Source organism: Rhodococcus sp. OAS809 (assembly GCF_040546695.1).
GTDB lineage: Bacteria > Actinomycetota > Actinomycetes > Mycobacteriales > Mycobacteriaceae > Rhodococcus_F > Rhodococcus_F qingshengii.
Window position 1 is genome coordinate 1,609,473 of the sequence record NZ_JBEPOI010000002.1, and the last position, 115,343, is coordinate 1,724,815.

The 115,343-nt window shown below is 63.1% G+C and carries 110 protein-coding genes, 2 tRNA genes and 1 other RNA gene (2 of these 113 cut by a window edge); 43 read left to right on the plus strand and 70 right to left on the minus strand.

Annotated elements, in window-relative coordinates; genetic code table 11:
• A protein-coding gene (locus tag ABIE52_RS10405) for a DEAD/DEAH box helicase (RefSeq protein ID WP_042450056.1) crosses the window boundary here: on the plus strand, positions 1–394 show its final stretch. The gene continues 1,046 nt to the left of window position 1, outside the view; the window shows 394 of its 1,440 coding nt (coding positions 1,047–1,440); its start codon lies beyond the left edge, outside the window; it ends in the stop codon at positions 392–394.
• A gap of 14 nt (positions 395–408) precedes the next feature.
• On the opposite strand, the gene bluB is transcribed toward ABIE52_RS10405, so the two are convergent.
• The 3 genes from bluB to ABIE52_RS10420 form a co-directional block, all read right to left on the minus strand.
• Positions 409–1,038, minus strand: a complete 630-nt coding sequence (bluB, locus tag ABIE52_RS10410; protein ID WP_007731309.1) for a 5,6-dimethylbenzimidazole synthase — start codon at positions 1,036–1,038, stop codon at positions 409–411.
• Positions 1,035–2,087 (minus strand): CobW family GTP-binding protein, encoded by a 1,053-nt coding sequence (locus ABIE52_RS10415; RefSeq protein ID WP_030534965.1) that lies wholly within the window; start codon positions 2,085–2,087, stop codon positions 1,035–1,037. The genes bluB and ABIE52_RS10415 overlap by 4 nt, the downstream gene beginning before the upstream one ends.
• Before the next feature lie 81 nt (positions 2,088–2,168).
• A complete protein-coding gene (locus ABIE52_RS10420) occupies positions 2,169–2,771 on the minus strand; it encodes a lipocalin family protein (protein ID WP_007731307.1) in 603 nt (200 codons plus the stop codon).
• A gap of 178 nt (positions 2,772–2,949) precedes the next feature.
• Here ABIE52_RS10420 and ABIE52_RS10425 point away from each other — a divergent pair, with 178 nt between their 5' ends.
• Complete coding sequence (locus ABIE52_RS10425) at positions 2,950–5,484, plus strand: AMP-binding protein (RefSeq protein ID WP_030534966.1); 2,535 nt, start codon at positions 2,950–2,952, stop codon at positions 5,482–5,484.
• A 10-nt stretch (positions 5,485–5,494) separates the two neighbouring features.
• Here the strand turns inward: ABIE52_RS10425 and ABIE52_RS10430 are convergent, their stop codons facing one another.
• The 14 genes from ABIE52_RS10430 to ABIE52_RS10495 all read right to left on the minus strand — a co-directional run bounded on the left by ABIE52_RS10430 (position 5,495) and on the right by ABIE52_RS10495 (position 18,170).
• Positions 5,495–6,610: an NAD(P)/FAD-dependent oxidoreductase gene (locus tag ABIE52_RS10430; RefSeq protein WP_192712529.1), complete on the minus strand. Its 1,116-nt coding sequence runs from the start codon at positions 6,608–6,610 to the stop codon at positions 5,495–5,497.
• A 226-nt stretch (positions 6,611–6,836) separates the two neighbouring features.
• Positions 6,837–6,909: transfer RNA gene (locus tag ABIE52_RS10435), tRNA-Ala, on the minus strand.
• A 145-nt stretch (positions 6,910–7,054) separates the two neighbouring features.
• Complete coding sequence (locus ABIE52_RS10440) at positions 7,055–7,798, minus strand: DsbA family protein (RefSeq protein ID WP_192712530.1); 744 nt, start codon at positions 7,796–7,798, stop codon at positions 7,055–7,057.
• 42 nt (positions 7,799–7,840) lie between these two features.
• Positions 7,841–8,329, minus strand: coding sequence for a MauE/DoxX family redox-associated membrane protein (locus ABIE52_RS10445; RefSeq protein ID WP_003942318.1), 489 nt, complete (start codon positions 8,327–8,329; stop codon positions 7,841–7,843).
• A gap of 25 nt (positions 8,330–8,354) precedes the next feature.
• Positions 8,355–9,608 carry an MFS transporter gene (locus ABIE52_RS10450; RefSeq protein WP_003942326.1) on the minus strand — a complete coding sequence of 418 codons (1,254 nt, stop codon included), beginning with the start codon at positions 9,606–9,608 and terminating at the stop codon, positions 8,355–8,357.
• Between the two features lie 42 nt (positions 9,609–9,650).
• The gene (pgm, locus tag ABIE52_RS10455; RefSeq protein ID WP_070162194.1) at positions 9,651–11,288 is read right to left on the minus strand and encodes a phosphoglucomutase (alpha-D-glucose-1,6-bisphosphate-dependent); all 1,638 of its coding nucleotides are present in this window, start codon (positions 11,286–11,288) and stop codon (positions 9,651–9,653) included.
• A 97-nt stretch (positions 11,289–11,385) separates the two neighbouring features.
• Positions 11,386–11,730: a fluoride efflux transporter CrcB gene (crcB, locus tag ABIE52_RS10460; RefSeq protein WP_003942344.1), complete on the minus strand. Its 345-nt coding sequence runs from the start codon at positions 11,728–11,730 to the stop codon at positions 11,386–11,388.
• On the minus strand, positions 11,727–12,104 hold the full coding sequence (locus tag ABIE52_RS10465; protein ID WP_007731302.1) for a fluoride efflux transporter FluC: 378 nt from the start codon (positions 12,102–12,104) through the stop codon (positions 11,727–11,729). The genes crcB and ABIE52_RS10465 overlap by 4 nt, the downstream gene beginning before the upstream one ends.
• A gap of 23 nt (positions 12,105–12,127) precedes the next feature.
• Complete coding sequence (locus ABIE52_RS10470) at positions 12,128–12,931, minus strand: DUF1295 domain-containing protein (protein WP_037130102.1); 804 nt, start codon at positions 12,929–12,931, stop codon at positions 12,128–12,130.
• Positions 12,928–14,244 carry an SAM-dependent methyltransferase gene (locus ABIE52_RS10475; protein WP_051649691.1) on the minus strand — a complete coding sequence of 439 codons (1,317 nt, stop codon included), beginning with the start codon at positions 14,242–14,244 and terminating at the stop codon, positions 12,928–12,930. Before ABIE52_RS10475 ends, ABIE52_RS10470 begins: the two co-directional genes overlap by 4 nt.
• Positions 14,241–15,530, minus strand: coding sequence for an SAM-dependent methyltransferase (locus tag ABIE52_RS10480; protein ID WP_007731299.1), 1,290 nt, complete (start codon positions 15,528–15,530; stop codon positions 14,241–14,243). Before ABIE52_RS10480 ends, ABIE52_RS10475 begins: the two co-directional genes overlap by 4 nt.
• On the minus strand, positions 15,527–16,270 hold the full coding sequence (locus ABIE52_RS10485; RefSeq protein ID WP_192712531.1) for a DUF1365 domain-containing protein: 744 nt from the start codon (positions 16,268–16,270) through the stop codon (positions 15,527–15,529). Before ABIE52_RS10485 ends, ABIE52_RS10480 begins: the two co-directional genes overlap by 4 nt.
• Positions 16,261–17,541 carry an NAD(P)/FAD-dependent oxidoreductase gene (locus ABIE52_RS10490; RefSeq protein WP_192712532.1) on the minus strand — a complete coding sequence of 427 codons (1,281 nt, stop codon included), beginning with the start codon at positions 17,539–17,541 and terminating at the stop codon, positions 16,261–16,263. The genes ABIE52_RS10485 and ABIE52_RS10490 overlap by 10 nt, the downstream gene beginning before the upstream one ends.
• Entirely contained in the window at positions 17,538–18,170 is a 633-nt protein-coding gene (locus tag ABIE52_RS10495) for an alpha/beta fold hydrolase (protein WP_192712533.1), read from the minus strand. Before ABIE52_RS10495 ends, ABIE52_RS10490 begins: the two co-directional genes overlap by 4 nt.
• A 53-nt stretch (positions 18,171–18,223) precedes the next feature.
• Here ABIE52_RS10495 and ABIE52_RS10500 point away from each other — a divergent pair, with 53 nt between their 5' ends.
• The 3 genes from ABIE52_RS10500 (at position 18,224) to ABIE52_RS10510 (ending at position 21,521) form a co-directional block, all read left to right on the plus strand.
• The gene (locus tag ABIE52_RS10500; protein ID WP_192712534.1) at positions 18,224–19,045 is read left to right on the plus strand and encodes a GNAT family N-acetyltransferase; all 822 of its coding nucleotides are present in this window, start codon (positions 18,224–18,226) and stop codon (positions 19,043–19,045) included.
• An 83-nt stretch (positions 19,046–19,128) separates the two neighbouring features.
• A complete protein-coding gene (locus tag ABIE52_RS10505) occupies positions 19,129–20,439 on the plus strand; it encodes an HNH endonuclease signature motif containing protein (RefSeq protein WP_270007974.1) in 1,311 nt (436 codons plus the stop codon).
• A 92-nt stretch (positions 20,440–20,531) separates the two neighbouring features.
• The gene (locus tag ABIE52_RS10510) at positions 20,532–21,521 is read left to right on the plus strand and encodes an alkaline phosphatase family protein (RefSeq protein WP_202426910.1); all 990 of its coding nucleotides are present in this window, start codon (positions 20,532–20,534) and stop codon (positions 21,519–21,521) included.
• Positions 21,522–21,625: 104 nt separating this feature from the next.
• On the opposite strand, the gene ssrA is transcribed toward ABIE52_RS10510, so the two are convergent.
• From ssrA to ABIE52_RS10525, 3 genes are all read right to left on the minus strand, one after another.
• Positions 21,626–21,996, minus strand: a transfer-messenger RNA (tmRNA) gene (gene ssrA / locus ABIE52_RS10515).
• Positions 21,997–22,062: 66 nt separating this feature from the next.
• Positions 22,063–23,637 carry an SDR family oxidoreductase gene (locus tag ABIE52_RS10520; RefSeq protein WP_192712535.1) on the minus strand — a complete coding sequence of 525 codons (1,575 nt, stop codon included), beginning with the start codon at positions 23,635–23,637 and terminating at the stop codon, positions 22,063–22,065.
• A gap of 20 nt (positions 23,638–23,657) precedes the next feature.
• A complete protein-coding gene (locus ABIE52_RS10525) occupies positions 23,658–24,605 on the minus strand; it encodes an NAD(P)/FAD-dependent oxidoreductase (protein ID WP_192712536.1) in 948 nt (315 codons plus the stop codon).
• Positions 24,606–24,670: 65 nt separating this feature from the next.
• On the opposite strand from ABIE52_RS10525, the gene ABIE52_RS10530 reads away from it, so the two are divergent.
• From ABIE52_RS10530 to ABIE52_RS10540, 3 genes are all read left to right on the plus strand, one after another.
• Positions 24,671–25,255 carry a helix-turn-helix domain-containing protein gene (locus ABIE52_RS10530; RefSeq protein WP_042450077.1) on the plus strand — a complete coding sequence of 195 codons (585 nt, stop codon included), beginning with the start codon at positions 24,671–24,673 and terminating at the stop codon, positions 25,253–25,255.
• 412 nt (positions 25,256–25,667) lie between these two features.
• Positions 25,668–26,594 (plus strand): aldo/keto reductase, encoded by a 927-nt coding sequence (locus ABIE52_RS10535; protein WP_030534980.1) that lies wholly within the window; start codon positions 25,668–25,670, stop codon positions 26,592–26,594.
• A gap of 213 nt (positions 26,595–26,807) precedes the next feature.
• Positions 26,808–27,686, plus strand: a complete 879-nt coding sequence (locus ABIE52_RS10540; protein ID WP_081305372.1) for a sugar phosphate isomerase/epimerase family protein — start codon at positions 26,808–26,810, stop codon at positions 27,684–27,686.
• Positions 27,687–27,911: 225 nt separating this feature from the next.
• On the opposite strand, the gene ABIE52_RS10545 is transcribed toward ABIE52_RS10540, so the two are convergent.
• The 7 genes from ABIE52_RS10545 to prfB all read right to left on the minus strand — a co-directional run bounded on the left by ABIE52_RS10545 (position 27,912) and on the right by prfB (position 33,562).
• Positions 27,912–28,781 carry an EamA family transporter gene (locus ABIE52_RS10545; protein WP_502944853.1) on the minus strand — a complete coding sequence of 290 codons (870 nt, stop codon included), beginning with the start codon at positions 28,779–28,781 and terminating at the stop codon, positions 27,912–27,914.
• Entirely contained in the window at positions 28,778–29,251 is a 474-nt protein-coding gene (smpB, locus tag ABIE52_RS10550) for an SsrA-binding protein SmpB (protein ID WP_003942330.1), read from the minus strand. Before smpB ends, ABIE52_RS10545 begins: the two co-directional genes overlap by 4 nt.
• A gap of 76 nt (positions 29,252–29,327) precedes the next feature.
• Complete coding sequence (gene ftsX, locus ABIE52_RS10555; protein WP_003942367.1) at positions 29,328–30,233, minus strand: permease-like cell division protein FtsX; 906 nt, start codon at positions 30,231–30,233, stop codon at positions 29,328–29,330.
• Positions 30,234–30,314: 81 nt separating this feature from the next.
• Positions 30,315–30,995, minus strand: a complete 681-nt coding sequence (ftsE, locus tag ABIE52_RS10560; RefSeq protein WP_020969258.1) for a cell division ATP-binding protein FtsE — start codon at positions 30,993–30,995, stop codon at positions 30,315–30,317.
• Between the two features lie 71 nt (positions 30,996–31,066).
• Complete coding sequence (locus tag ABIE52_RS10565; protein ID WP_007731286.1) at positions 31,067–31,552, minus strand: Rv3103c transmembrane domain-containing protein; 486 nt, start codon at positions 31,550–31,552, stop codon at positions 31,067–31,069.
• Positions 31,549–32,433 (minus strand): mechanosensitive ion channel family protein, encoded by an 885-nt coding sequence (locus ABIE52_RS10570; protein WP_003942304.1) that lies wholly within the window; start codon positions 32,431–32,433, stop codon positions 31,549–31,551. The genes ABIE52_RS10565 and ABIE52_RS10570 overlap by 4 nt, the downstream gene beginning before the upstream one ends.
• Before the next feature lie 22 nt (positions 32,434–32,455).
• Positions 32,456–33,562 carry a peptide chain release factor 2 gene (prfB, locus tag ABIE52_RS10575; protein WP_003942364.1) on the minus strand — a complete coding sequence of 369 codons (1,107 nt, stop codon included), beginning with the start codon at positions 33,560–33,562 and terminating at the stop codon, positions 32,456–32,458.
• A 109-nt stretch (positions 33,563–33,671) separates the two neighbouring features.
• Here prfB and ABIE52_RS10580 point away from each other — a divergent pair, with 109 nt between their 5' ends.
• The 3 genes from ABIE52_RS10580 to ABIE52_RS10590 all read left to right on the plus strand — a co-directional run bounded on the left by ABIE52_RS10580 (position 33,672) and on the right by ABIE52_RS10590 (position 36,643).
• A complete protein-coding gene (locus ABIE52_RS10580) occupies positions 33,672–34,166 on the plus strand; it encodes a beta-class carbonic anhydrase (protein ID WP_007731285.1) in 495 nt (164 codons plus the stop codon).
• 19 nt (positions 34,167–34,185) lie between these two features.
• Entirely contained in the window at positions 34,186–34,968 is a 783-nt protein-coding gene (gene hisN / locus ABIE52_RS10585) for a histidinol-phosphatase (protein WP_007731284.1), read from the plus strand.
• A gap of 136 nt (positions 34,969–35,104) precedes the next feature.
• Positions 35,105–36,643, plus strand: coding sequence for a multicopper oxidase family protein (locus ABIE52_RS10590; protein ID WP_070160148.1), 1,539 nt, complete (start codon positions 35,105–35,107; stop codon positions 36,641–36,643).
• Here ABIE52_RS10590 and ABIE52_RS10595 read toward each other — a convergent pair.
• Both ABIE52_RS10595 and ABIE52_RS10600 read right to left on the minus strand, forming a co-directional pair.
• Complete coding sequence (locus tag ABIE52_RS10595) at positions 36,637–37,275, minus strand: response regulator (RefSeq protein ID WP_030534984.1); 639 nt, start codon at positions 37,273–37,275, stop codon at positions 36,637–36,639. The genes ABIE52_RS10590 and ABIE52_RS10595 overlap by 7 nt on opposite strands.
• Complete coding sequence (locus tag ABIE52_RS10600; protein ID WP_256261657.1) at positions 37,272–38,417, minus strand: sensor histidine kinase; 1,146 nt, start codon at positions 38,415–38,417, stop codon at positions 37,272–37,274. Before ABIE52_RS10600 ends, ABIE52_RS10595 begins: the two co-directional genes overlap by 4 nt.
• 103 nt (positions 38,418–38,520) lie before the next feature.
• Here ABIE52_RS10600 and ABIE52_RS10605 point away from each other — a divergent pair, with 103 nt between their 5' ends.
• The 3 genes from ABIE52_RS10605 (at position 38,521) to ABIE52_RS10615 (ending at position 42,993) form a co-directional block, all read left to right on the plus strand.
• Entirely contained in the window at positions 38,521–39,969 is a 1,449-nt protein-coding gene (locus ABIE52_RS10605; RefSeq protein WP_073512822.1) for an acyl-CoA dehydrogenase family protein, read from the plus strand.
• A 27-nt stretch (positions 39,970–39,996) separates the two neighbouring features.
• Positions 39,997–41,202, plus strand: coding sequence for an acyl-CoA dehydrogenase family protein (locus ABIE52_RS10610; protein WP_003942363.1), 1,206 nt, complete (start codon positions 39,997–39,999; stop codon positions 41,200–41,202).
• A 156-nt stretch (positions 41,203–41,358) separates the two neighbouring features.
• Positions 41,359–42,993, plus strand: coding sequence for an acyl-CoA synthetase (locus tag ABIE52_RS10615; protein WP_030534986.1), 1,635 nt, complete (start codon positions 41,359–41,361; stop codon positions 42,991–42,993).
• A 6-nt stretch (positions 42,994–42,999) separates the two neighbouring features.
• Here the strand turns inward: ABIE52_RS10615 and ABIE52_RS10620 are convergent, their stop codons facing one another.
• Genes ABIE52_RS10620 through ABIE52_RS10630 form a run of 3 tightly spaced genes read right to left on the minus strand, consistent with a single transcriptional unit; the run spans position 43,000 to position 46,552 of the window.
• A complete protein-coding gene (locus ABIE52_RS10620; RefSeq protein ID WP_058039108.1) occupies positions 43,000–44,328 on the minus strand; it encodes an amidohydrolase family protein in 1,329 nt (442 codons plus the stop codon).
• Positions 44,329–44,368: 40 nt separating this feature from the next.
• Positions 44,369–45,346 (minus strand): isopenicillin N synthase family dioxygenase, encoded by a 978-nt coding sequence (locus ABIE52_RS10625; protein WP_003942293.1) that lies wholly within the window; start codon positions 45,344–45,346, stop codon positions 44,369–44,371.
• Between the two features lie 15 nt (positions 45,347–45,361).
• Positions 45,362–46,552 (minus strand): nitrate ABC transporter substrate-binding protein, encoded by a 1,191-nt coding sequence (locus tag ABIE52_RS10630; RefSeq protein ID WP_354541484.1) that lies wholly within the window; start codon positions 46,550–46,552, stop codon positions 45,362–45,364.
• 251 nt (positions 46,553–46,803) lie between these two features.
• Here ABIE52_RS10630 and ABIE52_RS10635 point away from each other — a divergent pair, with 251 nt between their 5' ends.
• The 4 genes from ABIE52_RS10635 to ABIE52_RS10650 are packed head-to-tail and all read left to right on the plus strand — an operon-like array spanning position 46,804 to position 50,247.
• A complete protein-coding gene (locus ABIE52_RS10635; protein ID WP_003942349.1) occupies positions 46,804–47,586 on the plus strand; it encodes an ABC transporter ATP-binding protein in 783 nt (260 codons plus the stop codon).
• Positions 47,583–48,488 (plus strand): ABC transporter permease, encoded by a 906-nt coding sequence (locus ABIE52_RS10640; protein WP_192712537.1) that lies wholly within the window; start codon positions 47,583–47,585, stop codon positions 48,486–48,488. The genes ABIE52_RS10635 and ABIE52_RS10640 overlap by 4 nt, the downstream gene beginning before the upstream one ends.
• Entirely contained in the window at positions 48,485–49,555 is a 1,071-nt protein-coding gene (locus ABIE52_RS10645; protein WP_192712538.1) for an isopenicillin N synthase family dioxygenase, read from the plus strand. The genes ABIE52_RS10640 and ABIE52_RS10645 overlap by 4 nt, the downstream gene beginning before the upstream one ends.
• Before the next feature lie 47 nt (positions 49,556–49,602).
• Entirely contained in the window at positions 49,603–50,247 is a 645-nt protein-coding gene (locus ABIE52_RS10650; protein ID WP_007731273.1) for a GntR family transcriptional regulator, read from the plus strand.
• Between the two features lie 4 nt (positions 50,248–50,251).
• Here the strand turns inward: ABIE52_RS10650 and ABIE52_RS10655 are convergent, their stop codons facing one another.
• Together ABIE52_RS10655 and ABIE52_RS10660 are read right to left on the minus strand one after the other, a co-directional pair.
• Entirely contained in the window at positions 50,252–51,028 is a 777-nt protein-coding gene (locus ABIE52_RS10655) for an esterase/lipase family protein (protein WP_003942360.1), read from the minus strand.
• 73 nt (positions 51,029–51,101) lie between these two features.
• A tRNA-Met gene (locus ABIE52_RS10660) sits at positions 51,102–51,175 on the minus strand.
• 450 nt (positions 51,176–51,625) lie between these two features.
• Here ABIE52_RS10660 and ABIE52_RS10665 point away from each other — a divergent pair.
• On the plus strand, positions 51,626–52,180 hold the full coding sequence (locus ABIE52_RS10665) for a transglycosylase family protein (protein ID WP_003942299.1): 555 nt from the start codon (positions 51,626–51,628) through the stop codon (positions 52,178–52,180).
• A gap of 88 nt (positions 52,181–52,268) precedes the next feature.
• Here ABIE52_RS10665 and ABIE52_RS10670 read toward each other — a convergent pair whose 3' ends face one another.
• A complete protein-coding gene (locus ABIE52_RS10670) occupies positions 52,269–55,244 on the minus strand; it encodes a UPF0182 family protein (RefSeq protein ID WP_030534991.1) in 2,976 nt (991 codons plus the stop codon).
• Between the two features lie 168 nt (positions 55,245–55,412).
• On the opposite strand from ABIE52_RS10670, the gene ABIE52_RS10675 reads away from it, so the two are divergent.
• A complete protein-coding gene (locus tag ABIE52_RS10675; protein WP_003942343.1) occupies positions 55,413–56,015 on the plus strand; it encodes a PPA1309 family protein in 603 nt (200 codons plus the stop codon).
• A gap of 26 nt (positions 56,016–56,041) precedes the next feature.
• Here ABIE52_RS10675 and ABIE52_RS10680 read toward each other — a convergent pair whose 3' ends face one another.
• A complete protein-coding gene (locus ABIE52_RS10680; protein ID WP_058226487.1) occupies positions 56,042–57,064 on the minus strand; it encodes a YlbL family protein in 1,023 nt (340 codons plus the stop codon).
• A 123-nt stretch (positions 57,065–57,187) separates the two neighbouring features.
• Here ABIE52_RS10680 and ABIE52_RS10685 point away from each other — a divergent pair, with 123 nt between their 5' ends.
• The 3 genes from ABIE52_RS10685 (at position 57,188) to ABIE52_RS10695 (ending at position 60,949) form a co-directional block, all read left to right on the plus strand.
• Positions 57,188–58,588 carry a zinc-dependent metalloprotease gene (locus ABIE52_RS10685; RefSeq protein WP_003942352.1) on the plus strand — a complete coding sequence of 467 codons (1,401 nt, stop codon included), beginning with the start codon at positions 57,188–57,190 and terminating at the stop codon, positions 58,586–58,588.
• Between the two features lie 98 nt (positions 58,589–58,686).
• A complete protein-coding gene (locus ABIE52_RS10690; RefSeq protein ID WP_065352234.1) occupies positions 58,687–59,601 on the plus strand; it encodes a hypothetical protein in 915 nt (304 codons plus the stop codon).
• 4 nt (positions 59,602–59,605) lie between these two features.
• Positions 59,606–60,949, plus strand: a complete 1,344-nt coding sequence (locus tag ABIE52_RS10695) for an ABC1 kinase family protein (protein ID WP_192712539.1) — start codon at positions 59,606–59,608, stop codon at positions 60,947–60,949.
• 26 nt (positions 60,950–60,975) lie between these two features.
• Here ABIE52_RS10695 and ABIE52_RS10700 read toward each other — a convergent pair whose 3' ends face one another.
• Together ABIE52_RS10700 and ABIE52_RS10705 are read right to left on the minus strand one after the other, a co-directional pair.
• Positions 60,976–61,299, minus strand: a complete 324-nt coding sequence (locus tag ABIE52_RS10700) for a WhiB family transcriptional regulator (RefSeq protein WP_003942321.1) — start codon at positions 61,297–61,299, stop codon at positions 60,976–60,978.
• 513 nt (positions 61,300–61,812) lie between these two features.
• Positions 61,813–63,951 carry an ATP-dependent DNA helicase UvrD2 gene (locus ABIE52_RS10705; protein ID WP_003942300.1) on the minus strand — a complete coding sequence of 713 codons (2,139 nt, stop codon included), beginning with the start codon at positions 63,949–63,951 and terminating at the stop codon, positions 61,813–61,815.
• Positions 63,952–64,054: 103 nt separating this feature from the next.
• Here ABIE52_RS10705 and ABIE52_RS10710 point away from each other — a divergent pair, with 103 nt between their 5' ends.
• Entirely contained in the window at positions 64,055–64,312 is a 258-nt protein-coding gene (locus tag ABIE52_RS10710; protein ID WP_003942350.1) for a mycoredoxin, read from the plus strand.
• Between the two features lie 14 nt (positions 64,313–64,326).
• On the opposite strand, the gene nudC is transcribed toward ABIE52_RS10710, so the two are convergent.
• Together nudC and ABIE52_RS10720 are read right to left on the minus strand one after the other, a co-directional pair.
• Positions 64,327–65,226: an NAD(+) diphosphatase gene (nudC, locus tag ABIE52_RS10715; RefSeq protein ID WP_007731249.1), complete on the minus strand. Its 900-nt coding sequence runs from the start codon at positions 65,224–65,226 to the stop codon at positions 64,327–64,329.
• Positions 65,227–65,264: 38 nt separating this feature from the next.
• Positions 65,265–66,332: a potassium channel family protein gene (locus ABIE52_RS10720; RefSeq protein ID WP_003942296.1), complete on the minus strand. Its 1,068-nt coding sequence runs from the start codon at positions 66,330–66,332 to the stop codon at positions 65,265–65,267.
• A gap of 156 nt (positions 66,333–66,488) precedes the next feature.
• Here ABIE52_RS10720 and ABIE52_RS10725 point away from each other — a divergent pair, with 156 nt between their 5' ends.
• Positions 66,489–66,890, plus strand: a complete 402-nt coding sequence (locus tag ABIE52_RS10725; RefSeq protein ID WP_003942341.1) for a DoxX family protein — start codon at positions 66,489–66,491, stop codon at positions 66,888–66,890.
• On the opposite strand, the gene ABIE52_RS10730 is transcribed toward ABIE52_RS10725, so the two are convergent.
• Complete coding sequence (locus ABIE52_RS10730) at positions 66,887–70,279, minus strand: ATP-dependent helicase (protein ID WP_065352233.1); 3,393 nt, start codon at positions 70,277–70,279, stop codon at positions 66,887–66,889. The two genes, ABIE52_RS10725 and ABIE52_RS10730, sit on opposite strands and share 4 nt — an antisense overlap.
• A complete protein-coding gene (locus tag ABIE52_RS10735; RefSeq protein WP_192712540.1) occupies positions 70,280–73,642 on the minus strand; it encodes an ATP-dependent helicase in 3,363 nt (1,120 codons plus the stop codon). It abuts the gene before it with no gap.
• 52 nt (positions 73,643–73,694) lie between these two features.
• Between ABIE52_RS10735 and ABIE52_RS10740 the strand changes: the two genes are divergently transcribed.
• The 3 genes from ABIE52_RS10740 to ABIE52_RS10750 are packed head-to-tail and all read left to right on the plus strand — an operon-like array spanning position 73,695 to position 76,586.
• Positions 73,695–74,483 carry an alpha/beta hydrolase gene (locus ABIE52_RS10740; protein ID WP_054187621.1) on the plus strand — a complete coding sequence of 263 codons (789 nt, stop codon included), beginning with the start codon at positions 73,695–73,697 and terminating at the stop codon, positions 74,481–74,483.
• Positions 74,484–74,493: 10 nt separating this feature from the next.
• Entirely contained in the window at positions 74,494–74,790 is a 297-nt protein-coding gene (locus ABIE52_RS10745) for an MGMT family protein (RefSeq protein WP_003942322.1), read from the plus strand.
• Between the two features lie 50 nt (positions 74,791–74,840).
• Entirely contained in the window at positions 74,841–76,586 is a 1,746-nt protein-coding gene (locus tag ABIE52_RS10750) for an NTP transferase domain-containing protein (RefSeq protein ID WP_007731244.1), read from the plus strand.
• Positions 76,587–76,591: 5 nt separating this feature from the next.
• Here ABIE52_RS10750 and ABIE52_RS10755 read toward each other — a convergent pair whose 3' ends face one another.
• On the minus strand, positions 76,592–76,936 hold the full coding sequence (locus tag ABIE52_RS10755; RefSeq protein WP_007731243.1) for a hypothetical protein: 345 nt from the start codon (positions 76,934–76,936) through the stop codon (positions 76,592–76,594).
• A complete protein-coding gene (locus ABIE52_RS10760) occupies positions 76,933–77,511 on the minus strand; it encodes a hypothetical protein (RefSeq protein WP_042922177.1) in 579 nt (192 codons plus the stop codon). The genes ABIE52_RS10755 and ABIE52_RS10760 overlap by 4 nt, the downstream gene beginning before the upstream one ends.
• Positions 77,512–77,600: 89 nt before the next feature.
• Between ABIE52_RS10760 and ABIE52_RS10765 the strand changes: the two genes are divergently transcribed.
• A complete protein-coding gene (locus ABIE52_RS10765; protein ID WP_003942311.1) occupies positions 77,601–78,368 on the plus strand; it encodes an 8-oxoguanine DNA glycosylase OGG fold protein in 768 nt (255 codons plus the stop codon).
• A gap of 19 nt (positions 78,369–78,387) precedes the next feature.
• Here ABIE52_RS10765 and ABIE52_RS10770 read toward each other — a convergent pair whose 3' ends face one another.
• The 7 genes from ABIE52_RS10770 to ABIE52_RS10800 form a co-directional block, all read right to left on the minus strand.
• A complete protein-coding gene (locus tag ABIE52_RS10770; RefSeq protein WP_192712541.1) occupies positions 78,388–79,035 on the minus strand; it encodes a maleylpyruvate isomerase family mycothiol-dependent enzyme in 648 nt (215 codons plus the stop codon).
• Positions 78,980–79,729 (minus strand): sirohydrochlorin chelatase, encoded by a 750-nt coding sequence (locus tag ABIE52_RS10775; RefSeq protein WP_166502929.1) that lies wholly within the window; start codon positions 79,727–79,729, stop codon positions 78,980–78,982. Before ABIE52_RS10775 ends, ABIE52_RS10770 begins: the two co-directional genes overlap by 56 nt.
• On the minus strand, positions 79,716–80,876 hold the full coding sequence (locus ABIE52_RS10780; RefSeq protein WP_192712542.1) for a uroporphyrinogen-III synthase: 1,161 nt from the start codon (positions 80,874–80,876) through the stop codon (positions 79,716–79,718). The genes ABIE52_RS10775 and ABIE52_RS10780 overlap by 14 nt, the downstream gene beginning before the upstream one ends.
• Positions 80,873–81,286 (minus strand): nitrite reductase small subunit NirD, encoded by a 414-nt coding sequence (gene nirD, locus ABIE52_RS10785; RefSeq protein ID WP_007731236.1) that lies wholly within the window; start codon positions 81,284–81,286, stop codon positions 80,873–80,875. Before nirD ends, ABIE52_RS10780 begins: the two co-directional genes overlap by 4 nt.
• Before the next feature lie 90 nt (positions 81,287–81,376).
• Positions 81,377–83,878, minus strand: coding sequence for a nitrite reductase large subunit NirB (gene nirB, locus ABIE52_RS10790; protein WP_050654902.1), 2,502 nt, complete (start codon positions 83,876–83,878; stop codon positions 81,377–81,379).
• Between the two features lie 49 nt (positions 83,879–83,927).
• Positions 83,928–85,328, minus strand: a complete 1,401-nt coding sequence (locus tag ABIE52_RS10795; protein WP_085989607.1) for an MFS transporter — start codon at positions 85,326–85,328, stop codon at positions 83,928–83,930.
• Positions 85,329–85,441: 113 nt separating this feature from the next.
• On the minus strand, positions 85,442–86,704 hold the full coding sequence (locus ABIE52_RS10800; protein WP_019747810.1) for an MFS transporter: 1,263 nt from the start codon (positions 86,702–86,704) through the stop codon (positions 85,442–85,444).
• 93 nt (positions 86,705–86,797) lie between these two features.
• Here ABIE52_RS10800 and ABIE52_RS10805 point away from each other — a divergent pair, with 93 nt between their 5' ends.
• Positions 86,798–87,478: a FadR/GntR family transcriptional regulator gene (locus ABIE52_RS10805; RefSeq protein WP_003942319.1), complete on the plus strand. Its 681-nt coding sequence runs from the start codon at positions 86,798–86,800 to the stop codon at positions 87,476–87,478.
• Here ABIE52_RS10805 and ABIE52_RS10810 read toward each other — a convergent pair.
• Genes ABIE52_RS10810 through ABIE52_RS10820 form a run of 3 tightly spaced genes read right to left on the minus strand, consistent with a single transcriptional unit; the run spans position 87,475 to position 90,656 of the window.
• Positions 87,475–88,329: a TIGR02569 family protein gene (locus ABIE52_RS10810; RefSeq protein WP_007731227.1), complete on the minus strand. Its 855-nt coding sequence runs from the start codon at positions 88,327–88,329 to the stop codon at positions 87,475–87,477. The genes ABIE52_RS10805 and ABIE52_RS10810 overlap by 4 nt on opposite strands.
• A gap of 45 nt (positions 88,330–88,374) precedes the next feature.
• Positions 88,375–89,562, minus strand: coding sequence for an adenylyltransferase/sulfurtransferase MoeZ (gene moeZ, locus ABIE52_RS10815; protein ID WP_003942292.1), 1,188 nt, complete (start codon positions 89,560–89,562; stop codon positions 88,375–88,377).
• Between the two features lie 47 nt (positions 89,563–89,609).
• Positions 89,610–90,656 (minus strand): DUF3152 domain-containing protein, encoded by a 1,047-nt coding sequence (locus ABIE52_RS10820; RefSeq protein WP_007731223.1) that lies wholly within the window; start codon positions 90,654–90,656, stop codon positions 89,610–89,612.
• Positions 90,657–90,984: 328 nt separating this feature from the next.
• Between ABIE52_RS10820 and fasR the strand changes: the two genes are divergently transcribed.
• On the plus strand, positions 90,985–91,656 hold the full coding sequence (gene fasR, locus ABIE52_RS10825; RefSeq protein WP_003942309.1) for an HTH-type transcriptional activator FasR: 672 nt from the start codon (positions 90,985–90,987) through the stop codon (positions 91,654–91,656).
• Between the two features lie 69 nt (positions 91,657–91,725).
• Here fasR and ABIE52_RS10830 read toward each other — a convergent pair whose 3' ends face one another.
• Entirely contained in the window at positions 91,726–91,956 is a 231-nt protein-coding gene (locus ABIE52_RS10830; RefSeq protein ID WP_003942312.1) for a DUF3107 domain-containing protein, read from the minus strand.
• A 107-nt stretch (positions 91,957–92,063) separates the two neighbouring features.
• On the minus strand, positions 92,064–92,759 hold the full coding sequence (locus ABIE52_RS10835; RefSeq protein WP_029255047.1) for a ferritin-like fold-containing protein: 696 nt from the start codon (positions 92,757–92,759) through the stop codon (positions 92,064–92,066).
• 377 nt (positions 92,760–93,136) lie between these two features.
• Between ABIE52_RS10835 and ABIE52_RS10840 the strand changes: the two genes are divergently transcribed.
• Positions 93,137–94,741: a DEAD/DEAH box helicase gene (locus ABIE52_RS10840; RefSeq protein WP_030534998.1), complete on the plus strand. Its 1,605-nt coding sequence runs from the start codon at positions 93,137–93,139 to the stop codon at positions 94,739–94,741.
• A 9-nt stretch (positions 94,742–94,750) separates the two neighbouring features.
• Positions 94,751–95,953 carry an Rv3212 family protein gene (locus ABIE52_RS10845; RefSeq protein ID WP_030534999.1) on the plus strand — a complete coding sequence of 401 codons (1,203 nt, stop codon included), beginning with the start codon at positions 94,751–94,753 and terminating at the stop codon, positions 95,951–95,953.
• Between the two features lie 13 nt (positions 95,954–95,966).
• Here the strand turns inward: ABIE52_RS10845 and ABIE52_RS10850 are convergent, their stop codons facing one another.
• Positions 95,967–96,764, minus strand: a complete 798-nt coding sequence (locus tag ABIE52_RS10850; RefSeq protein WP_030535000.1) for a ParA family protein — start codon at positions 96,762–96,764, stop codon at positions 95,967–95,969.
• A 71-nt stretch (positions 96,765–96,835) separates the two neighbouring features.
• Between ABIE52_RS10850 and ABIE52_RS10855 the strand changes: the two genes are divergently transcribed.
• Both ABIE52_RS10855 and ABIE52_RS10860 read left to right on the plus strand, forming a co-directional pair.
• Positions 96,836–97,459 carry an acid phosphatase gene (locus ABIE52_RS10855; RefSeq protein WP_080712671.1) on the plus strand — a complete coding sequence of 208 codons (624 nt, stop codon included), beginning with the start codon at positions 96,836–96,838 and terminating at the stop codon, positions 97,457–97,459.
• A 17-nt stretch (positions 97,460–97,476) separates the two neighbouring features.
• The gene (locus ABIE52_RS10860; RefSeq protein WP_030535002.1) at positions 97,477–97,956 is read left to right on the plus strand and encodes a GNAT family N-acetyltransferase; all 480 of its coding nucleotides are present in this window, start codon (positions 97,477–97,479) and stop codon (positions 97,954–97,956) included.
• Positions 97,957–97,998: 42 nt separating this feature from the next.
• Here the strand turns inward: ABIE52_RS10860 and ABIE52_RS10865 are convergent, their stop codons facing one another.
• Positions 97,999–98,469, minus strand: coding sequence for a membrane protein (locus tag ABIE52_RS10865; protein ID WP_019747799.1), 471 nt, complete (start codon positions 98,467–98,469; stop codon positions 97,999–98,001).
• A 41-nt stretch (positions 98,470–98,510) separates the two neighbouring features.
• On the opposite strand from ABIE52_RS10865, the gene ABIE52_RS10870 reads away from it, so the two are divergent.
• Both ABIE52_RS10870 and ABIE52_RS10875 read left to right on the plus strand, forming a co-directional pair.
• A complete protein-coding gene (locus tag ABIE52_RS10870) occupies positions 98,511–99,467 on the plus strand; it encodes a diacylglycerol/lipid kinase family protein (protein ID WP_007731209.1) in 957 nt (318 codons plus the stop codon).
• A gap of 255 nt (positions 99,468–99,722) precedes the next feature.
• Positions 99,723–99,977 (plus strand): WhiB family transcriptional regulator, encoded by a 255-nt coding sequence (locus ABIE52_RS10875; RefSeq protein WP_003940950.1) that lies wholly within the window; start codon positions 99,723–99,725, stop codon positions 99,975–99,977.
• A 119-nt stretch (positions 99,978–100,096) separates the two neighbouring features.
• On the opposite strand, the gene ABIE52_RS10880 is transcribed toward ABIE52_RS10875, so the two are convergent.
• Both ABIE52_RS10880 and ABIE52_RS10885 read right to left on the minus strand, forming a co-directional pair.
• Positions 100,097–101,599: a sensor histidine kinase gene (locus ABIE52_RS10880; RefSeq protein ID WP_003940890.1), complete on the minus strand. Its 1,503-nt coding sequence runs from the start codon at positions 101,597–101,599 to the stop codon at positions 100,097–100,099.
• 8 nt (positions 101,600–101,607) lie between these two features.
• Positions 101,608–101,823, minus strand: a complete 216-nt coding sequence (locus ABIE52_RS10885; protein ID WP_007731208.1) for a biotin/lipoyl-binding carrier protein — start codon at positions 101,821–101,823, stop codon at positions 101,608–101,610.
• Between the two features lie 136 nt (positions 101,824–101,959).
• Here ABIE52_RS10885 and ABIE52_RS34025 point away from each other — a divergent pair, with 136 nt between their 5' ends.
• Positions 101,960–102,034, plus strand: coding sequence for a 50S ribosomal protein bL37 (locus tag ABIE52_RS34025; RefSeq protein WP_022597109.1), 75 nt, complete (start codon positions 101,960–101,962; stop codon positions 102,032–102,034).
• A 102-nt stretch (positions 102,035–102,136) separates the two neighbouring features.
• On the opposite strand, the gene rsrA is transcribed toward ABIE52_RS34025, so the two are convergent.
• Both rsrA and ABIE52_RS10895 read right to left on the minus strand, forming a co-directional pair.
• Complete coding sequence (gene rsrA, locus ABIE52_RS10890) at positions 102,137–102,418, minus strand: mycothiol system anti-sigma-R factor (RefSeq protein WP_003940722.1); 282 nt, start codon at positions 102,416–102,418, stop codon at positions 102,137–102,139.
• Positions 102,415–103,113 (minus strand): sigma-70 family RNA polymerase sigma factor, encoded by a 699-nt coding sequence (locus tag ABIE52_RS10895; RefSeq protein WP_054782092.1) that lies wholly within the window; start codon positions 103,111–103,113, stop codon positions 102,415–102,417. The genes rsrA and ABIE52_RS10895 overlap by 4 nt, the downstream gene beginning before the upstream one ends.
• Positions 103,114–103,320: 207 nt before the next feature.
• Between ABIE52_RS10895 and ybaK the strand changes: the two genes are divergently transcribed.
• A complete protein-coding gene (ybaK, locus tag ABIE52_RS10900) occupies positions 103,321–103,815 on the plus strand; it encodes a Cys-tRNA(Pro) deacylase (RefSeq protein WP_030535005.1) in 495 nt (164 codons plus the stop codon).
• A 24-nt stretch (positions 103,816–103,839) separates the two neighbouring features.
• Complete coding sequence (locus ABIE52_RS10905) at positions 103,840–104,553, plus strand: SIMPL domain-containing protein (protein WP_030535006.1); 714 nt, start codon at positions 103,840–103,842, stop codon at positions 104,551–104,553.
• A gap of 3 nt (positions 104,554–104,556) precedes the next feature.
• On the opposite strand, the gene ABIE52_RS10910 is transcribed toward ABIE52_RS10905, so the two are convergent.
• On the minus strand, positions 104,557–105,309 hold the full coding sequence (locus tag ABIE52_RS10910; RefSeq protein WP_030535007.1) for an SOS response-associated peptidase: 753 nt from the start codon (positions 105,307–105,309) through the stop codon (positions 104,557–104,559).
• Positions 105,310–105,358: 49 nt separating this feature from the next.
• Between ABIE52_RS10910 and aroA the strand changes: the two genes are divergently transcribed.
• Together aroA and rsgA are read left to right on the plus strand one after the other, a co-directional pair.
• On the plus strand, positions 105,359–106,672 hold the full coding sequence (gene aroA / locus ABIE52_RS10915) for a 3-phosphoshikimate 1-carboxyvinyltransferase (RefSeq protein ID WP_030535008.1): 1,314 nt from the start codon (positions 105,359–105,361) through the stop codon (positions 106,670–106,672).
• The gene (gene rsgA / locus ABIE52_RS10920; protein WP_030535009.1) at positions 106,621–107,658 is read left to right on the plus strand and encodes a ribosome small subunit-dependent GTPase A; all 1,038 of its coding nucleotides are present in this window, start codon (positions 106,621–106,623) and stop codon (positions 107,656–107,658) included. Before aroA ends, rsgA begins: the two co-directional genes overlap by 52 nt.
• A 98-nt stretch (positions 107,659–107,756) precedes the next feature.
• Here the strand turns inward: rsgA and ABIE52_RS10925 are convergent, their stop codons facing one another.
• The 6 genes from ABIE52_RS10925 to ABIE52_RS10950 all read right to left on the minus strand — a co-directional run bounded on the left by ABIE52_RS10925 (position 107,757) and on the right by ABIE52_RS10950 (position 113,987).
• Positions 107,757–108,998: a fatty acid desaturase family protein gene (locus ABIE52_RS10925; protein WP_003940700.1), complete on the minus strand. Its 1,242-nt coding sequence runs from the start codon at positions 108,996–108,998 to the stop codon at positions 107,757–107,759.
• A gap of 138 nt (positions 108,999–109,136) precedes the next feature.
• Positions 109,137–110,399 (minus strand): fatty acid desaturase family protein, encoded by a 1,263-nt coding sequence (locus ABIE52_RS10930; protein ID WP_003940901.1) that lies wholly within the window; start codon positions 110,397–110,399, stop codon positions 109,137–109,139.
• A 24-nt stretch (positions 110,400–110,423) separates the two neighbouring features.
• Positions 110,424–111,542 carry a ferredoxin reductase gene (locus ABIE52_RS10935; RefSeq protein WP_003940928.1) on the minus strand — a complete coding sequence of 373 codons (1,119 nt, stop codon included), beginning with the start codon at positions 111,540–111,542 and terminating at the stop codon, positions 110,424–110,426.
• 92 nt (positions 111,543–111,634) lie between these two features.
• Positions 111,635–112,135 (minus strand): DUF6912 family protein, encoded by a 501-nt coding sequence (locus ABIE52_RS10940; protein ID WP_030535010.1) that lies wholly within the window; start codon positions 112,133–112,135, stop codon positions 111,635–111,637.
• A 23-nt stretch (positions 112,136–112,158) separates the two neighbouring features.
• Positions 112,159–113,568, minus strand: a complete 1,410-nt coding sequence (locus ABIE52_RS10945) for a WS/DGAT/MGAT family O-acyltransferase (RefSeq protein ID WP_007731194.1) — start codon at positions 113,566–113,568, stop codon at positions 112,159–112,161.
• On the minus strand, positions 113,562–113,987 hold the full coding sequence (locus tag ABIE52_RS10950) for an HAD-IA family hydrolase (RefSeq protein ID WP_003940859.1): 426 nt from the start codon (positions 113,985–113,987) through the stop codon (positions 113,562–113,564). Before ABIE52_RS10950 ends, ABIE52_RS10945 begins: the two co-directional genes overlap by 7 nt.
• A gap of 19 nt (positions 113,988–114,006) precedes the next feature.
• Here ABIE52_RS10950 and ABIE52_RS10955 point away from each other — a divergent pair, with 19 nt between their 5' ends.
• The gene (locus tag ABIE52_RS10955; protein WP_007731192.1) at positions 114,007–114,636 is read left to right on the plus strand and encodes an Rv3235 family protein; all 630 of its coding nucleotides are present in this window, start codon (positions 114,007–114,009) and stop codon (positions 114,634–114,636) included.
• A gap of 36 nt (positions 114,637–114,672) precedes the next feature.
• Here ABIE52_RS10955 and secA read toward each other — a convergent pair whose 3' ends face one another.
• On the minus strand, positions 114,673–115,343 hold the final stretch of the coding sequence (gene secA / locus ABIE52_RS10960) for a preprotein translocase subunit SecA (protein ID WP_007731191.1). 2,173 nt of this gene lie beyond the right edge of the window; the window shows 671 of its 2,844 coding nt (coding positions 2,174–2,844); its start codon lies off the right edge, out of view — the gene reads right to left on this strand; the stop codon is at positions 114,673–114,675.

Below are 115,343 nucleotides of genomic sequence, written 5' to 3' on the forward strand. Positions count from 1 at the left end.
CGCCGGCGACGTGGTCACCGTGGTTCTGCCCGAGCAGCGTAAGGATCTTGCGATCCTCATGCGCAAGGCAGCCATCAAGGTGACCCCGGTCCGTTCGACTGCCAACTCCGAGCACGTCGTCAAGTTGGTCGGCGACATCGCACCGCACGTCACGCCGGCTCCGAAGGCTCCTGCCCAGCCGAACGGCGGACGCGGGCAGCGTCCCGCCGGCCAGGGTGGACGCGGCGGCGCAGCACGTTCGGGTCAGGCTCGCTCCGGACAGGGCGGTCAGTCACGCGGTGCTCGCACCGGCGGAGCTGCCCGTCAGGAACATGCCGGTGGTGGCGCTCGCCGTCCCCGCACCGGCGGCGGCGCTCGCACCGCAGGCTCCACCGGTGGCCGTCCCGCACGCTAGGCCCCCGGTACAACTCAATAGGTTTCGTAGTGGACAGCGTCGGCCAATGGCCGGCGCTGTCGCCATCCGAAGCGTTCGAGATCCGGAACCTGTTGAAACTCGGTCACCTTCCCGACGCACAGCCACGCAATGGGGCGAACGGGTGACGGAATGCCCATGAGTTCGGTGAGGTACTTCTCGTCGTAGAACGAAACCCAGCCGATGCCGATCTCCTCGGCTACCGCGGCGAGCCACAAATTCTGAATTGCCAGCACCGCCGAGAACAGCCCGGTGTCGTCGACGGTATGACGGCCGAGGATGTTCGGGCCACCGCGCGACGGGTCGTAAGTGACGACGATGCCGGTACCACTCTCGGCGATTCCCTCGATCTTGATGGGGTCGAACGTCGAGCGGCGATCCTCGGGCAAGGACTGCGCGAATTTCACCCGGGCATCGGCGACGTGTGCCGCGAAGGTGTCGAGCGTCTCCGGATTACGAACGACGACAAAATCCCACGGTTGCGTGTTTCCCACGCTCGGCGCGCGATGGGCGGCGTCGAGAATGCGCATCAGAGTTTCGTCGGGGACGATCTCTCCCGAGAACTCGGCGCGAACGTCTCGCCGTCGCCGAATCGCTTCGTACACGGATACAGCTGATTCACTCACGCCCCGACGGTATAGCGGTGCAATCCCAGCATGGCGTCGGGGTGCGGTTCGACCGTTTCTTCGCGCACGCAGGCGCGGAGCGCGCTGCCGACCGCCCCCGAATCCATCCCGGTGCCGATCACGACCAGTTGCGTGGTTCGAGGTTCGCCCGACTTCCATCGCAGCGGCGTGATCCGGACATGATCACCCACCGATTGGATCTCGAATTTTCCTGTGTAGCCCGGAATCTCGAAGTTCACGAAGCCCTTGATGCGGTAAACACCCGACGGCTGATTCTCGAGAAAGTGCGTCAAGGCCCTGGCATCGAGAGGCGTCTCCGATGCGAAATCAACCGATTCGTAGCGGTGGTGCAGGTGATCGTGGTGACACGAGCCGTCCTCGTGATCGTCGTCGTGCCCGTCGCGCAGGAGCTCGTCGAGGCTCAGTTGATCGCCCGGAGCCGGAGGGGTCACCTCGCCGGTATCGAACAACAGAGCGGGGTCTATCCGCGAGTGCGAGGTTTCCACCATCGGCGCTCGCGGATTCAACTTACGAATTTCGGTCGTGAATCGCTCGCGTTCGGCGACCGGAACGCTGTCGATCTTGTTGACTACCACCAGGTCTGCCAGGCGGACATGTTGATCGAGCTCGGGATGTTCGCGGCGAACGGTGGAGAAATTGGCTCCGTCGACCAGGACCACCAGGCCGCCGTAGACGACAGACGGGTTCTCACTTCCGAGGACGAGTCGAATCATGTTCCGCGGCTCGGCAAGCCCGCTGGCCTCGATGACGATCACGTCGATCCCGGACTGCCGGTGCGCCAACTTGTTCAGCATCTCGTCCATGTCCGAGACGTCGACAGCGCAGCACAAACAGCCGTTGCTGAGAGAGACCATCGAATCGACCTGACCAGCGACCATCATCGAGTCGATGTTGACGGAGCCGAAGTCGTTGACGATCACGCCGATGCGTACACCGTCGTTGTTACGCAGAAGATGGTTGAGCAGCGTCGTCTTGCCCGAACCGAGAAAGCCTGCGACGACTATTACGGGAATCTGCTTCTTCGCCACCACACAACCTTCCGAAACCACACGTACCGATCAGTGATCGTAGTGGAGTGTGGCTCCGGAAGGTTCACGCTGACAGCAGACTCACACCGTGCAGAGCGGACGGATGTCCGACGTGCCCTCGGTGGTCGGTGACGTCAGGATCGTGCATGCGTTGTATCCACGGGATTCGGCGACCCGGCGGATCTCACTCCAGCCTGCCGCGTCGATGACCGCCGACCGTGAGAGCACGAACCCGGAAAGCCTGAGCGGATCGCCCACCAGTGCCCACGAATAGTCGTCGGCAATGTAGGTGACGATGTAGTTGGGTGGGCCGTCCAAGCTTTCCTGTGAGGGCACCCCGGGGAAGCTCACATGCAACTGGGCACCCGTTGCTGGATCGGTAACTCGGGCATTCCCGACGATCTCGTTGGCTTGACCGGTCCACGTCGTACACGTGTTCTTCACGCTCACGTTCGTGGAATCGACAATCCCGTAACTCGCCCGGGTGTCCTTCGCGCACGCGAGGTTGAAGGGCTGAGGAATCGCCGCCACCTGGTTCCATTCCCCTACGTAGCGCGCGACGTCCAGGTTCGCCACCGGCTGCAAGGGTTCCCAGATTGGGCTCGCCTGCGCGGTTCCCGAAAACATCGTCGCTGCGGCGCACACTCCCGCAATCGCAATCGCACTTCGCCCCGACCACTTCATGTCACTGCTCCTCGTCTGTACAACGCTCGATCGGCATTGGTTCCTCAAGACATTCGGAGCTGACGGACTGGAGGATGGGGAGGTATGTAAAACTACTTTTGGTTTGTTATGGACCTACTTCACAAACCTTATGTAGTCTTTGCTAAAAGATAGCTGAAAGTCGGACGGAGCTACTGTGATGAAGGTTGTCGACTTAGGTCTAGAACGCACTCGCTATGCAGTCATCGACGAGACGATCGAGTCGAGGTGGCGCCGAGTCACCTCTATGCAGCACGACGCCGTTGCCGTCGTGACTCCGCGCGACCGGATCACTTTCGCCGAACTCGAACTCCGGACCGACGCATTGGTCCGCGAACTTCGCCTACGTGGGTCACACGGGGCACGCCCGGTTGCGGTCGATCTCGAACCAACGGCCGAGTCGGTGCCCGCCATCCTCGCCACTCTGATTTCCGGTCGGCCCTTGGTCATGATCGACCCACAACTCCCCGAGGCCCGCCGAGCGCACATCATGAGCACCTCGGGTGCAGTCCCGCTGCAGTCGATACTCGACGAGTCTGCTGCGACGGGCTTCAGATTCGACAGCGCGTTGGAACCATCGAGTTCCGACCCTGCCATGATCGCGTTCACGTCAGGCACCAGCGGGGCACCCAAGGGAGTCGTGTTGAGCCACTCCATGTGCCTGAACAAGGCCGACGAACTCGCCGCAGCAATCGACCTGCGACCCGACGATCACATCGGGAACCTGTTGCCCGTCAGTTTCGGAGCCGGAATCACGGCCCTGATCATGGGGCTTATGAACGGAGTCACGGTCTACTGCTGGGATCCACGTATCGACGGCGTCTCGGGAATCGACGACTGGCTGATCGAGAATTCGATCACGACCACGCACTGTGCGCCGTCTTTTCTGCGGGCGTGGTCGGATCTCGATTGCGGTGCAGCAAATGATGATTCGATCGGTTCCCTACGCGTCGTCGTAACGTACGGGGAAGCAGTTCACGGCGAGGACTACGCGCGCCATCGCAGTCACGGCTTCGCTCGCGTCACGTACGTCAACTGGCTGGCCACCACCGAGACCGGTGTCGTCGCGTACAACGTGTTCCCACCACATTCCGAACTACCCGTCGGAGTGGTACCGGCCGGACGTGCTCGCGACGGCAAGGACGTACAGATCGTCGATGTGAACGGCGTGCCTCTCCCCGACGGAGAGATCGGAGAGATTCAGGTTGTCTCCAGTGATCTTGCCGACGGATACCACGGCGACCCGGATCGAACTGCAACACGATTCACGCGCCTGGGCGACGGAGTGAGCATCTACCGGACCGGTGACCGGGGCCGCATCGACGAACGCGGAGAACTGCAACTGCGGGGACGCGTCGACGACGCCGTCAAGATTCGGGGCTACCTGGTGGAGCCGATGGAAGTCGAGGCGCATATTCGTCGAATTCCAGGCGTCGCCGATGTTTTCGTGGCCGTCGTCCTCGAGAACGATCGACCGGAGATCGTCGCCTACGTGGTCCTGACCAAAGCCGTGATGGCACGGTCGGGCGCCGAGATGCGGCGCGAATTGGCGACATATCTGCCGGCCTGGATGCTCCCCCGACATTTTGTTCTGATGCCGGCGTTGCCCCGCAACGAAAGAGGAAAGGTCGATCGAACAGCGCTGCCCTCCGTCGAGGTGCGGTCCACTCCACCGACTCTCGCCGGGCCCGCCGAATTGTGGTTGTCCTCGATCTGGGAGTCGATTCTCGGTATCGACTCCATCGACCGTGAGGACGACTTCTTCGAACTCGGCGGCGATTCGCTTGCTTCAACCGAAGTGGTGGCAAAGATTCACGACATGTTCCGGATCCGGATCACGGCGGCGGAGTTCGCGGCCGCCAGTACCGTCAAAGACCTTGCAGCGCTGGTGGATCGGCGCAGAATCGATCCCGATGATCGCGTCTGTCACAACACGATGGTGCCACTGAAGCTCGAAGGCTCCGGGCGACCGCTTTTCATCATGAACGGAGCGGGGTGCCCATCGACGACGCTGTCCACCTTGTCGAAAGCGCTTCACACCGATCGGCCGGTTTACGCACTTCAGCCACACGGCTTCGAATCTCGCGGACTACCCGACCGGTCGGTGAAAGCAAGCGCCCGCCGTTTCATTTTCGAAATCAAGAAGATTCAGCCCACCGGGCCATACCTCCTCGCCGGATACTCGTACGGCGGCTACGTGGCGCTGGAAATGGCGACACAGCTGTCCGAGTCAGGTGACACTGTCGAACACGTCACCGTTCTCGACACCAGAATCTCCACCGAGGCTGCCGCACGACTGGCTGGTCGAGCGGGCATCACTTTGGATCCGTCGATCGTCGACCTTGCACCACAACCATCCACCAATGCCCGCTGGAAGCCGACCAGACGCACCGTCGCGGCCATGTGGATCCGCACGCTGTTCGCCGGCATTCTGCAGTACCCGCCGGCCACCCAGTGGACCGTGTTCCTCTACATCGGAGGCCAGGCGCTCCGGAAGCATCGGATACGAGCATGCGCCGCGCCCGTCACCGTCATCCGTGGAGCCACCAACAACCGTGGACGCGAGATCTGGTCACTCATTGCCACAGGCTCACTGGATTTCGACGACGTCGACGCGTGCCACGAAGACGTCGTCCGCCAACCGTACGTCCGCAAGACTGCGGCGATCATCGATCGAGTCTGTGATCGAGCGTGACCAGCGCTGCTCATGTCCAGTTGTAGAACAAAGAGCGGCGGGGAGTGAGTGCCCACTCGGTCGTCGACGAGCACACTCGTTCTTTGACGAACGCACCCGCCCTGCCTGCGATGAACATGCCCGCTGCGTCGTCGACACGAGTGGTCCGCTGGAACACACCTCGCCGCCTCCCGAGACTGATGCACCGGCCTGCGAACTTCGGAGCCACCGGGCGCGGCGCGGAACCTTCGAGTCGATGCAGGATCGTCTCGGCCGCATGGACTCCCAAGGGAATCGCGGCCTGACAACTCATCCTCAGTGAAAGATCACCGACTGCGACCGCATCACCCGCACCGACGATGTTGGGGTGGGACGAGCATTCGAGTCGGTCGTCGACCTTCAGACGACCGAGACCGTCGACGGGAAGGCCACTTCGGCGCGCCAGCTCGGGGACCCCGAATTCTGTCGCGAGAATCGTGCAATCTGCCTCCACCCGTGCGCCTCCCGCAAGCTCGCAGGACGAACCGTCAATGCGTGTAACCCGGGATTCGGTGACGATGTCGACCCCAAGATCGGTCAATGTTCTGAGAATTGCAGATCGCGCACGCTCTGACAGATCCGGGGCCACGATTCCTCCGGTCACCAAAGTGATTCGGCTGCTTCGCTGCTCAGCCAATTCTGCGGCAGTCTCGATGCCGGTGAGACCGCCGCCGACAACGCAGACCGTAGCCTTCCCGTCGAGTGTCGCCAGTCTGGATTCGAGGCGAACCGCGTCCTCGAATTCGGAGACGCTGAACCCGTGCTCCGCCGCCCCGCCGATAGTGCTGGGTAACTGCCCACTTCCGACTGCGTAGACCAGATAGTCGTAGTCGAGCACACTGCCGTCGTCGAGGGTAAGCCTGCCGAGCCCCGCCTCGATCGTCGTCACCTCTCCGAAGACTCGGTGTGCCGCACGCGGTAGCGCCCTGTCGAACGAGACCGTCGCGTCGTAGCCAGCCGCGATCATCTGATGGAGCCTGATTCTTTGCACGAAGTGTGGGCGCGGATTCACGACGGTCACCGTGATGTCCGACCGAGTTCTCAGCAGTCGCTTCGCTGCCATGACGCCCGCATATCCTGCCCCGATTATCACCACGTGTGCACTCATGGTTCTCCGTTCCGCCAACGGTCCCCATGCTGAGAATGCACGGGATGATCAGGCCTCATCGCGGACGTTATTGAACATTGACGCCCTGGCGTTATGGCGGTCGACACATCTAGGCAGAACTGTGCTGCATGCAATAGAGACTCGAAAAACACAGGGTCGACAACACAACACTGGCTCGAAAACAACAAATGCTCTGCACCGTTTGGTGCAGAGCATTTGTCTTGGGTGGAGCTAAGGGGACTCGAACCCCTGACCCCCACACTGCCAGTGTGGTGCGCTACCAGCTGCGCCATAGCCCCGTATTCAGTTCGCTCTAACAGTCGAACTCGCAGCGGCTGTTCTGCTTTCCGCTTGCTGGAAGAAAGTTACACCACTTGACTCCTGGGCAACAAATCGCCTGGTCAGAGCGAAGCGGCCGCTCCTCGTCGGAGCGGCCGCTTCAGCTCAGGAGGAGAGCTTGGAAACCCAGTCGCTGCTGCCCGTGTCAACGATCTTGCCGTTCGCCACTACCGTGGGCGTCCCGTTCGACCCGACATCCTTGAGCGCCTGGCTGGCGGCTGCGGCATTGGCCGCGGCGGCTTCGACGTTGGTACCGGAAGAGATGCAGGTTGCCACGTCCTCGGATGCGCCCGCATCACGAGCGATCTGGGCGAGGTCGTCGTTGGTGTGGTCGCTGCTGCCGGCCTCGGCCGGCTGCGTGTCGGTCGCGAAAAGCTTGTTGTGGAATGCGGAGTACGCAATCGCGTCACCACCCTGAGCGACGCAGAGCAGAGCGGCGCCGGCCCGTGTGGAGTAGTCACCGCTGCCCGAGGCCCGGTTGAGGAAGTTCAGCATGTGGTACCGCACGGCGACGTCACCGTTGTCGACGGCGGCCGCGAGAGCCTGGCCACTGAGGTGTTCGAGAGCAGCACAGGCCGGGCACAGCGGATCCTCGAAGAGATCAATGGTTGTCGCGGCGGAGGGCTTGCCGAGCAGCACCACTCCGTTGTCCTGCACCGTGACGGCAACTTCGGAACTCTGCACGGAGCCGTAACCGTCGTTCTGGGGCTTGTTCTTGCTGTTCGTCCACAAGACACCGCCGATGACGAGGGCCGCGATCACGAGCACCGCGAGGCCACCGATGATGTAGGTGGAGCGGCTCGAGACCGGTTCCGGAGAGTATTTGTTCTTGCTGCTCTTGGTGCTCACGCTGATGCAGTCCTTCGTGCGTCGAAACGATTTACCGATTGCTTACCTTGCCACTGAAGACTGAGTATCCACTGAGAACGCCGCGCGTGATCCGGGCCCCAACGCGAGTGGCGAACGCGGGAACACGAGCAGCCAGACGGCAAGTGCCAAGAAGCCCAGGTCGCGGAGAATCTCCTTCGAATAGTCCCAAGCGCCGACGTCGGCTGCACCTCCGCCGCCGAAACATCCGCAGTCGATGGACAATCCCCTGGCCCACACCGAAATGATCACCGCAATGAGAACCGTGAGGATGACCACCGAGACTGCAGCGGATGCTCGCACCGCCAACCCGACGAGGATCAGCAGGCCCAGGACTATTTCGACCAGGGGAAGAGCCGTCGCCACCGGACCCACCAGTGACTCGGGCAATAGTTGATAGGCGCGCACCGCGATCTTCGTCTGAACGGGATCAAAGAACTTGAGTCCCCCGGAAATCAGCCAGACGGCCGCCAAACCCAATCGGGCCACAAGACTCACGATGCGAATTGCCACCCGATCGAGAGTACAGAATGCCCGGTCAGTCCAGGTTTGTCCGCGCAGGAGTATCCGTTAGCACCGTCACATCAGTCAGATCTTCGACGACGGATTCGACGGGCTTCGTTCGCGACGGAACGAACAACCAACCCGTCGCCGACACGACTACTACGGCTCCCATCACTGCGAAGGCCGCCGAGTACGACACATGCTGGGCGATCAGTCCGGCACAAATCGGCGCCACTACCCCACCGATGTCGGACATCATCTGGAATACCGCCAGAACGGGTCCGCCTCGGGCCGTCGATCCGACAACATCGGCAACCGCGGCCTGCTGGGCCGGACTCATGAGGCCGGAGCCGACACCAGTCACTGCGGCAATGGCGAAGAACACCACGAGGTTGTCGGTGAATCCCATTGCGATGGTTCCCAGACCGCAGATGAGTAGGCCGCTCACGACAAAGGGCTTGCGTCCGAAGCGGTCCGAGAGTCGTCCGGAGACGATCAACACCAACGCATTGCCGACGGCGAAGATCGTCAGGGCGTAGGCCGCAATCGAGGGGTCTCGGCCGAGGAACTCGACGACGAACAGGGGAACCATGGCAACGCGAACTCCGAAGATCACGCCACCGAAGGCGAGGTTCGATCCGAGCGCTGCCCGGTACACCGGAGACTGGAGGCCTTCTGTGAGAGTCATCGACTTCACATCGACAGCCTTGTCCGGTGACGCCAAATGAGATCCACGCAGGCTCACGAAGACAACGAGCGCGGCGATCACCAACGCAATTGCGTAGATGATGAACGGCATCCGCAGACCGAACTGCAACAGCGCACCGCCGACCAGCGGGCCGCCGATCGATCCCATGAGAAAGCTTGTCGCGTACAGACCCGACACGCGGCCGCGACTGTCCGACGGTGACATGCGAATGATCAGCCCGAGGGCCGACACCGTGAACATGGTCGACCCGATGCCGCCCAACGACCGGAACAGCAGAAGTTGCCAGTACTCCCCCGCGAAAGCGCACGCACCGGTCGAGACCGCGACGATGAGAAGGCCGACGATGTAGACCGGCCGCTCACCGAGTTTCTGTACCAAAGTGCCGCTCATCGGCGCGAACACCAACCGCATGAAAGCGAAAGACGAGATCACGATCGTGGCGGCGGTGACCGATACGTCGAAGCTGCGCGCGAACTGAGGTAGTGCCGGGGCGACCAACCCGAATCCGAGGGCGATGACGAAGCTGGCGGCGACCAGTACCCAAATTTCCTGTGGCAGCTTGGCTGCACGAGTTTTCATGTCGCCCGGAATTCTAGCCGGGCGACCTGAGCGGTCCGCGGGCTAGTTCGCCTTCAAGACGCCGGACACCAAGTCCTTGGCCGCTGCCTGAACCTGAGCCAGATGATCGGCGCCCTTCATCGACTCGGCATAGATCTTGTACACGTCCTCCGTGCCGGACGGCCTCGCTGCAAACCACGCGTTCTCCGTCGCCACCTTGAGACCACCGATCGCCGCGCCGTTTCCGGGCGCGGCAGTCAGTGTCGCGGTGATCGGTTCACCCGCCAGCTCGGTCGCACTCACCTGGTCGGGAGACAATTTTGCCAAGACTGCCTTCTGTGCGCGTGTCGCGGGCGCATCGATCCGTGCGTACACCGGGCTCCCGAACTTTTCGGCCAACGCGGCGTAGTGCGCTGACGGAGACTTTCCCGTCACCGCGGTGATTTCCGACGCGAGCAACGCAAGGATGATGCCGTCCTTGTCCGTCGTCCAGACGGAACCGTCGTGTCGGAGGAAGGACGCGCCGGCGCTTTCCTCGCCGCCGAATCCCACAGACCCGTCGAGCAATCCGGGAACGAACCACTTGAACCCGACCGGAACCTCGAGCAAATCGCGGCCCAGGCTGCTCACGACACGGTCGATCATCGAGGAACTCACGAGGGTCTTGCCGACCTTGGTATCTGCGCCCCAACCTGGCCGGTTCGCGAACAGGTACTCGATGGCAACGGCCAGATAGTGATTCGGGTTCATCAAACCGCCGTCGGGAGTGACGATGCCGTGGCGGTCGGAGTCCGCATCGTTTCCGGTCGCGATGTCGTAGCGATCCCGAATCCCGATCAGCGACGCCATCGCGTCGGGCGACGAGCAGTCCATGCGGATCTTGCCGTCCGTATCGAGCGTCATGAACCGCCAGGTCGGATCGACGAGAGGATTCACCACTTCGAGGTCGAGTCGGTGAGTTTCGGCAATCGCGCCCCAGTAGTCGACGCTTGCCCCGCCGAGGGGGTCTGCACCGATCGTGATTCCGGCATCGCGGATCGCGTCGAGGTTGAGGACACTGGGGAGGTCTTCGACGTAGTAGCGGAGGAAGTCGTAGCGTTCGACGCGGTCCAGCGCTTGTGCCGCCGTCACACGCCGTACCCCGGAAAGCCCCTTGCGCAGTAGCTCGTTCGCTCGATCGGCGATAACCGACGTCGCATCCGTGTCCGCGGGCCCGCCGTGCGGCGGGTTGTATTTGAAGCCGCCGTCACGAGGCGGATTGTGTGACGGTGTCACGACGATGCCGTCGGCTTTGGCCTCCGGACCCGTCGAGTTGTATCGCAAGATCGCGTGACTGACAGCCGGGGTGGGAGTGTAGGCGTCGCGTGAATCGACGAGGACGACGACGTCGTTGGCGACCAGGACCTCCAAGGCCGACAGCCAGGCAGGCTCCGAGAGCGCATGTGTGTCCCGGCCGATGAACAGCGGGCCGTCGATTCCCTGCGAAGCGCGGTACTCGACGATCGCCTGGGTTGTCGCCAGGATATGAGCTTCGTTGAACGCCGAGTCGAGACTGGAACCGCGATGTCCTGAAGTGCCGAAAAGTACCTGCTGCATCGGGTTCTCGGGATCCGGAGTGCGCGTGTAATACGCGGTGACCAGATGAGGAACATTGATCAGATCCTCTGGCAGAGCCACTTGTCCTGCTCGTTCGTGCGCCACGAATCCCCCTCGGCCCGGTGGTCGACCACTGTGTCGACGCGACTGTGGACAATTGTCTACCCTGGCCGCGTGGCGTGCACGCTCGGCGCCGGATCCGTCAATCCGTGATCTGGATTCCCAACCACGCAGCGGACAGTCCCACGATCAGACTGAGGACGATGTAGATCAGAGAAAGCGCCGTCTGGCGCCTCTCGATCATCCCGACGTTCTCGGTCGCGAAGGTCGAATAGGTGGACAAGCCGCCGCAGAAGCCGGTCGCCAGAAGTGCGGCCATCTCGGTGGAAAGAGCTGCCCCGGTGAACAATCCAAGGAGGAAGCAGCCGATCACGTTCGCGGCGAACGTCGCAGCCGGAAATCCCTTGTACGCGGGCACATACCGCGCCAACAGGTACCGGCCACTCGCACCAGCGCCGCCGCCGAGCGCCACCAGGAGAACTGTCATGCCGACGCTCCGTCCCGCGCGCGGATCCAGCGTTCACCGAGCCCTTTGCCCAGTGCTGCAGCGAGGATCGCGGGAATCAACGTCCCGAGAACATAGAGAATCGATCGCCACGGACTCTCCGTCACGGCGTGAACCGCGAAGGACGAGAAGGTGGTGAAGCCGCCGCAGAAGCCCGTGCCGAGAAAGAGGTACCCAACCTTGTTGTGCACGAGCAGGGCCGCGAGAACACCGAGAACGAACGAGCCGACGACGTTGATGACCAGAGTCGTCCAGATGTGGGGAAAGAGCTCCCCCAGACCGTAGCGGCTGAGCGCGCCCAACCCTCCGCCGACGGCAACCGCGCATACCGCAGCCGGCAGTTTCAGATCACCCATGCTCTGGCCTCACCCGAAAGAGCCTACGTCCCGGAGCGGGCTTTCGGCGGGCGAGGAATGAAGTAACTTGTCCGCTGCTGATACTCGCGATAGCCCGGACGCTGTTCCATGTGTCGCTCGAGCAACCGCGCTCCGGTGGCGAAGACCAGGAAGTAGGTCATGGCGATCGGTGAGAGGACGGTCAACACCCCCGGCCACACGGACGCCGAGACGAGGAAGATCCCCCACCAGACACACGCGTCGCCGAAATAGTTGGGATGCCGCGTCCATGCCCACAAACCTTGATCCATGATGTGGCCACGGCTGCCCGGATCGGATTTGAACTCCTCCATCTGTCGGTCGCCGACCGTCTCGAACGTGACGCCGACAATCCACAGCGCGATTCCGAGTACGACAAGAAGTCCGAAGCTGCCGTTCGACACTGCTGCGACCTGGATCGGCAGGGAGACGAACCACAACGAAATCCCCTGCGTGAGATAGATCTTGCGGATCGCATACAGCGTTCGATTACCCGTCGCTCGTCCGAGCATTTCTTCGTACCGCGGGTCTTCACCTTTGCCACGCGATCGAATCGCCATGTGCGTCGCCAACCGCAGACCCCAGATCGCCACGAGCGCAAGCATCAGCAACCGGCGCCAGAGGTCGCCGGTTCCCACTATCGCGGACACGAGCGCGATCAGAACGAAGCCGGCGCCCCATGACACGTCGACAACGTTGTGGCGCCCGATCCGTACACCGATCGTGGCTGTCACCGCCATTCCGACGGCGATCGCCAGCAGACTCGTGAGTGTGACCACTCCGAACGCGCCCCAGTCGAATCCGTTCATCGCCGCGACACCCACTGCGGCCGTACCGGTTCCATACCCGATCGACCATCACCGTGCGGCCGGACCGACAGAATCTGATCGACGCCCATCCTGCCGTCCCGAAATGCCATTCCTCCGCCGACGAGGTAGAGACGCCACACCCGAGCGACTTCGACACCTACGAGTTCCACGACGCGATCCCAGTTCGATTCGAAGGTCTCGATCCACGCGTCGACGGTCCGCACGTAGTGCTCACGCAGGGCGTGGACGTCCCGCACTTCGAGTCCACCTTCCTCGATCATCGCAACAGTGCGACCGACGGGCCGCATGTACATGTCCGGCGCGATGAACGACTCGATGAACGGACCTCCCCCGGGGTGCGGGCCAGTGCGGGACATCTGCTGAATCAGCACACGGCCACCGGCAATAACATTGTCGTGGAGCGCTTTCACGTAGGTCGGATAGTTGTCCTCACCGACATGCTCACCCATCTCGATGGAAGCGACCGCATCGAAGGGACCGTCTGGAATCTCTCGATAATCTTGGAGGCGAATCTCGACCCAGTCTTCCAAACCGAGCGCGCGGACCTTCGCGTCGACAAAAGCCTTCTGCTCCGCCGAGATCGTGATTCCGACAACCCTGGCGCCGTACTCCCGCGCTGCATGCAGGCTGAGCGAGCCCCAACCACAGCCGACATCGAGAAACCGCAAGCCTCGCGCTCGATCGAGACCGACCTTGCGGCACACCAGGTCCAGCTTGTCTGTCTGTGAGTCTTCGAGCGTGTAGTCCGGTGCATCGGAAGTCCAATAGCCCGAGGAGTACGCCATGTTCTCATCGAGGATCAATTGGTAGAAATCGTTCGACAAATCGTAGTGGTGCCCGATCGCCTCGCGGTCGCGGGCGAGGCTGTGCAGGCGCCCCTTCACCTGAGCCTGCGACGCCGGCGGAGCCAAAGGTCTCCCGAAAGCACCGAAGGATCGCGCAGCCTTGACCGCGGCCAAGACGAGCGATGGTGTCGGGGTAATCGACCCGAGCCCCCGCTCGGCAGACACCTTCCACACGTGTGTGAGTGCGTCGCCTAGATCGCCCTCGACGTCGAGTTCACCGAGAACATACGCCTGCGCAGCCCCCAACTCGCCGGGATTCCAGAGCAAGCGTCGCAAAACGTTCGGGCTGTAAAGCGTCACCTTCGGAGCATCTTCCGGACCTGCTGTGCTGCCGTCCCATGCAGTCAACCGCACCGGAAGTTCGCCGCCGACAAGTGGACTGAGGATGTCCGAGAGACGACCCGCAACGCCGGTACCTTGTGTCGTTCGATCCATTGTGGCAGTCATCGCTGGTTCCTCCGATCGAGAACAATTTGCTGGACGTCGAGATACCCCGACCGAAACCCCGCCTCGGAGTAGCAGAGATAGAAATGCCACATGCGCGCGAACACTGCGTCGAACCCGAGCGCGGACGCCTCGTCGGTGCGAGCGCTGAATCGCTCGTCCCACAGTCGCAACGTCTGCGCGTAGTGATCGCCCATCGACATCCGCTCACGCACCCGCAGGGTTGTCATGCGCTCGGTGACGTCCTCGATCGCCCGCACCGACGGGAGAAATCCGCCGGGGAAGATGTACTTGTGCACCCAGGTGTAGGTGTTGCGGGTCGCGAGCATTCGATCGTGCGGCATCGTGATGGCTTGGATCGCTGCGCGCCCACCCGGCGCCAGCAGGGCGTCGATCGTCTGGAAGTAGCTTCCCCAGTACTGGTGGCCGACGGCCTCGATCATCTCGACCGACACAACGGCGTCGTACTCCCCCTGTACCTGCCGATAGTCGAGAAGGTCGACCTGAACGCGATCTGCCAGTCCCGCAGCGCTTATCCGCTTCGCTGCCAATTCCTGCTGTTCGACCGAAAGTGTCACCGAGCGCACCGTCGCTCCCCGTTGGGCAGCTCGGATCGCCAATTCTCCCCAGCCTGTGCCGATTTCGAGCACTCGCGAACCGGGTCCGACACCTGCGCCATCCAGCAGTCGATCGATCTTCCGATGCTGCGCCGCTGCGAACACGTCCCACGACGGGGTCGCTCCTACCGACAGATCCTCGAAGAGGGCACTGGAATACGTCATGGTGTCGTCGAGGAACAGTTCGAACATCTCGTTCGAGAGGTCGTAGTGCCGGGAGATGTTCGAGCGCGTGTTCTGCGTCGAATTCCGTTCACTGCGAGGCTGCTTCGGAATGTAGAGGCCTCGTAGCCGCTGCAGGAAGTCGGGAATGAGCGTCGCCACGCGGGAGGCGAAGACTTCCAGGACCGCAGTGAGGTCGGACGCTTCCCAATCGCCCGCCATGTACGACTCGCCGAATCCGATCAAACCACTGTCACCCACACGAGCAGCGAAGTCGTCTGGGCGGTGAATGACCATCAACGGCGAATCGGGGCTACCGCCACCGGAGAACTCACCGTTGGGCATCTGGACACGCAGCGGCAAACGTGCGACCGCCTTGTGGAACAGGGCGCGGGCAACCGGTGATGCAACCCGCACTTTGAGCCCGCTCGGCACGGTGGCGACGCCCGGCCACCGCTCGGTTTCGATCGTGTGAGCGGAAGGTTCGGTGCCGAGAGTGGTTGTGGTCATTGCACTGCCTCCTGCGGGTGATGTTGCGGTCGGGGAACGATGGGTAAGCGCCTGGCCCACAGCCGGATTCCTTGAAATCGGATCTGCGCGGCGACTCGGAGCGGAGCCAGCGGGATGGCGAGCGCACTGCGCACGATCTCGCGCGTCGTCGCCGGCACACAACGACCGGACACCGTGGCCACGAAGGGCGCCTTGCCGTCACGGGCCAGAACTATCGAGAGCGCGAGCGCGGTGTCGGGTAGCGGAAGTCGCATCCGGTACTCGCCGTCCAGATCGTTGAACGGAGATACGTAGAACTCTTTGGGCGTGCGAACCCCGCCACGTTCGTCGGTTTCGAGCAGGTAGCAGTGCCGTTCGCTGTAGGTGTTGTGAACCTCGGCAACGACGCACCGCTGACTGCCGTCGTCGTTCAGACACCAGAACACACTCAGCGGGTTGAACACATGGCCGAACACACGCGCGTTCGTAAGCATGAGGATGCGACCGCCGGCGAACTCCAGTCCGTTGGTTGTCAGAAAAGTCTCGACGTTGGCACGAATCGATCGAGTGGGGTCGCCGAGGTGATCCCCGGCGTCGAACTTCGCCAAGGGCCGCAAAGCCTTCGGGAGCTCGGGCAAATCGTCGACGTCGACGAGCCAACTGTAGCTTCGGTACTCGAACTCGTTGTGCAACGGCTCCGTTCGTACGTGTCGGATGCTCGTATGAACGATGGACGGCGTGATGGGAGTAGTCACGGCCACCGACCTCCGACGCGTTCGGCGGCACGCAGGCCAGACAGTGCACCGTCCTCGTGGAAGCCCCATCCGTGGTATGCGCCGGCAAACGCGAGTACGTCCGAGTCCAGCTCAGGAAGCCGCGCTTGAGCGGCGACGGAGGTGGGTGTGTACTGCGGATGCTCGTAGGTCATCTGATCGATCACGGAGTCCGGGGACACCATTTCGTCTCCCCCCAACGTCACCAGGTAGCGCCGACCGGTCTCCGGCAGCCGCTGCAACCTCGTCATGTCGTAGCTGACCAGAACGTGATCCGGCTTCGCGTTGCATTCAGGGATGTAGTAGTTCCACGACGCGCGCGCATTGGTGTTGCCGGGCAGCACATTTTCGTCCGTGTGAAGTTGGGTGTGGTTGACGGAGTACGGCATTGCGCCGAGGACCTGGGATTCGGCATGCGTCGGATCCGCCAAAATCTTCAGTGCTTGCTGCGGATGCGTTGCGACCACGGCTGCGTCGAAGGTCTGGATCTGGTCGTCGCCGTCACGAATGTCGACGCGATCGTCGAACCGGTGGACGGCGCGAACCGGCGTGTTGAGGCGGATATCCCCGATACTTTTGGCGACGAGACGAACGTATTCGCCCGATCCACCGGTGACTGTTCGCCAGGTCGGCGATCCAGTGACGCTCAGCATTCCGTGGTGATCGAGGAACGAGAACAGGTACCGCGCGGGATATTTCAGCGCCGAGCCGGGATCACACGACCAGACTGCCGACACGAGCGGAGTCATGAAGTGAGCGGTGAAGTAGTCGGAGAACCGGCCGCTGCGCAGAAACACCCCAAGTGTCTGGTCAGGTGCCGACGGATCCGTGTTGTCGAGCAATGCGCGGGCACGGCGGTGGAAGCGCTTGACCTCCATCAACATCGACAGAAAACTGCCGTTCACCAGCAGCCCCGGCGTCGGGAGAACGCCGCGCAACCCTTGGCCTCCCGAGTACTCGAGCCCGCACCCCCCACACCTGACCGACATGCTCATATCGGATTCCTGCGTAGGCACATCTAGTTCTGCGAACAATCGCAACAATGTCGGATAGGTGCGATCGTTGTGGACGATGAACCCCGTGTCGATGGCGAGGCTTCGCCCTTCCGGGTCGGTGACCGAATGGGTGTCCGCGTGCCCGCCGAGCCGTGAATCCGCTTCGTAGAGGGTGACGTCACTGTCCTTACTGAGCACCCACGCCGCTGTCAGACCTGCGACACCACTACCGACGACGGCCACCTTGCGCTTGTCGGAACTCATCGTCGTTCTCCCATCTTTGTTGCGGCTACCCCGCGACTCATTCCTGCGATTGCATCCGCGACGAGGCGATGCCAAGTCGCCGCCCGACGGAGCATGAAGTGGCCTGCGCCGTCGATGCCGATCCATTCAGCGCTCTTACCCGACGCCTGCAGTTCGTCGAACTTTCGCCGCGACACCTCCGGATCGGTCCAGGAGTCAGCCGTGCCGTGAAGGACTGACAGTGGTGTGTCCGAACGCAGATTCACCGACGTTCCATCGGGCCACCACGGCGCCAGCGCGACCACACCGACCACCGCCGGATCGCCACATAGTTCGGCGGCGACCCGTCCGCCCATCGAGTGCCCCAGCAGGATCACCTGAGCTTGTGAATTACGTTTCGTTATCGCGTCGAGTGCGGCGCGGGCGTCGGCGACCGGACTGCGCTCGGCACCGTTCCAACCTCGAACTCGATAGCGAGCCTGCACCGCCTTGACACCGGAGAGGCGAAGCTGAGCGGTGAACGGGCACATCCGAAGGTTGGACAGATGCCAGGCGCGAGCCGGGCGATGGCTCGATACCTTTCCTCCAGGCAGCACTAGCACCACCAGGTGCTGGTCACCGTCCTGCTGTTGCCGTCGGTTGGGCGTCATACACGGCATTCGGAGCCGAAAACCATTTGGATGGGGTTCGTAGAATTTCTTTTGTGAATCGTGAAGCACTCGTCGGCGATGTCCTCGACGCCATGGACGCCAACTTGGTATCCCATGCCTGCCACCTGCATGAACACTTGCCGACGGGATCGGTCACGGTCTCTGCAGATGTTGTCGTCGCAGACAGCGGCCTCACCGACGACACTTTCAACATCATCGCTGGTGCGCGCTTCGCTGTACCTGCTGCTGAAGGCCCGGAAGAAGACCGACGACTACTCGACGTACTCGCGTGGCTTCGAGCAACCGGTCGTCCGTTCTCCTGGTGGACAGGTCCGCGCGACAAGCCCTCTGACCTCGGCGCTCGCTTGTCAGCCCTCGGCTGCGTGCGCTCCGAGGAAGAAAGAGCGATGACGGCAGACTTGAACGTCGTCCCACGCCCAACGCCTGTCTCAGAACTGTGCGTTCAGCGAGTGACGACTCGTTCGCAGCTCGCCGACTACGCCGCCGTGATGGCCGCCAATTGGTCGCCGCCCTCAACCGCAGTAATACGTTTCTTCGAAGACACCGCCGATGACATCCTCGATGAGCGCTCGCGGAGTTCGTTTGTCGTGGGATACGCGAACTCCCAGCCTGTCGCCGGAGCCGAGGTCCATTTTGCCGCCGACGTCGCCGGACTGTATGGGGTCGTCACACTCGAAACGGCGCGCCGACGCGGATTCGGCTCGGCGGTCACCCTTGCCGCACTCGACATCGCCCGCGAGCGAGGTGCCCGAACCGCTGTACTTCAGGCGTCCAGCGACGGCGCACAGCTCTATCGAAACGCTGGCTTCGAGGATGTCGGTACCTACGCCGAGTACTCGATCGGCAGCGGTTAGACGTCCCCGCGGGGACGCTTTCCGTCCTCATCCACGGATGTGTGTCGGTACTGGCATCTATTATCGAACGTACATTCGAAACAATGTCGGACACGCGCCGGGGGGCAACGATGAACGCAGAACTGACCGATACCGCAGCACTGATCAATGAAGAAACGCAGGGTTCCACCCGAAGCGACGTAGAGCAACTCGGCTCCGAAATCTGCGCTCTCGCCGGCCAGATCGCCGCGGCCACGGCTCGATTCCTCACCCTCCTGTCGAAGTTCGACGAAGACCGCGGCTGGTCCGGCCCCGGACTGCATTCATGCGCCCACTGGCTGTCGTGGAAATGTGGAATGAGCCTGCACACCGGCAGGGAATATGTTCGCGTCGCCAAAGCGCTCCGACCTTTGCCCGAGATGCGGAAGGCCTTCGAGCAAGGCCGGCTGTCCTACTCGAAGGTTCGCGCACTCACCCGGGTCACCACGCCGTCAAACGAAAAGCAGATGGTTCGGTTCGGATGCGAGGCGCCCGCAGCCCAGATCGATCGTCTCGCCGCAGGTCTGCGTAAAGCAACCGACAATGAATCCGGCAAAAGCAAAGCGCCCGAACATCTTCAGGTCCGCTGGCATTGGGACTCTGATACGGGCGAGTTTGTCATCAAAGGACGCCTGCCCGCACAGGACGGCGCCCGAATCCTCGCAGCATTGGCGGTGGCGGAACGTGAACGCACCCGAACCGCTGCCATCCGCCCTGTCGACGAGAAGGCTGCAAAGAACCCGGCCGGAAATATCGGACCAGGACTCGTCGCGATGGCAGAGCTCGCCACCGCCGCAGTCACAGACCGCACGTCCAAGGCCGCCGCGAACGAAGTTGTGTTCTTCCACGAAGCGAACACCGTCCGTGTACCGAGTGGACCCGCGCTCCCCCAAAGTGCCGCCGAGGAAGTGCTCTGCAACGCGAAACTTCGCCTGGGAACGACAAAGGAGGGATGCGTTTTGAATCTGGGCCGAAGGACCCGCGTCGTCAGCGCCAAACAAATGCTGGCATTGAATTACCGCGACGGATCTTGCCGCACACCGGGTTGCGGGCGGACTCGCTTCTTACACGCACATCACGTGAAATTCTGGGGACGCGGCGGAAATACGGACTTGGACAATCTGATCATGCTGTGCGGCACCTGCCACCGCGCGCTGCATGACGGCCAGTTCACGATCACTGCTCTCGGCGAGCAGAAGTTCGAGTTCCTTTACGCCAATGGTGACGTCATCGACCCAGCACCACCGACCGAGGGATTCGCTGATGGCCTACTGCGCGGAGACATACCCGACGACGCGATCATCCCAAGATGGGACGGCGAGCCCCTTCACCTCGATCACGCGGTCAGCGTCATCCTCGACGGTTGGGCCGCCTGAGGAAACATTGGTCTAGTCCAATCTGAATCTGCCGTGAACAACAGGACAACCCTCACATCCAGGTAGTGCAATTGGTCTAGTCCTATCGCAAGATGCTTAGCGTGACCAAGAAAATCGCACGCACCTCAGCCGCTATCACACTCCTCCTCGCCGGCGCTGTTGCTGCCGGAACTGCAACTGCTGCAGCAATTCCCGGATCGTCCGACCTCAATCCGTCGGCCGCCGAGAAGACAGTTGTCATCGGCCTCGACGGCACTATGCTCAGCCACATCAAGACCGCCGACGCTCCCCGCCTCCAGAAGCTGATCGCCGAAGGAACCAGCGGAGAATCTTCCATCCTCGGCCACACCACCATCTCCGGACCGTCGTGGTCGACCATCCTGACCGGAGTCTGGGATACCAAGCACGGAGTCAAGGACAACACGTACGCGGGCGCCCGCTTCGACCTCTACCCGAGCGTCTTCACCCGGCTGGAAACAGCAAAGCCCTCCCTCCTCACCGAATCGATCTCCACCTGGGGCGGCATCGACAACATCGCCTCCAGTGGGACACCGAAAGCCGACGTTGTCGTCACCACGGCCGATGCAGGTTCCGGAGCGGCCACCGACGCTGCGACGGCAGACGCCGTCGCCCGCGACATCACAGACAAGGGACCTGACCTGATCTTCACCCAACTCGATCAGGTGGACGGCGCGGGACATAGCGGCGGCACCAACGGCGCTGCGTACGAAGAGTCCATCGCCTCGGTCGATGCTCAGGTGGGCAAGATTGTCGATGCCGTCGATCAGCGCGCAGCAAAGACCGGCGAGAAGTGGACTGTACTGGTCACTGCGGATCACGGGCACAAGCCCGCCGGTGGGCACGGCGGTCAGACACCCGCGGAAGCAACGACATTCGTCATAGCACGCGGCTCGGGATACGCGGCCGGTCAGAACACAGACTCGTACACGATCGCCGACATCACCCCGACAATCCTCCAGAGCCTGGGCATTGCATTGCCTGCCGATCTGGACGGCAAGCCGCTGGCCAAGGAAGCTCCCGGCTTCGTCGGCTCGGTCGACCTGGGATTCTTCGGCTCCTGATCGCAAGAAGGCCCGGGCCACACAGCAGAGTGCCGCAGCAAGACAGCAGCAAGAATGCAGCAAAAAGGTCGGGCCGGAGAGCGTGTGCTCTCCGGCCCGACCTGTTGTGGAGCTGCCGGGAATTGAACCCGGGTCCTACGTTGAATCGCTAGGGCTTCTCCGTGTGCAGTTCGCTAAGTCTCTACTTGGATCTCCCAGTCTCGCGAACAAGCCAGGATGACGATCCCAGTCACTGTTTGATGTCCCATTCGACTCCGTGACCGAGCCGAACAGTAAAGCCCTCTAGCTGATGCCAGGAACCGGGTCGAGGGCAACCCCGGGCTGACAGACACGCTTCGCTACTTAGGCAGCGAGAGCGTAGTCGCGCTGATTGGAATCGGCGCTTATAGGTTTGCAGCGACGCTTACGGTGGTCTCTTGCCTGCACCGACACGCTTCCCCTAACTCAACACACGCAGTCGAAACCGTTCAGCCCCGTGTGTGCCCCGCGTCTTTCGTGGGGCTATTCACTATAACGCGCCGAAGTTCGGAAGTCATACCAATTAATCGGCGGCACTTTCCGTGTCCTTCGGCCCAGCCGTTTCCTGCACTGCACCCGCTTCCTGCACTGCACCCGTTTCCTGCACCGCAGCCATCTCACGCTCGGCGGCACCGGTGATGTTGGTGATCATCCCCTGGAAGACGACTCCGTGGAAAGGCAGGATCGAATACCAGTACGCCCGACCCGCGAGCCCGCGAGGGAAGAAGACCGCGCGTTGATCGAGGTGGGAACCCACCGGCCGTCCGTCGGCACCGGCTGGGCCTTCTGATACTCGCAACTCCAACCATGCTCCGCCCGGGACCTTCATCTCGGCGCGCAATCGGAGCAACTTGCCTCGATCGATTTCTTCGACCCTCCAAAAGTCCAGGGCTTCGCCCGTGTTGAGCCGGCGTGGATCCCGCCTGCCCCGGCGCAGTCCGACACCACCGACCGCGCGGTCCATCCACCCCCGAATGGCCCACGCCAAAGGGAATGAATACCAACCGTTCTCGCCGCCGATCGACTCGACCACCGACCAGAGGGTTTTCGGATCCGCCGCGCAGTCACGTTCGCGATGATCGACGTAGACCGCTTCGCCGGCCCAATCCGGGTCGGATGGAAGAGGATCGGATGGAGCGCCCGCGATCGTTGCACCGGACCACGCCGTCTCCACCTCACCGGTGTCGATCTTTCGAAGTGCCAGTCGCACCGCTTCTCGATACGGCGTGAGGCCCTCGGCGGGAGGCGGGATGAAGCCGTCGATGTCGTGATTGTGCATCACCGCGTCGTTCTGCAGGGATTCGATCAGGGGCATCGCCAAACCTCGTGGGATCGGCGTGACCAATCCCACCCAGTGACCTGCCAGACGCGGGGTGAGGACGGGCAGGACGAGGATGCGTCGGCGTACCAATCCAGCGACGTCGGCGTAGGTGTTCATCATTTCGCCGTACTGCATGACATCCGGCCCACCGATGTCGAAGGCGCGGTTGACCTCCGGCGTCGTCGCCGCGGCTGCAATCAAATAGTGGAGTACGTCACGCACCGCGATCGGCTGAATGTTGTTGTGCACCCACTTGGGTGTGGTCATCACCGGAAGCCGATTGGTCAAGTGGCGCACCATTTCGAAGGACGCCGAACCCGATCCGATCACCACTCCAGCTTGGAACACAACCGTCGGAACCTCGGAGTCGAGCAGGATCCGACCGACTTCGAGCCGGGACTGCAAGTGAGTCGACAACTCTCGGTCGGACGGATGAAGCCCGCCCAGGTAGACGATCCGTCGCACCCCCGCATCGCGGGCAGCGGCGGCGACGTTCTCCGCGCTTCGCTTGTCGATATCCGAGAACGACCCTCCCCCACCCATGGCGTGAACGAGGTAGTAGACCACGTCGATATCGTCGAAAACACCTGAGAGGGTGCCACTGTCGGTCAGATCCCCGCGCTTGATCTCCACGGAATCGTGCCAGGGAACATCGCGTAGTTTCTCCGGGCTGCGCACCACCACTCGAACTCGATGACCCTCTTCGACCAGGCGAGGGGCAAGACGTCCGCCGATGTATCCGGTCGCACCCGTGATCAACACTCTCACTGCGTCCATCACCCCACGCTACGCACAATTCAACTGCGAAGCGCGAGTGCAACCTCGAGGTCGTCGTTGGTCAACATCATGTTGATCCCCGCTCCGGCCTTCGCCCCGGCGGCTGCGGCCATGATGACCTGGGCACCCGGGTCCACGACATTGCCCGCAGCGAACACGCCGGGCACGCTTGTGGCCCCCATCATGTCGACTGTGACAAAATCGCCCATCATCGTCTCGGCGCGCTGCGCACCGAATGCGCGCAAGATCGCATCGTTGGGGTCCATCGTGAGGGCGCCACCGACAAAGACCGCCGAACGCGCGACCACACTGCCGTCGGCCAACCGCACGCCCACCAACCGATCATCCTCGACGACGGGACCGGCAACCTCACCCTCGACGATCGAAATACCGCGAGCCGCAAGCTTTTCCCGATCTTCGGAACTCAGTTCGGTGATGCGATGAAGGAAGAGAACCACGTCATCGGACCACTGGCGAACCATGAGCGCCTGGTGCATCGCAAATTCCGCGCTCTTGGCGATCACGCCGAGCGGCTGATCACGCACGCCGTACCCGTGGCAGTACGGGCAGTGCAACACATCGCGTCCCCAACGCTCGCCGAAGACTTCGAGTTCTACCGGTAGGCGGTCCGTCAGACCCGTCGAAACAAGCACCTTGCGCACCTGAATCTTGCTGCCGTCAGCCAGTTCTACCGAGAATTTCTCGCCGTCCCGTGTCACGGAGACAACGGTGCCGTCATGGAACTCGCCGCCGAATTTGCGGACCTCACCTCGGCCGATGGTCAACAATTCTGCCGGGTTCATGCCGTCACGGGAGAGGAATCCGTTCATGTGGTCGGCGGCCGCGTTCCGTGGCGATCCGTTGTCGAAGACGATCACGGACCTGCGTGCCTGACCGAGAATGAGTGCGGCGTTGAGGCCTGCCGCACCGGCTCCGATTACTGCTACGTCGAATGAGTTCTGCGTCATGAATCCAGAATGACAAGAGAACGCAGTCTTGACAAACACTGTTGCCACTTTGGCAAAATGAGTGCATGACCGAACCATCGTTCGAAGCCGTACTAGCCGGCATCGGCCCTCGCCTACGTGCGTTGCGCCAGCAGTCCGAGATGACCCTGGCCGACCTGTCGGAGACCACCGACATCAGCGTCAGCACACTGTCGAGACTCGAATCCGGTACTCGCCGAGCCAACTTGGAGTTGCTGCTGCCGATTGCCAAGGCACACGGCGTCCCGTTGGACGACCTGGTGAACAGCAAGATCAAGGACCCCCGCGTTCGAGAAGAACCTCGAACGGTCGGATGTATGACGGTCATTCCGCTGACCAGTCAACCCGGCAATCTGCAGGCCTACAAGATGATCATCTCGCCCACCGACGACGATCGCGAACCGGGATCCCACGAGGGCTACGAGTGGGTCTACGTTCTGTCCGGGCGCATCCGACTCCAACTCGGCGACCGGGATTTCATCATGGGGGCAGGCGAGGCCGCCGAGTTCGACACGCACATCCCGCACCGCATCAGTGCTGCCGACGGACGGCCGGCCGAGGCGATCAGCCTCTTCGGAAAACAAGGCGAGCGGGTTCACCTACGCGCAGCGCCGGCCGACAGACGCGGCTGAAGAAAATTCTCCGAGAAGCGAGGACATCTACAAGCGGGTGACTCGGTGGAGCGGGCGCACATCGTTGAGAGATGACTGAGAATCCGGCCAAACCAATGCCAACTGTTGTACCGCGCCGCCTGTCTCCACGCGAGATAGCTAGCCCGATGAATCATCATGACCGAGAAGAGGAATCCCGATGAGTGGAAAAACCACTTCCTACTGCGGTCCGGGCTCGTGCACGATTTGAATCGCTCCGATGAAGTGGGTCGGCGGACCAACCTTGTCGATGTATGGAATGTAGATGTTCGTTCGTCCCACAGGGCCTGCCGACCGCTCAGAGCTCTTGCAGGGTAATTGATCTTGCGTCCAATCATTCGTCGAGTTCGCGGGGCGACGAATTCACGTAAGTGGCGAAAACAAGGGGAATGACATGGAATTACGACAACTCGCGCGCGATCTTCAAGTCTCGCGTATTGGCTTAGGGTGTAACAACTTTGGTACCCGGCTGGACCCTGAGGGGAGTACGGAGGTCGTCCGTACCGCCCTCGATGAGGGCGTCACCCACTTTGACACAGCGACGATGTACGGAAACGGGCGCTCGGAGGAAATCCTCGGCAAGGCGCTCGCAGGTCAACGAGACCAGGTGGTAATCGCCACCAAAGCGATTCCACGCCCGCGTGAGGTCGATTACAAGCCCGGAGTACTCGCACGAAGCATCGAGGATAGCTGTGAGGCAAGCTTGCGGCGACTCAGCACCGATCGAATCGACTTGTACTACCAGCATGTCCCTGACCCCGATGCTCCACTGGAGGAGGCCATCGAGGCGTTGAATGGGCTGGTAGCCAAAGGGAAAGCCCGCCACGTAGCTTGCTCGAACTACTCCGCGGATCAGATGAGGCAGGCCGAGGGCATCGCCACCGGTACTGGCGCATCGCATTTATTGGCGAACCAGGTCGAATGGAATTTGCTCAACCGCGCGATCGAGGCAGACATTGTTCCCGCCGCACACGAGGTCGGAATGTCAATCATCCCTTTCTTTCCGCTTGCTTCCGGAATGCTCACCGGTAAGTACACGATGCGACGGCCGTTTCCGACCGGCAGCCGACTAGCAAGTGCGCCGTACTTCGCCACACTGGCAACGGAAGAGAACTTCGAGTACGTGGAGAAACTGTCAGCGTTCGCACAAGCGCACGGACACTCGATACTCGAACTCGCCATAGCGTGGCTGTGCGCGCAGGAGAGCGTTCCCTCTGTGATCATCGGTGCGATGAACCCCGAACAAGTGCGATCAAATGTTGCCGCCGCGGAGTGGAAGCTCGACGACGACGTTCTTGCGGCGCTGCCTTCGCGCCCCTGAAAGTCTGCGGTTCAACTCCTTTTGCTGATTTGACTACTGAGCAGCCAGATAGAAAACAAACGGCCCGCGCACTGGTAGCTCGCTTTCGCAATCCAATGTTGGACTTCCAACCTGTAAGCCGCGTCGACCGTATTCGTTCCGCCGGCAGTCGCAACGACAGGACCAGCACATCACCTCCGAGTGTGTGTGAGTGACGAAGAGAAGTGGCCATCGATGACCTACCAGGCTGTGCAGCCAATCGAGGGCACTGCCCTCTGCTGGGGATGCATCCCACACGCTGATTTGATACAGCTCGCCGAGTTGGCCCGTAGGGGCGGCTTTCCAGAGATCACTGTTCATCCCTCGCAATATTCGATTGTGAAGAGTGCCGACTCCCGAGTGCGGGAGCGCCTGGACGATCTAGGTGTGACTGTTGGCGTGATCGATGCGCTCATGACCTATCTACCCGGCTCTGCTCGACTGGATGAGGTACCTCCACACTGGCGCAAGCTCATGGTAGATCTCGACGAGTGTCTCGAAGCCGCTGAGGCGCTTCACGCTCGCACTCTCAACGTCGCCCATTTCTTGGGTGATCCGACAGTGAAGAGAAACGCGCTGGCGTCGGCGGTGCGACAAGTCGCCGACCGCGCAGCCGAGGTCGGAGTTCGTGTCAGTCTGGAGTTCATCCCCGGCACAGGAATACCGGATCTCGGTGCGGCGTTGGACATCGTCCGGCGAGCCGACCACCCCGGCGTTGGAATCCTGTTCGATACTTGGCACTTTCTGCGCTCGGGTGGTACGCCGACCCAGCTTGCAGAGGTTACCCATGGTCAGGTATTCGAAGTGCAGATCAGCGATCGTGTCCAGCCTGGCCGCCACGATCCCTATGTACCGATGACCGGCCGCCTGGCTCCTGGCGAGGGAACGGCGCCGATCGCGGAGATTGTGCGGGCGTTGGGGGTCGTGGCTCCCGACGTCGTGTTGGGAGTCGAGGTGTTCACCGCTGATATCGGAGATCCGGAGGAAACCGTGGCCCACCTTTCCGCGGCCACTCGGATGTTCCTGCGGAGTACTGAATTTGGTTCGCCCGCGGGCATTGTCGAGCCGTCATGAGCTATTCCGAGGCCCTGAGTTTGGTGCGATACCAAACTCGCACCGCCGCCGCGTTTCCAATTTGGCCACTCCGCCAATCGGAGACCAGTTCAAACCACGCGGGACTCTTTTGACAGGATGGTGTCGGATCGGGGTATCCGGCGTGCAAGTAGCCCAGGTACTCGTCGAGGAATGAAACAGCGCGTTCCTACGATGGGTGTACGGGTCACAGCCGCTGAAAAGGAACTACGCCCCAGCGACGGCAATCATGCCGACTGCCGCCAGCGCCAACAGCATTCCCGCTTGTTGCACGCGGCTTACCCGCTCGCCCAGCATCACCATGGCGAGCAGAACCGTCGCAGCCGGATACAGCGAACCGATCACGCTGACCAGTGAGAGCATTCCGCCTTGGAAGGCGTAGATCATCGTCCCGTTCGCGACGACGTCGAGGACGCTGACGTACACCGCGAGCTTGAGTGGCTCGCCTCGTGGGAGAACGAAGTGACCGGCCGCCAGCGCGACCAACCACACCACGACGGTCGCGGCACCTCGAGATACGGCCAACGCCCACAGTCCGCTGTCCTCGCCGATCTGGTGAAGTGCGATGAACGAGAGTGCAAATGCGCCACCGCTTCCGACGGTCAGAAGAGCCACTTGTCTGGTGAAGCGGAGGGTGATTCCGCCGGCGACCTCACCCGCGGTGTCGTCAGGCGACTCGCGGCTGACCAGGACGACGGCGACCAGCGCGACGGCAATACCCAGGTACGCGATCAACCCCGGCCGCTCACCGAATGCGAATCCGACGAGCACCGGAATGCCCGCCACCAGAACAGCTGTCAGCGGCGAGACCACCGACATGGGGCCGGTTGCCAGCGCGAGATAGAACCACCAGACCGCCAGACCACTCGTGACGCCCGCGATCGCGCCCCAGATCAGACCGTTCGGCGTCAGCGTCCCGGATACGAAAGGTGCTGCGATCAGAACGATGACGAGCGAGAGTGGATACGAGACGATCACCACACGCAGTGCGGCAACTCGTCGTGACGCAACTCCCCCGACGAAGTCGCTGACTCCGTAGGCAACTGCCGCCACGAGGGCAAGCAGGATGGAGGTCAGCGCATGCCCTTGATACGACGACCGAGCTCGCGGGTCACCTCGCGCTCGGCGGTGCGCTTGGCCATGTCCTGGCGCTTGTCGTAGTCCTGCTTACCCTTTGCCAGTGCGAGTTCGACCTTGACCTTGCCGTCGTTGAAGTACATCGACAGCGGGACCAGCGTCTGGTTTCCCTCGCGGGTCTTGCCGACGAGGTGCTCGATCTCACGCTTGTGCAGCAGGAGCTTTCGGGTACGACGTGGCGAATGGTTGTTCCACGTGCCTTGCGTGTACTCCGGAATGTGCAACGAGCGCAACCACACTTCGCCGTTGTCCACCGTGGCGAACGCGTCGACGAGCGACGCCTTGCCTTCACGCAGACTCTTGACCTCGGTCCCGACGAGAGCGATGCCGGCCTCGTAGGTGTCGATGATCGTGTAGTTGTGGCGTGCTTTGCGATTGGTCGCAATGACCTTGCGGCCCTTTTCCTTCACTGTCCGGGCCTCTCAGTCCGCTGTCTTGCTGTCGAATGGTTCTTGCTGTTCCAGCATAGAAGCTCGTGCAAACCGATTACTCGCGGACGTACAGACGCAGCGTCACGTACGCCGTCACCGCGGCCATTCCGACACCGGCAAGCACGAGGATCGGCGAGACGAACAGCACGTCACTGTTGGATATCCGCGCCACGATGTTTGCTTCGTAGACGTCGGACAGGACCCCGTCGATGAAGACGTTCTTCGCCGTGAACAGTCCGGCAATGGCGAGCACCGCACCGATCAAGGCCGCCACGACGGCTTCGAGGAGGAACGGAAGCTGGGTGTACCAACGCGTCGCGCCGACCAACCGCATGATGTTGACCTCGGTACGACGCGTGAACGCGGCGATCTGGACCATGTTGGCGATGAGCAGGATGGCCGCTATCGCCTGGACGATCGCGATCGCGAACGCTGCGTTGCGCACTCCACCGAGCACGCTGAACAGTCGGTCCACCAACTCGCGCTGATTGAGCACACTCTCGACGCCGGGCCTCGAACCGAAGGTGTCGTTGATGACGCCGAACCGCTCCGGGTCACTGAGCTTGACCTTGAACGACGCCGGGAAGCTGTCCGGGCTCACCAGGGCTGCCAGTTCGGGCTGGTCCTTGAACACGCGCTCGGTGGCGTCCTTCACGGCGTCTTCGCGGTTGAGGTACTGAACCGCGACGACGGACGGAGTCTGCTCGAGTTCCTTGCGCAACGAACTGCAGATCTCCTGCTCGCAACCGGGATCGGCCGAAGAGATGTCGTCGGTCAGGAAGATCTGCACCTCGACTCGTTCGAGGAAGATCTGCTGGGTCTTGCCTGCCATCTGCACGACCAGCAGACCACCGCCGAAGAGTCCGAGGGAGATCGCCGTCGTCAAGATCATGGCGATGGTCATCGTGATGTTGCGGCGTAGGCCGGTCAGGACTTCGCTGAAAATAAAGCTGGCGCGCATCGGGGAATCCGATTCCTTTTCGAGAGGCCGGTTGTTTCACGACAACCGGTGGGCGTACGGGACGTGTGGTCGTAGTCGGCGCTACCTGCCGACGCCGTACACACCCCGCGCTTCGTCTCTGGTCACCTTGCCGAGATCGAGTTCGATGACGCGTCGACGCATGGAGTCGACGATGTGGTGATCGTGGGTCGCCATCACGACGGTGGTGCCGGTGCGGTTGATCCGCTCGAGCAGCAGCATGATGTCCTGGCTCGTTTCGGGGTCCAGGTTGCCGGTGGGCTCGTCGGCGAGCAGCACGAGAGGGCGGTTCACGAATGCGCGGGCGATGGCGACGCGCTGCTGCTCACCGCCGGAAAGTTCGGTGGGCAGTCGATCGGCTTTGCCGGCCAGACCGACCATGTCGAGAACCTCGGGCACAGTGCGCGCGATGACGTTGCGGGGCTTGCCGATGACTTCCAACGCAAAGGCCACGTTCTCGGAGACCGTCTTCTGCTGAAGCAAGCGGAAGTCCTGGAACACACAGCCCATGCTCTGGCGAAGCTTCGGCACGCGGCGGGCCGCCAACTTGTTGACGTGGAAATCCGCGACCTCGATGTCGCCGGACGTGGGCGACTCCATCTTGAGCAGCAACCGCATGAACGTCGATTTGCCGGAGCCGGAGGGGCCGATGAGGAAGACGAACTCCCCCTTCTCCACCTCCACACTGACCTTGTCGAGCGCCGGCCTGGTGGAGGCCTTGTAGGACTTCGACACATTCTTCATGCTGATCACAACTAGCCAGTCTAGCCGTTATCTAACGGTGACCTTGGCGCCACGCGCGAGCACCCTCGTCCTTATCCGGTACCGGTGGTCGCGGGTGACTGCGGCACAGACGTCGGTGCCTGCATCGCCGCGCCAGGTTGGGGAACGGTCGTCGTCGCCGGAGTGGTCGGCACCGTGGTCGCGGACTGTTCGGCGTTGCCCGGCGCAGGCGCGGGACCCGAAGTCGGAGTCGGAGAACCTGAGCTGCCCGTGCTCGATTCCGGAGACTGGGTCTCGGACGTAGTCGTCGGCTCGGTCGAGGACGGCACGGGGGTCGTCGTCGACGGTTTGACCGAGGGCGCGACGTAAGGCTCGGTCTGCGACGTGTCCACGCTGGGCGGTGGTGTCACTGCGGTCGGGTCCTCAGGATTGAGATACGTATGCAACAGATACGTCAATATCCACGCCACGATGAGAATGAAGGTAGAGGTTCGCATCCGGCCGCCGAAAATCCGGGACGGGAGCCAGTCCAGGTGAAACAGTCGGTCGAGTCCGCGGCGCGGTTCCTGATCGGTCATTCGCTCGCCTCCTCGGTCCGTACGGTGTGCAGATCCGGTGACACCGTGATCCCCTGACGTCGCAGTGCTGCGGCGACGCGGACGCGAAGAGCGCGTCCGACCTGGAACTGTTTGCCAGGGAGTGTGCGCGCGACCATCCGCACGTTGACCTGATCGACCTCCAGGCTTTCGACGCCCATGACCGTGGGCTCGTCGAGCAGCAGTTTCTTGAGTCCGCGGTCGGCCATCGCGTCGACTCCGACCTGGCGAAGCACCTCGTTGACCCGGGTGAGATCGGCGGTCGCCGGAACCGGAACGTCGATGACGGCGCGTGCCCAATCCTTGGACAGGTTGGTCGCTTTCACGATCTGCCCGTTGGGAACGGTGATGACCTCGCCGTCGGAGTTCCGCATTCGCGTCACGCGCAGGGTCACGTCCTCGATGACACCCTCGGCGTCGTCGGAGGAGCCGGTGATCGCAAGTCGCACGGTGTCACCGAAGCCGTACTGACGTTCGGTGATGATGAAGAAACCGGCAAGAATGTCCTGCACGACGCGCTGTGCACCGAAACCGAGCGCCGCACCGAGAACGGTCGCCGGCGCGACGAGACTTCCGATCGGCAGGTTCAGTTGGTCGAGAACCTTCAGCGTCGCGATCACGTAGATGAACGTGATGACCACCCAGGTGATGACCTGCGCGACCGAGTGACGATGCTTGGTCGCCTCGGAACGAACCAGCGCATCGCCCAACTGATAGTTGGAGTCGATCTGGTCGGTGACCTTGTTGCCTCCCCAACTGACCAACCGGGCGAGAATCATCGCCCCGAGCACGGTCATGAGGACGGACAAACCGGTGGTTTGAAGCCAATCGAGCAGGTTCTGCCCAGGTCGAAGTAAAGTCATCGTGCCTTTCGGTATCCGAACGCTATGCGGACTGGTTCTCGCTCATGCGCCAGCGGATGCCGGCCTCGAGGAACCCGTCGATGTCGCCGTCGAGCACTGCCGACGGGTTGTTGACCTCGTACTCGGTACGCAGGTCCTTGACCATCTGGTACGGATGCAGAACATAGGAGCGCATCTGGTTGCCCCACGAGCTGCCGCTGTCGCCCTTGAGCGCATCCATCTCGGCGCGCTCTTCCTGACGCTTGACCGCGAGCAGTTTTGCCTGCAGGACGCGCATCGCCGACACCTTGTTCTGGAGCTGCGACTTCTCGTTCTGACAGGTGACGACGATTCCCGTCGGGATGTGCGTGAGTCGAACGGCGGAGTCCGTCGTGTTGACCGACTGGCCGCCGGGACCGGACGAGCGGTAGACGTCGACGCGGATGTCGTTCTCGTTGATCTCGATGTGGTCGGTCGTCTCGACGACCGGCAGTACCTCGACCTCGGCGAACGACGTCTGACGGCGCCCCTGGTTGTCGAAGGGGCTGATGCGAACGAGCCGGTGGGTGCCCATCTCGACGGACAACGTGCCGTACGTGTACGGGCCTTTGATCGCGAACGTCGCGCTCTTGAGTCCGGCTTCTTCGGCGTACGACGTGTCGTAGACCTCGACGCCGTAGTCGTGCTTCTCCGCCCAGCGGATGTACATACGCATGAGCATCTCGGCCCAGTCTGCAGCGTCGATACCGCCGGCACCGGAGCGGATGTTGATGAGCGCGTCGCGCTCGTCGTACTCGCCCGAGAGCATGGTCTTGACTTCCATCGCCGCGATGTCGTCTCGCAGGCTCGCGCGCTCGGCGTCGGCGTCGGCCACCGCGTCGGGGCCTTCGTCTTCTGCCAGTTCGTAGAGGATCGGCATCTCGTCGAGTCGCTCGCGTAGTGCCACGATCCGGCGCAGCTCGGCCTGCGCGTGGGAGAGCTGGCTCGTGACCTGCTGGGCGTGTTCCTGGTCGTTCCACAGACCCGGGTCGGCTGCCTGGTGCTCGAGCTCGTCGATGCGTCGGCGCAGCTCCTCGACGTCCACAACCGATTCGCAGGTGCGAAGGGTGGTGTCGAGGGCGTTCAGGTCTGCAATTACGTCGGGATGCACGGTTCTCAAGGCTACCGGGTGCCGACCTCGGCCCTGCCGCCCGTCACGTATTGGGATCACCGGGACTGGAAGCCTTGCCAACGTCGCTCCGAGGGAACCTACTGGAACGATGACTGTCACCGACGAATACCTGCAGAACAACGCCGCCTACGCCGAGCAGTTCACCGGACCGCTCCCCCTCCCACCCAGCAAACACGTCGCCGTACTCGCCTGCATGGACGCCCGCATCGACGTCTATCGGGTGCTGGGAATCAAGGAAGGCGAATCGCACGTCATCCGCAATGCGGGTGGAGTCGTCACCGACGACGAGATCCGATCCCTGGCCATCAGCCAGCGTCTGCTGGGAACTACCGAGATCATCCTCATCCACCACACCGACTGCGGAATGCTGACGTTCACCGACGACGACTTCAAGCGATCCATCCAGGACGAGATCGGCATCAAACCAAATTGGGCTGCCGAATCGTTTCCCGACATCGACGAGGACGTCCGTCAGTCGTTGAAGCGCATCGAGAACAGTCCGTTCGTCACCGCGACGACCTCCCTACGCGGATTCGTCTTCGACGTCGCAACCGGAAAGCTGAACGAGGTCCTCCCCGATTGAGCCGGTAGGTTGTGTACCCGTGACCGATCGCGCATCCGACCTCGCACTCGCCCTCCGTATCGCCGACGAGGCTGACGCGATCACTCGCGCCCGCTTCGGCGCCCTCGACCTTCGAGTGGACGACAAGCCGGACCTCACCCCCGTCTCCGACGCCGATCTGGCTGTCGAGCGAGCAGTGCGCGCGACGCTCGGTGAGCATCGTCCTGCGGATTCCGTACTCGGCGAGGAATTCGGCGGCGACGCAGTCTTCGAGGGCAGACAGTGGGTGGTCGACCCCATCGACGGGACCAAGAACTTCGTCCGCAACGTACCGGTGTGGGCCACGCTGATCAGCTTGCTCGAGGACGGCGTCCCGGTCATCGGCGTCGTGAGCGCACCTGCACTGAATCGGCGATGGTGGGCTGCAACAGGTTTGGGTGCACATACTTCCTTCGGGGACAGTGATGCGCGGGCGATCCAGGTATCCGCCGTCGATCGCAGCGAGTCAGCGAGCCTGAGCTTCTCGAGCCTCTCGGGGTGGAAGGACCGCGGAATTCGCGATCAGTTCGTCGAACTCACCGACCACGTCTGGCGCGTGCGCGGTTACGGGGACTTCTTCTCCTACTGCCTCGTGGCCGAAGGCGCCGTCGACATTGCTGCCGAACCCGAGGTTTCCCTGTGGGATCTGGCAGCGCTCGACGTATTGGTCCGTGAGGCCGGCGGCGCGTTCACCGATCTGGACGGCGGCGCAGGTCCGCACGGCGGCAGCGCGGTCGCCACCAACGGACTGCTGCACGAAGACGTTCTGGCCCGCCTGCGGTAACACCCGAGTACCAGAACATCCCACCCGCCGCAAGGGTCCGAGGGAGGAGTTCCGACAGGCCCGTCGGCAGGATTCGGCACGACATCTCGGCCCGTTGACTGGAAGTAGTTGATCACGCACTACTTCCAGGAGAACGATGAACCGGATTTCCAGGCGCACGATTCTGTTCGGTCTGGCCGCAGCGCCCCTCGGGCTCGCGGTGGGCTGCGGCGCCGACCCGGCAGCGAAGAGCGCCACGTTGGCGGTGGCCGGAACTTCGCGTCCGCTACCGATTCCGCCGCTTGCCGAATCCACCGTCGACGACGCCGGTGTTCGCCACTTCACACTTCGTGCCGGTGCCGGGACCACCGAGATCGTCGCGGGAAAACTCACCGACACTTGGGGTTTCAACGGATCCATTCTGGGGCCGACCGTCCGCGCCGAACGCGGAGAATCTGTCGCATTCACGATCGACAACACACTGGCAGAGCCCACGACCGTCCATTGGCACGGCATGCATCTGCCCGCCCGATACGACGGCGGCCCGCACCAGACCATCGAAGCCGGCGGACGCTGGGAACCGGCGTGGACGATCGGCCAGTCGGCGTCGACGCTCTGGTATCACCCACACCCGCACGGATCCACCGAACGGCACGTGCAGCGCGGTCTCGCCGGACTGTTCCTGATCGACGACGCCGACACGCGGGCGTTGGACATCCCCAAAACCTATGGTGTCGACGATGTTCCGCTGATCATCCAGGATCGTCGATTCCTCGCCGACGGCAGCTTCGACGAATCGGATCCGACCGACATAGGCCTGCTCGGCGACACGATCGTCACCAACGGCATCTCCGACGCCTACCTCGACGTCACCACCGGGGTCGTCCGGTTACGCATTCTGAACGGCTCTTCCGGCCGTCTCTACAACCTGGGGTTCCCCGACGACCGCACGTTCGATCTGATTGCCACCGACGGCGGACTGCTCGAATCACCTATTGCGATCAAGCGGATTCAGCTCAGCCCCGGCGAACGAGCCGAGATCGTGGTTCGCGTCGACCCCGGTGCGACGACCACACTGGTGTCGTTCCCGATCGAGGACGGCGGTGGCGTGAGTTCCTCCGACGCCGAGAACTTCGGCATGAACGACCGCTTCGACATCCTCGAACTGCGGGGCGTTGCCAGCCGCGCGTCACGGTCGACTCTCCCGGCGCAGTTGGCCGTACTGCCGCGTCTGGATCCGTCGAAGGCAAGCGTTTCCCGAACCTTCGATCTGCAGTGGTACATGATCAACGGGCAACGAATGGACATGAACCGCATCGACTTCGAGGCCGAGGTCGGCGCGACCGAGGTGTGGACGATCACCAACAAGGACAACTGGCCACACAATTTCCATGTCCACGACGTACAGTTCCAGATCCTCGACGTCGACGGTCGCACTCCTCCGCCGCACTTGCGCGGACTCAAGGACACTGTTTACACACCACCGGGCAGTAGGATTCGCGTCGCGCTGCAGTGGTCCGAGTACACCGATCCCACGTTCCCGTACATGTTCCACTGCCACCTGCTGATGCACGAGGACCAAGGGATGATGGGCCAATTCCTCGTCCTCGAACCGGGGCAGAAGGCGGCTCCGATGCAGATGGACATGCCGATGGACATGCCGATGCCTTCGTCTGGTTCGCACTCCGGTCACTGAAAGTTCTGCAAGTGGTACACGGCGAGGCGAACCCGATTGTCGCAACCGGTCTTCGACATCAGGTTCGCCACGTGCGTCTTCACCGTGGTCACACCGAGATGCAGCGTGTCCGCGATCTCCTGATTGCTCTTCCCTTCTGCCACCAGTGCGAGGACCTGCGATTCGCGATCGGTCAACGGAACCTTGTCCGTCACAGCAGTGTCTGCGATACCACCGATCACCGCTCGATCCACAACCCGGCGGAGAAGTTCCGGAGTGAACACCATCTCGCCCTCGGCGATCCGCCGAATGGCACCGAGCAACTCGGCGGGTTCGGTGTCCTTGACGAAGAATCCCGAAGCCCCCGCGGCGAGTGCGGGATACAGATGATCGTCGTCGTCGAAGGTGGTCAGCACGAGAATGCGCGCTCGACGACCGGCCTTGACGATCTGCTGGGTGGCGCCGATCCCGTCCAGCCCGGGCATTCTCAAATCCATCAGAATCACGTCGGGATCCAATTCTGCAGCGAGCGCTACCGCCTCGACGCCGTTCGACGCCTCACCGGCCACGGTCATGTCCTCGGCTGCCGCGCACAGCATCCGCAAACCGGCGCGCACAAGTCGCTGGTCGTCGACGATCAGCACGCTGATCACGAGACATCGCCCGAGACAACGAGTGGAATACTCACGTGCACTTCCCATTTCCCGTCACTGTTGGTGCCGGCGGTCATCTCGCCGCCGACCAACTCCGCACGCTCCTGCATTCCCACCAGGCCATGACCTGCACTCCGAGGCGATCCCTCGACGTGGTTGACAACCCTGACATGCACCCGGTTGTCTTCGCGACCGACCGAGACCGATACCAGCCCCTTCTTGTCGCCGTGCTTCATGACGTTGGTCAGTGATTCCTGAATCACCCGCAACAACGTCAGCCTCCCGATCGCGTCGAGATCGGCTGCGCCTGACTCGACATTCTCCTGGGCATCGAAGACTGCCTGCACCTCGAAACCCGCCGCACGCACACGATCTATCGCCGCCTCGATTTCCGCCTCGACGGCATCCGGCTCGACCAGAGCGACCTCACCGAGCGAAGGATCACGAAGTGCGACCAGGAGGCGACGGATATCGGCCAGCGCATCGGACGCAGTCCCACGCACATCCGCGAGGACCTCACGCACGGCCTCGTCCTGGGGCGCCAAGACATGTTGAGCCACGCCGATTCTCAGGACGATCGATGCCATGTGGTGCGCAACCAGGTCGTGCAGTTCGCGGGCGAGCGCACTGCGCTCCGCAGCGCGGGTCTGCGCAAGATTGTTCGCGGCCAATTCACGCTGCGAGCGTAGATACAGCCCGAGCAGCAGTGGCAACCCCACGTACGCAAGCACTTTCACAGCCGTCGTGACAGACCAGAACGCTTCGTGAGATTCGAACCAGATCCCCGCGAGCACCGAACCGCACCATCCTGCTGCCGATACGGCAACCATTTCTCTACGCTCGGCCCGCATCGTGACGTCGACGACGGCGACCGCCCCGAGATACGGAACAAGCTCGGACAGCCCCCAGGCGTCGGCGACGAACATCGGAACGGCGAGCGCCGAGATGACCAGGGACGCGAAGACCGGCCATCGACGGCCGACGGCGAAGGCGAGCGCCGACAGCATCGACAGAATCCAGTAGGTGAGGGGAACTCGATACTCCCCCGGATACGTGCTGGCGATCAACAGGCACGGGACCACCACCAACGGCGTGTAGCGCACGTACCGCTGTATCCGATCTGGCACCTCTGTCCGGTTCACCCCTCGAGCCTATGACGCGCATCATTTCGCGGTTTCTCGACAACAGACCTTACTGATGAGTAAGATAAGGATCGTCCAACGCCCCAACACCGAGAAACAGCTGGTGATCATGACCAAGCAAGACAGTGTTGCCCCCGACAGGAGCGCTCAGCGCAGCGAATCGGGCGCGCAGCGCGGCGGCGCCAAGGGTGCGCCCCGCGACACGTCCGCCGTCGGCCTGAACCCGATCAAACGCGACGCCATGGGCGCAGCCATGCGTGTGCTTACCAAGATCACCGGTTCGGAACTGGCCGAGAAGTTCAATCTGCGTCAGACCATCGATCGCGTGACCTACGAGGGCACCAAGACGGGCTTCAAAACCCTGGGTGCCGCCACTCGAGGATTCCAGAAGGTCTCGGGCAACGGCGCACCCAAGCGCCTGCCCGACAACCCGAGCAAGAACGCCGACTACTTCGATCTGACCCCCGACGACGACCAGAAGATGATCGTCGAGACCGTGCGCGAGTTCGCGGCCGAGATCCTGCGTCCCGCAGCGCACGACGCCGACGGCGCAGCGCAGGCACCCGCCGATCTCTCCAAGCGCGCAGCCGAGCTCGGCATCACGCTGATCAATGTTCCCGAAGAACTCGACGGAGCAGCTGCCGATCGCGGCGCAGTCACCAATTCTCTTGTTGCCGAGGCACTTGCGCACGGAGACATGGGGCTTGCACTTCCGATCCTCGCACCCAGCGGTGTTGCAGTCGCACTGACGCAGTGGGGCACCGACGCGCAGCAGAAGACCTACCTTCCGGCCTTCACCGGCGAGCAGGTCCCCGGCGCAGCAGTGGTGGTCAACGAACCACGCGCACTGTTCGATCCGTTCGCCCTGCAGACCAAGGCAGTTCGCTCCCCCAGCGGCTACAAGCTCAACGGCGTCAAGAGCTTGGTGCCCGCCGCGGCTACGTCCGAGCTCTTCGTCATCGCCGCAGAACTCGACGGCAAGCCGTCCTTCTTCATCGTCGAATCCGACACCAAGGGACTCGTCGTCGAAGCAGATCCCAGCATGGGACTGCGCGCCGCAGGCCTGGGTCGCCTGATCCTCACCGATGTCGCTGTGCCGGAGTCCGCACTGCTCGGCGACGGTGACGCCGAGCAGCGCAAGGCCGAATACGCCGACGCGATTCGCCTGGCTCGCCTCGGTTGGGCGTCCATGGCCGTCGGCACCAGCCAGGCAGTTCTCGACTACGTGATTCCGTACGTCAACGAGCGCGAAGCGTTCGGCGAGCCGATCAGCCACCGCCAGGCGGTTGCCTTCATGGTCGCCAACATCGGCATCGAACTCGACGGACTGCGCCTGGTCACGCTTCGGGGCGCTTCACGCGCCGAGCAGGGCTTGTCCTTCGCTCGCGAATCCGCTCTGGCCCGGAAGCTGGCTTCCGAGAAGGGCATGCAGATCGGCCTCGACGGTGTGCAACTCCTCGGTGGACACGGGTTCACCAAGGAACACCCGGTCGAGCGCTGGTACCGCGACCTCCGTGCCATCGGCGTTGCCGAGGGCATCGTCCTCATCTGACGCCGCTGAACTTCCAGGAGAACCACGATGATCAACCTCGAACTTCCCAAGAAGCTCAAAGCATCAGCGAACCAGGCACATCAGGTCGCGGCGCAGATCTTCCGACCCATTTCACGTAAGTACGATCTCGCTGAGCACGAGTACCCCGTCGAGCTCGACACCATGGCCGCCATGGTGGAAGGCCTCTCCGATTCCGGTGGAGACATCGGCGGCGCCAGCGGCGGACGGTCCGACGCCAGCGCCAAGGGCGGCAACGCCAACGGCGGCAACATGTCTGCGCTCCTCAACTCGCTCGAAACATCTTGGGGCGACGTCGGACTCATGCTCTCGATCCCCTACCAAGGGCTCGGCAACGCCGCGATCGCCGCAGTGTCCACCGACGAACAGCTCGAACGTTTCGGCAAGGTGTGGGCCTCGATGGCCATCACCGAACCGAGCTTCGGTTCCGACTCCGCCGCAGTGACCACCACCGCCGTTCTCGACGGCGACGAGTGGGTTCTCAACGGCGAGAAGATCTTCGTCACCGCCGGTGAGCGTTCGACGCACATCGTCGTGTGGGCATCGGTCGACAAGTCGAAGGGCCGAGCGGCCATCAAGTCGTTCGTCGTTCCGCGTGACGCACCGGGCCTGAGCGTTGCTCGCCTCGAGCACAAGCTGGGCATCAAGGCCTCCGACACCGCAGTACTCCTGCTCCAGGATTGCCGCATTCCCGCGGACAACATCCTCGGCAGCCCGGAGGTCAACGTGGAGCAGGGCTTTGCCGGCGTCATGCAGACGTTCGACAACACCCGGCCCCTCGTTGCAGCCATGGCCGTCGGCGTCGGACGCGCAGCTCTCGAAGAACTGCGCGGCATCCTGACCGAAGCCGGTGTCGAGATCTCCTACGACACACCGGTCTACAACCAGCATGCAGCTGCAGCCGAGTTCATCCGTTTGGAAGCCGACTGGGAGGCCGCGTACCTGCTGTCTCTGCGCGCGGCGTGGATGGCCGACAACAAGAAGCCGAACTCGCTCGAAGCGTCCATGTCCAAGGCGAAGGCCGGCCGCACCGGCACCGACGTGACGCTCAAGGCAGTCGAGTTGGCCGGCACTTACGGCTACTCGCAGCGCCCGTTGCTCGAGAAGTGGGGCCGCGACTCGAAGATTCTCGACATCTTCGAGGGCACCCAGCAGATCCAGCAGCTGATCGTCGCACGCCGCCTGCTCGGAAAGTCGTCCGCCGAACTGAAGTGACGGTCGCACGGACCAGATCCCGAAACACTCCGCCCCGCCACCTTTCGAGGTGGCGGGGCGGAGTGCTCGGTCGCCATCGTGAAACTTCACCACCGAAACCTGATTGCGCATTAGTGTGTAATCAGTCCTACAACGACGCTCGGAAGAGGTTCACGTATGCCCGGATTGGTCACCAAGGTCACTGACACCATCGGCGCGGCGGGGGTCATGTTCCGAGCCGGACTCGTCCCGTTCCCTCGCCTCGATCGCGGACTCAAATCCATTGCAGCCGTGGACAAGTACGGACCCTTCGCCGGGCCGGTCCATGCACACGCCGAGAACGGCTACGACGCGGTGGCGATCATCGACGAGCGCGGCCCCATCACCTATGCCGAGCTCGAGCGTCAGAGCAACGCGTTGGTCCGGGCGTGGCAGGCCGACGGCATCACCTCCGACTCCGTCATGGGTGCGATGTGCCGTAACCATCGAGGCTTGGTCCTGACCATGCTGGCGGCAGCGAAGAACGGAACGAAGCTCGTTCTCATGAACACGGGCTTCGCTCGGCCCCAACTCGTGGACGTCGCAGCGCGTGAGAAGGTTGTCGCCTTCGTCTACGACGACGAGTTCGCGGCCATCGCCGATGCCTTGCCGGACGACGTCGTCGTCTATCGTTCCTGGCCAGAGGGCACAGCCGCTGACGGTTCCACGGCAGCTACTCTCGACGAGGCCATCGCCGGACGCACCACGTCGTCGGTGCCGGCACCCGAGAAGAACGGTGGCTTCGTCCTCCTCACCAGCGGCACAACGGGAACTCCCAAGGGTGCGCCGCGTGGCCACACCTCCCCTCTCGCGTCGGCACAGTTCCTCGACCGCGTGCCGTTGCGCCGCGGACAGACCATGATGATGGCGGCCCCCGCCTTCCACGGAACCGGTGTCTCGCAGTTCGCTCTCGCGTTGGCGCTCGGCCAGACCGTCGTCATGCATCGAAAGTTCGATCCGGAGAACACGATCAAGCTTGTCGCCCAGTACAAGTGCGACAGTCTGGTCGTGGTCCCGACGATGCTCACTCGCATCATCGACCTCGGTCCCGACGTGCTGTCCAAGTACGACACGTCGAACCTGAAGATCATCTTCTCGGCAGGTTCGTCACTCTCACCCGACCTGTGCAAGCGAGTCACGGCCTCGTTCGGGTACGTCCTCTACAACCTGTACGGATCCACCGAGGTCGCAGTGGCCACGGTCGCGACTCCCGAGGATCTGACCATTGCGCCGGGAACCGCGGGCCGCGCTCCGGTGACCTGTCACGTCGAACTGTTCGACGAGAACAACAAGAAGATCACCACCCCACACACGATCGGCAGGATCTTCGTCGCCAGCGGGCTGAGCTTCGAGGGATACACCGACGGGCGCGACAAGGAACGTATCGACGGACTTCTCTCGACCGGCGACGTCGGACACTTCGACGCCAACGGCCTCCTCTTCGTCGACGGCCGCGACGACGACATGATCGTCTCCGGTGGCGAGAACGTCTACCCGCTCGAAGTCGAGAACCTGCTCGCCGATCGCGAGGACGTCTTGGAAGCGGCAGTCATCGGAGTCGAGGACGCCGACTTCGGGCACCGCCTGCGAGCGTTTGTCGTCGTCGCCCACGGCGCCGACCAGAACTCCGACGAGCTGAAGGATCACGTCCGGTCGAATCTCGCGCGCTACAAGGTTCCCCGCGAGATCGTCTTCATCGACGAACTTCCCCGCAACGCCACCGGAAAGCTGTTGCGTCGCGTCCTGATCGAGATGGAGATCAGCGAAGACTGAGCACAGTCACAAAGCGCTGAGCGTGCGGATCAATTCCGCCTCGTCGACGCGAGTGGAGTGCCCGTCGCGGAGCACGACCTCGCCCGCAACCAACACCGTGTCCACTATCTGACGACTGCCCGTCGTGAGAATGGACGCGCCCGGATCTCGTACCGGGAGGCAACCGAAGTCGCGTTCGAACCGAATCATGGTGAGGTCGGCGGGATCACCCACGGAGATCCCGCCGGACCTGGCCGGCAGACCGAGTGCTGCGTTTGCACCGCCGGATGCGATGTCGATCATGGCTTCGAAGCCGAGCAGGTCGGCGCGGCCGCGCGCGGCTCGCTGCACGTAGGCGCCGGTGCGCAGCGTCTCGAGCATGTCCTGAGTATCGTTGCTGGCTGCGCCGTCCACACCCAACCCCACCGCGATCCCCGCGTCGAGGAAACTCGGGACGGGCGCGATTCCGCTACCGAGCCGCATGTTGCTGACGGGGTTGTACGACACTCCGACGCCGCGCTCCGCCAGCACCTTCTGACCACGGTCGTCGAGTTCGACGCAGTGGACCGCCAGCACCCGGTCCCACAAGAACCCATGGGAATCCAGGTAGTCGACCGCGTTCATGCCCGCGTGTTCGGTACACATCGTGTTGTCGGTCTGCGTCTCGAGCAGGTGAATCGAGACCGTCAGGTCGCGAGCCTGCGCGAACTCACGCACTTCCGACATCCCCTCCGGGGTCAGCGAACGCGGGTTCGGTACCGCGACTGCCACGTCGACGCGGGAACCTGCGACGTCGCGCATCATCTGATCCGTATGTGCGAGAACGTCTCCGAGTGGTTGCATGAGCCGCGGATCGAAGCCCCACTTCCTCGTCTTGTCCGCCCGGTCTGCGGTTCCGCGTCCCAGTACGGCACGAATCCCGGTGTCGTGCAACGCCCGGATCACAGCGTCGTGAACCTCGCTGGACGGGTGCGGCCACATGTGTTCGACCAGGGTGGTCGTACCGCTGCGCAATGCCTCCAGCGAGGCTGCGACAGTGGCCGTGTATGCGCGCTCCGGCGTGATCTGAACCGACTCTTCTGCGACCGCGAGTAGCCATTCGAGAAGCGGTGTCCCTTCGGCGATCCCACGCATCAGTGACTGCTGAAGGTGCGTATGGGTGTTGACGAACCCAGGGATCAGATACGCCCCCGATCCGTCCACACTTCCAGGTGTGGCGGTGCCGGTCGACTTCTCGATCGATTCGACCACCCCATTCGAGACGACGACGTCGTGGCCGGTCAGCCATTGCCCGCCGCTGTACAACGTCACGTCCCGGATGATCGCGTCGGTCATGTTCTTGGGCGCGGTAGTCATCGCCAGTTCTCCTGAAAGTGTGTGACGGAACGGATACGGATCAACGCGCGAAGTTCGCGCGTACTCGCTGGTCGATGTAGTCCTCGGCAGTGATCGGCGGGTACTTGCCCGCCGGCCCCTCGATGGTCACGTCGCGGTTCGCCTGAGCGAAGAACGCGAGGCTGTAGCGGGCTCCCCGATAGTCGGTGACTCCGGGACTCTTGACTCGATGAAAATTCGACGGCAGGACGTCATCACTCCATCTCATCAGCATGTCGCCGATGTTGCAGGTGATTGCTTCCTCAGCCGGCACCACCGACGTCCATTCCTGGGTGTCCATCTCCTTGCCCGGGCACAGTTGCAAGCCGCCCTGACCGTCACGCTGGAAAAGCAATGTCAGGCAATCGAAATCGGTGTGTGCTCCGGCACGCCACATCCCTTCGACATCTGCGTCGGCGGCAAGGGGGAAGTAGTGGAGTAGTCGCAGCGTGCTCTGGTAGGTGTCCACCGACGGGTCATGTGCCCTGGTGAAGAAGTCTCGTTCGAATCCCAGCTTCTCGGCGAAGCACGACAACAGGTCCATCGCAATGCCCCAGCACTTGGCTTCGAAGTCCAGGATCGTTTCGCGGAATCCGCCCAATTCGTCTGCAGTGGGCCACAGATCACCCATATGCGGGCGGGTCACCTGATAGGACTCTTTCTGATCAGGTGTTCCGATGGACGGACGCACCTGCGTCATGCTCTCCCAGCCGGAGTTGAAACCCTTCTTGAGCGGATACTGCGCTTTGACCTCGGTGGGCAGTGCAAAGAATCGCTCGGCCGCCGCGAAAGCCTCGCGGACCTGGTCCAGATCGATCCCGTGATTGACGATTTGGAAGAATCCGATGTCGGTCGCTGCCGACCACAACTCCTCGGCGATCTCGCTGCGCCGGTTCTCGAAATCCGAGAGATCGATTCTTCGGACCTCGCGGTCGGTGGTCTCCGTGCCCAGGCCACCCATGCGGGTCTCGCGGTTGAGTTCTGTCATGTCGTAAGTCATTTGCTGTCAGCTCCTTCAGCGGATTCCGATGGACCGATCGGTGAACTTGTCGGTGTAGATCTCTTCTGCAGCCAATGACTGCGGTATCGCCGCACCCCCGGCGTTCAGGATGGGCTTCAGTTCTTCGACGGTGTGAGCGACTCGCGTCATGTCGAACGTGCCGACGGATCCGTCCGCCTCGTTCGCGATCAGGCCCTTCTCTTTCAAGAGTTGGGCACTGAACGCTGCTTCACCCTCGGTGTAGGGAGAGAACGACACGTCCTGCGAGACGACGTCGACAATGGCAGCATTCGCCGTATCCGGCGCAGTGATGTAGTCCGCGGTGGCCTGCTGAATGATCGGAACCAGCTTGCTCAAACACGGGGAGAGTGTCTCGACCTTGTCGGCACGAACGGAAACATTGGACGCGTAGATGTCGAAACCCGAATCTTTCAGCAGGTCATAGGAAACCGGCTTGTCCCACGCCGGCGTCTCCTTCTCGTACGTGTACGGTTCCGAATTCGCGAATCCTTGCTGAGCGATGGTCGGGTCACCGACAAATCGCGAGGGAGCTCCGTCGTAGCTCGTGTCGAGCTGAGACTGCTTCAGTAGGCCTTTCGCCACGAGCCACTGCGGAAACAGTTGCTCCTTGGAAACGACGACACTCGCGTCGGACTTGCCGATATCGGCAACACTCGCCCATTCCGGATGAGACTCGCTGTCCCACATGAGGATTGCCGGGCTGTACTTGAGCAATGGCGTGACGGCCACAACGGGCTGACTTGCCGCTGCCGCGATCACCTGATCGCCGTGCACCAAGCCGAGAGTGATCGAATCGTCGACGTACATCTGGGAGCTGACGGATTGGAACCCGATTGCCGGTCCCCCGGCCCGCAAGGTCAAGTCGACTCCGGTGTCCTTCCCTCCGGCGACAAGAGTCCCGCTGACGGACTTGTCGTCGGTGTCGACCGAATAGCCGGGACCAAGCATCTCGAAGAGCGCTCCCATATCCGACTGTGGCTGCCATTGGAGTTGAACCACAACGTTTTCCGGACAGAGACCCGCTAGGTTCTGAGCCTCGGCAGCTGGTTCGAGAGATTCAGCCTTGGCCGTCTCAGCCTCACTGGAGCTGCACGCAGTCAATCCGATGGCTGCACACATGGCCAGTGCCGCGCCGGCCGCTCCCACACTTCTGCGATTGGAATGCACCTTGCGATTTGAATACACAGCGTCTCCTTCGTGAAAACAATTGGGATGTGGGCGAACCAGGAAGGGTGATCCGATGTGCACACTCTGCAGTACATGGATTACATGCAATCGACTAGTTGTTTCCATCAGGTAACGCGCGCCAAGATTCTTGCTTCACCTGCAATGTCACCTCACATTTACATTCAGCAATCTAGGCGACATACATGCAATTCAAGATAGTTCATACATCTTGAAGAACTTTTGCATGCATTATCGAACCGGAGGCTCAGATGGAACTCGCGAACACGATGCAGGATGCCGACGCTCGCAAGCTCACCGCACCGATGCAGATGGTCTTTTCCGATGTCGTCAAGAAGTTCGATACCGGCACTGTCGCGCTGGACGGCATCGATCTGAACGTGGAGCGAGGAGACTTCGTCGCCGTGGTCGGACCCTCCGGCTGCGGCAAGTCGACTTTGTTGCGCATGGCGGCCGGCCTCGAGCGACCGACCAGCGGCGCGGTTGCCCTCGACACCGAATCAGTTGGCTTCATCTTCCAGGAGCCGACTCTCCTCCCCTGGCGAACCGTGCAGGCCAACGTCGAATTGTCCGCCGAACTCGGTGGCGGCGACAAAGCAGCCCGAAAATTGCGCGCCGACGAGGCAATTCGCGCAGTGGGACTGGCGGACTTCGCGAAACAACTGCCCAACGCGTTGTCGGGCGGAATGAAGATGCGCGTCTCGTTGGCGCGTGCGCTCACCCTCGCACCTGCTGTGATGCTGCTCGACGAACCTTTCGGTGCTCTCGACGAGATGACACGACTGGAGATGCAGGTAGAGCTGCAAAGGCTCTACACCGACAAGGGGTTCACCTCGATGTTCATCACGCACTCGGTATCCGAGGCCGTGTACCTCGCAAACAAGGTGGTCGTCATGACCGCCCGGCCCGGACGAATCCATTCGGTCGTGGACATCGATTTCCCCTACCCGCGTAGCCCGGAACTGCGCTACGACGCCCGATACACCGAACACGTCGCCGAGATCTCGGCCAGTCTCCATGGGAGCTCACGATGACCGAAGTCCTTGCAGTGCAACAGGGCACCACCACACGCAATTCCGCCGTTCGCACTGATTCTGCGACCGCTGCGCGAGCACAGTCACAGCCCGGACGGCCCTCTCGAATGAGAGCGCTCGGCACCTTCCTGCTCTATCCGCTGCTCTCACTTGCCGGCGCGGTCGCAGCGTGGTCGATCGTCAGCTACCTCGTTCTCTCCCCGGAACGTCGATTTCTCCTTCCGCCGCCGAGTCAAGTACTGACAAAGTCGCTACTCGACTGGAAGCACCTCTCGCCCATGCTCGAAGCCCTCGCAGTGACGGCACAGGTAGCACTGGTCGGCTTCGTCGTCGCGGTGGCAGTCGGCGTCGGAACCGGCGTGCTGATGAGCCAGGCCAAGTGGATCGAGCGGATCGTCTATCCCTATGCCGTTGTGCTGCAGGTCATTCCCATCCTCGCCATCGTCCCCCTCATCGGGCTCTGGTTCGGCTACGGTATGACCGCGCGTACCCTGGTGTGTGTTCTCATCGCAGCCTTCCCGATCATCACCAACACACACTTCGGATTGCAATCGGTCGATCGCGGACTGCACGAACTCTTCACCCTCGGCCGCGCGTCCCGTTGGGATCGATTGGTGAAACTCGAACTGCGAGCGGCAATGCCGGCTATTCTCACCGGCATCCGCACCGCCTCCGGCCTTGTTGTCGTCGGTGCCATCATCGGCGACATGTTCTTCGCCAAAGGACAACCCGGGATCGGAACGCTGCTCGACGTCTACCGAAGCCGCCTTCAGTCCGAGGATCTGATCGCCGCGATCGTGATCGCGTCGGTGTTCGGTGTCCTCGTCTTCTCTGCCTTTGGATTCCTCTCACGTGTGCTCGTCGGTAAGTGGCACACGTCCGGCCGCAAGGACTTTAAATGACCCACGAAACTCCTGTCTTCGAAATCCCTACGATCGATATCAGCCCGTACCTCCGCGGCGAGGCAGCGGTTGCAAACGCCACCAACAGCACTGCCTGTGCGGAAGTGGCAGCTCAACTCGATCGCGCGTGCCGGGAGGTCGGATTCATACAGATTGTCGGACACAGCATTCCACGATCGGCGACCGAAGGACTGGCCGACGCTCTCGACGAGTTCTTTGCTCTCCCACTGACGGTGAAGAACAACTATCGCCGTCCCTCGTCCGAGAACCGCGGCTACTCACCACCGAAATCGGAATCACTCAGCATGAGCCTGGGCGTCGCCGCTGCGAACCAGATGAACGATTTCTACGAAGCAATAGTCGTGGGCACAGAGGTGAGCGACTATCCGGGCGTCGACCTACCCGAGTCCAGCTACGCCGCCAACACCTGGCCCGTGGCCGCGCCCGGATTCCGACCGGCAATCGAAGAGTATTTCCGTCATTCCCAGGGCTTGGCACGAATCCTGATGTGCGCCTTTACCGACGCTCTCGGATTGCAGCCCGGGTACTTCGATTCGATGCTCGACCATTCGATCGACGCGATGAAGATGAACAACTACGCACTGCCCGAGGGCGAGATCCGCATCTCCGGCGACATGACGGGAATGGGCGCTCACACCGACTTCGGAATCTTGACCATCCTGTGGGCAGATCAAGTTCCGGGCCTTCAAGTTCTGAGTGCCGACGGCGTATGGCACGACGTCCAACCTGCCGACGGCGCACTCTTGATCAACCTCGGCGACGCGATGGCACGCTGGACGAACGACCGATGGCGCTCAACAGTGCACCGAGTCGACCCACCTATCGTCGATGGTCAGATCATCCGACGTCGCTCTGCCGCATTCTTTTTCGACGGGAACTACGACGCCGTCATCGAAGCACTGCCAGGGACTCTCACACCGGGCGAAGTGGGATACCCGCCGATCACGATCGCTGAGAACATCGCGGCCAAAGTGGCCGGACTGAAAGGCGCGACGGCGCCCGACGTCGACAGTCGCAGCGCTGACCGGGTGCGCGCCGCTGGATAGCGCTCCCGGGTACCGTCGACATCGTGCAGGATCGAAGTGAGGACAAGATGACCACCACCGAACGAGCTTTGCTCACCGAGTCCGTGCACGAGACACTTCGCGAACTGATCTTTTCGGGAGAGCTGGCGCCGGGGACACCACTGAGTGTTCCCGCGCTGGCGAGCAAGCTCAATGTCAGTCGAACGCCGGTCCGCGAGGCCGTGCAGCAGTTGATCTACGAGGGCATCGCCGTCCACACACGGAATGCGGGTGCAAAAGTCGATTCGCTGGACGCGGAGTCTCTGCGCGCGGTCTTCGAGGTGCGTGAGGTACTCGACGGTCTCGCGGCGTTCAACGCCACGGCCAATGCCACGCACGAAACCGTGTCACAGCTGAACAAGATGGTGCAGGTGCAACGCGAACTTCTCGAGAGCCCGCCGGATCAGCGTCGGGATTCGAAGCTCGACCTCGAGTTTCACACCTTGATTCGTGAGACTGCATGCAATCACCCACTCAGCGAAGCCCTGCATCGTCTGGATGGACAGTCACATCTCTACCGTTCGGACATGTGGAGCCTCGAGCTCAATCGGCGGATCGCCGTCACCGAGCACGCACGTATAGTCGCGGCCATCGAATCGGGTGACGCCTTGGGGGCGAGGACTGCCGCGAGCGCACACGTAGCCGGGCTACTCGTCCGAACAACCCGGACCTGAAGCTTTACCGAAATGACGGAAACAGTGTGTCAGGCCAGGTGATGTCGCCGTCGTTCTCGTCCACGAACGTACCGACACAGTCGCGCCCCAAAGCGCTGATCGCTCCCGAGATGACCTCTGGATGCTCGAGCTCGGTGAGGTGGTCTCCTCCGGTTCCGGCCCCGGGAACGCCATCGACGTACACCCGGCACTGGCCCCCGTCCAACCGACCGTCCGCCCACTCGCCCGAACTCTGCACCACCGAATAGTAGGCAGATCCAGGAGTGTCCTCACCGGCATTGAGCTTGGTGAGAACTTCGGAGAACATGCAGGTGTCGTAACCGTCGGCAGGGCCTTGTACGCAGCCACCGGGGCTACCGTACTGTGGCGCACCGATGGCGACGAATGAATCCACTACTTCGGAGCCACCGAGGAACTTCGCGTAGTACCGGGAGCTCAGTCCACCCGCACTGTGCGCGATCACCCCGACGGAGTCAGCGCCGGCAGCGTAGGAGCGAATCGAATCGGCAATCAGCTCGGCGTCGGCCGCAATCATCTTGCCGGGTGCGTCGACGAAGTGTGTCTCGTAGCCCGCAGCGCTCAGTGCCTTGTCGAGGGCGCGGTAGGTCGCCTGGTGCGTTTCTCCCGAGTTGTAGAGCTGCTGCCCCGGAACGATGAAGACCACGCGCTTCGCATCGGTGATCCGCCCACCGGCGGCAGCGCTTCCTGCCGAGAACGCCAGAGCGGTGGTCACCAGCGAAGTAGTCACCGCCATCGCCAAGAGAATCTTCGAGAGTCGCACGTCGCCACCCTACGACGGCTGCGCACAAAAAAGGACCGCCGCACTGGAATCCAGTGCGGCGGTCCTTTTCTAGTAGCGGGGACAGGATTTGAACCTGCGACCTCTGGGTTATGAGCCCAGCGAGCTACCGAGCTGCTCCACCCCGCGATGCATGGACAAAGTTACACGAGCAGGTGAACGGAACGCAAATCGCCTGCGCTGGAGCGAAATACACGCCTGAAAGTCGAAGAATCGGGTGACTGGGTTCACAAAATGCCCGTGAGCATCAACACATAACAAGCATGTAACGAACGTACGTCGAAACGGCATCGGAAAGGCTCTACCAGCACAAACGCTAAAATTTCGGGTCGAGAGCAGACCAGACAGTCCGGAAAATTGCGAATCGACCCTCGTTCGACGCTCCCGTACGGTCGGTCCCGGCCCGAATCAACCGGGCGAACGCCGACCCGCCGCTGCTCCACTCTGCCCCGCGGGATCGGAACCCCCGAAACCTTCGAGGGGCAGAGACACGGAGAGACAAGCGCCCGGGAAAGTCAGCATCATCGCCGACCCGCAGGCCCGCCGATGTCAGCAAGCGCGGAGAGGATTTACCCCGACATGACGTACACCAGCATCAGCAAGCGTGCATTCGGCACATTGGCAGTAGCCGGCGCACTTGTCGCAGTGCCCCTCACCATGAGCACCGGCACCGCTTCCGCAGCCACCCACAACTGGGACGGCGTCGCACAGTGCGAGAGCGGTGGCGACTGGAACATCAACACCGGAAACGGCTACTACGGCGGCCTGCAGTTCTCGCAGAGCACCTGGACCGCCAACGGTGGCACCGGCTCGCCCGCCAACGCTTCCAAGGAAGAGCAGATCCGCGTCGCCGAGAACACCCTGCAGAGCCAGGGCCCCGGCGCATGGCCCGTCTGCGGCCAGCGTCTGACCGTCGCGAGCGAGCCTGCAGTCGAAGAAGCTCCCGCCGCAGCGCCGGCTCCCGTCGCCGAGGCACCCGCAGTTGCTCCCGCCATCGAGATCCCGGCCGAGCTCAAGCCCGCCGCACAGCAGGCTTACGACACCGCTCGTGACCTCGCCGGCCAGTACGGCTTCGCCGCACAGTTCCAGCAGCTCTCCGATGCCAACGCACCGATCGTTGCAGCACTGCGCTGATTCAGCTCGTACAGCTTCACCTGAGAACACAAGAAGGCCCGCCATCCGATCGGATGGCGGGCCTTCTGTGACTCACGAACGAGGTCGACTAACTGGGCGGCAGCGCCTGGTAAGCGTCAACCGCCTTCTGCAGGCGATCCAGCGCGGCTCCGTAACCACTGAAGTCACCAGTCTGTTGCGCAGACTTCAATGCATCCATGGCAGCGTTGACCTCTGCCAGAGCCTTCGACACATCTTCCGATGATGCCGGACCTGTAGGCGTCGTCGGCGCCGTCGGCGCGGGGGTGGTCCCGGTTCCCGCCGGCGGTTCCGTCGTGGCAGTTCCACCCGGTGCGGTGGCAGCGCCCGCGGCTCCACCATTGTCGAAGACCTGATCGAGCGCCTCGGCCAACGTGGATGCGTAACCGACACGAACCCTGCTGCCAGCCTTCGCAGACTCCTGGTAACTCACCAGAACTCGGGAAAGCTGCGGGAACGAAGTCGTTGTGTTACTTCGCTCGGTATACATGGGCTCGACGTAGAGAATTCCACCCTCTGCGATCGGCAAGGCCAACTGGTTGCCGTATCGGATCGTGTTGGTTCTCTCCAGCAGTGCCTTCTCCGAGCCCACGCGAGCATCCGAGATCATCGAGTTCTGCGACTGTGACGGACCCTGCGTCTGTTTGTTGACGGGCAACTGCAGAACAGTGATCTTGCCGTAGTCCTTCGGATCCGAATTCACGGTGATGTAAGCCGACAGGAAGTCTCGCTGGAATCCCACCATCGGACTTGTGAGCCGGAACGACGGCGCGCCGGTTTCCTGGTCCCCCACCATCACGTAGTACGGCGGTTCATTTTCCTTCGAATTCTCCACCGTCGGCTCGTTGGGCACCGACCAGAAAGCGTTGTTGGTGAAGAACTCGGTCGGATTGTCGACGTGGTACTTCGCCAACATTTCCCGCTGAACCTTGAACAGGTCTTCGGGATAGCGGAAGTGTGCCCGCAGATCGTCCGAGATATCACTCTGCGGCTTGACCGTGTCCGGGAACACACCCTTCCACGCATTGAGTACCGGGTCGTTGTCGTCGACCTGATAGAGCGTCACGGTGCCGTCGTAGGCATCGACGGTTGCCTTGACCGAGTTGCGGATGTACGAGACTTCCTTCTTCGGCAACAAACGACCGGTCGTTGCATCCACACTGTCCGCGACCAGTCCGTCCAGCGAACTGCGCTGTGCGTACGGGTAGTTCTCCAGCGTGGTGTACGCATCGACGATCCAGACGATCTTGCCGTCGACTGCGGCCGGGTACGCATCTCCGTCAGTGGTCAACCACGGAGCAACCTGACCGACGCGATCGCGAGGATCACGGTTGTAGATGATCTTGGAATCCGAACCGACGGCACCCGAGAAGAGAATGTTCCTCTCCGTGTACTTCGCCGCGAAAGCCAAGCGATTGACCCAGTTTCCGATGGAGACGCCGCCGGAACCGGTGTAGGTGTACTTGGTCTGCTCCGTGTCGTATTCGCGAGCTTCCGAACCACCGGCACCACCGACGATTGCGTAGTCGTCAGCGCCTTGACCGATGACCTCGCCGTAGTAGATGCGCGGTTGATCGACCTTGATGACCTGTGTTCCCGCGTCCTGCGAGGCGATGTCGCTGACCGTGTAGATCGGGTAGCCCGCATTGTTGTTGTTCGCGTTGTCCTTCGTCGGGTCCAGGACCGGCGCAGTGATCTTGTTCGCCGGAGCGGCCACCAAGCCGTCGCCGTGGGTGTAGACCGTGTGCTTGTTGATCCAGTCCGTCTGGTTTCCCTGCAGGTTGTTCGGTGAGATCTCACGCGCCGCCACGATGTAGTCGCGCATCTCACCGTCGATGTCGTAGCGATCGATGTCGAGCGAGGGCGGGAACCCGTAGAAGTTCTGACGCTGTTGCTGCTGGGTGAAAGTGGGCGACAGAATGTTCGGATCGAGGAGACGAGCATTGGCAATAGTGGTGACGTCTGCCGGCACTTCGCGCGGAATTGCGTCGCCGTCACCCGAATAAGGCTGATATGTGACCTTGTCGTCCGTGATTCCGTAGGCCTGCCTGGTGGCCGCGATGTTTCGCTCGATGTACGTACTCTCCTTGTCCGCCGCGTTGGGCTTGACGGAGAACTGCTCGACGATCATCGGCCAGACTGCGCCTACGAGCACGGACGAGAGAACCAACAGAGCAACGGCCATAGCCGGGATACGAAGGTCGCGGGTGAAGATCGCAGCGAAGAAAGCCAAAGCACAGATGATCGCGATGGACATCAATATCAGCTTTGCCGGGAGCACAGCCATGATGTCCGTGTACCCCGGGCCGGTGAACGTCGGCTCTTTACGGCCGCTCGAAAGCAACGAGTAGCGATCGAGCCAGTATGCGACGGCCTTCAACAGCACGAAAGTGCCCGCCAGAACAGCCAACTGCACACGAGCGGCGGTAGTGAACGTCCCCGCTCGTCCGGCCAATTTGATTCCACCGAAAACGTAGTGGGTGATCAGATTTGCCACGAAAGCCAGCAGGATCGAGACGAACAACCAGTTGAGAACAAAACGGTAGAACGGCAGATCGAACGTGTAGAAGCTGACGTCCATGTTGAACTGCGGATCGGTGATCCCGAAAGCCTGGCCGTTAAGGAACAACTGGATAGTGACCCAGTTGGCCTGTGCGATGAGACCGGACAGGATGCCGATCGCTACCGGAATGATCACGCCGAAAAGACGAAGACGCGACATGACGGTGGTGCGGTAGCGCGCGATCGGATCATTAGGTCCGGAGACCGGGACGAACACCGGGCGTGCGCGGTACGCGAGAAGCATCGCGAGCCACACGATGGCTCCGACGACAATTCCGACGACCAGGAAGAGCACGAATCGCGTCAACAGAACCTTGGTGAAGACACCGCGGAAGCCGACTTCGCCGAACCACAACCAGTCCGTGTACATGCCGATCAGTCGCGGCCCCACGAGCAGCAAGGCCGCCACTACGACAGCCACCACCAACAAGATTCGACTGCGTCTGGACAGAGAGGGTAAACCTGCGGGGGGCCGCATGCCCACGTGCCACGCTCCAAGATTTGGCGACGCCGTGGCGTCGCAACCGATTGCATCGATCACTGCGGCCACGCCCGAGTGGACTTGGCCGTTTCCGACCACTCTACGTAACAACGGTCACGGGTTGACAACACGGAGAGCGGGGAGCCGGACAGAAGGTGGGAGGATGAACGCGTGAGTGAAGAGAATATGAGCAGATCACCGAGTGCCCTCGCCCGGTGCGTTCATGAAGTTGTCGACCACATCGACGCCGAAGGCTGGGATCAGCCGCCGAAGCTGTACGCGTTGGTACCCACCGAAATGCTCGCCGCGGCCGAACCCGGACTGCTCGACCAACTCGCCGAGGGCGCCGAATACACACCTATCGAACAGGAATCGCTTCCCGAGGACATCATCGGCGGTTCACGGGCACTCGACGAGTTCCTGGCAACGACGCATTGGCCCGAGTCCGTGCAGGGTTGCATCCTGGTGCAGGAGATCGTCGTCCTGCCGCCCGAGGCGGAATCGGATCTCGACCACGCCACGGCGCCGGTGTTGACCGATCAGCACGCGGCGGACGAAGTCGCTCGACTGACGGCCGACGCGCATCCCGATCGACGCGAGGCTCGACTGTTCGTCGGCGTGCTCCGTGACGGTCCCTCGCTGTCGCTCCTACAGATGCGTCCCGACGAGGATGCGGATCCGTACGGTGACTTGGAACTGCTCACCTACGACGGTCTTGCACCTCACCTCGTGCACGCCCTGTACGCGACGCTCGACGAGGTCGAAGAAGACTGACAGAGTCGTCGGCGGCCAGGCAGCTTTCAGCAGCGGGGTGCGTCGCCACCCGTGTTGAGGCTCTCGAGTGAGTCCACTGCGCCGGGCAGGTTGTCGACCTTGACGAGTCGAAGCCCGTCCGGCGCATTCTGTTTCGCCTCGTCACAGTTCTGGGCCGGCACGAGGAAGGTCTCAGCACCGGCTTCGGACGCGGCGATCAACTTGTACCTGATGCCGCCGATCGGACCGACCTCGCCGTCGGAGTCGATGGTGCCCGTTCCGGCCACGAACTTTCCACCGTTGAGCTCCCCCGGAGTCAGCTTGTCGACCAAGGCCAGTGTGAACATCAGTCCGGCAGAAGGACCGCCGATGTCGGCGAGATTGAACTGCACGGTGAAGGGAACGTCCGGGACCTCGTTGGGTGTGACGCCGAGGTAACCCGATTCGGGCTTGTTGGGCCGCGCCCCGACGGTGACCGGCACCACGGTCTCCACACCCTCACGTAGGACGGTGACGTCGATCGCGGTGCCGGGCGCGATCGCACCGACCGTGTCCTGAACGCCGGTGATGGTGGTTACCGGAGTGTCGCCGATCTTGACCAGGACGTCGCCTTCTTGCAGGGCACCCGCAGCGGGACCGTCCGGGGTCACCTTCGAAACAGTCAGTGACACCGGCTTGCCGAGAAAGTGCAGTGCCGCCAACTCGGCACTGTCCTCGGACTGCTGGAAGTCGGCGGTGTTGGCCTGCTGAATCTCTTCCTTCGACTTCTCGGGTGGATAGATCTCCGAGCGAGGGACGAGTCCGTTGCTGCCACTCGCCCACAGTCCGAACGCTTCGAAGATGTTGAGGCCGTCGCGAACCGACACCGTTGTCATGTTGAGGTTGCCGTCGGTGGGATCGACCTCGGTCCCCTGGATGTCCACGACGGGCTTACCGTCGACGTCGCCGAGCGTGTTGAAGGTGGGGCCAGGACCGAGTGCGACATAAGGAACAGTGACCATTGTTCCGACGACTCCCAACACGACGATGGGTGCGAGTGCGGCCAAGAGCGTCACTATCCGTCGATTCACCTGATCCAGAGTAAAGCGCGAAGGCTCCGGAGCACCGATCGCACCGCCTGAGCGCCGTGCGTGTTCGCCGTCAGCGTGACTCGGAGGGCGACTCCGACCGCTCGAGCCTTGTACCGTTGAGGTATGAGCAATATGCCGTTCGGCTTCTCCAACTCCGACGACGATCCCGATCGCGACAAGAACGCGGCGGGTGGCAATCCGTTCGGGGGTGGTGACATGCCGTTCGGGTTCGGCGCGGGCGGTGAGGGATTCGATCCGGCTCAGCTCGGCCAGATGCTCACCCAGTTCGGGCAGATGCTGAGCGGAATGGGCTCGTCGATGGGCCAGGGCGGTACGTCCGGCCCGGTCAACTACGACATCGCCAAGAAGCTGGCACGCCAACAGATCGGATCGGTCACACCGATCACCGAGGGCAACGTCAAGGCGATCGCCGACGCCGCGCACCTGGCCGAGATGTGGCTGGACGCCGCGACAACGCTCCCTGCCGGAGCGAGCCGCACTCTTGCGTGGACTCCGAACGACTGGCTCGACAACACGATCGACACGTGGAAGCGACTCTGTGATCCGGTGGCCGAGAAGGTAGCGGGCATGTGGGTCCAGGGTCTTCCGGCCGAAGCACAGCAGATGGCTGGCCCGATGCTGGGCATGCTCGGCCAGATGGGCGGACTCGCGTTCGGCTCGCAATTGGGCCAGGCACTCGGCCAACTGTCCACCGAGGTGCTCTCCTCCACTGACATCGGCCTGCCCCTCGGCCCCGAAGGCACCGCGGCCCTTCTCCCGGCTGCGGTTCAGGCTTTCAGTGAGGGTCTCGAACAGCCGCATCAGGAAGTTCTGGTCTTCCTCGCCGCGCGGGAAGCCGCTCATCAGCGCCTTTACAGTCACGTTCCGTGGCTGCGCCAGCGTGTTCTCGCGACAGTGGAGGAATACGCCCGCGGAATCACCATGGACTTCTCGGCGATGGAAGAATTCGCCAAGGACCTCGATCCATCCGCTCTCACCGATCCGAGCAAGCTCGAAGCGCTGATGCAGCAGGGCACGTTCGAGCCGCAGAACACACCGGAGCAGAAAGCCGCTCTCGAACGTCTCGAGACTCTGCTTGCGCTGGTCGAGGGTTGGGTGGAGACGGTCGTCACCGCCGCACTCGGCGAGCGACTGCCTGGTGTTGCCGCGATGAGTGAGACGTTGCGGCGTCGCCGCGCTACCGGCGGCCCCGCCGAACAGACCTTTGCGACGCTGGTCGGACTCGAACTTCGTCCTCGCAAGGTCCGTGAAGCGGCCGGTTTGTGGCAGAAGCTCACTGCGGAAGCCGGTATGGACGTTCGCGACGGCGTCTGGTCGCATCCCGACCTGATGCCCGATTCGAGCGATCTCGACGCACCGGACGGATTTGTCGCCCGTGTCCTCGGCGCCGGCGAAGCCGGTAATTTCGACGACCCGATAGCCCAGCTCGAAGCCGTCGTGGCAAAAGAGCGCGCGGCCGAGGAAGCGATGGACAAGACCCGCGAGGACGACGAAGAGAAGTAATCTCTTCTCGACACATTTTCGCAGATCAGCCGCGATGACGGCCTGTGGATAACTGCCGCTGACGTGGACTCGCCGAGGGCCCGTCGTGCCAGCATCGAATGATGACCGGTCACACACACGACAACACCAGACAAGACAGCACTTCACAGCGATCCGCGGGACCTCGATGGGACCCGCGGATCGCTGTTCTGTCGCGCCCGGATGGTCGACTGCAGCTGGGATGGACCCCCGGACGTGCCGTCCTGCTGACTCTGCCTGTCGGGGTCGACGATCGCGCGGTGAAGTCGATCCTGCGCAAAATGGACGGCTCGAGATCCCGCGCAAACATCCTCTGGGAAGCGTCGAGGCGCGGGATTCCCACATCCGTGACGGAGGAGTTGCTCGAGCAACTCGCCGATTCCGGTTTCGTCCACACTGCCCGCAGAAGCACCGCGACGGTCCGGATTCACGGTGTCGGTCCGCTCTCTGACGCCATCGAGCGCGCACTGGTCACCGGCGGGGTCAGCACGCGTCGCTCGCGCGGGTATCGCAACACCGACGTCGTGCGCACGTGGAACGAACAACTGGTGGTCCTGAGCGACGACGTCGTGACTGATCCTCGTCTGGTCAGCGATCTCGTTCGCTGTGGATTCCCCCACCTTTCCGTCCGCATCCGCGACGGCAACGGTGTGGTCGGTCCTCTTGTCCTGCCTGGTCAGTCGAGTTGCCTGCGGTGCGCAGACATCCTCCGATCCGAACTCGACCCTCATTGGCTTCATCTGTCCGCGCAGCTACTCGGCAGCGCAGGCCACGCGGAATCGGCGATGATCCATGCAAGTGTCGCGCTGGCCCTGGCCGAGATCGACTCCGCATTATCGGAGACAGCGGCGACGCATGCGGCGAGTCTGTCGTCGACGCTCGAGATCGCGCTCCGTCCGTATCGGATCACAACCAGGCGCTGGCCTCGGCAAATATCCTGCAGTTGCCAATACCTGGCACCTGTTTCGGGCAAAGGACGCCCCAGTCAGACATGATGGTGTGGTGTCCGAGATCCCACGCAAGAGTTCTGCCCGTACTGCCAAACTCGCGAGCATCCCCCTGGGGATGGCCGGTCGCGCCGCCATGGGCTTCGGACGCAAGCTCGCCGGCGGCGACAAAGGCGAGATCGACGCGCAGTTGAGCGCGAAGGCGGCCGAGCAACTGTTCGCGGTGCTGGGCGAACTCAAGGGCGGCGCGATGAAGCTGGGCCAAGCGCTCAGCGTCATGGAGGCGGCAATTCCGGAGGAATTCGCCGAGCCATACCGCGAGTCGCTGAACAAGCTCCAGGCCGCCGCCCCGCCGCTGCCGACCAAGCAAGTACACAAGATGCTCGACCAGCAACTCGGAACCAAGTGGCGCGACCGATTCCAGTCGTTCGACGATGAACCGACCGCGTCGGCAAGCATCGGGCAGGTTCACCGAGCCGTCTGGGCGGACGGCCGCGACGTAGCCGTGAAAGTTCAGTACCCCGGCGCCGACGAAGCTCTACGCGCCGATCTCAAGACCCTGGGCAGATTTGCCGGTCTCTTCGGTTCGGTCATGCCCGGTGTCGACGTACGGCCCGTGATCGAGGAGTTCACCGCGCGCACGGAGGAAGAACTCGACTATCGGATCGAGGCGAACAATCAGCGAGCTTTTGCCAACGAGTTCGACGGAGATCCCCAATTCGTGATCCCGCACGTCGTGGCGAGCGCGCCGAAAGTGGTCGTGACCGAATGGATGACGGCAACCCCGTTGACCAGAATCATCGAGAGTGGAACGCCGGAGCAGCGCAATGCGGCCGGTGCACTACTCGCCGAATTCCACTTCGCGTCTCCGGCCCGTGTCGGATTGCTCCACTGTGACCCGCACCCCGGCAATTTCATGCTTCTCGAGGACGGCCGACTCGGCGTCATCGACTTCGGTGCTGCTGCGCCGTTCCCGAACGGACTGCCACGGGTTCTCGGCACGATGGTGCGCTTGGCTGTCGAGGAACAATTCGACGAGTTGACGGAGTTGTTGCGCGCCAACGGTTTCGTGATCCCCGGACGCACGGTGACCGACAAGGAGATCGCGGATTACCTGCGACCCTTCACCGACCCGATCCAGACCGAGTCATTTCACTTCACTCGGGCATGGCTGCAAAAGGCCGCCGGAACCGCCACTGACTTCAACAGTGCGCAGTTCCGAACGGCCCGTGCACTCAACCTTCCGGCCGAGTATTTGATGATCTTCCGTGTTCTTCTCGGTTCGGTCGGCATATGCGCCCAGTTGGACGCATATGCCCCGTACATGGAAATCCTGACTCGTTGGTTGCCAGGGTTCGCGGAGCCGGTTCTGGATGACACCGGCTCCGCCGACTAAGACACCGGCTCCGCCGAATAGGGCTCTCACGCGCACACAAGTTGCTTGCGTGGGCGCCCTCTCGGTCTCTTGCGCGCTATGACGGCCCCCTGATCGAGGATCTCGCCGCCCCACACCCCCCATGGCTCGGCGCGGTCGAGAGCCGCACTGAGACAACGGGAACGGATGGGGCACTGCGCGCACAGTGCCTTGGCCTGCTCGAGTTCGGCCGGAGCTTCGGCGAACCAGAGATCGGGGTTGGATGCCCGGCACGGCAGGTCGCGGCGGGTGGACGCGACCTCGATGAACGTGACTGCAGCCGAAGTGACGTCGGTGGAAGTTACTGCAGTGGTGGAGTTTTCGGATTCCACGCGGATTGTCTGGGCAGACAACTCGGTCTCCTAGTGCTCGGATGCGAAACTGTGTCGCACGATATGGGTTCGATGGGTGCGAACCTGAGCCGAGTCGGAAACCAGATGAAGAGGGCTATCCAACACAAAGGCCACGGTCCGCAGGGGCTGCGGGTCCGTGGCCGTAAGTGAACGGATGTGTCCTACCGAGAAATACCTCGATGGCTTAAGAACACGGACTCGACAGCTGCTTTCTTTGCTGCTGCTTGAGGGCGCAGGCGGAACGCATGCTGCGCCCATCCCGCTGCACGCGGCAGCATGGGGGCGGCAACAGCGAACTTTGCGCTTGCGCACGCTTCGTAAGAGATCAAGTTCGTCATTTTTTTGCCACCTCCATTTCGTGTCGGTCCGGATAGTTTCTGCGCACAGGTTGCCCCGTAACACTGAAAACCAGAGTAGAGAATCTGCCGAATCTGCACAACCTATTTTTGACCTGCGGTTATGTAACTCACCGTTGTCGATTCGGATGTGTTGTCAGATATCGAGTGTTGCCGCACGCAGTTCGCCGCGAATGACAGCTAGTACGTCTTCCCCGAAGTTGTCGAGTTTCTTCGGCCCGATTCCAGGGATCGAAACCAGTCCACGATTGTCTTGTGGTCGTTGTTCGGCAATAGCCATCAATGTGTTGTCACTGAAGACGACATAGGCCGGAACTTTGAGTTCTCGGGACTTGTCCAGACGCCAGGCCTTGAGGTGCTCGAGCAATTCCAGGTCGACATTGGACGGGCATTTTTCGCAGCGCCCGAGCATTGTCGCCGACGTCCCGATCAACGGTTTGCCGCAGACGCGGCAGCGCGGACGCTTCTTGTTCCCCGACGACGGCGCGGCAACGCGCGAAGCCGGTGAGTCCTCGGGGATGAGCCCGTTGAGGAACCTCGACCGGCGACGGGACTTGCGTCCCCCCTCATTGCGGGCCAATGCCCACGACAGCTGCAGATGCTCGCGAGCGCGAGTAACCCCCACGTAGAGAAGCCGACGCTCCTCCTCCACCGCGACGTCGTCGGCGCCCGAATTGGCGTCGCCGAGAACGTGTTGGATAGGCAGGGTGCCGTCGTTGAGGCCGACCAGGAACACCGCATCCCATTCGAGCCCCTTGGCCGCGTGGAGGGAGGCCAGCGTCACACCTTGCACGGTCGGTGGGTGCCGCGCCTCGGCTCGGGCCGTGAGCTCCTGTAGAAGCCCGGTGAGCGTCAGTTCAGGTTCGTGGACAAGTTGTTCTTCGGTGAGCGCCACGAGAGCCGAGAGCGACGCCCAGCGCTCGCGTGCCTGAGTACCCGAAGGCTCTTCGTTGGTCAGGCCGAGCGGCGCGAGCACAGCGCGGACGAGTGAGACCAGCGCTTCGCCGTTGTCTGCACCTTCGGGGAGGTCGTCGCGTCCAGCTGCCTGACGCAGCGCTGCCACCGCCTGACGTACCTCGGTGCGAGTGAAGAAGCCCTCTCCACCGCGCACCTGGAACGGAATGCCCAGCTTCGTCAGGGCCTGCTCGTGCGCCTCCGACTGAGCATTGATCCGGTACAGAACAGCGATCTCGGCCGCAGGGGTGCCTGCCGCGATCAGCCGTTTGATCGCCCGCGCAACGCCGAGTGCTTCGGCCGGCTCGTCGTCGAACTCCATGAACTCCGGCTCAGGCCCCGGCGCGCGTTGCCCGATCAGCTGCAGACGCGTCCCGGCGATCCGCCCGCGCGCGGCACCGATCACGCGGTTCGCCAACGACACGACCTCAGGGGTGGAGCGGTAATCCCGTTCGAGCCGAACGACGGTCGCTTCGGGGAATTTCCGGGAGAAGTCCAACAGATAGTTGGGGGTGGCTCCGGTGAAGGAGTAGATGGTCTGATTCGCATCGCCCACCACGGTCAGATCGTCTCGGTCGCCCAGCCAGGCGTCGAGCACACGCTGCTGCAGTGGGGTGACGTCCTGATACTCGTCCACGACGAAGCAGCGATACCGCTCGCGGAACTCGTCGGCGACTGTCGAATGCTCTTCGAGAGCTGCCGCCGTGTGCAGTAGGAGATCGTCGAAATCAAGCAGCATGCCGTCCTGGCCGCGTGCTTTCAGCTCTTCGTATGCGGCATACACCTGGGCCACCTTGGTGGCATCGACCGGTGCCTCACGGCGAATCTTGGCGATCGCGCGTGGGTAATCCTCCGGCGCGATCAGCGACGCCTTCGACCACTCGATTTCACTGGCGAGGTCGCGGACGCTTTCCGTGCTGGTGGACAATCCCACCCGGGCTGCGGCACTGCTGACAACGGCGAACTTTCGGTCCAGCAGACGCCACGGCGTGTCGCCGACAACCTGCGGCCAGAAGTACTTCAGTTGACGGAGAGCAGCAGCGTGAAAAGTTCGAGCCTGCACCTGCGGCCCACTCCCGCCGACGCCCAGCTCACGGAGACGTCCACGCATTTCCCCGGCCGCACGAGCGGTGAACGTCACGGCAAGCACCTGACCGGCCGACACGTGACCGTCGGCAACCAGATGAGCGATCCGGCGCGTGATGGTGCGGGTTTTGCCTGTTCCAGCGCCCGCGAGGACACATACCGGGCCGCGTGGCGCGAGCACGGCGGCCGATTGTTCTGGATCCAGTCCGGTGTCCGCAGGCATGGGGACCATCATGGCAGGACGTTCCGACACTCCATTCGCCGCGCCCGACGGTATGTGGGCAAGAGAACACGGGCCGATACGGAACAACGCTCTCGGTCGTGGTGTTATATCGGCCGTGACTTCTACCGAAAATGCGCCTGCCCTGACCATCTACTCGACCACGTGGTGCGGCTACTGCCGTCGCCTCAAGACGCAGCTCAACGCGTCGGGGATCGAGTACACCGAGATCGACATCGAGAACGATCCGGCAGCAGCCGATTTCGTCGGCAGCGTCAACGGTGGCAATCACGTCGTTCCGACCGTGAAGTACGGCGACGGCAGCGTTGCGACCAACCCGTCGCTCAACCAGGTCAAGCAGGCTCTGGGTCTGTAGACCTTCTCCGGCTGCTACTTGACCCAGCTCTCGAGCATTCCGCGAGCGATGGAGATCGACCCGGGCAGCAGCAGTGGCGCGTCCGCTTCCGAACCCCAGTCGCCGAGTTCGAGAGCGGCGCGCACCTCGTCCTTCGTGAACCAGGTGCCCTCGGCGATCTCGCCGTCCGCGAACAGCAGCGGAGCGGCGGGGTCGCCGATTGCGGCGAAGCCCAACATCACCGAGCGAGGGAACGGCCAGGGCTGGCTCCCGAGGTATCGAACGCTGTGCACGTCGATACCGACTTCTTCCTTGATCTCGCGGACAACACACGTTTCGAGTGACTCCCCGGCCTCGACGAATCCCGCGAGAATCGAGAAACGGCGCTGCGGCCAGGTCGGCTGACGCGCGAGTAGAACTCGATCGCCGCCGTCGTGCACCAGGCAGATGACCGCCGGATCCGTTCGGGGAAACTCCTCGTGGCCGGTGGACGTGGAAATGCGTGACCAGCCGGACATCGTGGGTTCACTCGGTGCGCCGTCGATAGCGCTGAATCCGGCACTGTCGTGCCAGTTGAGAATCGCGACGGCACCGGTCAACAAACCGGCGTCCGCGTCGTCGAGTGTTCCGCCGAGCATCCGCAATTCAGACAAAGTGCCCGCCAGCAGCGACACCCGCACCGCCCAGACGTGGCGATTCTCCCGAATTCCCAGGAAGACCGCGCCGCGCACCGGTTCGGGCCCCAACTCGGTTGCCTCGGCGAAGACCAATTGACCTTCCGGCGACACCTTGACCTGACCCCGTGAATTCACACGGAGGAGCAGTGCGTCCGCCCAACCCGTCGTCAGTGCAGCGGCGTCCGACCGCAATTCCTCGGCGCGGCCGACGCTCGAGCGTGAGAGCAGAGGTGTTTCGGTCAGCTGGAAGTCGTTCACGCTCACGACATTACTGCGCGCACGAAGCTCGGTAACACTCAGTTCGTGACGCGGCGAATGTAGAGCAGTCGATCGTTCTCCTCGACGGCGTCCACCTCGGGTGAACCGACGCGAACCAGACGGCCGTCACGAACGACCCCGAGCACGATGTCGGAGAGATGACGCGGAGAGCCGCCGACCTCGTCGCGCTCGACGGCACGCTCGGCAATCGCGAATCCGGCCTCCGGAGTCAGCAGGTCTTCGATCATCTCCACGACGGTCGGCGTCGTGGTCGCGATGCCGAGGAGTCGACCCGCCGTCTCCGAGGACACGACGACGGAGTCTGCGCCGGACTGACGCAGAAGATGCGCGTTGTCGGCTTCACGGATGGCTGCGGCGATCTTGGCTTTCGGCGCGATTTCGCGGGCTGTCAGCGTCACGAGCACTGCGGTGTCGTCACGGTTGGTTGCCACGATGATCGACGACGCATTCTGCGCACCTGCCAACCGAAGTACGTCCGATTTCGTCGCCGAACCGAATACCGTCACCAGGCCTTTGCTCGCCGCCGAATCGAGGACGGTCTGATCGGTGTCCACGACCACGATCTCCGACGCCGGTACACCGTCACCGAGCATTGCTTCGATTGCCGTCCGCCCCTTGGTCCCGTATCCGACGACGACGGTGTGATTACGCACGTGCTGCCTCCAACGCTGAATTTTGAACGCCTGACGCGAACTCTCGGTCAGAGCTGAAAGTGTGGTTCCGACCAACACGATCAAGAAGAAGATCCGAAGTGGCGTGATCAACAGGACGTTGACCAGGCGCGCCGACGGCGTGAACGGAGTGATATCGCCGTAGCCGGTGGTCGAGAGCGAAACCGTCGCATAGTAAATGCAGTCGAGCAGCGACAGCTCGTTGTCCTGTGCGTCCCGGTATCCCGCGCGATCGATGTACACGATCAACACGGCGGCGCCGAGAGCACCCAACGCGATGAGAACTCGCTTGTAGATGGCCCGCGCCGGACTTGTCTGTAGCTGGGGAATGCGCAGCACCCCGACAAGGGCGAAGTCAGGCTGATCGGTCAATGCTTCCGACCTGGTCAAACGCGCCCGGAGCTTACCGGCCATACATCGACTCTCTCACTCGAACTTACGAAATACCTACACGGACATCGGCAGGCAGCGTAACCCTCGAAGATCGACTTCGGAACTCGGGCGCCGAATAGCGCGCGGGTCGTGGCGCCGGTAGTGGCAAGAAGGTCCACCGTGAGGCAGGCTGGGCAAATGCCTTTCACCGGTTCGACGTCCACTCCCAGCCAAGCGGCCGCTCTTCGTTTGTCGGCCCTCCTTCTCGGCGCCGGCACCATGCATTTCGTGGCGCCTTCCTTCTTCGACAGCACCGTTCCCCGCCAGCTTCCCGGACAGGCCCGCACCTACACCCAGGTGTCCGGCGTCGCGGAACTGGCGATCGGCGCTGCCTTGGCCGTGCCGAAGACCCGCAAGCTCGGCGCGGGCCTTGCCGCCGCGCTCTTTGTCGCCGTGTTCCCCGCCAACATCCAGATGGCGATCGACTGGTGCCGAAGCCCGAAGACGTCCACACCGCAGAAGATCGGTTCGATCGCACGTCTTCCCCTGCAGGTTCCGCTGGTGACCGAAGCACTCAAGGCTCGTCGAAACGCAAGCTAATCTTGCGCGCCTGCCGTTCGGATGAGGCGAGCGAGAGCCTCACCGTCCGGCAGGTTCTCGGGTGCGATGGTGCGACCCGATCGAACGTAGTGAAACGCCGCCCGCACCTTGTCGGCCGGAAACTGTTCGTTGCGCCCCGCCGAACGGGCTCTGGCCGACATCAATTCGGCCCAGGCCACCCGATACGCGGCCAACTGCATCACAACAGCGTCCTCGTTAGCGGCCGACGGTTCGGCACCGGTCTTCCAGTCGATCACCGTCCATCCGCCGTCGGGATCGGCGAACACAGCGTCGATCCGACCGCGGAGAACCGTTCCGGCAATGGATGTTTCGAAAGGAACTTCCACTTCGATCGGGCTGCGATTGGCCCACGGGGACCGCAGGAACGCATCCTGAAGTTTCACCAGATCGGTCTCGGGACCCGCGCCGGTATCCGCGGCGCCGGGTAGTTCGTCGAGATCCAACAGTCGGGTCGCACCGAACCTTCGCTCGATCCAGGCGTGAAAAGCCGTGCCGCGCCGAGCGAGCGGGTTCGGTGGGTACGGCAGTGGTCTACGCAGCCGTGCCGCGAGTTCATCCGGATCTGCCTTGAGGTCGACGAGCTGAGTCACCGAAAGCTGCGCCGGGAGAATCACTTCGGCACGCGCGTTTGCCCGGGCTTCGCGCTCGGCCAAGAGCACGTCGACGTCCGAGGCCCAGTTCTCCGGATCGTCCTCCGGTTCTTCCGCCTCTTGGCTGTCTTGCGGCAGCGAAGCAAGTGCGGACAGGACGCTTGCGGCTCCGGCCTCGACCGCGCCGCGCCGCGCACCCAGCGGATCCGGCGGCCACTGCGCCGTACGGGGCGTGGCGGCCAACGGGTTCTCGGTGTCAGGTTCCGGTGCAGGCGCCCACTCCTCCACGACGCCGATCGCACCGCGCGAGTCTTCCTCATCGGCATCGTTTTCGGCCGCGACCATCTGATGCAGCTCGTCCAGGAACTCCGAAGGCCCCTTCGGTTCCGAACCGGATTCCGCCCAGTGATGCGCCGAGATGAACAGCGCCCGTTCGGTTCTGGTCAGCGCGACGTAGAACAGTCGCCGGTCCTCGTCCAGTCGACGGTTGGACAAGGCCTTCTTGTGCGCCGTGATCGCGTTCTCGAGGTCCTTGCGGTTGTAGAGCTCCTCGAGGTCGAGCACCGGAACTCCGTCGGCCGAATCCGCGTCGACGGCCCGGTCCCCACGCAACGACGGTGGCAGTTCGGCGAGCGCCCCGAGCCACGATCCGGACGCGGTGGTCGAGGGGAACACCCCGTCGCTGACATGCGGGATCGCCACTACTTCCCATTCGAGCCCCTTCGCCGAGTGCACGGTCAAGATCTGCACGCGATCCGGCGCCACCTCCACTTCGCCCGGAGTGAGGCCCTTTTCGATCTGTTCGGCGGCCGCGAAGAATGCGAGCATCCCGGGCAGATTGGCTGTTGGACGCGTCGCGTAATTGGCGACGACGTCGGCAAATGCGTCGAGATGCTCGCGGCCCGCGGTCCCGACGACACCGACTCGAGTTCGCGCGCCTGCCTCGATTCCGATACCGAGCACCCGCTCGACCTCCGCCACCAGTTCGGTGAGCGGCTGGCCGATACGTTCGCGCAACGACGCCAATTCTGCCGCTATCGCGTTGATGCGTGTGTACCCGAGAGCTGAATAACGTTCTGCCGGGCCTGGATCGGAGATCGAATCGACCAATCCTGCTTGCTCGGCGTTCTCCCCCGGCAGCGCGTCCTGAACTGCCGAGGTGAGCGCCTCGGCGTCGGTGACCGCACCCGCTGTTCCGTATCCGGCGGAGATGGCAAGTTCGCGGGAGCGTTGCGAGAGTGCGGCGAGGTCCTTCGCGCCGATCTGCCATCTCGCTCCGGTGAGCAGCCGAACGGCGGCGCTGCCCGCCAGCGGATCGGCGACCACTCGGAGCATGGCGATCACGTCCGCCACCTCGGGTGTGTGCAGGAGCCCACCGAGTCCGACCACTTCGACCGGCAGACCTTTGGACCGCAAAGCCTCGGCCAGCGGGGCAGCATCGGCGTTGCGGCGGATCAACACCGCTGCCGTGGGCGTCGGGCGGTCTTCGGCACGTGCCGCCTCGTATTCTTCGGCGATCTTCTCCGCAACCCACTGACGTTCCTGTTCGACGTCTCCCAGCAGCGCCAGTCGAACGTCTCCGGCGACGGCTCCCGGCCGCGCACGAAGTGTGCTGACGGCCACACCGCGTCGGCGCAACGGTGCCGACGACAGGTTTGCCAATTCGAGAGCCTCCGGCGGGTTACGCCAACTGGTGAGCAGTTCGAGCGTCGGAGCCGGCTTTCCGTTGGCAAGCGGGAAGTCGGTTGCAAACCGTGGCAGGTTGGCCGCCGACGCGCCTCGCCAACCGTAGATCGACTGCATCGGATCGCCGACGGCTGTCAGCGCCAACCGGCCGTCGGCTCCCCCGCCGAACAACGAGGACAACAACACTCGCTGAGCGTGACCGGTGTCCTGGTACTCGTCGAGAAGAACTACCCGAAAGCGCTCACGCTCGGTTTGCCCGACCTCGGGATGTTCGGAGGCGACACGGGCCGACAGCGACATCTGGCTGCCGAAATCCAATGCGCCTTCACGCCGCAGCGTCTCACCCAGCCGGGCAACGAGGGGCAGTAGCTCGATGCGTTTGTGTTGCACATCAAGGTAATTCAACAGCTCTTTGCTCGGCCCACCCCGCTGTTTCGGACCGGCGGGCAGAGTGTGAATCAGCTTGTCCAACTCGGTGTGAGCCTCGAGCAACTGCTCGGGGTCGACCAGGTGCTCCGCCAACTGACCGGCAAGGGCCAGAACGGTTTCGGTGATGGACCCCGGATTCTTGTCGGTGTCCAGATCACTGTCCCAGCCACTCACGACGCGGTGCGCAACCTGCCACAGTTCGGTCTCGGACAACAGCGTCGCCGAGGGTTCGATCGGCAACAGCAGTCCGTGCTCGGACAGCAACCGTCCCGCGTAAGCATGGTAGGTACTGACTTCGGGTTCCCCGGCCAGAATCCGGGAACGCACTCCGCCGGTCGGGTCGAGTGCCCGCAAAACGTCCGAACCCGCCAGTCGCGCCAAGCGCTTGCGGATTCGCGACGTGAGCTGTTGTGCCGCTTTGCGCGTGAAGGTCAATCCGAGAACGGCCTCGGGATCGACGAAGCCGTTGGCCACCAGCCACACGACGCGAGCAGCCATCGTCTCGGTCTTACCGGCACCGGCACCGGCGACGACCAATGTCGGACCGAGCGGTGCGGCGATGACTGCCGCCTGTTCCGGCGTCGGCGGGTGTTGACCGAGCGCGACCGCCAGGTCGACAGGATCGATCTTCGGTCGGCGTGCCTTCTGCGTCGCGGCAGCCACTTAGTTACTCACCTGTCGTCCCTCGTCGTGTGCCGGGCAACTCGAGCGCACCGGGCAATGTCTACATCCGTCGTTGACCCTGGCCAGATACTGCGGCCCTTGGGTCGCTGCCGCTGCGTTGTGGATGACGTCTCGCCACATCTCGACGGCTTCGGCCGTCAGCGGCGGCTGAACTCGCTGCGCCGCACCGTCTTTCTTGTTGGACTTGGCCACGAATACCAGGCGTGCACCGCCGGGTTGTGTGGCCGGTTCGCCGGCAATCGCACCTTCGGACGCTGCGACCTGGTACGCCGCCAACTGCGCGTGAGATTGCGCGGCCTCGTTGCTGACAGGGTTTCGCGCAGTCTTGACGTCGACAACCACCGGACGGCCTTCGGTGTCGCGCTCGAGCCGGTCGATCCGGCCACGAAGCTTGACCGCGGGCGCTCCCTCCTCACGTGGTTCGAGGACCCCCTCGACCGCGACCTCGACGCCGACTTCGGTCAGTTCGCCGCGAGTTGCGTTCATCCAGGCGGTGAACGTCGCCAGCATCTCCCGAGTTCGATTGAGTTCGCGGCGCGAGTACCACTGCGATCCCAGATCGATGGATTCCCAGGCATTTTCGAGTGCCTTCTCGACCTGATCCGGTGGAATCCGGCCGGCCAATGCCTGCACCAAGGTATGGACCAGCGTACCGGCGATCGCATGAGTGTTGTCTCCGTCGCTGCCGCCATGACGCTCGAACACCCATCGGAGAGGGCATGTTTCGAGAAGCTCGATGGTGGACGGCGATAGTGAAACCGGTCCGTCCTCGGGCTGCCACATGGGAGCAGCGGTACTCGGCTCGGCTGTGCCGTACCACTGATCCGGGTGCGCGCCGCGTACCCCGGCAGCAGCCAGACGTGCCAACTGGCGAGCGGCCCGGGAATGCTTCTCGGGGTCGAAATGCGCGATGTCGGGATCACACACGACGCTGCGAAGCTGTGCGACCAGTGCAGGCAGCGACAGAACCCGGGTATCCCCGGTCTCGGGTGCAACGACGTCGAGATCGGAGGACGGATCGTCCGAGTACACGTCACCACGGATCAATTCGTCCACGAACCGCGAAGGCACCAAGTCGGTGTCCCCCGAAGCCGATTCGACTGCGGTGATCAGCAGACGGCGACGAGCACGGCTACAGGCAACCAGGAACAACCTGCGTTCTTCGGCCAGAAGCGGTGCGGTTCGCGAGAGTCGTTCGGCAGCCGAGTCACTGCCGTCGGAGACTCCGTTGACCAGGTCGATCAGCGCTTCGGTACGCAGTAGCGATCCGCGTGCCCGCAAACTCGGCCAGAGTCCCTCCTGCACACCCGCCACCGCCACGACCGCCCATTCGCGACCCGCCGCGGCGTGAGCGCTGACCACGGTGACGGCGTCGGGAGTGATGACCGACCGGCTCCGCGAGTCGGTCGGTATCTCCTGGCTGGTCAAGTAGTCGACGAAACCGGCGAGTTGCGAACGCGGCAACCGGTCGACGTAGTTGGCGGCCGCGTCGAAAAGTGCGACGACTGCGTCGAGGTCTCGATCGGCCTGTGAGCCGATAGGTCCGCCGCGCGCCGACGCAGCCGCCCAGCGTCGTTCCAGCCCCGTCGCCTGCCATGCTGCCCACAGAACTTCTTCGACCCCGAGACCTCGCTCGAGAGGCACTCGGGCCTTGCGAAGGACCGACAGCACGCGATTGAGTGCCGCAGCTTCGACGTCTGTCAACTTGCCCATCAGGCGCTTGGACTGCGCACGATCCTCGTCGATCAGAATGAGCCGCAACAACTCCGAGGAGTCCCGATCACTTCCCGATGCCAACTCGACCCGGCGCAGGCCACGACGCAACCGGCGCAGGGTGACCGGCTCGGCGCCGCCGATGGGACCGGCCATCAGGGCAAGCGCGTCGTCGCCGGTGAACTGATCGCCGCCAAGCGCCCGAAGGACCAGCAGCAGGCCGGACACTCCGTGTTGCCTGGCCAGCGGCAATTCGGTGGCAGCGGTCGTGACGGGTACCCCGGCCGCGAGCAGGGCTCGCCGGAGAGGGGCGAGAGTGCGCGGGACCGACCGGACGATGACGGCCATGTCGGACCACGCAATCCCGTCCAGCAGATGCGCCCGGCGCAAGGTATCTGCGACGACTGCCGCTTCTTTGGCCGTCGTACCGAGAACCCGCACCGACGCCCGCCCCGGGTCCTCATCGGTGAGATCGGATGGAACCGCGATGCGATGAGCGAGGTTGCCGGGCAGCCGCGCAGCGATCTTGGCCGCGATCGACGCGACGTCGGCGTTGTTGCGAAACGTGGTGGGCAGGACGATCTGGCGCTCGTCTCCGCGCTCGGCGAGTCCGAGTAGGAACGCCGAATCCGCACCGCGGAACCCGAAGACCGACTGATCGGGATCACCGGCGATGACCGTGCCCGCAGTTGCGGTTCCGATCAGCCGAACCAGCTGCGCCGCCTGCGGATCCAGATGTTGTGCGTCGTCGACGAGTAGGTGCCGGATCCGAGCGCGCTCGGAGCGAAGCAATTCGGGATCGGTGGCGAACGCGGTCAATGCCGCACCGATCAACTCGGCCGCGTCGAGTGCCGGCGCCGTCGCCTCCGGAGCCTCGACACCGACACTGCCGCGTAGCAGCACGCCTTGTTCGTAGGCCTCGGCGAACCGCCCGGCCGCCACCCACTCCGGACGTCCACGCTTCTTGCCGAGCTTGACCAGATCTTCGGGGCCGAGTCCGCGCTCGTTCGCTCGCAACATCAGATCTCGAAGTTCGACGGCAAAGCCGTTCAAACCCAATGCGGGTCGCAGGCGCTCCGGCCACCGGAGCGCACCGTCTTCTATGTCGCCGCGCAACATCTCTCGGAGCACCGAGTCCTGCTCGGCGCCGGTGATCAAGCGTGGCGGCGCGTTGCCGTGCGCTGCGGCTTGAAGCCGGAGTACGGCAAAGGCGTACGAGTGAACGGTGCGGACCAACGGCTCACGAGTTGCCTGCGGTCCGCGTTCTTGTTCGTACCCGAGCAACCCGGCCGTGATCTGCTCGCGGACCTGCGTCGCTGCCCGGCGCGACTGGGTGAGCACCAGGACCGATTCAGGATCTTCGCCACCGGAGATCTTCTGCACTGCCAGATCCACGAGAAGGGACGTCTTGCCCGTTCCGGGGCTGCCGAGTACCTGCCAGGGACTCCAGGCGGCCCCCGAGCCGAATGAAACAGGGCCGAACGCGAGTTGGAACGGATCCTCGGACGGCGGCGCGAACAGCCGGGCCGTCCCGTCGTCCCACGTTCGGGGTATCGGAGACGGCGCAGTTCGGTGCACCAACCGCGCCCGCGGAATGGTGACCTTGCTGCGTGTTGCCGTCTCACTCACCCAGGCATTCCACCAGAGCGCACCGACAACTCACACATCGCCTGCATCCGGCATGATTGACCTCGTGTCTGCACTCCATACGTATCTCTACGGACCCGTCGGGGCACCGGAGATCCTTTCGCTGCACGGTCTGACCGGTCACGGCCGACGTTGGCAGTCGATGGCCGAAAACCAACTGCCCGAAGCGCGCTGGATCTCGCCGGATCTACGCGGTCACGGGCGTTCCACCTGGGCTCCTCCGTGGAACATCGAATCCCACGTGGCGAGCCTGCTGGAGACGCTCGACGAACATGCCACCGGACCGGTGGTGATCGTCGCGCATTCTTTCGGCGGAATGCTGGCGCTGCACCTCGCGGCCACCGCACCGGAACGCATTCGTGGGCTCGTCCTGCTCGACCCGGCGATCGGGTTGGATCCGACTTTCATGCAGGAAGTGGCCGAACTCACAATCGGCTCACCGGATTACACCGATGCGGCAGAGGCCTACTCCGAGAAGATTCACGGCTCGTGGGGTGAGGTTCCCACCCAGGACCTCGACGTCGAGATGGCGGAACACCTGATCGAACTGGACAACGGACGCGTCAACTGGCGCCTGTCCACGCCCGCGATCGTGACCGGGTGGGGCGAACTCGCTCGCCCGATCGTGCTGCCTCCGTCGTCGATGCCCACCGTGCTGGTTCAGGCGATGAAGGTCCAACCGCCGTACGTCACCGACGAGTTCCGGGCAGCGCTCACCGAGCACCTCGGTGAAAATCTGACCGGTGTCGAATTCGACTGTGACCACATGGTCCCGCACGTGCGGGCCGACGAAGTCGCCGCCCTCGTTCGCAGCATGCTCTGAAGGAACCGACATGGCAGCCACCACCGAAGAGCAGATCGAAGAGGTACGGCGCCTCATCGCGTCGATTCCGGCCGGTTTCGTGGCGACGTACGGCGATATCGCTGATGCTGCAGGACTTTCCAGTGCTCGCACGGTCGGTTGGATCATGCGAACGGACTCTGCCGACCTGCCGTGGCATCGGGTTCTCGGCGCCTCCGGCAAACCGTCGGCGCACCTGGCTCATCGTCAGATCGCCAAGCTCGAACTCGAAGGCGTGCCGATCAAGGACGGTCGGATCGACCTGAAGAAAGCTCGGTATCACTTCTGATTCACGTGTCACCGGTCGTCGTGACGCGGGCGATGGGGCAGCATGGAGGTATGACCGTCACGCCGCCGACCGCCGCCCTCATTCTGGCGGGTGGTCGCGGGACCCGAATGGGTGGTGTCGACAAACCCGGCCTGCTCGTTCACGGCCGCAGGCTCCTCGACATCGCGCTTTCAGCGACGGCGCATCTGGACGCCGTCGTCGTGGTCGGTCCACATCGCCCTGAACTTGATCCTGGCATCACTCAAACTCAGGAAACTCCGGCCGGAGCCGGCCCTGTCGAGGCGATCTGGGCCGGATTGTCTGCGACCCGGTTACCCGACGACGCCGTGGTGGTGGTCCTGGCGTCCGATCTGCCGCACATCGAGGCCGTATCAGTCGACGCTTTGATAGCTGCCACGTCGACGGACAGTCCGGTGACGTGTGCCGTGGACGAGAACAACCGAACCCAATTCCTGCTCTCCGCGTGGACATTTCGCGAGCTCCGGCAACGCCTGTCCACATTGCGGGAGAGTTCGGGGTTGGAGAATCAACCTATGAAAGCGATTGTCACCGAACCGTTCTCGACGCTGCGTGTCACTGGCACCACTGACTGCGACACACCGGCGGACATCGACCGCGCGCGAAACCATCCGCGCCTGACGATCGAGCAAGCCCGCGCCGCCGTCAGGAACTCACTGACAGCATTGTCACCACACCGGGCCGCCCTCGCCGACAGTCTCGGAGCAACGCTCGCGCAGCCTCTCGTCGCCCTGGGTGATCTTCCTCGATCCGATGTCTCGGCGATGGACGGGTACGCCGTCTCCGGCGAGGGTCCCTGGCGAATCCGCACCGAGATCCGTATCGCGGGCGCCGACGGGCAACTCGAACTCGGTGAAGGCGAAGCGATTCGCATTGCCACGGGAGCACACCTGCCCCTCGGCGCCACCTCGGTGATTCGTGACGAGTATCTGTCCGTCGACGAGCCATCTCGGATGGTACGGAGACTGCCGGATGCGCCGCACCGCAACGACGCTCGACCACGAGGGGAAGATTGGACCACCGGATTCACGATCGCCCCGACTGGTACCGCGGTGACTCCGGCGGTGGTCTCCGCAGCTGCCAGCGGTGAAGTGTTCGACGCCCTCGTCCGTGGTCCGGTACGGGCACGCGTGACAGTCACCGGCGACGAGATCCGGCGGACCGGTCCACTGCGTGAAGGTCAGACCCGCGACTCCGTCGGTGGGATTCTCCCCTACCTACTGGAAAGCAACGGCGTACGGTGCGTGGCGGATTCGCACCTGAGGGACACGGCCGACAGTTTCGAGCGTGTACTGGCGGATGCGACTGAACAGGACCTGCTTGTTGTCATTGGTGCCACGGGCGGCGGCGCTGCCGACGAAATGCGCAGTGCGCTCGATCGACTCGGCGCTCGCACGATTGTCGGGCGAGTCGCCTCGCGCCCGGGCGGATCTCAGATAACGGCTGTCCTGCCCAGTGGTCGGGTGGTTCTCGGCCTCCCCGGCAACCCGTACGCCGCAGTGACCACCCTGTTGACGATGCTGCCCACCGTCGTGGCCGCCTTGACGGGAAGCGACACACCACCGCGACTGCTCGGCATCATCGAGAACGCCGCTGCGGTGACTTCCGATGCGGTACGCCTACTGCCGGTCACACAATCCGCCGACGGTCGCTGGCGCGCCGAACCGTCTGTACGTACCGCACACCTGGCGGGGTTGATCGGGCGCTCCGCGTTTGCACTCGTTCCGCCACACGCGGAAGACGATGCCGTCGCCGAAGTGGTTGTCCTCCCACGCTGATCGGGTCAGTCGTTTGGGCGCCTACGCCGGTTGACCCCGACCACGCCGACCACTATCGCAAGCACCAGCGAATACACGCCCCACAGCACCAAGAACGGCAGCAGCCACCCGGCATCAACGGTCTGACCGCGCGGTCCGACGCAATACAGCGTGAAATTGGTGGACGTACCGTCGCCGTCGGAAAAGGTATCCGAGACGACCATCGCGCTCGATGTGGGAGCTTCACAGAAAATCGGCGCCAAATGAGCGACCTGTCCTGGCCAGATCACCGAAGACAGTAGTGCAGCAAAGATTCCCACGACCACGATCACCACTACGGAGATCAGCAACGGAGCGATACGGCGGCTCACAGCGGGTGCACCAGGAAGGGAGTTCCGTCAGGCTCGAAGACCACCAGCGCCCGCGAGCGTGGAGATTCCACCATCACGGATGCGCGAATCGCCTCGGTGCGACTGACCGAGATCCCGGTGACTTCGCCGTCGTCGACACCGCTGTTCTCCAGCGCGTCGTCGACCAACTTCTCGAGGTTCGTCAATGCCGGCACTTGATCCAGCGTGAACGATCGTGCATCGAGATCGTCGGTGACACTGACTTGCACGGGGCTCGGCTCGCCGAGAATGACTCCGTCGAAAGAGAATCTGTCGAGCTGGGTCGGCTTCCCGGGGTCTCGAACGGTGACTCCGAGCGTCTCGATCGGGCTGATGTCGATGCTGGTCACCGATACCGCGTCGACGCCGTATCTATGTGCGAGGCTGTCGAACCCGCCTCGCACCAACTCCGACGTCATCCCACCGCCACGTTCGCGCATCTGATTGTCGAAATCCATCCGATCGACGGCACCGATACATCCGCTCAGACTCGTGGCCGCCAAAGCGATGGCTACCGTCCACAGCGCCGACCGCACCTGCGAGGACGCGAATTTCATGAGCGGAGCGTACCGCGAGTGTCCGGTTCCATCCCGGTGGACTGCGCGTCGCACGAATTACTGTCGGCGACTCGTGGGATCATCGCGCCATGAATCGTGTCGACGAAGGATTCGAACCGCCGGACGCATTGGTCGAGTGGTGCCGCTCCCGCACCTTTCCACTGCACGTCCTCGACGACGAAGCCACCGTCGACCTGGATTGGTGGAACGCCCACCTGAAGGACGCCGGCCACACCATCAGCCTGCGCGGGCGTGATCTCGACGGCAAAGTGATCACCGAAGGCCGAGCCATCGTTCAACGCAACGACCTTCGCCCGTCGAGCGATCTCGTTGTCGCCCAGCACGACGGCCTCGGACTACTGTTTCTCTGCGCGGCCTGGCAGGGCTCGCACGAGAGCCGACGGTTCACACGGCGGTTCCCCAACGTCTTCAATCCCCATCACCGCGAGGACGAGGATCCGCTGACCCAGATCACAGCCATTCTCGATCACTGCTCGAAAAACAAGTCGATGCCCGTCGTCCGGCGCGACACCTGGTCCGGGTGGCCACTCACCCCCGGTGTCGGGGTATCGCTGATGGCCGCTTTCATGTGGGCAGTGGGCGTACAGGACGAAGGCCGACGCGCTCAGATGATCGACCAGTACGGAGTCTCGACGCTCATCCACGAGGGCTGGCTCGAGGATCCTTCCGTCACCGGCTTCACGACGCGTCGCTACCGCCGGTACTGCGAACTTCTCGACAGCTGGGCCTATGCCGCCGGCACCCAACCCGAGATCGTCGAGATGTGGTTGGTGAAAAGGTGGAGTGCGCGATTGGCCCAAGCACGCAACGACGTGAGCGCCCCCACCCTGTTCTAACTCTCAGAACGGCTGCATCTCAGAACGGCCAGGCAGGGAGAGTCGGCAGCCCCACCCTCGTCGGCCTCCCGACCAACCAGGCCAAGGTCTCCGCGTCGGACAGCGACGGCACTCGTACACCCGGGACCGCCGTCTCGAGTGCGCCCAACTGACTGGCGAGAGTGAATTCCACGAACTCGGCAGGCCAGTCGTGGCAGGTGTAACCGATGTCGAGGTCCATCAGGTGAATCTCGATCTCGTTCCAGCGCAGGATCGGTAGATCGAATGCCGTCACAGGTTTGCGCCACGGCACCGGTGTGTCCAGTCGATCTGTCGGGATCTCGCACAACGCGTCGACCAGCCTCGTTCCCGAGAAGCGGTAGTCGAGGGCCAACAATTCAGCCGGGCGATCTGCGCCCTCTTCGATTGCAGCATTGCGCGCATCCGGCCCCCCTGGATACATCTCCCCCGATTCGCCGCCCTGCACGCCGGCAACAAATCTGCCCAGCGCGTCGGCGTTGCGCGACATGTGCGTCACGACGTGTCCCCGACTCCACCCGAGGAGCCCGGAGGGCTCCCGCGCCTGCTCTTCGGTCAGTGCACCGATGAGAGCCTGTGCCTTGACGTCGGATTCACGAACTGCTGCGACCAGGTCGGCATACGTCGGCGTTACGGAGTGAGACGTCATGCAGCGATACTAGTTCCCTTCGCGCACTCTCATACCGATTCACGACAAGGTCCACCACTCCCGGATCGACGCCGAGCGGTTCGGTCACACCATCGGCTCCTGCAGCGTGCAACCTTTCGTGGAACAGCCCGTGCGCGAGGAGGTACGAGGCGACAAAAACTCGCTTCGCGCCGCGAACGCGTGCTGCTGCAACAACATCGGCTACCTTCGGCTCCCCGGTCGCGATGTACCCGATGTCGACACGAGTCCCCGCCGCCTCGGCAAGCATCAGCGCAGCACGCTCGACGTCTCGCAGCGCCCGCGCATCGGACGACCCGGCGGCAGCAAGCACTGTCGCGTCACCCGGATTCCACCCCGCTTCGGTCAAGCGCCGAAGCAACACGCGTGCAAGCGCCGGATCGGGTCCGAGTGCGGGCGTCACACTCACAGCCGAGTGCTCACTGAGCGTCACTTCGCGTCGAACATCGGTGTGAACGTGGTAGCCGGACGCCAGGAACGCCGGTACGAGAATCGCTCGCCCCGGAGTGTCCCGGAGGACTTCCGAAGGTGACGGACCGAGCACATCGACAAAGGCAACGCGCGTGCGTCCGACGCGCGTGCCGACGGCGTCGGCCAGTGCGGCAACCATTTCCACGCCACGTGCACTACGCGTGCCATGAGCTACCAGGACGAGGACATCGTCATCGCGTTGCATAGTCACCGGGATTCTGTACGTAGTCGCCGGGGTCGAGGGCAAGTCGATAGCCCCGCTTGACCACCGTCTGAACGGCTTTGGGCGCGCCGAGGCACGCGCGCAATCGGGCGACGGCGGTCTCGACGGCGTGGGTGTCCCCGCCGCCGCCGGGAAGAGAAGCCAGAAGTTCGTCGCGGGAGACGACTCGACCGGGACTCGCACCGAGAGTGCGGATCAACGACATCGCAGCCGGCGGCAATTGCTTCACTTCACCGTCCACGACTACGCAACCGCCGCGAATGCTGATTTCGTGTTCGCCGGCTTGAATCTTGTTGGCTCGCTGCGGGAGTTCGTCGACGATGTGTCTCGCGAGCGCGCCCAGACGTGCCCGCGCCGGGGCTGTGGTCGGTACATTCAAGGCTTCGAGCGGCGCCGAGGTGACCGGGCCGACGCACATTGCCGCCACCGGACCCCGCATCGCGTCGAGAATGTCGCCGAGATCCCCGGTCTTGTCGGCTCGCATCAACATCGAGGCTACGGCCGGTGCACTGGTGAAACTGACGGCGTCGATTCCGGCTGACACTATGGCGTCGATCATCCGGTCGAGCAGCGTCGGATCCTCCGGCGGTTCCCATCGATAGACGGGCACCGCGATGACCTCGGCGCCGGCCTCGCGCAACACCTGACAGAAGTCGGGAATCGGCTCCCACTCGGTGGTCGCACCATGCAGTTGTACAGCGATCCGCTTTCCCGAGACACCTTCTGCCAGAAGATGTTCGAGCACCTCGGCGGAAGACTCGGATGCCGGTGACCATTCCTCACGAAGGTCGGCCGCGCGGATTGCTCCCTTGGCCTTCGGTCCTCGCGCGAGTAGACGAGCCGAACCGAGCGCAGAACCGAGACTTTCGGCTTCGCCCCATCCGTCGGCGGCTTCCAGCCAACCCCGGAATCCGATCCCGGTGGTGGCGACAACCACCTCGGGAGGATCCGAGATGATCTGCTGTGTCACCCTTTCGAGCTCACGGTCGTCGGCCAACGGAATGATTCGAATCGCCGGAGCGTGAACGACATCCGCTCCCCGACGAGTCAGCAAGGTCGCGAACTCCTCGGCGCGGCGCGAAGCAGTGATACCTACCGTGAATCCAGCCAACGGCATGTCGTCACTCACGAGACTGCATCGGAGACAGTCGAGCGAACGCCCTGCATCTGCAAGCTGTGTACCTGAACGACTCCAGCCCACACGCGAACGCCGTACACCGGCAGCGCAACCGACAAGTCGTCCAGCGCCCGGCCGTCGACCAGCGAGAACGCCTGCTTGAGCAGTGGCGAGACCACGATCGGTTCACCGTCCCGGTCGCCGACGAGTCCGCGAGACATCACCGCGGCGCGGCCGTACGGATCGAAGTTGCTGACAGCCCGGAGTGTGCCGTCCTCGAGTAGGAACAGTGCCACCTGCTCGCCGCCGCGAAGAAGCACGGCAACTCCGCGTCCAGGGATCAGATGGCTCAGCGGGCAGGCCGACGTCCATTCGAGTCGATCCGAATCCAGCTTGGCGATCTGCGCATCGATGACACTCATCGAAGTCCTCCTGTCGATCCGGCGACAACGTCGCGCGGGTTCTTGTCTACGTTTCTACGGATCCCGTGTTTCCCACGGGTTACGCGACTATTACCGGCGCGTGGGGATGCTCGGCATGCCCATCAGGACCGGAACCTTGCGCACTCCGGTCTCGTCGAACACAACCGTCGGGTCGGCTTCTTCCGGTGCGTTGACGAACGAGACGAACCTCGACAATTTCTCCGGATCACCCAGCACACCGGCCCATTCGTCCTGGTAACCCTCGACGTGCTTGGCCATCAGTGCCTCGAGTTCCTCGCCGATACCCAGGCTGTCTTCACAAATCACGGCCTTGAGGTGATCGAGTCCGCCTTCGAGTGATTCGACCCACGGCGCCGTGCGCTGGAGGCGATCGGCAGTACGGATGTAGAACATGAGGTAGCGGTCGATGTACTTGACCAAGGTCGCGTCGTCGAGGCCTCCGGCAAGCAACTGAGCGTGTTTGGGCGACTGTCCGCCGTTACCGCCCACATACAGATTCCAACCGTTCTCCGTCGCGATGACGCCGACGTCCTTGCCTCGCGCTTCGGCACATTCACGGGCGCAACCCGAGACGCCGAACTTGATCTTGTGCGGCGAACGCAGACCGCGGTAGCGATTCTCGAGGTCGACGGCCATACCCACCGAATCCTGGACACCGTAGCGGCACCAACTCGAACCGACGCAACTCTTGACCGTCCGGAGGGACTTGCCGTACGCCTGACCCGATTCCATCCCGGCGTCGACGAGGCGCTTCCAGATCGCGGGCAACTGTTCGACGCGGGCACCGAACAAGTCGATGCGCTGACCGCCGGTCACCTTCGTGTACAAGCCGAAGTCTCGCGCCACTTCTCCGATGACGATGAGTTGCTCACCCGTGACCTCGCCGCCAGGCATCCGAGGTACCACGGAGTACGTACCGTTCTTCTGGATGTTCGCGAGGAAGTGATCGTTGGTGTCCTGCAACGACGCCTGCTGGCGGTGCAGGATGTGATCGGAGTCCGTCGATGCCAGAATCGAAGCGACTACGGGCTTGCAGATGTCGCAACCGGCGCCCTTGCCGTACTTGGCGATCAGCGCCGAGAAGGTTCTGGTCTGCGTCGACTGGACGATCTGGAACAACTCGGCCCGCGACTGCGCGAAATGTTCGCACAGTGCCTTCGACATCACGACGCCGGAATCGGCCAGCAGCTGCTTCACGGTGGGAAGGCAACCGCCACAAGTGGTTCCGGCGCTGGTGCACGCCTTCACCGAAGCGATGTCGCATGCGCCGGCTGCGATTGCACCGCAGATGGCTCCCTTCGTCACGGCGTTGCACGAGCACACCTCGGCGTCGTCGGGCAGCGAGCCTGCACCCGGCTTCTCCCCCGCAGGCGAGATCAATGTCGCCGGGTCACCGGGTAGTTCGCGACCGACCAGCGGGCGCAGCGACGCGTAGGCCGATGCGTCACCGACAAGAATGCCGCCGAGCAGGATCTTCGCGTCGTCGGAGACCACGAGCTTTGCGTACGTCCCCTTGGACGCGTCGCTGAGGACGACTTCGAGGGCGCCCGGTGAGGTCGCCATCGCGTCACCGAAACTGGCGACGTCGACGCCCATGAGCTTGAGCTTGGTGGACATGTCCGCGCCCGGGAAATCCGCGGCGCCGCCGAGCAGACGATCGGCCACGATCTCGGCCGTCGTGTAACCGGGAGCGACCAGACCGTAGCAACGGCCTTCCACCGCAGCACATTCGCCGACGGCATAGATGTTCTCGTCCGACGTCACGCAGCCGAGGTCGGTCAGAATGCCACCGCGCTCCCCCACTGCGATGCCGGCGTCGCGGGCCAGCTGATCACGCGGACGTACTCCGGCGGAGAAGACGAGCAGCGACGCGTCGATGGTGGAGCCGTCGGAGAGTTCGACCACGATTCCATTGTCGGCCTGCGAAATTCCCGCCGTCCCGACACCGGTGTGGACAGTGAGCCCGAGTTCGGTGACGAGGCGAGCGAGCAGTGCGCCACCACCCTCGTCGACCTGCATCGGCATCAATCGCGCATTGTGTTCGACGACGTGTGCCGTCATTCCCATGAGCGAGAGAGCATTTGCGGCCTCGAGTCCAAGCAAACCTCCGCCCACCACGACGCCGACAGCGCCAGGACCAGCCTTCTCGGCGGCGGCCCGGATACCGTCGAGGTCGTCGAGGGTGCGGTAGACAAAACATCCGTCGCCCTCGTGCCCCGGCACGGGTGGCACGAACGGATACGAACCGGTCGCCATCACCAGAGCGTCGTAGGAGATCGTCTCGCCGGTTGTCGTCGTGACCGTGCGTGCATCTTTGTCGATCGAGAGCGCGCCTTCCCCCACACGGAGGTCGACCAGGCTGTCGCCGTCGTAATCGTTGCCGGCCAGTGCCAATTCCTTGGGGTCCCACGCTCCGACGTACGAGGACAGCCCGACTCGGTCGTACGCTGCGTACTGCTCGTCGCAGAGTACGGTCACCGACCAGTTGTTCGCTTCGTCGCGCGAACGCAGTGCCTCGACGAATCGGTGTCCGACCATTCCGTGTCCGATGACAACAACCGACTTGCTCATGACGCCTACTTCCTGAGGTACGAGATAGTTCTGAGATTCTGCGGACCGCTCACGCCGTGACTGCGACCTTCGCCTCGTCGACGTCTGTGGTCAGCGTCGACGGCTTGCGCAGGAAGACGAACCAGGTGACTGCGATGCAGGCGATGTAGAAGGCCAGGAACACCCAGAAGGCCATGGTCGCCGACTTCGCGGGGCTGCTGTACGACGCGCGCAGCACCAGGTTGATGCCGACGCCGCCCAAACCGCCTACCGCACCGGCAAATCCGATGAGAGCGCCGGAGATACTGCGCGACCACGTTGCCTTCTCGCTTCGATCCATGTGGTCGAAGCTCTGGGCCTTCGCCTCGAAGATCGCCGGGATCATCTTGTAGACGGATCCGTTTCCGATGCCCGAGAGCAGGAACAGGGCGATGAAGCCGAGAACGAATGTCACCATGATTCCGGCGCTGGCGACGCCCGCGGTGTTGTCGTCCATCGTTCCGGCCGTCACGAGTATCGATGCCGCGAATGCCATGGCGACAAACGTCCACATGGTGATCTTGCCGCCGCCGATGCGGTCGGCCAGTTTGCCACCGAGCGGCCGGGCGATCGAACCGAGGAGTGGTCCGATGAAGGCGATCTGTGCTGCATGCAGCGCCGCCGCGGCCGGAGTGGCACCGCCGGCGAGGAAGTTGATCTGCAGAACCTGACCGAAGGCGAAGCTGAATCCGATGAAGGAACCGAACGTACCGATGTACAGGAAGCTGATCACCCACGACTCGGAGAACTTGAGTGCCTTGGCCATGGAGCGCAGGTCCGACTTCTGGTTGCCCAGGTTGTCCATGAACAGCGCGGCACCGACGGCGGCGGCCGCAATGAACACGAGATAGACGGCGCAGACGATCCACGGAGCGCGGTTACCGACGGTGGCGATCACCAGCAGACCGATCAGCTGAATCATCGGCACACCGATGTTGCCGCCGCCGGCATTGAGACCGAGCGCCCACCCCTTGAGGCGTTGCGGGTAGAAGGCATTGATGTTGGTCATCGACGACGCGAAGTTGCCGCCGCCGATACCTGCAGTGGCCGCTACCAACATGAACGTGGTGTACGACGCACCCGGGTTCATCATCAGGTAGAGCGTGAGAAGTGTTGGCACGAAGAGGAACAGCGCACTCATGACGGTCCAGTTACGACCGCCGAACCGTGCGGTGGCAACCGTGTAGGGAATGCGGAGGACCGACCCGACAAGTGTGGGCACTGCGACGAGGAAGAACTTTCCGGCCGCGTCGATGCCGTAGATATCCGTCGGCATGAACAACACCATCACGGACCAGATCGACCAGATCGAGAAGCCGACGTGTTCGGCTACCACTGACCAGATCAGGTTCCGCTTCGCGATGTCCTTGCCGCCGGATTCCCAGGCGTCGACGTCCTCTGCATCCCAATGCTCGATGTAATGACTCACCAGGGCCTCCTGAATATGTTGGAGACCCAAAGGTAGAAAATGGTTATTGCGCCGGTGCTGCGTGCGATGACCGCGAAGTCAATTGATCCTCACCCGGTAACAAGACCGGGTGTGAGCTAGTTTTTCGCAGGTGCGTGCCAGGAATCCTCGAGCATCCGAGGCTTGCATGCCTGGTAGGCGCCCAGGAGCACCACGATCACAGCGACGACGAGCAGGCCGAACGGCGCAGCGTATCCACCGGACACGTCGTGGAAAACGCCGAACAGGAGCGGACCGAGGCAGGCAACGGAGTAGCCGATGCCCTGGGTGAAGCCGGACAGTGCCGAGGAACCGATGTGCGAACGAGTACGCAGGTTGATCAGTGTGAGCGACATCGGGAACGTGCTCGGACCGAGGCCCAGGACGACAACCCACACGACCGGCGCCGCCATCGGGGCAAAGTACAGCCCGCCCATGCCGACCAGGTAGCAGACGGCACACGCGATCACGACAGGGAAGGGATTGGCCATGCGGGCGCACAGCGTCGGTGCACCGAAAGCTGCGACGAGCCCGATCACCGAGAACATTCCGACCATCGTTCCGCCGAAGGCGTCACTGGCTCCGGCGTCACGAAGGATCGAGGGAATCCACGTGAACATCGAATACGTGATCAGTGAGGTCATGCCGAACATGCCGGCCATCCCCCAGGCCACGGGAGAACGCCAGACCTGACCGCGTGGCTGTTCTGCCACTGCCGCAACCGAATCCGATGCATTCTCGACGGACCCGGCTTCGTTCGCGCGAGCCTTGCGCGAGCGAGCGAGGGTGATCAACCACGGCACTGCTGCGGCGAAGCCGAAGGCGGACCACCAGCCGATCGAGAACCGCCACCCGAAGGCGTCGGCGACCGGGACTGCGACGAACGCCGGAACGATGGTGCCGATCTGCACGGCCACGATGTAGACCGAACTCATGGTGGCGAGGCGATCCGAGAAGTACCGCTTGACCAACGGCGGGATCACGACATTGCCGATTCCCATGCCTGCCAGTGCCAGAGCCGAGAGGGCCAGCAACGACCATGTCTGAGACATCATGGCGCGCAACAACATTCCGACGCCGGCCATGAGCATCGCGACGAGGGCCGTTCGCTCGAGCCCGATACGTTTCGCGATGGCGGGAGTGATGAGACCGAAGATGGCGAACATTGCGGTCGGAACCATGCCGAAGACACCGACGATCGAGGCGGAGAAGCCGATCTCGTCGCGAATCTCGGCCGCCAAAGGCGAGAACGAGGTCACCGCAAGTCGAAGTACGAGCGCAGACATCGCAATCGCAGCGAAGACGAGCACACGGCCTTGTATCAACGAGCGGGTTTCGGTTCTCTCCAGTTGAGCAGTCACCGGCAAATCATAGGATGACCGGATGAACTCGCACAAGCGCGGTAATCTAACGTCACATTCACACCACTTACCCGGACCCGAGGAAACAACCACGTGCAACCCGTTCGACGCGCAAGTCTCATCTCGCAGGTCACCGAACAACTCCGCAACGAGATCCGGAGCGGAACCTGGCCGATCGGTTCCAAAATCCCCACCGAACCGGAACTGTCGGAGCTGACCGGGACCGGTCGCAATACCGTGCGCGAGGCGGTCCAGGCGCTCGTACACGCCGGAATGCTGGAACGTCGTCAGGGATCGGGCACCTACGTCGTTGCTGTCTCCGACCTCGGTGGCACTCTCGGCAACTACTTTGCCGGTGCCCACCAGCGGGATGTACTCGAACTTCGGCGCGCACTCGACATCACTGCAGCCACCCTCGCCGCCGCACGGCGAACCGAAGACGACATCGCCGAACTGACGCGGCTACTCGAGCTTCGCACCGCGTCATGGGAGGGTCAGGACGTCGACGCTGCCACCACCGCGGACGTCGCCCTGCACCGAGCAATCGTCGCGGCCAGCCACAACGAGGTCTACCTGGAGTTCTACGACTCCCTGCTCCCGGTCATCGAGACCACGATCCAACAGCACATCGATGCAACCGGCGAAGGATTCCACTCGCAGCACGCGAACCTCGTCAACGCTGTCGTCGACGGGAACACCGTGGCCGCCTCGAACGCCGCACGCGAGCTGTTCGAGGGCCTGGTCTCGGACTTCGGTACCGGCGCCCCGATCTAGAGCAGCAAGCGCACGATGTCGGACGTACGGGCCAACCCCGGGAACGCGTCCGCCGTCGAGCGAGGATGCAGAACATGAACCGCCAAGCGGAACATCACCGCACGTAGAAGCATCTGCGGCCACTCGGGGAGATCTTCCCACCGGCCGACCAGTGCCTCGTCGGCACCGCCCCACGAGATCGCGTCGACTACAGCGACGGCGGCGGCCCACGCAGCCGGCCGCCAATACGGCGTGATGTCGGTGATTCCGGGCGCCATACTGCCCGAGAACAGCACTGTCCCGAACAGATCGCCGTGCACGAGCTGGTCCGGGCTCTGCACCGGCTTACGCAAAGTAGCGAGCCCGGCGATCAGTTCCAGACTCTTGCGACCGTCAGGAGTGGGCGTCTCGAGTTGCTCGACGCCCTTCGCGATCCTCAGCGGAACCGTTTCCCATGCCGCGCGATCAGCGGCGACGAATACGTCGACCTCGGCCCACGGCGGCACGGGCGGTTGCGCAAGGAAGCGCGGGCGCTCGAGCGAGGCCGTCGCCGCATGCAGTCGGCAGGACATCGAGACCACTTCGTCGTGACGTGGTTCCGGCGATCCGACGATGAAGGTGTCGGCACGCCAGCCCGAGACGACGTAACGACCGTCGGTCGAACGCACCGGTCGAGCCAGCCGAACGCCGTCGACTTCGAGGTTCTCTCGCACCTTCGCCGACCACGCTGCGCGGGCATGATCCGCGACTGCTGAAAGGACGACGTCTCCACACAGCCACCCGCCGTCCCAATCCGCACCGAGTGGGATGGGATCGACTTCACGGAGGCCGAAGGTGGAGCACACGTGCTGGGGAGGTTGGCCTGTGCTCACACCCCAACGCTACCGGTGCGCGGCGCCGCCTCCCGCGAGGCGCGCCTAGTAGACCGGCAGACTCGCATCCACCTGGTTCGCCCAGGCGATCGCGCCGCCTTGAACGTGGACCGCGTCGGAGAAACCGGCGTTCTTGAGAAATGCCAATGCCTCGGCGGAACGAATGCCGGTTTTGCAGTACAGCACTATCTGCTTGTTCTGCGGCAACGTCGCCAGAGCTTCACCGGACAGGATGCGGTCCTTCGGGATCAGCACGGCCCCCGGCAGATGCATGATGTCCCATTCAACCGGTTCTCGTACGTCGACCAGCTCGATCGACCGTCCCTCGCCGATCATGGCCTCCAGTTCGGGCGCCGTGATCGTCGAACCGACAGCAGCGGCACTCGCCTCTTCGGACACGACACCGCAGAACGCGTCGTAGTCGATCAAGGCGGTGACCGGCACGCGGGTCGGATCACGCTGAAGGCGGATCGTCCGGAACGTCATCGCAAGTGCGTCGTAGATCATCAGGCGTCCGAGAAGCGGTTCGCCGATCCCCGTGATGAGCTTGACCGCCTCGGTCGCCATGATCGAACCGACGGTCGCGGGCAGGACTCCGAGCACACCACCCTCGGCGCACGAGGGGACCATGCCTGGCGGCGGCGCCTCCGGGTAAAGATCGCGATAGTTCAGTCCCGCGCCGTCCGGGGCGTCTTCCCAGAAGACCGAGACCTGCCCTTCGAAGCGGTAGATCGAGCCCCACACGTACGGCTTTCCCGCGATGACGGCAGCATCGTTGACGAGGTACCGCGTCGCGAAGTTGTCCGTACCGTCCAGGATCAGGTCGTACTCGGAGAACAGTTCGACCGCGTTGGAGTTGTCCAGGCGGAACTCGTGCAACCGGACGTCGACGTGCTCGTTGATTTCGAGAATCGACTCCTTCGCGCTGAGCGCCTTCGGGCGTCCGACGTCGGAGCGTCCGTGAATCACCTGACGCTGCAGGTTCGACATGTCGACCTCGTCGAACTCGACGATCCCGATGGTGCCCACTCCTGCGGCCGCGAGGTAGAGCAGTGCCGGTGAACCCAATCCACCGGCGCCGATGAACAGGACTCGTGCATTCTTGAGCCGCTTCTGACCGGTCATGCCTACGTTCGGGATGATCAGGTGCCGGCTGTATCGGGCAACTTCCTCCCGGCTCAACTCGGCTGCCGGCTCCACCAGTGGTGGCAATACGACGGGTGTTGCAGACACCGCGAAACACTCCTAGTTCAAGACGAGATCAGGGATTCTCGATCCGGTCACGCTCGGGGGTACGGCCACGGATTGAAGCGGCACGTGAGTCCGTTCATCGGAACGACGCCCTCGGGATCAAGCCTAGCGATGTCGTTGTTCGCGGTTCCGAAGGTCTGCTGCATCATGATCGGTGCGAGTCCGCCTTCGGTCTCGCACGGCTGATGAGCGGCGTATCCGATGGCATGGCCGACCTCGTGATTGATCTGATACTGCCGATACGAGCCGATGTCGCCCTGGAACGAAATGGCGCCTCGCACCCATCGCGGTTCGTTGAGCAGGACTCGGTCCATGCTCGGGTTGTAGCAGGATCCTTCGAGTTCGATTTCGTATCCACAGCCTTCGCGGATCGTCATCTGTGAGGTCAAGGAGATCCGGAAGTCCGGCTCGCCGGCGTCGACGCGCCGGAACGCGACCTTGGGATCGTTGGTCCAACTCTTCGGATTGGCCAGTGTCTGGTCGACCATGCGTCCGTACGATTCGTCTCCGCCGAAGCCGGTCGTGTCGACGCCGTCCTCGATCTCGACCGTGTACGTGAACTCGCGTTCGGTTCCCTGTCCGACCTTGCCCGTCGTACCTGGTACGACGTGCCACGTTCCACCCCCCGCGACGGTGAACGGACCACCGTCGGGAAGGGCACCGGACGGTATCGACGAGGCAAAAGTTCCGTCTCCGGCCGGTGGGGCACCGATGACATCGGTTCCGTCGGTGCTGTGCGCGAGGTCGGCGGTGGCCGACGTCTTGCTCGCGGAGTCTGTGGCGTCCGGCCGTACCGCATCGACGATCACAAGAATGGTGAGCACCACGAGAACCGGAATCGCGTAGGCCCGCCAACCGTAGGTCGAGACGAAGCGCCCGAGCTTGCTCTGCTTTCGCGCTGCCCGGTCCGGTCGCGGATTACGCGGGGTTCGGCCCACTTCTCGTTTGGTCGGATCCCATTGGGCGCGCAAAGGCTGATGGGAGGAAATGCCGCGATAGTCGCGTTCGCCGTAGGCACGATCATCCGGCACCTCCGGCCGACGTTCGTCGCGAGGCGCTCCAGTTCCGCTACGCATTCGACGTTCCTCACGTTCAGGGTTCTGCGTAGTTCGTCCACGCATGCGCGGTCCCCCTGGGTCAGTCACGTCGTCCAGAATCTCACACACGGCAAGTCGCTCGCCCGGGCTGACCGAAACTTGCTGGTCCTGGCGTGTCATGGCAGCCCGTCCTGTAACGAGAAAGACCGCTGGTCTCGCTCACCGAGGCACGCGCGACTCGCCCGGGCGACACACGGTATCGTTCATTCGGCTACGACCGGTGTGACGGAGGATACTGGCGGGTACGCACACGCGACTCGCGGATCCGCGCGCCGACCGAATTACTTTTGCTCAGATTGGAAGCGACATGACAGAACTCGCGGATCGGACTGACTCCGATCGCGGTACAACGGCTGGCAAGCCTGCCGGAACACGTCGCAGCACCCGCCTCCCCCGCGATGCGCGCCGCCTCCAGCTCCTCGCAGCTGCAAGTGAGGTATTCGTTGCGAACGGGTACCACTCGGCCGGCATGGACGAGATCGCCGAATGTGCCGGTGTCAGCAAGCCAGTTCTGTACCAACATTTCCCAGGCAAACTCGAACTGTACGTCGCTGTCCTGCAGAGTTACGTCGACAGCCTCATCTCGGGTGTACGCCAGGCCCTGCGATCGACGACGGACAACAAACAGCGTGTCCGCGCCGCGGTCCAGGCGTTCTTCGACTTCGTCGACAACGACTCCCAGGGCTTCCGCCTGGTGTTCGAGTCCGACATCATGGGCGAACCTCAGGTCCAGACACGCGTCGAACAAGCCACCGAAGCCTGCGTCGACGCCGTGTTCGACCTGGTGAGTCAGGATTCCGGACTCGATCCGTACCGCGCGCGCATCCTTGCGGTCGGTCTTGTCGGTGCCAGCCAGTTCACTGCGCGGTACTGGCTCGAGGCCGCGCGGCCGATCCCGAAGGAAGAAGCCGTGGAAATCACCGTGACCCTCGCGTGGGGCGGTCTCTCACACGTGCCGCTGCAAGCCGAAACGAAGTAACCGGAACCCGAACGAGAATGGGCGGGCAGTCTCACGACTGCCCGCCCATTCTGCTGTTACAGCTACGCGTCAGACGGTAGGCGCGAATCCGACCTTGCGGATATCGGACGGACCGATCTCCACGTACGCCACACGAGAAGCCTGCACCAGGAACTTGCGGCCCTTGTCGTCGACGAGAGCCAGAACCGGCTCGCGGCCACCGAGGACAGCCGCGACCAGTGTCTCGACCTCGTCAGGGGTCTGTTCGCTGTTGACGATGAGCTCACGCGGGCTGTCGATTACACCGATCTTGACCTCCACGGTCAACCTCCGAACTGTTCGTGAATTACATCCGTTGTCGACGCAAGGCTAATGCAGCAACGACCGCCCACGCTCCTCTGCACGCTGTGCCCAGAGCGAACAGGCACCTAGACGAGTCCGAGAATCGCCATCCGCTCGGCATGCTTCGCCTGCATGCCGTCGAACAACGCGACAACTCCGTTGAGGTCGCCGGAGGCGGAGATCACCAGATCGGTGAGATCTTCACGCTGCGCCAGCACGAACTGTGCCTGCGTGATTGCTTCGCCCAGAAGACGGCGTCCCCACAGCATCAACCGGTCCTTGGCGCGAGTACTGGCCTCCACTGCTGCCTTCACCTCGAGCACCACGAACTCCGAGTGGCCCGTCTGGGACAGCACGTCCTCGACGATTTCCGCGACATCCGCCGGGAGGGAGTGCCCGATCTCGCGATAGAAGTCGGCAGCGATTCCGTCGCCGACGTACGCCTTCACGAGCGATTCCAGCCACGTCGACGGTGTCGTCGACGCGTGGTAGTTGTCGAGAGCTCGAACGAACGGGTCCATGACGGCGAAGATCTCGTGGCCACGTTCCGTCAACGCCGTTTCCAGAGTCTCGAAGTGGTCCATCTCGGCGGCGGCCATGCTGGCGAACGCCACCTTGCCTCGCAGGTCCGGTGCCATTTGTGCGTCCTCCGCCAAGCGGTAGAACGCCGAAATCTCGCCATACGCGAGAACGGCAAACAAATCGATCACGCCAGGGTGATCGGAAGCGACTCGGCCTCCGGTTCCAGCGTCCGTCGAAGCATCAAGATCGTGTGCGCCCATGACTACGAACTGTAGTGCTTCGACGGCCGACGCGACCGGCAAGGACCGCATGTCCGATTCGGTGATCTTCGACATGTCATCGCGAGGGACGGACAACGTGCAGCTACAATGGTCTTGGGAGTTCGCCAGTTCCCCCGGGCCATTTGGTTAGCCGGGACGGCTGTATTCACACGAACCCCACCGATAATGTGCGCGCACCTGCATCGACGGTTGTCGCCCGCTTCGCCGAGATCTCCGGACGGTTCGAATTCGTCCGAGTGGAATTCAGTGCTGAGGCGTAGGCATGACCGAAGAAAAAGAGGGCATCGACATCGGCCGACTTACGGCCTGGCCCCTTACCTTGTGCGTGCGTACCGCCACGAGGAAAGGCTAGTCCCCTGAGCAAGATCACTGTCGACCACGAAGACGAAGCAACCGAGAACACCGTTTCCGTCCAGCTCGACGACACCCATGTACCCCCGAGCTTCGCCGAACTCGGTGTCCGCGACGAAATCGTCCGCGCACTGAACGAGATCGGCATCGAGCGCACCTTCGCCATCCAGGAACTCACCCTTCCGTTGGCTCTCGCCGGTGACGACCTCATCGGTCAGGCCCGCACCGGAATGGGCAAGACCTTCGGTTTCGGCGTCCCGCTCCTGCATCGCATCGTCACCGCCGAGAACGGCACAGCTGTTCTCGACGGCACGCCCCGCGCTCTGATCATCGTTCCCACCCGCGAGCTGTGCATCCAGGTCGCCCGCGACCTCGAGAACGCCAGCAAGTACCTCCGGGTCGGCGACCGCGGTCTCCAGGTTCTGCCCATCTACGGCGGCCGTCCGTACGAGGCGCAGATCTCGGCACTCCAGAAGGGCGTCGACGTTGTCGTCGGCACCCCGGGTCGCCTGCTCGACCTCGCCAACCAGTCGCACCTGATCCTGGGCAAGGTGGGCGTTCTCGTCCTCGACGAGGCCGACGAAATGCTCGACCTGGGATTCCTCCCCGACATCGAACGCCTCATGGGCATGGTCCCCGACAAGCGTCAGACGATGCTCTTCTCCGCGACGATGCCCGGCCCGATCATCACCCTGGCTCGCACCTTCCTGACGCAGCCGACGCACATCCGCGCCGAAGAGGCCGAATCCTCCGCGGTGCACGATCGCACCAGCCAGCACATCTACCGTGCACACGCGCTCGACAAGGCCGAGATGGTCGCCCGCGTCCTGCAGGCCGAAGGCCGCGGCGCGACGATGATCTTCACCCGCACCAAGCGCACAGCCCAGAAGGTGGCCGACGATCTCGCGGAACGCGGCTTCTCCGTCGGTGCCGTCCACGGTGACCTCGGCCAGATCGCCCGTGAAAAGGCGCTGAAGGGCTTCCGTAACGGCAAGGTCGACGTTCTGGTCGCCACCGACGTCGCTGCCCGCGGTATCGACATCGACGACGTCACCCACGTCATCAACTACCAGTGCCCCGAGGACGAGAAGACCTACGTCCACCGCATCGGTCGTACCGGCCGCGCCGGACGCACCGGCATCGCCGTCACGCTGGTCGACTGGGACGACATCCCTCGCTGGCAGCTCATCGACAAGGCACTGAGCCTCGGAATCCCCGACCCGGTCGAGACCTACTCCAGCTCGCCGCACCTCTACGAAGAGTTGTCCATTCCGGCCGATGCCAAGGGCACTGTTCGCAAGGCCAAGGCCGCCCCGGAGAAGGCAGCAACGGACAAAGCAGCAACGGACAAAGCAGACGCGCCGAAGTCGACCGACTCGGACGGCAACGAAGAGAAGGCCGCTCCCCGCCGCAACCGGACCCGTCGCCGCACCCGCGCCGGCGCTTCGACCGACGCCGCGACGTCCACCACCGCCGGCGCCACCACAGCTCCCCCTTCGGCACCCGCGGCAACCGCTGCCGAGAACTCGGACGAAGACGGAGCGGCCAAGCCGCGTCGCCGTCGGCGTCGTCGCCCCGCGGCTTCCGCGACAGCAGGCGCCGCAGAGTAAGCTGCCGATGTGCTGGCTCCCGAAAGGCGTACTCGCTCAGATGTCATCGGTGCGCTGGCAATCGCGCTGGCCGTAATCGTGGCGGTGACCGTTGTGTGGTTGCGCAGTGATGCGCGCGGAACCACCTCGGTCACCGCCGAATCTCCACTCCCACCTCTGTCGACGTCGGTGTTGTTACCCGACATCCTGAAGCAGACGTGGGAATCTCCCAGTGCCGACTCGACGGCACCGATCACCGTCGGAAATGCCGTCGTCACCGCCGACGGCTCCGAGGTGATCGGCCGCGATCCGGCAACGGGCGAAGAAGTATGGCGATACGCGCGCAACATTCCGCTGTGCGGCGCGATCGGTTCGTGGGATCGCGTCGTCAGCGTCTATCAGGACGATCGCGGTTGCTCTCAGGTCACGTCGCTGGTCGCCGACACCGGCGCCCGAAAGGACCAGCGCAACAGCGACGCCGATTCTGCGGTCAGCCTTTCAGCGGACGGCACCTACCTGATTTCGCGCGGCAGTGAGCGAATGGAGCTGTGGCGCTCGGACCTCGTCCGAACCCTCGAGTACGGCCGGGTCGACGCGAAGGTCAACCCCAACAAGCAACCCCGCACCGGATGCACGCTGCTCGACGCTGCGTCGAGCGCCAACCGAGTCTCGGTACTCGAGCGCTGCCCCGGTGAAGCCTCCAACAGGTTGACGGTGATGAATCCCGCACCCAAGGACGCCCAGGAACCCGAAGAGTACGGATCCGCGATTCTCCTCGACTCCGAGGGCGCCCGCCTGCTTGCCGTGGCCGGCGAAAAGACGGCCGTCTACCTCCCTGCCGCCAACGGAACCGTTTCTCGCATCACCATTTTCGACGGATCCGGCAATCCGATCGTCGACTATCCGATCGAGGGAACGGTGACCGAAGGCGCCCGCACCCACGCCGACAAGGCTTCGATCACGTGGTGGACCGGCTCGCAGACCGTCAACCTGCGCCTGAGCGATCTGGCTCCGACGTGGATCGTCAACGGAACGTCCGGACCCGGAAGCATGGTTGCCGGTCAGATGCTCATCCCCGTTCCGGGCGGCATTGCAGCCGTCAGTCCGTCGGACGGAGCGGTGCAGCGCATGATCGCAGTCGACCGCGGTGAGACGGCGACACCGATCGTGCTCGCCAGTGCGGGCGAGACGATTCTGGAACAGCGCGGCGATACCTTGTTCGCGCTGCGCTAGAAGCTCACCTTCCTCAGATCGCCAGCTCCGGCGCGAAAGTCACGACTTCGTTTCCAGCCCAATGCTTTACGAGATTGTCCGCGAGTTCACGATAGGCATCCGCACCCTTGTTCTTTCGTCCGGCGAGGACCGTCGCGCCCGACGCGGACGCCTCGGCGAACTTGACGGTGCGTGGGATCGGAGGCGCCAGAACGGCCAGGGAGTAGCGGTCGCTGACGTCGGCGAGCACGTCGCGACTGTGCGTGGTTCGAGCGTCGTACAGAGTCGGAAGTGCGCCGAGCAGAACAAGATCCGGGTTGGTGATGGCTTGGACTTCACGAACCGTACGCAGCAGCTGTCCGACGCCGCGGTGTGCGAGGGTTTCGCATTGCAGTGGAACCAGAACCGACTGCGCCGCAGTCAATCCGTTGAGTGTGAGCACACCCAACGACGGTGGGCAGTCAATGATGATGACGTCGTAAGAGCCCAGGAGCGGAGACAGCGCCCGCTTGAGCGCGAACTCTCGACCGGGTCGCATCAGGAGCAGCGCTTCGGCGCCCGCGAGATCGATCGTGGCCGGCAGGAGATCCATACCGTCGTCCGTCTTCAGCACGGCGTCGACCGCGTCGAGATCACCCGCCAGGACCTCGTTGACCGAACGCTCGAGGCGATCCGGGTTGTGTCCGAGCGAGAACGTCAGGCAGCCCTGCGGGTCGAGATCCACCACCAAGACTCGTTGTCCGAGCGCGGACAAAGCCGCACCGAGAGAAGCGACGGTAGTGGTTTTAGCCACGCCGCCCTTTTGATTCGCCACTGCGAGAACCGTCGTCACACGTAGATCCTTGCGCACTTCGCGCCAGGAGGCGAGCTACACACGCGAGGCAGCCTGCAATGATGGTCGACATGACCTCCCAGTCCGCCCCCTCGTCGATCCCCCTCGGTGCTCGCGTCGTACTCATGCGCCACGGTGAAACCGAGTGGGCACGCACCGGGAAACACACGGGCCGGACCGAGGTTCCGCTGACTCCGCTCGGCGAGATGCAGGCAACCGCGACCGGAAACCGCCTGCGGACACTCGACCTCCGCAATCCCATGATTCTGACGAGTCCGCGGCTGCGCGCACAGTTGACGGGTGATCTCGCCGGCCTGCCGGAAGAGCGAACCTGGGATGCACTGTCCGAATGGGACTACGGCGATTACGAAGGCCTCACGACGCCCGAGATCCGCGCAACGGTGCCCGATTGGACCGTCTGGACGCACCCGTGCCCCGGCGGCGAGCAGGCCGATCAGATCCACGCCCGCACCGACATGGTGCTGTCGACGGTGCGTTCACAACTACCCGAGCGGGACGTGATCCTGATCGGACACGGCCACTTCTCACGCGCACTCATCGCCCGCTGGCTCGAGCTCCCGGTGACGGAAGGAAAGCGTTTCGCCTTGTCCCCCGGCGCATACTCGGTTCTCGGTTACGAGCATGGCGCCACCCACCTCGTCCATCACAACGTGCCGCCGCTCGTCGAGGCTTGAGGCCTAAGATTCCCCTTATGATCCGACGCGCCACGCCCGCAGACGTCCAGCCGATCACCGACATGATCTACGAGTTGGCCGACTACCAGAAGGCCCTCGACGAGTGCACCGTGAAGGCGGAACAGATCGGCGAGGCGTTGTTCGGGCCGGCCGCGACGGCCTTCGCGCACGTCGCTGTGAATTCGGCTGACGACGTCGTCGGCATGGCATTGTGGTTTCGCAATTTCTCGACGTGGGACGGCGCTCACGGCATCTACCTCGAAGACCTGTACGTCAAGCCCAGTCAGCGCGGATCAGGCCACGGGAAGGCTCTTCTGGCCGCACTCGCCAAGGAGTGCACCGACAACGACTACACCCGGCTGTCCTGGTCGGTGCTCAACTGGAACACCCCCTCGATCAAGTTCTACGAGTCACTCGGTGCCGACGCGAAGACGGAGTGGACCACGTATCGCCTGACCGGTACTCACCTCGGAGCTCTCGCCGCCAAAGCTGAGTAGAGCGGAAGCTGAGTAGGTCTGAAGCAGCGTAGGCGTTCCGTCCTACTTGTCCCGCGGCTCTTCGGTCTCGTCCGGGCGCCCCTCTTCCGGCGACACCTCGTCTGCGTACGCTCCGTACTCCGCTGCCATCCATCGAGACGTCGGAGCCGAGAACAGGCAGCCCAGAGCGCCGAGAACGACGACACCCAGAACGATGCCGAGCGGCACCTGATGCGAATCGGTCAGGAGCGACCAGGCGACCGGCAGGAGCAGCAACTGCGCGACGACGGCGATTGCCCGGCCCCACCGGCGGCCCGTCAGCAAAGCGATACCGGCAGCCAACACCGCGCCGCCGAGGATCGCGACCCAGGCGGCAAATCCGTATCCGTTGGTGACGCTCTGATCGTGGCCGGTTGCACCGCGAATCACTGCGACGATCGCGAACCCGGCGGCAACCAGCCCTTGAAGCGTCACGAGGGCACCTGCCCATGTGACTGTCTTGGGCAGGGCGTTCGGACTGGCGGTATTCGGCACGAGGCCAGCCTAGAACACGACACCGGATAGGCTCATGCCCCGTGCGCGCACTGCTGATCGTCAACCCCAATGCCACCTCCACCACCGCTGCCGGTCGTGACCTGTTGGCACACGCCCTCGAGAGTCGGGTGCGACTTACTGTGGCGCACACCACACATCGGGGTCATGCCGCCGAACTGGCGCGCGAAGCCCACGAAGACGGCTTCGGCTCGGTGATCGTCCACGGCGGCGACGGAACGGTCAACGAAGTGGTCAACGGACTGCTCGGGTCACCGCATCCCGCGTCGATGAAATCGGTTCCGGTCGGTCCGATCCCGACGATCGCTGTCGTCCCGGGAGGCTCGGCAAACGTTTTCGCGCGCTCACTCGGTATTGCCGCCGACCCGATCGACGCCACGAACCAGCTCGTCGACCTCCTCTCCGAACGGACCAGGCGCCGAATCGGGCTCGCACACTGCGACAACCGTTGGTTCACGTTCAACGCCGGAATGGGCCTCGACGCCGATGTGTGCGAGGCCGTCGACGCCAGCCGTAAGAACGGTGACGCCGCCACACCCGCCCGGTATGTCCGAACCGCGATCGCGGCGTTCTTCCGTGCCAAGCGAGCCGAACCAGCGCTGACCGTCCACCTTCCCGATCAGGATCCCGTCTCCGGAGTCCACTACGCATTCGTCTCGAACTCGAGCCCGTGGACATATCTGGAAGAGCGTCCCGTCCACACCAATCCGGGAACGACCTTCGACAGTGGACTCGGCATCTTCGCCATGACGAGCACCAAAGTTCTGCCGTCCCTGCGGGTTGTGCGGCAACTACTCGCACGCGGCGCGGAGCCGAAATCGAAGGTTCTCTTACGCACCGACGACGTCCCGACAATCACCATCGAATCGTCGCGACCGATCGGACTCCAGATGGACGGCGACTACATCGGACTTCGTGAAAAGGTCGAATTCACCTCGGTCCCGGATGCACTGGAAGTGTTCGCACCGATTACGACGTGAGTCAGGCAACACGTTTGACCTGCAAAAACTCTGGTGCCAAAAGGTCGAAATCGGGTAAAATGCCGGTGACGCCCAGGTGGCCGTCAGGTGTGTCACAAATTAGTGAGTTGGCCCACGAACCCGTTCAAACCTATTGACATACCGCGAGTTCGTGAAAGCATTCACAAGTAACAGTGCGGAAACATTGATGACGCACACACAAACTCATTGGTACCAAATGGTGTGAATACACACCCAATTAAGGAGCGAAAAAAGATGGACTGGCGCCACAACGCAATCTGTCGCGACGAGGATCCCGAACTGTTCTTCCCTGTGGGAAACAGTGGACCGGCCCTCGCTCAGATCGCTGATGCCAAGGTTGTCTGCAACCGCTGCCCCGTCACCGCCGAGTGCCTGTCGTGGGCTCTCGAGTCCGGCCAGGATGCAGGCGTCTGGGGCGGAATGAGCGAAGACGAGCGTCGCGCACTCAAGCGTCGTAACGCACGTACCCGTGCACGCACTTCCGTCTAGGTAGAACCGAGACGTTCGACTCGCGGCGGAGAACAGCCCCTCTGCACAGTCGAAGACGACAGCCCGGCACCACATGGTGCCGGGCTTTTTGTCTGCTCGAATCGCTAACGCGGCTCGAATCAGTAACGCGCAGAACGTCTACCGAGCGGCACACGCAGAACCGCGTCGGTACCGCCTCCGCTTCCCGGGTGCAGTCCGAGCGAGCCACCGAGTTCGGCGCCCAGCAAAGTCCGCACGATCTGGAGTCCGAGCCGATCGGATTTCTCGAGGTCGAAGTTCTCTGGCAGTCCGCGCCCGTTGTCGTGGATGATCACGTCCAACCAGCGTGCAGAACGCTCGGCACTGAGTGTGACCGTGCCGGTCACACCCGGATCGAATGCGTGCTCGATCGCGTTCTGCACCAACTCCGTCAGCACCATGACCAGCGGGGTGGCGCGCTCGGCGGAGAACACTCCGAAACTGCCCTCACGCCGAATCGTCACCGGCACACCTACTCCCGCGACATCGGAGAGCATGGGAACCAACCGGTCGATCACCTCGTCGAGATCCACCTCTTCGTCCACCGACATCGACAAGGTGTCGTGAACGAGGGCGATGGACGTCACGCGTCTCACCGACTCTGTCAACGCTTGTCGCGCTTCGTCGTTGCCGGTTCGCCTGGCCTGTAGACGCAGAAGCGCCGCGACGGTTTGCAGATTGTTCTTCACTCGATGGTGAATCTCGCGGATGGTTGCGTCCTTGCTCAGTAGAGCGCGATCACGACGCTTGACCTCGGTGACGTCGCGGACGACGACCGCCGCACCGACATGCCGGCCGCCCGGCTTGAGAACCAGGGCTCGCAGCAGAACGGTCGCCCCGCGCGCCTCGATCTCCATACGGCGACCGGGCTTGTCCGCCAACGTATCTCGGATGTATCCCGCAGCTTCCTGAGACTCGAACGGGTCGGTGACCAACGAACGGGTCAGCGCTGCGAGGTCTTGGCCCACCAGATCCGAACTCAGACCCATCCGGTGATAGGCCGAGAGCGCGTTCGGGCTGGCATAGACGACGGTGCCTTCGGTATCGAGACGGATGAAGCCGTCGCCCGCACGTGGGCTCGAGTTCGTGTCGGAGCGCGATTCTCGGATCGGGAAGGTTCCGTCGCTGATCATCTGACACAGGTCTTCGGCGCAATCGAGATACGCGAGTTCGAGCGGACTCTGCGCTCGCTGGTGCGACAGGTTGGTGTCGCGGCTCAGAACAGCGATGACTCGCCCGTCCAGACGCACCGGAACGGCTTCCCGACGCGGCGGCATTCCTTCACGCCACGTCTCGTCTTCCCCGCGCACGACGCGGCCCTCCACGAGAGCGCGAAGAACCTGCGGGTGCTCGGACTCGGAAACGACCGTTCCGACCGCATCCTCCGGAAAAGCCGTCGATGCCGTTGTCGGCCGGCAATGCGCGACGCAGATGACCGTCCCCTCGGATCGGTTCTTCTCCGATTCGGTGCCCACCCACAAGAGAACGTCGGCAAAGGAGAGGTCGGCGAGCAGTTGCCACTCCCCCACGACGCGCTGGAGATGGTCGACCGCCGCACCGGGAAGATCGGTGTGTTCGGCGAGGAGGTCACTGAGAGTGGACATCGTCCGGCTTAGGAGATCACGGCGATCAGATCGCCTTGCTGAATCACGTCGCCGACCTTGACGCCCACCGTCGTCACCGTTCCAGGAACCTCGGCCAGGACGGGAATCTCCATCTTCATGGATTCGAGGATGACCAGGGTGTCGCCGTCCGCAACGACGTCTCCCTCGCTCACGACGACCTGGTAGACCGTCGAAACCATCTCGGCGCGCACGTCTTCTGCCATCGTGAACCTCACTTCTGTCGGAACTGCACTCTGACCACGAAAATACGTCGACGGATCACTCGATCGACCTGCCAATGGAACCACACCGGCATCGGCGTGAAACAATGACGCGAAAGAAACAGAAGGGAGACCAATCATGGGTAAGCGTGGTCGTAAGAAGCGCAGCCGTAAGGGCAACGCCGCTAACCATGGCAAGCGTCCAAACGCCTGACATGTAGCGCAACAAAACGTCCGAGGGGCGGGGAAGCATTGCTTCCCCGCCCCTCGGCGTTACTGCCTTCCGACTGCTGCCGCTCAGATCTTCGCTGACGGGCTAGCTGTCGGTTTCGGTAGTCGTTATGACGATGGTCCGACGCAACTCGACGGTGAGCCTCTGACGCAGGCTTTCCGGCGCGTGGTCTCCACCGCACTTACGGTTGATCAGGCTCTTGACCTTCTCTTCGATCCCGTAGGCCTCGAGGCACGATCCACAATCGTCGATATGACGCTGCAGGCGAGCACGACTCGAATCGTCGCATTCACCGTCGAGCATCAACCAGACGTCGGCGATGACTGCCGAGCAGTCGAGCCTTTCGAATTCGTCCTGCTCACTCATCGTGTGACACCTTCCGTCTCGGTGGCTGCGACTGTGGCTGTGTCGACCGCGCCGTCCCGATTGAATCCCCGGTCTTTTGCGACATCGGCCAAAAGACCACGCAATTGCTTGCGACCACGGTGCAGTCGCGACATCACCGTTCCGATGGGTGTGCCCATGATCTCCGCGATCTCCTTGTACGGGAATCCTTCGACATCGGCGTAGTACACGGCCATACGGAATTCCTCGGGAAGCGACTGCAGCGCCGCCTTGATGTCGTCGTCAGGCAACGCGTCGAGCGCCTCCACCTCGGCCGATCGCAGCCCCGTCGAAGTGTGCTCGGCGGTGGCGGCCAACTGCCAGTCGGTGATCTCGTCCGTCGGATACTGCGCGGGTTGGCGCTGCTTCTTGCGGTACGAGTTGATGTAGGTGTTCGTGAGAATCCGGTACAGCCAGGCTTTCAGGTTGGTACCGGCACGGAACGAGCGGAAAGCGGTGTACGCCTTGACGTACGTCTCCTGCACGAGATCCTCGGCATCAGCGGGATTCCGCGTCATACGCAAGGCAGCGCCGTACAACTGGTCGAGCAGCGGGAGCGCGTCGCGCTCGAACCGGGCAATCAACTCATCCGCAGTTTCGGGCGTTTCGGACACTGCGCCGTCGATAGGTTCAGCTACCTCTGACGGTTCGTCCTTGGGCCGGTCGTGTTCCAGCACTCTGATCCCTTCACTAGCCGTAGGGATCAAGGTTACCGCCAACTGAAGATCCGACCCACGGGCCGGTGGTGGCTCACACACAGCCAGCACGGTCGCTCCTTCGCTTCTCGGGACAAGTTTCATCAACTGGTACCAACACGGGAGTCAGCGACTCTGTTCCCGGCCTGGTCGGATGCACCTGTCGGCGATCCACATAGGGTGTTCCTCATGGCCGGAACAGCGACCCCTGCGACCGTACTTCTCGACAAGTCGAAGACACCGCACCGCGTCCACAGCTACGACCACGATCCTCGCGCCGAATCTTTCGGCGACGAGGCGGTCACTGCACTGGCAGAGTCGACAGGCGTCGAGGCCGCACAGATCTTCAAGACCTTGGTCGTCAAACTCGACACCGGCAAGCTCGCCGTCGCGGTCCTGCCGGTCCCGGACAAGCTCTCCCTCAAGGGTGCAGCCGCTGCCCTCGGTGCGAGCAAAGCCGTCATGGCCGATCGCGCCGAAGCCGAGCGCTCGAGCGGCTACGTCTTCGGCGGTATCTCACCGCTCGGCCAGCGCAAGAAACTGCCGACAGTGATCGATGCGTCGGCGCTCGACTGGGACCGCATTCTCTGCAGCGCCGGCCGACGCGGCCTCGAAATCGAGCTGGCTCCGACGGACCTCGCGCAGCTCAGTGGCGCGGTCACGGCGCAAATCACGGCGGGCTGAGTATCCGGTCGCTACGGTCTCACCATGCGACCACACCTGAAAACTCTTGCACTGACCGCTGCGACGGCAGCTCTCACCGTCTCGCTGACGGCCTGCGGGAGTTCGGACAATGCCGCCAAGGAAGTCACGGTAGTCGGATCAGGGCAGGTCCGCGGGGCGCCGGACATCCTCAATGCCGACATCGGCATCGAGGTGGTTGCCCCGGATGTATCGGGAGCGGTCTCGGAGGCGAATGACAAGGCCCGTCAGATGATCGACGCGATAGTCGCCGCCGGGGTTGCCCCCGAGGACGTGCAGACAAGCGATCTGTCCGTCCAGCCGCAGTACGACGCCAGCGGCGGACCGTTCGTCGGCGGCAACGTGACCGGCTACCGGGCGACCAACTCGGTACGAATCGTCGTCCGCGATCTCGACAAGGCCTCTTCTGTCCTGGACGCCGGCATCGCGGCGGGCGGAAACGCGGCACGGCTCGGTAACGTCGCCTTCGCCATCGACGACGACTCTCAGCTTCTGGCCGACGCTCGCACCCGTGCCTTCGAGGACGCGAAGAACCGTGCCGAGCAGTACGCGGATCTGTCCGGGACGTCGCTCGAAAACGTCGTGACCATCACCGAGGCACACGACACGAGTGGCGGTCAGACCATGCGCGCTCCCGACGCCTCGATGTCCGACATGGTTCTCGCCCCGGGAACCCAGCAGGTCTCGTTCGAAGTGACCGTCACCTGGGCTCTCGGCTGACTGCTAGAGCAGGCTGATCTGCTCGCCGGCACGGTCGACGTCCGGCTCGATCAACTCGTGCCCGTTGTTCTTGACACTGTTGACCAGCGGCCGGACTCGATCGACGTCGATCCGCTCGAAGAGGTCCGGTACCGGTTCGAGCAGAGCCGAATCGACGGTGTTGTCGGGATCGAGCCACGCCTCCCAGCGGTCACGAGGCAGGGCGAGGGGCATGCGGTCGTGAACCTGCTCGAGGTGACCGAGAGAGTCGACCGTGACGATCGAGCAGCTCAGAACGGGGCTCGCGTTCTCGACACTCGGGTCCCGCCAGGCAGACCACACGCCCGCCATGAACAGCCGTGATCCGTCGTCGGGGTGCATGTAGTAAGGAATCTTCGCTGCCTTCTTCCCGCCGGTGGCCTCGGTCTGCCACTCGTACCACCCGTCCATGGGGACCAGGCAACGCTTGAACTTGAAGGCGGTCCGAAACGCCGGCTTCTCCGCCAGCGAGTCGGCGCGGGCGTTGAACAGGACCGGGCCTTTGCCCAGTTCCTTGGTCCACGACGGCACCAATCCCCACCGCATCCGCCGAATCCTCTTGGTCGGATCGCTGTCGGGGTTCTCCCGATCGTGGCGTTCGACGACGGTCAACACCTCGGTCGTGGGGGCCACGTTGTAATCGGCTTCGACGGGCGCCGAGTGGTCGGTCTCGTCGAGCGCATCGAGTTCCACCGCCAGGGTGGCCGGGTCCGCTGTGGTCGCATACCTTCCGCACATGACACCCAGGGTGGCACGGTTTCGACCATTCCCCCACCGATGAGAGAAGATGGACCATGTGAGTCTGAGTCTGTGGAGCGCCCCGAGGGCCCAAGCACCCGTCGATGCAGTGGTGACGCTGCCCGGATCCAAGTCCATCACCAATCGAGCTCTGATTCTGGCCGCACTTGCGGATGGCCCGTCCACGATCACCGGTGCACTCCGCAGCCGTGACGCCGACCTGATGATCGCAGCTCTGCGTGACCTCGGCATCGGCGTCGAGGAAGCCGGTGATGCGACCACGCTTCGCATCACCCCTGGACCCCTGCGCGGCGGCGAGGTCGACTGCGGCCTGGCCGGCACCGTGATGCGCTTCCTGCCGCCACTCGCCGCGATGGCCGACGGCATCGTCCACTTCGACGGCGACGAGCAAGCACGCACACGACCGCTCGGCACCATCTTGGAAGCACTGCGCGGTCTCGGCGCTCGGATCGAGGGTGACGCACTCCCGTTCACCGTCACCGGAACCGGATCCCTACGCGGCGGGACGGTCACCATCGACGCATCCGGTTCGTCGCAGTTCGTCTCCGGTCTCCTGCTCTCGGCTGCTGCGTTCGAAGAGGGTGTCACCGTTCACCACGACGGCAAGCCCGTCCCGTCCATGCCACACATCGACATGACCGTCGAGATGCTCCGCGAGGCCGGAGTTTCCGTGACGACGCCAGCCACGGGCGGTGACGCGGACACCTGGCGTGTGGCACCGGGGCCGGTGCGCGCCGTCGACTGGGCGATCGAACCCGATCTCTCCAACGCCACACCGTTCCTGGCCGCTGCCGCAGTGACCGGCGGAACCGTCAGCGTCCCGATGTGGCCGTCGTCGACGACGCAACCCGGCGACGCGATCCGCGGGATCCTCGCCTCGATGGGGGCCGACGTCACTCTCGCCGATGGTGTCCTGACCGTCCGCGGCCCGGAGAAACTGCGCGGCATCGACATCGACCTCCACGACGTGGGAGAGCTGACCCCCACCGTGGCGGCCCTGGCCGCTCTCGCCGAGGGCACCTCGCATCTACGAGGAATCGCGCACCTGCGCGGGCACGAGACAGACCGTCTCGCCGCCCTCGCCGACGAGATCAACAAACTCGGCGGCTCCGTCACCGAAACCGATGACGGCCTGACGATCGTTCCCGCGGAACTCCATGGCGGACAATGGCTCTCGTATGCCGACCACCGCATGGCAACAGCCGGCGCCATCATCGGCCTGGTCGTCGACGGTGTCGAGGTCGACGATGTCGGAACCACAGCCAAGACACTGCCGGGCTTCGAGAACATGTGGATCGACATGCTCGAGAGTTCGTCGGCGGCACCGAAGGCAAGCTTCTGAGTCCGCGGCAGTACGACGAGTCCGACGTCCGGGTACGCCCCGGGCGCGGATCCCGCCCCCGTACGAAGACTCGGCCCGAACATCTCTCGGCCGAATCGGGGATGGTGGTGTCGAAGGATCGTGGCCGTTGGGGTTGCGTCCTCGGCGGCGATCCCGACCGGCTGATCGTCACGATGCGCGCCCGCGAACTTGGCCGAACCCCCATCGTCGTCGGCGATCAGGTGGACATAGTCGGCGATCTGTCGGGCAAAACCGACACCCTGGCGCGCATCGTCCGGGTCTCCGAGCGTTCGACGGTTCTGCGACGGACCGCCGACGACACCGATCCCTTCGAACGTATCGTCGTCGCGAACGCGGAGCAGCTTCTCATCGTCGTGGCACTCGCCGATCCCCCACCGCGCACCGGCTTCGTCGAGCGCGCACTGGTCGCCGCCTACGTGGGTGGCCTGACGCCGATCGTCTGCCTGACCAAGAGCGACCTCGAACCGCCGGAGGAATTCGCGAGCACGTTCGCCGACCTCGACATCCAAGTGGTCGTCGCCGGTCGCGACGATCCCCTGGACGAACTGACGCAGATCCTCGAGCACAAGTTGACCGCCCTGATCGGACATTCCGGCGTCGGAAAGTCGACACTGGTCAATCGCCTTGTCCCCGATGCCAATCGAGCGGTCGGCATTGTATCCGGCGTCGGCAAGGGCCGGCACACGTCGACGCAATCGGTGGCGCTCCCTCTCGCCGGTGGCGGCTGGGTGATCGACACCCCGGGCATCCGTTCGTTCGGTCTGGCGCACATCTCGCCCGAGAACGTGGTGGCGGCGTTCTCGGATCTCGCTGCGGCGATCGAGGATTGCCCGCGCGGATGCACGCACCTCGGACCGCCGGCAGATCCCGAATGCAAGCTCGACCTGCTGGAGGGCAAATCAGCTCGACGCGTCGTCGCTGTGCGACAACTGCTGGAAGCGATCAAGTCCAACGATCAGTACTGAGCGCCCCCGAGCGACGTTCCGGGCGAGAACAGCAAAGCGGCCCGACACCATCGAATGGTGTCGGGCCGCTTGCTGTCTACGGTCAGCGCAGTCGACGATCAGCGCAGGCCGAGGAGGCTGCGCAGCTTTCCGCTCTTGCGCTTACGTGCGATGGCGCTCTTGAGGCCACTGCGGCGCCCGGTCACGGGATCGACAGTCGAGGTCAGTTCGCCGTCGAACATCCGCTCCGACGCCGTCTCGGGCGCATTGTCGACGGTGTCCTTGAGGTACTTGTTGGGCAGCGACAGCTTGGCGATGGTTCGCCAGGACTTGGCGTACTGCACGGCAAGCGGGCCGGTCGTGTACGGCAAGTCGTACTTGTCCGCGAGCTGACGCACCGTGACCGCGATGTCCTTGTAGCGGTTGCTGGGCAGATCAGGGAACAGGTGGTGCTCGATCTGGTAGCTCAGGTTGCCCGTCATGAAGTCCATGAGCGCGCTGCCCTCGATGTTGGCGCTGCCGAGCATCTGACGCAGGTACCACTGAGCCTGCGTTTCCTTGTCGATGTCTTCCTTGGTGAACTTCTCGGCACCGTCCGGGAAGTGGCCGCAGAAGATGACCGCGTTGGTCCACACGTTCCGCAAAGTGTTGGCGGTGAAGTTGGCCGACAACGTGCTCTTCCACGCCGGGCCGGTGATGGCCGGGTAGATGACGTAGTCGCGCAGGACCTGCTTGCCGATCTTCTCGCCGACCTCACGGAGCTTGCGCTGCGTCTCTTCCTTGTCGGCGCGGCCCTTGGCCACCTTGCCGAGCTCGAGGTGCTGAGCGGCGATGCCGTACTCGAAGAACAGCGCGAGCAGCGTGTTGTAGACCAGGTTGCCGGCGTTGAAGGGCTTCCAGCGCTGATCGCGGGTGACGCGGAGGAGTCCGTATCCGACGTCGTCGTCCATTCCGAGGACGTTGGTGTACTTGTGATGCAGGTAGTTGTGGGTCTGCTTCCAGTGCGCAGACGGGCCGGTGACGTCCCACTCCCACGAGGTGGAGTGAATCTCCGGGTCGTTCATCCAGTCCCACTGCCCGTGCATCACGTTGTGCCCGAGTTCCATGTTCTCGATGATCTTCGAGAGCGTCAGCAGGCCAACTCCGGCGAGCCACGCCGGACGACGACGGCTCGCGAAAAGCACTGCGCGGCCGCCGATTTCGAGCGAACGCTGCAGACGAATGACGTTGCGCACGTATCGCGCATCCTTCTCGCCGCGCGACTCCTCGATGTCGCGACGAATCGCGTCGAGTTCGCGGCCGAGCGCCTCGATGTCGGCGTCCGTGAGATGTGCGTATTCCTTGACATCTGCAATCGCCATGGAAAGCCTCCTAGCAGTGAGTTAGGCGCAAAGTAGTAAGTGCAGAACGATCATCGATTCCAATCGTTCAGATCAACTGCACCTACTGTAGCGTAACTTACGGCACCGTAGGTTAGGTTTTTCCCGATGTAACCTATATCACTTCCGGCGCTTCGGCATGCGGGAACGGGCCTGCGACTTGAGTGCGGTCAACAAACCGAGACGCTTACCGGTGATCGGATCGGTACGAAGGTCCTCGACCATCGCCATGGCTGCGTCCCGGAATCCCGAGTCGCGGAACCGCAGTTCCGAAGACGTTTCCGGAGCATTGTCCGAGGTTGCGGTCAGCCACTTGTCCGGCAAAGCCAACTTGTGGATGGTGCGCAGAGCCAGAAGATACTGCTTGAAGAGCGAACCGGTGGTGTACGGGAGATCGAACTTCTCGCACAATGCACGCATCTTCACAGCGATTTCGGGATAGCGGTTGCTCGGCAGATCGGGAAACACGTGGTGCTCGATCTGGTAGCTCAGATTGCCGCTCATGAGTCCCATGAGCTTGCCGGAATTGAAGTTCGCACTACCGAGCATCTGGCGCAGGTACCACTCGTGACGAGTCTCCTGCTCGAATTCGGCAACCGTGAACTTCTCGGCACCGTCCGGGAAGTGGCCACAGAAGATGACGACGTACGCCCACAGGTTGCGCACGAGGTTCGCGGTCGCATTGGCCGACATGGTCGACTTCCACGCCGGCCCCGTCAGCGCCGGGAACAAGATGAAGTCCTTGCCCACCTGACGAAAGATCTTGCGCGCGAAGTCTTTGTTCGCCTGCGAGTTCAGCTGCCCCTTTTCCGCGCCCTCCAACTCGGCTGCCGCCGTGAGGTCGTGCAGCGCGATGCCCCACTCGAACGTGGCCGCCAAGATCACGTTGGCGATCGGCTGGAAGAGGTTGATCGGCTTCCACGGCTCGTCACGAGTCATACGCAGAATCCCGAAACCGAGATCCTCGTCCATACCGACGACGTTGGTGTACGTGTGGTGCTGGTAGTTGTGGGCGCGCTTCCAATGCTCGGAAGGACCGGTCTGATCCCACTCCCACGAGACGGAGTGAATCTCGGGATCGTTCATCCAGTCCCATTGCCCGTGCATGACGTTATGCCCGAGCTCCATGTTCTCGATGATCTTCGACAGGCTCAGCAGGGTCGTGCCGACCAACCATGCCGGTCGGTACCGACTGCCGAACAATGCGATACGCCCGCCGAGCTCCAACGCCCGCTGGACGCGAATGACGCGACGAATGTAGCGGGCGTCCCGGATCCCACGAGAGTCTTCGATGTCGAGTCGAATCTGATCGAGTTCACGTCCGAGAGCTTCGACATCGGCCTCGGTGAGGTGCGAAAACTCTTTGATATCGGTGATGGCCACCGTGGTCCTCCGTGTGCCTAGAAGCTATGCGTCCAGCGTACAGTCGCCGGCGGCGGCGGAGATGCACGTCTGGATGCGCTCGCCCTCCGCGTGCTGTTTCCCCGAGCGTAGATCGATCGCGTGGCCGGCAACGAGAGGTACGACACACGTCTGGCAGATGCCCATGCGGCAACCGAACGGCATCAAGGCACCGGACTGCTCGCCTGCCTCCAGAAGCGTTGTCGCACCGTCGACGGTGATCGTCTTACCCGACTTCTCGAACGTGACCGTGCCACCGTCGGCCGAAGCGTCGATGCGCGATACGGCGAACCGCTCCATGTGGAGTCGATCCTCGATGCCTTCCGCCTTCCAGACGTCTTCGAGCTCGTCGAGCAACGGGAGGGGCCCGCACGCCCAGGTGTGGCGCTCGCGCCAGTCGGGGCAGACCGTGTCGAGAGAACTGAGTTTGAACTTTCCGTCACGGCGCGTGAGTTGAACGTGGCTCACGAAGTCCTCGTGCTCGGCGTGCAGTGCTGTGAGTTCGTCGGCGAACATCACGTCGGATTCCGTCGGAGCCGAGTGGATGTGCATGACGTCGGGCAATTGACCGCGCCGGTTCATCGTCCGCAACATGCCCATGACCGGAGTGATGCCACTGCCGGCGGTGATGAACAGGATCTTCTCCGGTGGCGGATCCGGCAACGCGAAGTTGCCCGAAGGCGTGGCCAGTCGAACGATGGTTCCCGACGGCACGGCCCCGCTGACGAGGTGGCTCGAGAGAAAGCCCTCGGGCATGGCCTTGACCGCGATGGAAATGCGCTTGTTCTCCCAGTTGGGAGGCGAGGTAAGTGAGTACGACCGCCAATGCCAGCGGCCGTCGATATGCAGACCGATGCCGATGTACTGCCCCGGCTGGTAGTTGAAGTCGAATCCCCAACCCGGCTTGATGACGATGGTCGCCGAGTCCGTGGTCTCGGGCCGGACTTCGACGATCTGACCACGCAGCTCGCGCGCGGACCACAACGGATTCGCGAGGTGAAGATAGTCGTCGGGAAGCAATGGTGTGGTCAGCCGAGCCGCCGCACCGCGAAGCAGATTGAGCTTCGACCGCGCTGCCGGAACTACCGACGCTGCCGGTGCCTCGATCCAGTCCTTCAGACCCATCAGACCTCCACCTCTCACCTTCCGAACCCACTGCCTACGGTACCGTAGGTTATCAGGTTACGGTACCGTAGGTTACTTCACGGTAAGCACATTCACAGCAGGTCGAGCAAGAACGGCAACTCCTGCGCGGCGTACCACGCCAACTCGTGGTCCTCCGCGTCACCGAGCGTGAACTCGGCATCGGCGTCACCGAGATCCGCCGCGTCGACTATGCCAGCAGCGCGCTCGATGTCCGATTCTGCCTGTTCGAGGTCGACATGCACAGATGCAACCTGAGCCATCGTGACAGGACCCGCCAATCGGACTACCGAATCGTCGAGATCGGGCCGTAACTTCACATCGGCATCGTCGACGTCGGCGGCAACGACAGCACGCCGGAAGGTGACGTCACCCTCGGTTCCGGCGATCAGTCGCAGCGACGCACGCGCAGCCTCACCCATGGCGACCTCGGCCAACTCGTCGTCGTCCCCCGCCGCGTACGACTCACGCAGAGTCGGGGTGACCGCAAAAGCCGTCCGGCTCATAGGGTCGAACTCCTGATCTGCGACCAACTGCTGCAAAATCTCGACCGTCGCCGGTACGTACACCCTCATGAGACCACCTTCATGCTCGTTCGTCACCGACTCGCATCCGTCAATTCCTCGAGTGACTCGAAGATCAGCGAACGAACGACGTCGACGTCCGACATCGCGTCACGGTCGGCATTCAAACCGTAGTAGACATTTCCGTCGTACGACGTCAGGGCGATGCTGAGTGTCTGATTCTTGAGCAGTGGCGACACGGGATACATCTCGAGCATCCGAGCACCACCGAGGTAAAGCGGAAATTGCGGCCCTGGCGCATTGGTGATCATCAAGTTGAACATTCGCTGCGACAGACTACTGGCCGCGCGGGAGCTCATCGCGTGCAGCGTCGCCGGCGCAAACCCGGACATTCGCACCATCGTCTGCGCGGTGACCCGCCGACCCTGACGCGCGAATGCCTCCGTCGCATGGGCCACGTGCGAGAGCCGAACCACCGCGTTGGGTTCACCGACAGGCAGGTCGATGAGGAACGAGGAAACATGTCCGGGCGCTTGCGGATCGTCGACGTCAGGACTCTCCGGGCCGTCGGTGTAGACCGACATGGGCACCATCGCTCGCACGATGGTCGCCTCGGTCACCGGTTCACCGCGCGAGAGCAACCAGTTCCGCATCGCACCTGCGATGACGGTCAGAATCACGTCGTTGATCTCGCACCCGTACCGCGCGCGAATACGTCGATAGTCCTCCAGAGACGTCTTGGCCACCGCAAGGCGTCGATTGCGCGAAATGGTGGCGTTGAGCGGGCTCGACGGGGCTACCTGCGTCGCCGTTCGAACCACTTCCGCGAGTTTCCCGAGTGCACTCACAGCCTCGGTGACGGATGTGGTCACGTCGTTGAACGCTGCACGCGCCCGTGCGATCCCCTCCCCCGGGCTCGTTACGAGATCCGCCAGTGCACTGACCAACAAGCTGGTATCGCTCGGCGGCCTGGCGGGCATCCACAATTCTTCGGGGCCTGGCGCTCGATTCTTCTCCGGATCGAAGATCACCTGACTGATCTCTGGAGCCGCCTCGCCGTCCACCAACGACGAATGAGACTTCGTGAAGATGGCAAATCTGTTTCTGGTCAGCCCCTCGACCAGGTACATCTCCCACAACGGCCTCGTGCTGTCGAGTGGTCTCGACGTCAGCCGCGCGATCAGATCCATCAGCTGTTCGTCGGAACCCGGTTTGGGCAGAGCAGATCGGCGAACGTGATAAGTGATGTCGAAATCCGAGTCGTCCACCCATACCGGGCGGGCCAGACCGAACGCCACCTCGCGAACTCTCTGTCGGTACCGCGGAACCGATCCGAGCCGCTCTTCGACAAGTCGAAGCAACTCCTCGTGATCGATCCCGTTTCGCAGTTGCCTGAAGATCCCCAACGAGCCGACATGCATCGGCGTCGTCCCGGCTTCGAGGAAGTAGAAAGCGGCATCCTGAGTCGTCAGTCTGTTCACCATGGCTTCGTGTCCCCTCCTTCGCCGAGATCGAACAGAATCGACAACTCCTCGATGGTCGATTCCGAGCCGACGTGATGGACCCCGACCATCCCGACGGCCACAGCCGCCCGGACGTTGATTTCGAGATCATCCACGAAAACGAAATCCTCCGGCTCGACGCCCAAACGACTCGCTGCCAACAGATAGATCTCGGCGTCGGGCTTTGCCATCTCGACATCACCGGACAAGATCACGTCGTCGACCAAGACCCCGTCGCCGAGATCCCGCAACCACTGAGCACTGGCGCCGCCGGGATCGTTGCTGACGATTCCCGTCACGATTCCGCGGGCCTTCACCGCGCGCACGACCGCGCTCAAGCCGTCGAGATCCGATCCCGGACCGAACAGCACGCCACCGACATCCAACAGAAGTCCCCGCACGCCATCACCCTAAGTCGCGATGGTGATCACGGCGACATCTCGAGCGATTCGTGTCATGCTTCTCACCATCGCTCGGGGGAGCGAAGTCCGAGACAGCTGTCTCGGACGCAGGATCATCCGGGGGGATGTCATGGAGCAGGACTGCAAGATCGTTCTCGAGCCGGCGCCGCAATTCGAGCCTCACCCGCATACCGTCGTGCTGTCGCGGCCACAGTGCCGGCCAGACCGAACGCAGTGCCGAACAGACCGGATGCTGCGTCGCCCGCGAAAGACGCCACACAACGGAACGTCGCCCAGTACCGGGTTCACTCACGCTCCGGAACCGCGGCTGGTAGGTGCCGACATCTTCTGGAACCGATCACTACGTCTGGTTCTCGAAACCGTCGACCGACGACGAAATCCACGGCAACTCAAGGGCGTGTTGACGCCGTCCGTCCTGGAAGTTGTTGCGAGACTTTACACTTCGGATTTCTCGGCCCGGAAGCTGGGCGGCGCGGCCGTTCACCGCACCCACGTTCAAGCAGTGTCGGAGAGTACCGCCGAAGTCTGTGCGACGTACACACGAGGCACGCAGACTTTTGCCGTCGCAGGCCGGATCGACCACACAGACGAAACAGGCTGGACGGTCACCGCACTACACGTGGTGTGACCGTCCAGCCTGCCGAGTACTGACTGCGCTAATACCTCAGCGCTTGCGCTTGGACTTCGGAGCTCGATTGCTCTTCGACTGCGTCCGTGCTGCTTCACGACGTTCGCGACGAGAGGCGGCACCGTCGCCGGTGTCGGCAGCCGAGTCACGTGTTGCCTTTGCCTTGCCGTCCTCGTCCGGGCCGGTGTACGTCAAACGCGACGGACCTTCGTCGTCAAGTCCCTTGGCGCGCAACGCCGTCGGGGCAGCAGTTCCGGCAGTCCTGGCCGCAGCTTCCTGCGTGGGGAGCGGCTTGGGCGCCGTGGCGGACGCCGCGGCGGCAGAGCCCGCGGTGACGGAAATTCCACTTGCGGGCTGCGCCGGAGCTGCTTCGACCTGCAGGTTGAAGAGGAATCCGACGGACTCTTCCTTCAATCCGTCGAGCATGCCGATGAACATGTCGTAACCCTCGCGCTGGTACTCGACCAGCGGATCGCGCTGGGCCATCGCACGCAGACCGATTCCCTCCTTGAGGTAATCCATCTCGTAGAGATGCTCACGCCACTTACGGTCCAGGACCGAGAGGAAGACACGACGCTCGAGTTCACGCATACCGTTTTCGCCGGCGATCGCATCGATCTCGGCTTCGCGCTTCTTGTACGCCGCGTGGGCGTCTTCGAGCAAAGCGGTTCGCAGGTCGTCACGACTCAGGTCACTGTTGATGCCTG

Bases quoted from the DNA above. Each gene is read 5' to 3' on its own strand.
- nirB (WP_050654902.1), bottom strand. From the start codon at position 83,878: ATGAGCAAGTCGGTTGTTGTCATCGGACACGGAATGGTCGGACACCGA.
- ABIE52_RS10480 (WP_007731299.1), bottom strand. From the start codon at position 15,530: ATGACCACAACCACTCTCGGCACCGAACCTTCCGCTCACACGATCGAA.
- ABIE52_RS10635 (WP_003942349.1), top strand. From the start codon at position 46,804: ATGGAACTCGCGAACACGATGCAGGATGCCGACGCTCGCAAGCTCACC.
- ABIE52_RS10720 (WP_003942296.1), bottom strand. From the start codon at position 66,332: ATGGCCGGTAAGCTCCGGGCGCGTTTGACCAGGTCGGAAGCATTGACC.
- ABIE52_RS10590 (WP_070160148.1), top strand. From the start codon at position 35,105: ATGAACCGGATTTCCAGGCGCACGATTCTGTTCGGTCTGGCCGCAGCG.
- ABIE52_RS10835 (WP_029255047.1), bottom strand. From the start codon at position 92,759: ATGGGCGCACACGATCTTGATGCTTCGACGGACGCTGGAACCGGAGGC.
- ABIE52_RS10505 (WP_270007974.1), top strand. From the start codon at position 19,129: ATGTCGGACACGCGCCGGGGGGCAACGATGAACGCAGAACTGACCGAT.
- ABIE52_RS10650 (WP_007731273.1), top strand. From the start codon at position 49,603: ATGACCACCACCGAACGAGCTTTGCTCACCGAGTCCGTGCACGAGACA.
- aroA (WP_030535008.1), top strand. From the start codon at position 105,359: ATGGACCATGTGAGTCTGAGTCTGTGGAGCGCCCCGAGGGCCCAAGCA.
- ABIE52_RS10625 (WP_003942293.1), bottom strand. From the start codon at position 45,346: ATGACTTACGACATGACAGAACTCAACCGCGAGACCCGCATGGGTGGC.
- ABIE52_RS10535 (WP_030534980.1), top strand. From the start codon at position 25,668: ATGGAATTACGACAACTCGCGCGCGATCTTCAAGTCTCGCGTATTGGC.
- ABIE52_RS10860 (WP_030535002.1), top strand. From the start codon at position 97,477: ATGATCCGACGCGCCACGCCCGCAGACGTCCAGCCGATCACCGACATG.
- ABIE52_RS10450 (WP_003942326.1), bottom strand. From the start codon at position 9,608: ATGAAAACTCGTGCAGCCAAGCTGCCACAGGAAATTTGGGTACTGGTC.
- ABIE52_RS10820 (WP_007731223.1), bottom strand. From the start codon at position 90,656: ATGCGTAGCGGAACTGGAGCGCCTCGCGACGAACGTCGGCCGGAGGTG.
- ABIE52_RS10945 (WP_007731194.1), bottom strand. From the start codon at position 113,568: ATGGTGAACAGACTGACGACTCAGGATGCCGCTTTCTACTTCCTCGAA.
- ABIE52_RS10540 (WP_081305372.1), top strand. From the start codon at position 26,808: ATGACCTACCAGGCTGTGCAGCCAATCGAGGGCACTGCCCTCTGCTGG.
- crcB (WP_003942344.1), bottom strand. From the start codon at position 11,730: ATGACAGTTCTCCTGGTGGCGCTCGGCGGCGGCGCTGGTGCGAGTGGC.
- ABIE52_RS10765 (WP_003942311.1), top strand. From the start codon at position 77,601: ATGAATCGTGTCGACGAAGGATTCGAACCGCCGGACGCATTGGTCGAG.
- ABIE52_RS10465 (WP_007731302.1), bottom strand. From the start codon at position 12,104: ATGGGTGATCTGAAACTGCCGGCTGCGGTATGCGCGGTTGCCGTCGGC.
- ABIE52_RS10610 (WP_003942363.1), top strand. From the start codon at position 39,997: ATGATCAACCTCGAACTTCCCAAGAAGCTCAAAGCATCAGCGAACCAG.
- ABIE52_RS10760 (WP_042922177.1), bottom strand. From the start codon at position 77,511: ATGAAATTCGCGTCCTCGCAGGTGCGGTCGGCGCTGTGGACGGTAGCC.
- ABIE52_RS10925 (WP_003940700.1), bottom strand. From the start codon at position 108,998: ATGGCGATTGCAGATGTCAAGGAATACGCACATCTCACGGACGCCGAC.
- ABIE52_RS10495 (WP_192712533.1), bottom strand. From the start codon at position 18,170: ATGACGCCCAACCGACGGCAACAGCAGGACGGTGACCAGCACCTGGTG.
- ABIE52_RS10520 (WP_192712535.1), bottom strand. From the start codon at position 23,637: ATGGACGCAGTGAGAGTGTTGATCACGGGTGCGACCGGATACATCGGC.
- ABIE52_RS10420 (WP_007731307.1), bottom strand. From the start codon at position 2,771: ATGAAGTGGTCGGGGCGAAGTGCGATTGCGATTGCGGGAGTGTGCGCC.
- ABIE52_RS10490 (WP_192712532.1), bottom strand. From the start codon at position 17,541: ATGAGTTCCGACAAGCGCAAGGTGGCCGTCGTCGGTAGTGGTGTCGCA.
- ABIE52_RS10570 (WP_003942304.1), bottom strand. From the start codon at position 32,433: ATGACTTTACTTCGACCTGGGCAGAACCTGCTCGATTGGCTTCAAACC.
- ABIE52_RS10425 (WP_030534966.1), top strand. From the start codon at position 2,950: ATGAAGGTTGTCGACTTAGGTCTAGAACGCACTCGCTATGCAGTCATC.
- ABIE52_RS10725 (WP_003942341.1), top strand. From the start codon at position 66,489: ATGCCTTTCACCGGTTCGACGTCCACTCCCAGCCAAGCGGCCGCTCTT.
- rsrA (WP_003940722.1), bottom strand. From the start codon at position 102,418: ATGAGTGAGCAGGACGAATTCGAAAGGCTCGACTGCTCGGCAGTCATC.
- ABIE52_RS10530 (WP_042450077.1), top strand. From the start codon at position 24,671: ATGACCGAACCATCGTTCGAAGCCGTACTAGCCGGCATCGGCCCTCGC.
- ABIE52_RS10620 (WP_058039108.1), bottom strand. From the start codon at position 44,328: ATGACTACCGCGCCCAAGAACATGACCGACGCGATCATCCGGGACGTG.
- ABIE52_RS10905 (WP_030535006.1), top strand. From the start codon at position 103,840: ATGCGACCACACCTGAAAACTCTTGCACTGACCGCTGCGACGGCAGCT.
- ABIE52_RS10935 (WP_003940928.1), bottom strand. From the start codon at position 111,542: ATGGGTCTGAAGGACTGGATCGAGGCACCGGCAGCGTCGGTAGTTCCG.
- ftsX (WP_003942367.1), bottom strand. From the start codon at position 30,233: ATGCGCGCCAGCTTTATTTTCAGCGAAGTCCTGACCGGCCTACGCCGC.
- nirD (WP_007731236.1), bottom strand. From the start codon at position 81,286: ATGAGTGTCATCGATGCGCAGATCGCCAAGCTGGATTCGGATCGACTC.
- ABIE52_RS10855 (WP_080712671.1), top strand. From the start codon at position 96,836: ATGACCTCCCAGTCCGCCCCCTCGTCGATCCCCCTCGGTGCTCGCGTC.
- ABIE52_RS10685 (WP_003942352.1), top strand. From the start codon at position 57,188: ATGAGCAATATGCCGTTCGGCTTCTCCAACTCCGACGACGATCCCGAT.
- ABIE52_RS10770 (WP_192712541.1), bottom strand. From the start codon at position 79,035: ATGACGTCTCACTCCGTAACGCCGACGTATGCCGACCTGGTCGCAGCA.
- ABIE52_RS10665 (WP_003942299.1), top strand. From the start codon at position 51,626: ATGACGTACACCAGCATCAGCAAGCGTGCATTCGGCACATTGGCAGTA.
- ABIE52_RS10525 (WP_192712536.1), bottom strand. From the start codon at position 24,605: ATGACGCAGAACTCATTCGACGTAGCAGTAATCGGAGCCGGTGCGGCA.
- ftsE (WP_020969258.1), bottom strand. From the start codon at position 30,995: ATGAAGAATGTGTCGAAGTCCTACAAGGCCTCCACCAGGCCGGCGCTC.
- ABIE52_RS10775 (WP_166502929.1), bottom strand. From the start codon at position 79,729: ATGCAACGCGATGACGATGTCCTCGTCCTGGTAGCTCATGGCACGCGT.
- fasR (WP_003942309.1), top strand. From the start codon at position 90,985: ATGACAGAACTCGCGGATCGGACTGACTCCGATCGCGGTACAACGGCT.
- ABIE52_RS10910 (WP_030535007.1), bottom strand. From the start codon at position 105,309: ATGTGCGGAAGGTATGCGACCACAGCGGACCCGGCCACCCTGGCGGTG.
- ABIE52_RS10470 (WP_037130102.1), bottom strand. From the start codon at position 12,931: ATGAACGGATTCGACTGGGGCGCGTTCGGAGTGGTCACACTCACGAGT.
- ABIE52_RS10510 (WP_202426910.1), top strand. From the start codon at position 20,532: ATGCTTAGCGTGACCAAGAAAATCGCACGCACCTCAGCCGCTATCACA.
- ABIE52_RS10740 (WP_054187621.1), top strand. From the start codon at position 73,695: ATGATTGACCTCGTGTCTGCACTCCATACGTATCTCTACGGACCCGTC.
- ABIE52_RS10875 (WP_003940950.1), top strand. From the start codon at position 99,723: ATGGACTGGCGCCACAACGCAATCTGTCGCGACGAGGATCCCGAACTG.
- ABIE52_RS10475 (WP_051649691.1), bottom strand. From the start codon at position 14,244: ATGACTGCCACAATGGATCGAACGACACAAGGTACCGGCGTTGCGGGT.
- ybaK (WP_030535005.1), top strand. From the start codon at position 103,321: ATGGCCGGAACAGCGACCCCTGCGACCGTACTTCTCGACAAGTCGAAG.
- ABIE52_RS10615 (WP_030534986.1), top strand. From the start codon at position 41,359: ATGCCCGGATTGGTCACCAAGGTCACTGACACCATCGGCGCGGCGGGG.
- ABIE52_RS10745 (WP_003942322.1), top strand. From the start codon at position 74,494: ATGGCAGCCACCACCGAAGAGCAGATCGAAGAGGTACGGCGCCTCATC.
- ABIE52_RS10565 (WP_007731286.1), bottom strand. From the start codon at position 31,552: ATGACCGATCAGGAACCGCGCCGCGGACTCGACCGACTGTTTCACCTG.
- ABIE52_RS10750 (WP_007731244.1), top strand. From the start codon at position 74,841: ATGACCGTCACGCCGCCGACCGCCGCCCTCATTCTGGCGGGTGGTCGC.
- ABIE52_RS10430 (WP_192712529.1), bottom strand. From the start codon at position 6,610: ATGAGTGCACACGTGGTGATAATCGGGGCAGGATATGCGGGCGTCATG.
- ABIE52_RS10880 (WP_003940890.1), bottom strand. From the start codon at position 101,599: ATGTCCACTCTCAGTGACCTCCTCGCCGAACACACCGATCTTCCCGGT.
- ABIE52_RS10690 (WP_065352234.1), top strand. From the start codon at position 58,687: ATGATGACCGGTCACACACACGACAACACCAGACAAGACAGCACTTCA.
- ABIE52_RS10640 (WP_192712537.1), top strand. From the start codon at position 47,583: ATGACCGAAGTCCTTGCAGTGCAACAGGGCACCACCACACGCAATTCC.
- ABIE52_RS10580 (WP_007731285.1), top strand. From the start codon at position 33,672: ATGACTGTCACCGACGAATACCTGCAGAACAACGCCGCCTACGCCGAG.
- ABIE52_RS10885 (WP_007731208.1), bottom strand. From the start codon at position 101,823: ATGGCAGAAGACGTGCGCGCCGAGATGGTTTCGACGGTCTACCAGGTC.
- ABIE52_RS10645 (WP_192712538.1), top strand. From the start codon at position 48,485: ATGACCCACGAAACTCCTGTCTTCGAAATCCCTACGATCGATATCAGC.
- ABIE52_RS10955 (WP_007731192.1), top strand. From the start codon at position 114,007: ATGGTGATCACGGCGACATCTCGAGCGATTCGTGTCATGCTTCTCACC.
- ABIE52_RS10705 (WP_003942300.1), bottom strand. From the start codon at position 63,951: ATGATGGTCCCCATGCCTGCGGACACCGGACTGGATCCAGAACAATCG.
- ABIE52_RS10940 (WP_030535010.1), bottom strand. From the start codon at position 112,135: ATGAGGGTGTACGTACCGGCGACGGTCGAGATTTTGCAGCAGTTGGTC.